Source organism: Bradyrhizobium sp. CCBAU 21365, from assembly GCF_015291305.1.
Lineage (GTDB): Bacteria > Pseudomonadota > Alphaproteobacteria > Rhizobiales > Xanthobacteraceae > Bradyrhizobium > Bradyrhizobium elkanii.
The window spans coordinates 227,349-340,109 of sequence record NZ_CP030036.1 but is presented as its reverse complement, the minus strand read 5'-3'; the positions used below and the strand labels follow the sequence as shown (position 1 = coordinate 340,109).

The following is a 112,761-nucleotide window of genomic DNA, read 5'->3' as shown; positions in this document are numbered from 1 at the left end:
CGGCTGCGCCACCGCGTTCATGGTGCTGTTCGGGCTGGTCCTGCTGCTGCCCGGGCTCTGCGCCCTTCTGTTCGGGTTCGGCGTCCTGAGCGAGTCGAAAACCGATCCCTCCATTCTCTTCCTGATCCTGCTCGGGCTCGCGGTCTGCTTCGCCGGCGTGATGCTGATCCGCGCCGCGATCAAGGGACGCTAGTCCGGGGCATCGTGAGCAGTTTTTCAGCAAACCCGGAACAGAGACAGCGCAGCGGTTGTGCCACTGCCATCATGCTGGTCGTCGGGGTGATCCTGCTGATCCCGGGGGGTCCTGTGCGCCATTCTCAACGCCAAGATGGGCGCCGGGGCCGGCGGCGACCCCATCACCATGTTCGTGATGATGGTGGCGCTGGGCGGGCTTGGCCTGATCGTGTTCGCGATTACCCGGAAGTAAGACCTGAAAGCCCCTCAAAACCCGCCTTTGGAACAAAAATCAGCCCTCCAAACAGCCAATAAATCATTGTTTTTTGGCGTTTTCTGACTATATTGCGCCGCAACGCGCAAGGTGCCCGGTCCTCTGACCGGGCTTCCTTTTTGGGGTGATGCGTCCCCGTCAAATTTCTTGGGTATGAGCGTGATCCGGGCCCGAATGGGCCACGCGAGCGAGCGGCCGGCCAAACTGGTCCGGCGAGATCGCGCATCTGACCATTGCACGACCAGAAGAAGAGCCATGAACCTTCGCAACGTCGCCATCATCGCCCACGTCGACCACGGCAAGACCACCCTCGTCGACCGCCTGCTGCAGCAATCCGGCACCTTCCGCGAGAACCAGAAGGTCACCGAGCGCGCCATGGACTCCAACGACCTGGAGCGCGAGCGCGGCATCACCATCCTGGCCAAGGCCGCCTCGGTGCAGTGGAAGGACATCCGCGTCAACATCGTCGACACTCCCGGCCACGCCGACTTCGGCGGTGAGGTCGAGCGTATCCTCAACATGGTGGACGGCGCGCTGGTGCTGGTCGACGCCGCCGAGGGCCCGTTGCCGCAGACCAAGTTCGTGGTGTCGAAGGCGCTCAAGATCGGGCTGAAGCCGATCGTCGTGATCAACAAGGTCGACCGTCCCGACGCACGCCCGACCGAAGTCATCAACGAGGTGTTCGACCTGTTCGCGGCGCTCGACGCCAGCGAAGAACAGCTCGACTTCCCGATTCTGTACGGGTCGGCCAAGCAGGGCTGGATGGCGGAGAGCCCGGAGGGTCCGAAGGATCTCGGCATGCAGCCGCTGTTCGACCTGATCGTGCGCCACGTCGAGCCGCCGAAGGTCGAGGAAGGTCCGTTCCGCATGATCGGCACCATCCTCGAGGCCAATCCCTATCTCGGCCGCATCATCACCGGCCGCATCTCCTCGGGCTCGATCAAGCCGAACCAGCAGGTCAAGGTGCTGTCCGCCGACGGCAAGCTGATCGAGAGCGGCCGCCTGACCAAGATCCTCGCCTTCCGCGGCCTTGAGCGCACCCCGCTCGAGGAGGCCGAGGCCGGCGACATCGTCGCGATCGCGGGCCTCACCAAGGGCACCGTTGCCGACACCTTCTGCGATCCCACCGTCGAGACGCCGCTGCCGGCGCAGCCGATCGATCCGCCGACGGTGTCGATGTCGTTCATCGTCAACAACTCGCCGCTCGCCGGCACCGAAGGCGACAAGGTGACCTCGCGCATGATCCGCGACCGCCTGATGCGCGAGGCCGAGGGCAACGTCGCGCTGCGCGTCGTCGAGGCCGCCGACAAGGATTCCATGGAAGTCTCCGGACGCGGCGAATTGCAGCTCGCGATCCTGATCGAGACCATGCGCCGCGAGGGCTTTGAGCTCTCGGTGTCGCGCCCGCGCGTCGTGCTGCAGAAGGACGAGGCGACCGGCGCCTGGCAGGAGCCGATCGAGGAAGTCGTGATCGACGTCGATGAGGAGCATTCCGGCGTCGTCGTGCAGAAGATGAGCGAGCGCAAGGCCGAGATGATCGAGATGCGCCCCTCCGGCGGCAACCGCCTGCGGCTGGTGTTCTACGCGCCGACTCGCGGGCTGATCGGCTACCAGGGCGAATTGCTCACCGACACCCGCGGCACCGCGATCATGAACCGCATCTTCCATGGCTATGCCGCCTATAAGGGCGAGATCCAGGGCCGCCGCAACGGCGTGCTGATCTCCAACGACCAGGGCGAAGCGGTGGCCTATGCGATGTTCAAGCTGGAGGACCGCGGCCCGATGATGATCGAGCCGGGCTGGAAGGTCTACAAGGGCATGATCGTCGGCGAGCACACCCGCGACAACGACCTCGAGATCAACGTGCTGAAGGGCAAGCAGCTCACCAACATCCGCACCACCTCGAAGGACGAGGCGGTACGCCTGACGCCGCCGATCCGGATGACCCTGGAAAAGGCGCTCGCCTATATCGAAGACGACGAGCTCGTCGAGGTGACGCCGAAGTCGATCCGGCTGCGCAAGAAGCACCTCGACCCGAACGACCGCAAGCGCGCCGAAAAGGCCAAGGAAGCTGTAGCTTAAGCGGTGGCGTAAGCCCCACTGTCGTGCCCCGGCCGACCGGGGCACCCGGTACGCCGCGGCTCATCGGCTCAATCACTGCTGTCTCTGGAATACTGGATCACCCGCATGCGCATGCGCGGGTGATGACAGTTATGCGCGGGGTGACTTTAGGCGTCTTTCCAGACGTGCTAGAGCCGGGACATGACTTCCCTTCCCTCCACGATCGATGTTGCCATCATCGGCGCCGGCGCCGCCGGCCTCGGTGCCGTGAATGCGCTGAAGGACTCCGGCCTCTCCACGATCGTCCTGGAAGCCCGCGACCGCCTCGGCGGCCGCGCGCATACGATTCAGGCTGCGCCCGACGTGGTGTTTGACGTCGGCTGCGGCTGGCTGCACTCGGCCGACCGGAACAGCTTTGTCGGCATCGCCCGGCAACTCAACTTCGAGCTCAACAAGGACCTGCCGCCGTGGCGCGAGCGCGCCTACGGCGAGGCGTTCCCGCAGGCCGCTCGCGACGACTTCACGCACGCACTCGACCAATTCTACGACCGCATCGAGCAGGCGGCACGGCAGGGCAAGGACCGCCCGGCCAGCCTGTACCTCGAGCCCGGCAACCGCTGGAACCCGATGATCGATGCGATCTCGACCTATGTGAACGGCTGCGAGCTCGACCAGGTCTCGATCCTCGATGTCGATGCCTATGAGGACACCGACATCAATTGGCGGGTGCGGCGCGGCTATGGCGCGCTGGTCGCGGCCTATGGCGCGCAGGTGCCGGTCGCGCTGAACTGCGAGGTCAGGCTGATCGATCACTCCGGCAAGCGCATCCGCATCGAGACCTCGCGCGGCGTGCTTGAGGCGGACAAGGTGATCGTCACCGTGCCGACCAACCTGATCGCCGATCAGGCGATCCGCTTTTCGCCGGCGCTGCCGGACAAGCTCGACGCCGCGCGCGGCCTGCCCCTCGGCCTCGCCGACAAGGTGACGCTGGCGCTGGCCGAGCCCGAGGCCTTGCCGAAGGAAGGCAATCTGCGCGGCGCCACCATGCGCACCGAGATGGGCACCTATCATATCCGCCCGTTCGGCCAGCCCTGCATCGAAGGTTTCTTCGGCGGCCGTTTTGCGCGACAGCTCGAAAATGCCGGCGACGGTGCCATCGCCGCGCACAGCATCGACGAGATCGTCTCCTTCCTCGGCAATGATTTCCGCCGCAAGCTGAAGCCGCTCAGCGAATCCCGCTGGGCCCACGACCCGTTCGCCCGCGGCTCCTACTCGCACGCACTGCCCGGCCACGCAGACAAGCGCGCCGTGCTGGCCGCGCCGGTCGACGGCCGGCTGTTCTTCGCCGGCGAAGCGACGTCGCCGGAGTTTTTCTCGACCGCGCATGGCGCGCGGGACTCGGGGGAGCGGGCGGCGAAGGAAGTGGTGGCGGCGACCAACCGACCAGAATAGTTGCCCGGAAGTGAGGCCGCCTCACTTTTTGAAAACAACGTCTCTATGAAATTTCAGATAGTGCGAGTTTGGATAAAGGGTCTGATCCTTCGGAAGATTGATCAATCCACTTTGATTGAGAAGCCTAACGGCATCTTCGGGAACGTGATTCTTGGAAACTAGTATTTTGTAATCGTCGCCAATCGAGATCAGCCCTCGATCAAACATCCAGTGCACTGTTCCGGACAACGCCAGCCCGTTTCGAACTGAGTCGGGTCCGCTTGACGCCACTGGCTGAATGTGTGCGGCCTGCACTTCGGGGCGGCCCCCGCCATTGATCAACCGCAAACCTGTAATGGCACATCTATTGGAATAGGCCGCTCGTACGCTGTGCATAAATGATTTTTCTCGAAACGGCCGGGAAACAACCATTTCGACAACTGGTCGCTCGAACGGTGTTGGCGGTTCGGAATATCCGGGTGGCGACGGCGCCTCCGGCGAATGCACCTCGCCAAGAATTGGCGCAAAGCCAGCTCGCAAGATCCGGTCGAATTCATTATCAGGGATGAGCCGTACAGCTCGACCAAACGCACCCTTATTGGTGCTGCCGTCATCCTTCTCGAGTGCACTCTCGTAGTATTCGCCCTGCTCCTGAAACGGGACGACCGTGTCGAAATCCAGATACGTCGCGCTATCGATAATTGCAAAGTAATGATCTGGTAATTCGACGTCCTCAATCACCGAACTAACGCGAGCGACACCGAAATAGGATTGACGACCTCCCCTACTTGAAAGGTCAGAGCTCGATCTTCGTGGTTCATAGTAGACGATGTAGTCGCCGATCGTTTGCTGGACATAATTAAGATATGTGCGCGGAAAGTGATACCTTTCTTCGGGCAGGTCCTTGTAGCTCGGTGTAATCTTTGAAGTAAAAACTGCCTTGGTCATAAACGAAACCTTCGCGCACAACTATCTCAGCGCCATTCAATCTAAAGTAGCTCTGACTATTTGGATAGCCTCCGACCTCGGCCTCTACTCCAGCACCCGCGCCCGCATATCCGCATCCGGAACGAAACACGTCTCGTACTTGCCGAAGATGCGATAGCGATTGCGGGCGATCAGGCTGTAAACGGCGTCACGCAGCGGCTTGGGCACCGCGAACAGCGCGCGGGTCCAAGTCCAGCCGGGCAGATGGCTCAGCACCGTCAGCGCCGCATCGGATTTCATGTAGGCAACGCCGCCATGGACGACGGCGTTGGTGTCGGGGTCGTCAGGATTGATGCCGAAGCTCTTCGCCAGCCGCGTGCCGTAGCCGGACTGGATCGGCGTGAAGCGGAAGCGGCGCACCGTGTCGCGGGCGATGACGAAGCGGACCCCAGCGCGAACAGAAGATGCAGACGCCGTCATAGAGGATCACGTCGTCGTCGGGCCAAGTGCTCATCTCGATTTCTTTCGACGCGTTTTCTTCACGCGAACCGGTTCCCACTTCGCTCGAAAACGCTACCGGTTATCCAGCATCAGCAACGCGACCAGCATCAGCATGATCGCAGGTCCCGTCTTCACCAGCGCGCCGAGCGGCTCGATCCAGAGATCCGGCGTCAGAATCGCCGATCCCACCATGTAGCCGAGCGAGGCGATGATGCCTGCGATCAGGCCGAGCGCCGCGGTGCGGCGGATCGCGATCAGCACCCCGATGCTCATGTCCATCAGGCTGGTCAGCACCGTGACCGGCCCGACCAAGGCGGGCGGGAAATCGTGCGCACGCAAGATGCCCGCCGCGGCGTCATAGGAAATCACCAGCGCGATGAAGCCGGATGCGACCCAGAACAGCACGAGGCTCACGAAGATCAGCGCCTTGATCAGGAACAGCCGCGCGAACCATTTGTCCTGAATGGTCGCGGGGCGCCCGCCGACTGCCTGCGCGATTGTCTTCGGCACGATGCCGGTCGCTTGCATCCAGCCTGCGGGATCGCCGGTGACGCCGCGGCGCAGCTCGGCGATCGCGGTGGAGCGCAGCGGCGGCATCCAGCCGAGGCGGCTTGCGAGATCGCCGAGGCGGGCGCCGAGATCGATCAGGAACGGCGGCGTCGCGATGCGGACGTGCTTTGCCGTGCCGAACGACCGGCGGAACTGGGCGACGACGCCGCCGAGCGAAATCGGCTGCTTCTGCATCAGGTCCCATGTCACCGATCGCACCGCTTCGTCGGCGACATCGCGCGCCGCAAGCCAGGCGATGGTGGCGGCGATATCCTCGACTGCGACCGGCTCGAACGGCGTCGCGGCCTCCTCGGACGGCAGATCGACCGGCAGCGCCGCCAGCGCGCGCAGCATGGCGCTGCCGCCATAGGCCGAAGGCGCGATGACGAAGCCCGGGCGCAGGATCGCATGGGGAATCCCGGACGCCGCGATCAGCCGTTCGGCCTCGCGCTTGGTGGTGCTGAAGGCGGTGCGGTCCGCATCGGCCGTGCCGGGAATCGAGATATGGACGAGACGGATGGCACGGTGGCTGTCACCGATCGCCCGCAACAGCCGCGCGACGAGGTCGCGATGCACCGCGCTTGTGTCGCTGCCCGGACCATCCTGCAGCACGCCGAGGCAGTTCACGACGATGTCGACCTCATGGGTGCGAAGCAGCTGCGTCAGCGCCGCGGCATCCATCGACATCACCGGCAGCTCGATGTCGGCCGCGCTCATTTTCTGCGCCGGCGTAAAGTGCCGCGCGATGCCGATCACGTGAAAGCCGCGCGCCCTCAGATCGTCGGTGATGGTGCGCCCGATCAGGCCCGACGCGCCGAGCACGAGAATGTTGTGTGATGCGTCGTCACTCATGGAAGTCTCGAGCATGATCCTGTTCGGAGAACCGCTGCACACTTTTCCGGGATCATGCGCTAAAACAGTTTCGCGATCATCAGCCAGAGGATGATCATCACGGAGCCGAAGCCGGGAATACCGAACAGGAACCAGCGGCGAAACAGCGCAAAATAACGCGGCGGCAGCGCAAGGCCTTTTTCGACGGCCGCCTGCGCGAGGTTGCGCATCTCGATCTGCATGAAGACGACGGGAACCCAGAACACGCCGGCGAGCGCGTAGAGCGCAAGCGAAACTACGAGCCAGCGCTCGGTGATGCTCGTTGCCGACAGCAGCATCAGCAGTCCGCCGCTCACCGGCTGCAGCAGCACGGCGGTCAGCGTGAAGATCATGTCCGCGATCACGACGGTCGCCGCCGTGCGCGCGATGAACGCCGCATCCTGCGTGCGATGCGCCGCCAGCATGAAGAAGGCGATGCCGGTCCCGGTGCCGAGGATCACGATGGCGCCGAGCACGTGCAGATATTTGATCAGGAAGTAGAGCGTCATCGCAGTCCGCTCGTGATCAGGCCAACTTCGGCGCGCACAAACACCGCCGCTGCCATAGGCCGGTCGGGCACGAAAATCCACTGCGGCGGAGCAGGCGTGGCGCGTTCGGAGTACCCACATCGCGTCTGGATTCGCTCGCAGAATCCTGGCCGCGAATCAGCCCCCGAATGAGCTTTTTCCAACTATGGCAGTGTCATACTGCGCTCGCGATACACGCTTTGCACAGCTCCGGATCGGCGGTTGGCCGCTTGAACTCCGGCAAGTGTCCTCTTTCGGAACAAATTCTCACGACACTGATGCAAAAAATCCACAGATTAACCGATAATTAACGATGGACCTTGAAGGCGGCCCGCCGACTTGCTTTGATTGCACCCATGAGCACAACGCTAATCGAGGTCCGGCCGGCCAAAGCTGCAGACGCGGCGGCGGTGGCGTCTACCCATGACGAAGCCTGGCGCTCGGCGTATCAGGGAATCATCCCCGGCGCCGAACTCGAAAAGCTGATCAATCGCCGCGGCCCGCAGTGGTGGGACAGCGCCATCCGCAAGGGCAGCCGCGTCAGCGTGCTGGTGTTCGGCGACCGCATCGCAGGCTACGCCAATTACGGCCGCAACCGCGCCCGCAGCCTGCATTTCGAAGGCGAGATCTACGAGCTCTATCTGCGGCCGGAATTCCAGGGGCTCGGCTTCGGCCGGCGCCTGTTCGCCTCCGCCCGCCGCGACCTGATGCAGAGCGGCCTCAAGAGCATGGTGATCTGGGCGCTGTCCGACAACGAGCCGGCGACCGAGTTTTACCGTGCGCTGGGCGGCCGGATGGTGGCGCGCTCCTCGGAGCGGTTCGGGCCGAAGTCGCTCGACAAGGTCGCTTTCGCCTGGGCGAACTGAAAATCCTGCTTCTCTCGCAGCTGCAGCAAGGCTAAACCAGCCTCAAGCGCTGCGCGCGTCGGCCAGCCCGGCCTCAAGGCCGGGCCTGGTGTCGTTTTGCGGCCCGGCGGCGCCAACCAAAAAATCACATCGTTCTCAACTTCCAGAGGCCACGCGGAGCAATCCATGCGTATCGACGCCATATCGATCGGAAAAAATCCGCCCCACGACGTCAACGTCATCATCGAGGTTGCCGTCGGCGGCGAGCCAATCAAGTACGAGATGGACAAGGAGGCCGGCACGCTCGTGGTGGACCGCTTCCTCTACACGCCGATGCGCTATCCCGGCAATTACGGCTTCATCCCGCACACGCTGTCCGGCGACGGCGATCCCTGCGACGTGCTGATCGTCAACACCCGCGCCATCGTGCCGGGCGCGGTGATGAGCGTCCGCGTGGTCGGCGTGCTCTTGATGGAGGACGAGGCCGGCGGCGACGAGAAGATCATCGCGGTGCCGTCATCGAAGCTGACCCAACGCTACGACAAGGTGCAGAACTACAGCGACCTGCCCGACATCACGCTGCAGCAGATCCAGCACTTCTTCGAACACTACAAGGACCTCGAGAAGGGCAAGTGGGTGAAGGTGCTGCGCTGGGGCGACGCCGACGAAGCCCGCAAGCTGATCCTCGAAGGCATCGAGCGCGCGAAGAAGAAGTGACTAATCTCGCCCTGCTTGCGATCCGGGTGAGGGGGTACAGGTCTCTCGACAATCCCACCTCGGAGAGGGGCCCCTCACCCCAACCCTCTCAGAGCGAGCTATGCTCGTCTCGGCCCCGCAAGAGCGGGGCGAGGGAGCATTTCACACCGCCGGCGCCGGCAGGCCGGCAATCGCGCAGGCGGCGCGCAGCGTGTTGACCAGGAGGCACGCCACCGTCATCTGCCCGACGCCGCCGGGCACCGGCGTGATTGCGCCGGCGACATTGAGCGCTTCCTGGAATGCCACATCGCCGACCAGTTTCGGCTTGCCGCCGGGCACCGGGATGCGGTTGATGCCGACATCGATCACGGTCGCGCCCGGCTTCAGCCAGTCGCCCCGCACCATCTCGGGCCGGCCGACCGCGGCATAGACCAGATCGGCCTGGGCGCAGAGCTTTGGCAGATCGCGCGAGCGCGAATGCGCGATCGTCACCGTCGCGTTCTCGTTCAGCAGCAATTGCACCAGCGGACGGCCGACCAGATTGGAGCGGCCGATCACGATCGCGTTCATGCCCTCGAGCGAGGCGTGCACGCTCTTGGTCAGGATGATGCAGCCGAGCGGCGTGCAGGGCGACAGCGCGGCCAAACCGCCGGCGAGCCGGCCGGCATTGTTAGGGTGCAGGCCATCGACGTCCTTGGCCGGATCGATCGCGTTGATGATGGTCTCGGTGTGCAGCGATTTCGGCAGCGGCAGCTGCACCAGAATGCCATGCACCATGGGATCGCGATTGAGCCGCGCGATCAGCGCCAGCAGATCGGCCTGCGACACATCCTCCGGCAGCTTGTGCTCGAACGAGGCCATGCCGGCGGCCTGGGTCTGGGTGTGCTTGCTGCGGACATAGACCTCGCTGGCGGGATCATGGCCGACCAGCACGACGGCGAGCCCCGGCGTGAGCTGGTGGTCGCGCTTGACGCGGGCGACCTCGTCGGCGACGCGGGCTCTGAGCTCGGCGGCGATGGCTTTTCCGTCGATGATGCGGGCAGTCATGTCAGTCCCTTGTCTGCTGGTTCGGCTTGGCCGCTGTCAGCTTCCTCAATGTATCGCCAAGCCCTTTCGGATCGCCGTCCACCGCGACCTGCTTGAGCCGCGAGGTGGCGCCGGACAACAGCTTCACTCTGGCCTTCGGCACCCCGAGCGCCTTGGCCAGCAGCTCGGTCACCGCACGGTTGGCCTCGCCGCCCTCGGCGATGGCGCGCACCCGTACCTTCACCACCGAACGGCCGTTGGCCAACGTCTCGATCCCGTCGATGTCGTCGCGGCCGCCGCGCGGCGTCACGCGCAACGCGATGCTGATGCCCTCGGTGGAGTAGCGCCAAGGATCCATCAAGGCTCCCTCGCCAAGGCCCGTCGAAAGGGTCAGATCACATTGGGATAGATGTAATAGGCGATTACCCGCTGGATGAACATGATGATCAAAATCACGATGATCGGCGAGATATCGAGCCCGCCCAGATTCGGCATCACGTTGCGGATCGGCCTCAGCACGGGCTCGGTGATCCGGTAGAGGAACTCGGCCACCGCGGAAACGAACTGGTTGCGCGTGTTGACCACATTGAAGGCGACCAGCCAGGACAGGATGGCGGAGGCGATCAGCAGCCAGACATAGAGGTCGAGGATGATGATGACGATGTCGAGAACAGCGCGCATATGAGGGGGGCTCGCGGGTAAGACAACCGATTGAGGCGCAACGAGACCGGACTGAGCCGCCATCGCGCTTCTTGATTGAGCGGGATCGTTTCGGAAAACCGCTATGCGCTGGGCGCTCGCGCGGTCCGCCGGGTCGGGATCACGCCCTAGATATCGGTTCATCCCCCCGCAAACAAGGGAAGTTCCCGGCGGGACGGGCCGAAAACCGCGCTTTCACCGTTCTTGACTTGACCTTGGGCGGGACTGTAAATGGCGCCCGACTGACGGCCGGGACACTCAGCAACACCCGGCCGCGATGGGGCCATAGCTCAGCTGGGAGAGCGCGTCGTTCGCAATGACGAGGTCGGCGGTTCGATCCCGCCTGGCTCCACCAGCCTTCGCTCGCTTCGCGAGCTTCGGCTCGGCAAGCCCGGATAGTCCATCGTAGCGATGCGAGCGAAGGCTGCCGCGGCGTAGCCCGCAGGGCGAAGCCGGGCTGGTGTTATGAACTCCGACCCAATCCCTCCCCCCCTCACGTCCCCGTAAACCGCGGCGGCCGCTTCTCCACAAAACTCGCGACGCCTTCCCTGAAATCATTGCCCTTCAGCGCGATCTGCATCTCGCGGTTGGCATCGATGGTGGCTTCGGCGAGCGTCTGGAACGGCACGTCGTAGACCTGGCGCTTGATCACCGCGATCGCGCTCGGCGAGACGAAATCGGCGAGGTCGCGGGCATAGGCATAGGTTTCCTCGCGCAGCTTCTCCGGCGAGGAGAGCCGGTTGACGAGGCCGATGCGCAACGCCTCCCCGGCCGACACGCGCCGCGCCGACATCAACAGATCGAGCGCGTTGGCGTGGCCGACGATACGCGGCAGCATCCAGCTGATGCCGTGTTCGGCGATCAGGCCGCGCCGCGCGAAGGCGGTGGTGAACACCGCGGTGTCGGCGGCGAAGCGCAAATCGCAATACAGCGCGTGGACCAGGCCGATGCCGGCGGTGGCGCCGTTGAGCATCGCGATCACAGGCTTCCTGATCGCGGGGTAGTAGGCGTAGCGCGTCTGCCAGTCGGCGCGCCGGTTCATGTCGAACGGGATGTTCTCGCCGCGCCTGACCTCGTTGGGATCGATCCCCTTCAGCGCGTCCATGTCGGCGCCGGCGCAGAAGCCGCGGCCCGCGCCGGTCAGCACGATGACGCGAACGTTGTCATCGTTGGCCGCCGCCTCCATCGCGTGGCGCACGTCACGCTCCATGATCGCGGTCCACGCATTCATGCGATCGGGGCGGTTGAGCGTGATGGTCGCGATCCTGTCGCTGACCTCATAGAGGATGTGCTCGTAGCTCACGGCGATCTCCCTGTGCCTTGTTGTTATTGATACGCGCGGCGATGCGGCCTGCGCCCGGCGGCCGACAGTAGCACATTCACCAGAATGAAAAGCCGGCGCGAAATTCCGCGTGGCGGCTATTCCGCGGCCTGCAGCAGCTGCCGCTGCGGCACGCGCGCGATCCAGCCGTCGATGAAATGCTTCAGCCACGCGCGCTCGGCGGCATCGTGGACGGCACGCTCGGCGAAGTGCAGATGACCCGGTTGTGCGCCCGGGGAATCCATCCGTGCGCAGCCGCGCGCGGTCCAGCGATGCATCATCGCGTAGGTCACGTCGGGATGGAATTGCAGGCCGAAGGCGTTGCCGAACTGGAACGCCTGCACCGGGAAATCATCGCCCGACGCGAGCAGGTCGGCACCGGCGGGCAATTGAAATCCCTCGCCGTGCCAGTGATAGACCCGCGCCGGCCAGTCCGGGCAGAGCGCACGGCCAGCCTCGGTCGGCCTGACCGGATAATAGCCGACCTCGACGCGGCCTTGCGGATGCGGCGCGACCGCGGCGCCGAGCTGCCGAGCCAGCATCTGCGCGCCGAGGCAGATGCCCAGGAACGGGCGCTGCTCGCGCAGCGGAACGGCGATCCAGTCGATCTCGCGCCGCACGTAGTCGTCGCCATCGTTGGCGCTCATCGGACCGCCGAAGATCACCGCGCCGGCATGCCCATCGAGCGTTGCGGGCAGCGCGTCGCCGAAGCGCGGGCGGCGGATGTCGAGGCGGTAGCCCAGCGCGCGCAGGGCGTTGCCGACCCGGCCGGGAGTCGATGTCTCCCGATGCAGCACGATCAGCACCGGCCGCAACGAGACCTGAGCCGACATCTGATCCAAGTTCTGATCCCTGGGCGTGATCGCGGCCGGCCTTCGGCTGGCGAAGGGCACCACGACACGGCTCTGGTCAGTCCGGAACGACATTGCCTCTGCTTAAAGTTTCGGCACGTAAGGCGCGATCATAGCTAAGTGGTCGTTAACATCGTGTGAGTTTGCGCACACCCAGGCGAAGCAAATCGCGGGCCAGAAAACAGCCTTAACGGCAACGAGTGGGAGGTTTTTCAGGGACAGCTAGAGCGTTTTCGAGCGAAGTGGATACCGGTTCGCGTGAAGAAAACGCGTCAAAACAAGAATCTAGAGCCCCGTTCCGATTCCATCGGAACGGGAAAAGCTCTAGCGCTTGCGAAGCTGAAATCCGCCGACCGCCGTCAGGATGAAGGAGCGCGGAAACAGCCGGAGCAGGAACGGCACCAGCTTGATGAAGGCGCCAGGCAGCACCGCGCGCTTGTTGGCCATCAACCCGCTATAGGCTTGGCGGGCCACCTCTTCCGGCGAAACGTTGAGGATGGCGGAATCGAATCCGGGGGCAAACCCGGCGCGATCCTGAAACTCCGATGGTACCGGGCCCGGGCAACACACGGTGACACGCACGCCCTGCGGCGCCAGCTCACAGCGCAACGCCTCGGAAAACGACAGCACATAGGCCTTGCTGGCGTAGTACACGGCCATGCCGGGACCCGGCAGGAATCCGGCGATCGAGCCGAGATTGAGGATGCCGCCGCGGTTGCGGATCAGCTGGTCGGCAAAGCGCAGCGTCAGATCGGTCAGCGCGCGGATATTGACATTGATGATGTTGAGCTGCTCGGCACGGTCGCGCTCGATGGCACGGCCGAACAGGCCGAAGCCGGCATTATTGACGAGAAATTCGACCTCGACCCCGGCGTCGGTCAGGGCCTGCGCTATCCGGTCGCCGGCATCGCTGTGCTGGAGATCACAGGGGATCACAATCGGCGCTGCGCCACCCTTGGCCCCGATTTCGTCGGCGAGCGCCTTCAGGCGGTCGGCGCGCCGCGCCACCAGCGCAACACGGTGACCATTCGATGCAAACACGCGCGCCAGTTCGGTGCCTATGCCCGCCGATGCCCCGGTTATCAGCGTCACACGCTCGGTCACGTTTCAAACTCTTACTGCAAATTCTAGTGAGGTCCCCAACAAGGCGACGAGAGCATAGGCATGCGGTGGGACGCAAGCCGTGTGTAAGCTTGTGGACAGTGGCGAGGCACTGGTTTTGTGATGAAACGCCAGATTTTCCGTCGGATCGCCAACAATCGCGGCGGACATTAAAATTTCGTCATCCGTGGTGCCGAATCGCGTCAGATTGCGGCGTCCGCCGTGCCCCAGGGGCCCTTTGGCAGCGCCGCCTGCTTCTCGGCGACCCGATGTTTGAGATCGATGCGGTCGCGCGAGGAAATGCCGAGCAGATCGGCGGCGCGCCAGACCACATTGTCCTCGAACTCGCTGACCTGGCCGTCGGCATAGACCAGCTCCCACATCATCTCGACGATGCGCAGCCGTCCCTCCTCGTTCACCGAGCGCATGATCACGCTGGTAAAGTGATAGAGATCGACGGCCTCGCCCTCGACGCGCATGGCAGAGGCGATCAGCTTGTCGGCCGCGCCGCGGTCGAGCTGGAAACGGCTCTCGATCAGGCCGTGCAGCTTGCGCGTCTCGGCAGGCGTCGGCTCGCCGTCCAGCGAGACGACATGCACCAGCAGCGCCGTCGCCGCCAGGCGATAGTCGCCGTCATCGAAGGTGCGGTCGGCCTGGGCGTCGGGGGAAACGATATCGGCAATGAATTGGCGAAGTCCGTCGAGCATCGGTCTCTCTGTGGGATGAAGCCTGCCTGATTTGAGCGTGATCTATCCGGCTATACGTATTTCCGGATCATGCTCCGTTGAAATCTATATGGCGTGGAAACAGAACCGGTGCAATCCGCGCAGGTTCCCGCTGCGACATTACGTTTCGGCAAGCATTACGTTTCAGCAATATGACTACGGTATCTCGTACACCACGAGCTTGTCGGCAATGCCGCGCAGTGCCGCTTCCTTCTGGATCGGCTTGATCGCGGCGCGATCGAGGATGCCCGCGACCTCCGCCGATTCCATCACCGGCTGGGTCAGATGGATTTCCTGCGAGGTCGACAGGCTCTGCACCCTGGCTGCGATATTCACGGTCTGGCCGAAATAATCCTGCCGCTCGTTCAGCGTCACCGCGAGGCACGGCCCTTCATGGATGCCGATCTTGACGATCAGATCCTCCTTGCCGCGCTCGGTGTTGAGCTGCTTCATCGCCGCCCGCATGCGCAGGCCCGCCGACAATGCATGCTCTGGCCGGATGAAGGTCGCCATCACGGCATCGCCGATCGTCTTCACGACGGCGCCGTGCTCGGAAGCGATGATCTCGAGCAGCGCGTGGAAATGCGCGCGCACCAGATCGAATGCGGCGAGATCGCCGACCCGCTCATAGAGCGCGGTCGAGCCCTTCAGGTCGGTGAACAGGAAGGTCAGCGCGGTGATCTTCAGCCGCTGGTCGACGGTGAGGTTGTCGGCCTTGAACACGTCGCGGAAAGTCTGGTTCGACAGCATCCGCTTCGCGGTGAGGATCGGCTTGCGCTTGCCGAGCAGCTCATGCAGCGCATCGGCGGCGACCCACACCGCGGGCAGCACGCGGGTGTCGGTCTGGTTGTCCAGCGACAGCCGGAGCGGCCCCGGCCGCAGCACCGTGGTGCCGGTCGGCGCCTGCAGCTTGTTGAACACGATCGAGAACTGCTGGCGCTCGGTGGTCGGCTCACCCTGCACGTCGAAGAAATGCGCCGAGTGCGTCACCGGCTCGAACACGATCAGGAACTGCTTCGGCAACTGCAGCGATAGCAACGCCTTTTCGCCGGCCGGCAATTCCAGCGATTCCAGCGTCACCTCCTTGAGCAGGCGCTCCAGCGAGTCCTCGTTGAGCTCGATGCCCGAGCTCCAGAACATCTGGCGGACATATTCCCAGATCGGCAGCGTATTCGGATCATGCGCGCCGATGCGGCGCACGCGCGGACTGACGGTGAAGGCGACCTCGACCAGATCGTCGACGGACGCTTCGTATCCGGCCGCGCACAGCGCGCAGTTGTAGTCGTCATGGCGCAACGACTTCAGCGTCGAATGCGCATCGAGCACGCCGCCGCAACCCGGGCACAGCACATTCCAGCTCATGTCGAACAGGCCGAGCCGCGACGCATGCAGGAAGCCGGAGATCACCTTCTCCTGGTCGAGCCCGGTCCGGTTCGAGAAATCCAGCAGATTGATGCGGTTGAGATCCCGGTCATGACCGTCCGCGATCAGCTGCTGCATGGCATCGACGACGGCCGGATCGGTCGTCTGCCTGAGGACTGCGAAATGGGCCTGCGTATCGCTCATGGTGAGCCCTTAAGTGAGCATTGGGACACCGCCGCGCAAGATCAGCGCGGCTTGATCGTAAACACCGGCGAGCGGTTCGGCTGTGTCGTCACCACGCCGATCGGCAGCACCGGATCCTTGTCCGCCAGCGCGACGCGGAATGCGCCGACAATCTTCGCAAGCGCGAGCGTCGCCTCGACCAGCGCAAAATGCGCACCGATGCAGACCCGCGCGCCGACCCCGAACGGCAGATAGGCGAATCGATCGGGCGGCGTTCCTGTCATGAACCGCGCCGGCACGAACGCGTTCGGATCGCGCCACAGCTTCTCATGCCGGTGCAACAGCCACGGCGCGATCAGGATTACGTCATGCTTCCTGACCGGACGGCCCGCGATGGTGTCGGGACCGCCTGCCGCACGCGCGATCAGGAACGCCGGCGGATAAAGCCGCATCGTTTCGTCGATCACCGCGCGGGTGAATTTCAGCCGCTCGATGTCGAGCGCGCCAGACGTCGCCGCGCTCCTGACTTCTGCTGCCAGTTGTTCCTGGGTCAGGGGATCGAGCGCCAGCAGATAGAGCGCCCAGAACAATGCGGTCGCAGTCGTCTCGTGGCCGGCCAGGATCATGGTGGCGACCTGGTCGCCGAGTTGGGCGTCGGTGAAGGCATCGCCGGTTTTAGGATCGCGCGCGGCGCCCATCAGGTCGAACAGATCGCGGGCCGGCGCGTTATCATCCTTGCCGGCCGCACGTCGCTCGGCCATCAGCATGCCGACGAACGCGGTCCAGCGCTTGCGGAAGCGGGCGCGCCGGAAATCCTGCGGCGTCGGCCAGTTCAACGGCAGCACCAGATCGAGCATGTGCGGCCGCGCCAGCGTGTCGCCATACTCCATCACGAATTCGCGCAGCGCGGCGCCGTGGCGATCCATGCCGAACGAGAACATGGTGCGGCCGGCGATCTCCAGCGTCATGCGTTGCATCGCCTCGCGCAGATCGACCCGGCCGCCGCTCGCGGACTTCAGCTTGGCGATGGTCTCGTCGACCGCCGCAATCATGTAAGGCACCAGCGTCGTCACCGCGCGCGGCGTGAACGCCGGCGCCAGCGTACGGCGCTGATGTTTCCACGCACGCCCTTCGGCGATCAACAGCCCCTCGCCCAGCATCGGACGGAGCACGCGAAGGCCGGCCGGCGTGCGGGTGTAGTTCTCGTAATTGTCGACCAGCACATGGCGGATCGCATCCGGCGTGTTGAGGATGAAGCTCGAATGGCCGAGAAAACGGCCCTGGACGATGTCGTCCTCATAGGCGCGCTGGCCCCAGGTCTCGATCGGCGAGTTGCGCATCACCCGCATGCGCGCGAACGCGCCCATGTCGTCCGGCGCGCGCGGCGGGGCCGGCGGGACCAGGGGACGCCGCGTGACCGTGATATCGCAGACTTCGGCTATGCTCATGGTCCTCGCTTCCTGCCTCACGCGACGGCCGATCCGGCCTTGCGATCCCGGCGCCAAGAAGGCGCGCGGACCCTTCACCAGACCTAATAAGTCAGCTCGGCGACCGCAATCCGATTTTCCGATGCCGGCCAGGCCCGCATCATAATGCGTTCCCCGTTGAAGATCGCGGCGACCGGGCGGCCGACATCGTCCGCGGCGAGCCGCAGCGTCGTCACCGAATCCGTCGGCACGCCTGGCTTTACGTCGGCCGGCTCCTTGCCGTCGAACAGCACGATATCGCGCGGCAGACCGAAATAGCCGCGCGGCCGCGACATCAGCACGACCGCACCTGCGCCGGCATCGGCCGGCCCCAGCGGCCGCGCCGCACGCAGATGCACGATCTCGGACGAGCGCGGAAACGGCGAGCGATAGATGTGCGTCGTTGCCGTACCAGGTGACGTCAGCACGAATTCGAGCGGCCACGACGGATCGACCTGCGCCGGACCCCAGCGGCCGTCGGCGCCGGTCTGCGAGCTGTGCAGCGGGCCGCCGATGCGCTCGCCGGTCTCCGCCGCGACGTGATAGATGTCGACCGTGGCGCCCGGCACCGGCCGGTTGGTCGGCACGCCGCCGGGCATGCCTGTGACGAGGCCGCTCAGCCTCACCGCCGTCTCCGGCACGATCCCGATCCGCGACGGCTCGTGCCGTGCGATGAATTTGTAGATCTCGCGAAAGGCGCGCGGATGAAAGGCGGTCTCGCGATGATCGACCGCGCCGAGCACCAGATTGGTCGCGCCCTTCAGGGCCGGGCCTTCCGTCGTGACGTTGGTCGGCGTGCCCGGCTTGCCGACGAAGCGGCCGTCGGCTTGCGCATATTTGTCGAGGCCGTCGCTGCGCAGCGTCAGGAACAGGGTGCCAACAGTCACTTCGTTGTCGCCCTCGTTTAGTCCGCGCAGGAACGGACCACGCCCGTTGAACTCGTTGCCGAGCCCGTCGTCCCACGCATACACACCGTGATTGGGCGTGCCGCACAGCACCGCGTGGCTGACGTCGCCGCCACCGTTCTTGATGTAATTGCGGATCGCATTGCCGCCGCGCGAACTGCCGACCAGGGCGACCCGCGGCGCGCCGGTCGTCTGCTTCAGCTCCCTGATCGCCTCGGCGAGCTCGCGGCGCTGGTCCTCGGTCGAGGAGCGGCTCGCCTGCTCGATCTTGTCGTCACTGCGCGCCAGCGGATCGGTGAAATTGATCGCCGCCATGCGCTCGCGCGGCACCCCGTTGCATTCCATCCGCCACAGCGTCGTCATCCAGAGCGCGGCGTGATCGCCATTGCCGTGCACGAACAGGATCGGCGGGGTGTCACCGGCGGGCGCCGGCTGAGCCGAGGCCGACTGCGCCAAGACCGATTGAGCCGAGGCCGGGGCGCCGAGGCGGCCGGCCAGCAGGGACAGGGCGCCGGCCCCTTGCAAGATTCTCCGCCGCGACAACGCCATTGGCCCCCCTCCCCAAGCCTTCCTCAGGTCTTTCAGTGCTTTAGCTGTGTCCTACCCCCGCCAAGGATACCGTAATCGCTGGACAGGACACGCGTTTCGCGGGCATCAGATGGTGCAGCCGGAATCATCCAACAAGCCATAGCAGGCCAACCGGAACTGGATATGACCGAACCGCGTGATCGCTCCGACAGTATCACTGCACCGTTGCGGCATTCAATCTTCAGGCGAATCTGGCTCGCGAGCCTGCTCTCCAATCTCGGCATCCTGATCCAGGGCGTCGGCGCCGCCTGGGCGATGACGCAGATGACCGCGGAGGCCGACAAGGTCGCGCTGGTGCAGACCGCCTTGATGCTGCCGGTGATGCTGATCTCGATGCCGGCCGGGGCCATCGCCGACATGCACGACCGCCGAATCGTCGCGCTGGTGTCGCTGGCGATTGCGCTGACCGGCGCCACCATCCTGACCGTGCTGGCCTGGCTCAATCTGGTAACGCCGAACATCCTGCTCGCGCTGTGCTTCGTCGTCGGCAGCGGCATGGCGCTGTTCGGCCCGGCCTGGCAATCCTCGGTCAGCGAGCAGGTGCCGCCGGAGACGCTGCCCGCCGCGGTCGCGCTCAACGGCATCAGCTACAACATCGCACGCAGCTTCGGTCCGGCGATCGGCGGCATCGTGGTGGCGTCCGCGGGCGCCGTCGCGGCCTTCGCCGCCAATGCCGTGCTGTATCTGCCGCTGCTCGTCGTGCTGTTCCTGTGGAATCGCGTCAGCGAGCCGTCGCGGCTGCCGCGCGAGCGGCTGAACCGCGCCATCGTCTCCGGCGTGCGCTACATCACCAATTCGCCGTCGATCAAGATCGTGCTGACCCGCACCATGGTGACCGGCATCATCGGCGGCTCGGTCTCGGCGCTGATGCCGCTGGTGGCGCGCGACCTCCTGCATGGCGGCGCGCAGACCTACGGCATCATGCTCGGCGCCTTCGGCATGGGCGCGGTGATCGGCGCGCTCAATATCAGCGAGATCCGCAGCCGGCTCAGCGGCGAAGCCGCGATACGCGTCTGTGCGCTGACGATGGGCGCGGCGATCGCCGCGGTTGCCGTGAGCAAGCAGCCGGTGATCACCGCCGCCGCGCTGGTGGTTGCCGGAGCGGTGTGGATGCTGGCGATCGCGCTGTTCAACATCGGCGTGCAGCTCTCCGCGCCGCGCTGGGTCGCGGGACGTTCGCTTGCCGCCTTCCAGGCCGCGATCGCCGGCGGCATCGCGATCGGCAGCTGGTGCTGGGGCCGCATCACGGACGCGGGCGGCGTCGAGACGGCGCTGCTGATTTCCGCCGGTCTGATGCTGCTGTCGCCGCTGCTCGGCATCTGGCTCAGGATGCCGCCGATCGGCGCGCGCAACGAGGACGCGACGGATGCGCTGGCCGACCCCGAGGTGCGGCTGCAATTGAGCGGGCGCAGCGGGCCGCTGGTGGTCGAGATCGAATACCGGGTGGCGCAGGACAATGCCCGCGCCTTCCACAATGTGATGCAGGACGTGCAGCTCAGCCGCCAGCGCAACGGCGCCTATGGCTGGTCGATCGCGCGCGACATCGCCGATCCCGAGTTATGGACCGAGCGCTATCATTGCCCGACCTGGCTCGATTTCCTGCGCCAGCGCAACCGCGCCACGCAGATCGAGCGCGAACTGCATCAGAAGGCCGCCGACTTCCATATCGGCGCCGAGCCGATCCGCGTGCGGCGGATGCTGGAGCGTCCGTTCGGATCGGTGCGCTGGAAGGACGAGACCCCCGACCGCGCCGCCAAGGAGGTGATTCCGGTGGTCGCGACCGCAGCGGGGAGCAGTACGTAGACGCTGGTATCATTCCCCGATGCGCAGTCGCGCATCTGAGGTTCGATGCTTTCGCATCGCCCCGGAATGCCGATGGCCAGAAATCACTGCCCGTGATCGGCGAGCGTCTGCTGGCAGGCCTTGCTGAGGCGGCTGCGATGCTCTTTCAGGCACGCGAGCACAACCTGATCGCCCTCGCTGAGATGGGCGCGGCAGAACCGCGAGGCATCGCGTGAACAGGCATCGCGCCCCTGCTGCTGCGCCGAGGCGGCCGACGTCAACAAAACCAGCGGAACGACGGCAAACAGAAATCGGGTCATCTCTCAAAGCCTCTAACCAATACGACGCCGGTTCTATAGCGTTTCCTTGCCGCGAAGAAGCTTGAAACCGACTGTGACGGTCATCACGCATGGGTAAGGTCCGCTTTTTCTTGTCCTTCCGGCGCCTTGTTGGGATCGCGTTAAGACCTTGTTGGCATTAATCGCTCGTTACGGCTGTGGCGTATCCTTAAGTTCCGAGAGAGTGTGTAGCGATGCGTAGTGCGTTGGGCCTGATGCTGGCCAGTGTTGTAACGGCGATCATGATCGCCGGCGTGTGGTTCTGGACCTCCTCGCCGCGTGCCGACGCGGCTCCTCCGCAAACCACGGCTGCGGCCAAGGCCGATCCGATGCCTGCGGCGGCAAAACAGGCCGCCAGGGACGATGTCGAGACGACCGCCGCGCTGTCGAAGCGCGCCGATGCCACCCAGGCCGCGGCACCGGCCGCCACCCCTGCCCCGGCGCCGGTGCCTGCCCCCGTCGCGGCCACGCCCAAATGCGCCAACCCCGATGCGCTCGGCATCAGCCGCACCGTCGTAGTCGACACCAATGGCGGCCCGGGCTTCGGTTTCCTGCAGTACAAGCAGTATGACTTCCTGACCGACAAGGAGGTCGTGCTGACCTTCGACGACGGTCCGTGGCCGACCACGCCGGCCGTGCTCAAGGCGCTGGCCGACGAATGCACCAAGGCGGTGTTCTTCCCGATCGGCCTGCACACCACCTATCACCCGGACATCCTCCGCCAGGTTGCCGCCGCCGGCCACACCATCGGCGCCCATACCTGGTCGCATGCGCATCTCGCCAGCAAGAAGCTGACCGAGCAGCAGGCCAAGGACGAGATCGAGAAGGGTTTTAGCGCGGTAAAGCTGGCGCTGGGCGCCAACCCGGCCCCGTTCTTCCGCTTCCCGGCGCTGGCGCACACCCCGGCGACGACCGCCTATCTCGGCACCCGCAACATCGCGATGTTCTCGGTCGACGTCGACTCCAACGACTTCAAGTCCAAGAGCGCGGACGAGGTGATCAACAACGTGATGACCAAGCTCGACAAGGAGCACAAGGGCATCATCCTGATGCACGACCTGCAGAAGCACACCGCGCAGGCGCTGCCGACGCTGCTCCGCAAGCTCAAGGCCGGCGGCTACAAGGTGGTCTGGATGAAGGCCAAGACCCAGCTCGAGACGCTGCCCGAATACGACGCGATGATGGTGAAGACCGAGAAGCCAATCGCAACGGGCCGGCCGATCGGCAACGTCGTGCAGACGGTCGCCGAGTAACGCAGCGAACGCACGCAACACGCTCGACGCAAAGCGCCCCTGGACCGGTCCAGGGGCGCTTTCGCTTTCCGATCGCAGCCCGGCGGCGGCTCCCGCCAAAAAATATCGAAAACAACCCCATGCAAAGGAGCCGGCAGGTGCCGGGCTACCAGTAAATTCCGTGGCGATGCAGCTCCGATCTGCCGATCGCAAGCGGGCAGCGATCACCGATCGCGCCCATCGAATGTTATGGAATTTTGTTGAGCTTTAGGTCCGAGCATCTTAGGAGGACTCAGCGACAGAGCTGCCCGGCATCACATCGGGTCGGCCGCATCGAACACTCCTTTGGTCCGGCACGCTTCGAGAAAGGGCATTTTCAAGAAATTGGCTTCAGCCAATGGATTCTTCAACGTTTGCCTGGCGAGGGTCCGCAGAAAATCGTCCGGCGATTTGCCCTCTTCTTTCCACTCATCCAAGACCTGGGTGATCCAGTACTTGCTCTCATTTTCGCCGAGAATCTTGGCCCTGAGCCGATCGCTCAGATCATTGTAGGCCGCTGGAATGTCGGCATAACGAACTAGCTGTGTGGCTGTATCGTTGGCGCAAGCGCTCTCGATGTCGTTGTTAGCCTGGTACCAGCTCTTAAACTGATCGATTTCCTGCGACGACAGCAACGCGAATAGTTGATAAATCGCTTTAACCTCTTCACGCAGAGCGATACGGTCGACCAGGAACAATGTCTTTTCGGCATAGCTCGCGCGCATCAAGGCATCGACCATGGCAATGCAAGTACGCGTCTTGCCTGTGCCGGTGGCCATCACTAGCAGGAAATTGCGCTTCTTCTGCTCGATGCCTTCGAGCACCGAGCGAATGGCCCGGATCTGATAATCGCGCCCTGCAATCGAGGTATTGATGAACTCTTGCGTCAGCGGCTTACGGTTTCGACGGATGTAGGCGAAGCGTTCCAAATCGTCGCGCGAAGGAAAGCCAACGACTTTCCGCGGCGGGGCGTTTTCTAGATCCCAGAAATAGATCTCGAGGCCGTTTGTGTAGAAGCAGAACGGCAGCTCACCGCCCACCTGTTTTTGGATGTTGTAGGAGTACTGCTTGGCTTGCTCACGGCCTATGGCCGCATCCCGGCTTGATTTTTTGGCTTCGACGACAGCCAACGGCCTGCCGTCTTTCCCCAGCAGGACGTAATCGCTGAATTGATGACCATTAAATAGGGCGCGCGGTCCAGCGAGTTCGATGAGAATATCGAACTCTTTGGCGACCTGCGTAGGGTCATTGACGTTCCAGCCGGACAGGGCAAGCTGCTGATCAATTATTTCTGACCGCGTTTGTGCCTCAGATTTCGTCATCCTTTACTTCACCCCCACGCGGATGAGTAGCACCTAGCCGAGCGGTCATCCAGCAGGAGTAAAAGCTCATAGGGCAATCAAACGCACTCGCCCGCGCTGCAGCCGATGTTTCGTAAGGCACCGGCCGAGGTGCCGCGCCGGCCCACCTCAGTTGAGCGAGAGAGATTCAAAACCGGCCCCGTATGAGGGCTTTGTTTTCCGCGAACTGCCGTACCGTGCCAATTTCCGGCGTTCTAGGATTCGGAGAAAAATGCATTCTCCAGGCCCATCCACGGCTCATTTTTAGTACGGCCCACATTCTCCAGCGCGAGAAAATGCACGAAAACGGCCGAGTTTTCGGGCCTGTCTCCGTTTCGAGGTACGAAATGCCGGCGCGCGGTGGCGGAGCGACGCGGATTCGAACTCTCGGTACAGTTTACCATCGAGACCGAGCGGGCCCTCCGGGCGCGGACATTCGAACCTGTAACCCGCGCGTAACCACGGTGCTCGAGAGAGCACAATCGCAAGGCCTGATTGGGTATCAAAAAGGGCAGGAAATGCGTCTTGCTGCCCGGAAAGCACTCGAGCCGATTAGAAGGATGGTGCCGCAAGAGGGACTCGAACCCCCGACCCCGTCATTACGAATGACGCGCTCTACCAACTGAGCTATTGCGGCGAACCGTTCGGCAACGGCCGGATCACGCGGCCACCTGATATCGGGCATGACCCCGATTGGCAAGGACAACGCGGTTATCGAAACATACAGCCGTTACCTAACCGCGAATTAGCTTCCCAAACGCGACAGAAATCCGCGCCAACCGCCCACCTGGGCCTTGGGCGGGCCGATTTGTTCCGCAAATTCATCGACCGGGCCGTCCTCGTCGACCCCGGGGTCGTCAGGGGCCCGGATGATCGGGATCACGGCCGGAATCGGCGCCGGCGCGGCCTTGGGCAGGTCGGGCCGGGATCGGAACAAGGGAGCGGGCGTCGGGGGCGCCGATTCGGCGGCCGGAGGGGGAGCCGGTTCCGGCGCGGCGGGTTCGGCCGGGCCTGGAGCAGGCTCGGCCTCGATGGCCGCCGGCAGCGGGGCGTTGTCCTGCACCGTCGGCGCGGCCGGCTCCAAGGGCTTGACCTCGACTGGCTTCACCTCGGCCGGCTTCACCTCGACCGGCTCGGCCGGCTTGGCGTCCGCCGGCTCACTGGCGAGTTCCCTTGGCGGTTCGACCCGGCGCGGCGCCAGCATCGCCTCCTCGAAGGGCGACGGCTCGATCGCATGGCCCTTGTCGGACGGCAGCGCCGCCACCGGGGTCTGCCACTGGAAGGCATCGAGCCGGCCGGTGACCGGCGACACCGGGCGCCAGCGGTCCGAGACATAGCCGTCGGCGGTCCAGACCGGATCGTGCAGCGCGCGCACCGCGCGCAACGTCCAGGCCCGCGCCCGGCCGCTGTCGCCATGCTCGGTGCGCTCGATCTCGGCCATCAACAGCGCGACGCGCTGCGTCGGCGCCGCGACAAACGGCTCCAGCGCGGCGCGCGCCTTGGCGAACTCGGCGGCGTCGATCGCGGCGCGCGCGATCGCCAGCGCGCCCTCGATATGGCCCGGCGATTTCGCCGCCAGCGTCTCGACCCGCACCAGGCGCTGGCGCGCGGAATCGCCGAGCCGCACGTGCGAATAGGCGTCGGCGAGATCGGGATGCGGCTGCGCCAGCCACGCCGTCTCGACGATGCGCATCGCGCGACGCACCTGATGCGCCTCGCTCTCGAACTTCGCCGCGAGCACGGCGGCCGGGATCAGCGTCGGCGCCAGCTTGACCGCCTCCATCGCGCTCGCGCGCGACAGGTCGCGATCGACGGTCTCGAACTCCAGCGCCCGCGCCGTCAGCAGCACGCCGCGCTGCCGCCGATAGGTCGCCTTGTCGATCAATCCGGCGCTCTGGTTGTTGTCGATGATCGACAGCGCGCCGGCCCAATCGCCCTTGGCGCAGCAGAAGCCGAGCACCGCATGCGAGGCCCATGACGACGACGGCGACATCTTCAGCGCTTCCTCGGCGATCATCACGGCCGCAACCGGATCGTCGGCGCGCTGCGCCTCGATGAACAGACCGCGCAAGCCAAGCAGCCGCGTGTCCGCGCGCTCGGCCATGGCGCGGAAGGCGCGCTGCGCGCCGTCGCGATCGCCGTCGAGCTGCGCCGATTGCGCGTGCAGCAGCAGCGCCAGCGGATCGTTTGCGGCGTGGCGCCGCGCCACTTCGGCATGCGCGCGGGCGCCTGCGGAATCGCCATGCCCGATCGCGAGCAGGCCTTGCGTGATGGCGTGGCGGCCGCGGGCGTGGCGCCGCTCGCGCCGGCCACGGCGGAGGTGGCTCGGGATCTTCCAGAGCCCGCGCAGGATCACGCCGGCGACCATCGCGACGACGACGACGAGTCCGAGCAGGTACATCGGCTGCTTGGACGTCAGCCGCAAACCGCCCCAATTCAGCACGAGATCGCCGGGCTGATCGGCCATCCAGGCCGCACCCGCTGCAGCGAGCGCGATCAGCAGCAGGAACAGAATGATCCGGATCATCAAAGACCTATTGCAAAGACTTACTGGTTGACCGTGGCGAGCGCCGCCATGGCGTTGTCGGCAAATTTACGCGACGCGTCGAGCGCGGCGCGGCGCGCGTCCACCTTGGCGAGCCAGGCCTGCGCCGCCGTGCGATCCGCCGGCGGCAGCGACTTCAATTCACGCTCGGTCAATGCGAGGTCATTATGCAGGGCGGCCGATGTCACGCGCGCGACGATGCTGCCGCGATCGGTCCCCGTGCCGTCGGTCCGCTCGATCTGGATCAGCGTGGAAGCCCCCGCCTTCAGACGATCGACCAGCCCGGCATTCGCCGTCGCAGCTTCAGGCGGAGGCGGCGCAAGTTTCGGCACGATCTCGATCAGCTCGCGGCACAGCGCGTTCGGGTTCGGCACGCCCGACGTCGCAAACGTCGCGAGCGGCTTCAGCACCTCGGCATCATCCGACAGCGCTTTCGCAGCCTCGAGCGCGGAGGCATAGGGATCGCCGTGACGCACCGCGACGTCGAGCAGCGATGCCGCGACGACGCGGCGCAGCGGCACATCGTCGGCCTTCGCCTCGGCCTTGGTGTCGGCGATCTTGCCGTCCTGCCTCGCGATCGCGGCGCCCTGCGCCTTCACTGCGTTCTCGACCTTGTCGATGCGCGCCGTGATGCCGGAGATATCGGCCGCAGCCGCGCCATCGCGCGGCGCGGCTTTCGCGTCATTGACCGCCGCCGCAAGCTTGTCGGATTGCGCCCGCGTCGCGGCGAGCTCGGTGCGCAGCGCGGCGATCGATTTGTCGAGCGCCTCCAGCCGCGCCGTCGCCGCGGGATCTGCGGCCGCCGCGACCGGCCTGCCGGCTTTCGATTCCAGCGCACTCAGGCGCGTGCCGAGCTCGTCGATGGCGGCACTGGGTTGCGGCGCCGAGACCGGCTGCACGACGGGCCAGCCGAGCAGCCAGCCAACCCCGATCACCAGCGCCGCCGCGACGGCGCCGGATATCGGAGCCACCACCCAAGGCGACACCGGCCGCGCCGGTTCGGCGTCCGGCGCCGCGGAGGCGGCCTCGGGCTGCGGCTCCGCTTGCGGTGCGGCGTCGCCTTGGGGCTCGGCCCCAGCCGTCGCCGCGTCCGCAGACGCCTTGCCAGCATTCTCGTCAGCCTCCCTGGCGGCTTCCTCGGCCCCCTCCGTCTTTGGCGGTTCGCTGGAGATTTCGGTCGCCTGAAGATCGATGGTCGGCGGCGCGCGCTTGGGCCGGGAATCCGGCGAAGATCCTGGGTCGTCTGGCCTTTCTTCAGCCATCGCGGGGGTCCTCAAAACTACTGGCCGCATACTCTACCAGAATCGGCCCAAGTTCTTAGAGCACGATCCGAATAACCGAGCATTGCCTAACATCATGGTCAGACGAAAGAATTATTCCGGTCTCGGCCGCAGGGCGCGGCTGAGCGCCTCCAGCAGGGCATTTTCGTCCGGCCGCGCCGCCACCACCACCTTGGTCGCGCCGGCGTCATGGAGCACCGCGGCGACGGCCGCCGAGATGCAGCATTGCGGCAAGGCGAGCGCTGAAATCTCGATCCCGTCGGCGCGGATCGTGTCCAGGAAGGCCTGCGCGCTGCGGCGGGAATAGTGCAGCACCGCGGTGATCCGGTTCGCCATGAAGGCGTCGCTGACCTCCCTCGGGAAGCCGGCCACCGGCGCCATCCGATAGGTGGTGTGGGTGACGACGCTGAGCCCGCGCTCGCCGAGCTCGCCCGCAAGATCGCGCGACAGGTCGGCGCCGGCGAGATAGAGCAGCGTCGCAGACGCCGGCAGTTCGCCGGCCTCGACCCGTGCGAGCACGAGATCGCGCAGCGAGACTGCATCGCCCTTCGCCACGATCACCTTGTCGAAGCCCGCGGCGCGCGCCGCATCGGCGGTGTGTGCCCCGACCGCGAACAGCGGCAGCCGCAACAGCGGGCTAGCAGCAAGGTCGACCGCGCGCAGCGCATTAGCGCTGGTCAGGATGACGGCATCATAATCCGCATCGTCGTCGACGCGGAACGGCACCGGCTCGAAGCGCAGCACCGGCGCCGACAGGGCGTCGAAGCCGCGCTGGCGCAGCGTCGCGAGGGTCGCGTCATTATCCGGATGCGGTCGTGTGACAAGGATTGTCAGGGTTTCAGGCCTCCAGCCGTATAAATTGGACGTTGGCGACCGATTGCACTTTAAGACCTCGCAATGCTACCCCGGAGCGGACATTTTGATGAGCATCATCTTGCCGGAAACCGGTTCCGGCCTGTCCGGATCATGCTCGTAGCACAAGGACCGAAATTGGGACACGAACCGCCGATGCTGGTGCTGGGGATCGAGACCACCTGCGATGAAACCGCGGCCGCCGTGATCGAGCGCCAGGCCGACGGGCAGGCGAAAATCCTCTCCAACGTGGTGCGCTCGCAGACCGACGAGCACGCCCGCTTCGGCGGCGTGGTGCCGGAGATCGCGGCGCGCGCCCATGTCGACCTGCTCGACGGCATCGTCGCCTCCGCGATGAAGGAGGCCGGCGTCGGCTACGGACAATTGTCGGCGGTCGCGGCAGCCGCGGGCCCCGGCCTGATCGGCGGCGTGATCGTCGGTCTCACCACCGCGAAGGCGATCGCGATGGTGCACGATACGCCGCTGATCGCGGTGAACCATCTCGAGGCGCACGCGCTGACGCCGCGGCTGACCTGCGCGCTGGCGTTTCCCTACTGCCTGTTCCTGGCCTCGGGCGGACACACCCAGATCGTCGCCGTGGTCGGCGTCGGTGAATATGTGCGGCTCGGCACCACGGTCGACGACGCGATGGGCGAGGCGTTCGACAAGGTGGCGAAGATGCTGTCGCTGCCCTATCCCGGCGGGCCGGAGGTCGAGCGCGCGGCGGCCGGCGGCGACCCGACGCGGTTTGCCTTTCCCCGCCCGATGCTCGGCCGCCCCGATGCGAATTTCTCGCTCTCGGGACTGAAGACGGCGGTGCGCAATGCAGCCAGCCGGCTGGAGCCGCTCGAGCCGCAGGACGTCAGCGATCTCTGCGCGAGCTTCCAGGCCGCGGTGCTGGAATCGACCGCGGACCGCTTGAGCGTCGGCCTAAAGCTGTTTCAGGAGCGGTTCGGCACGCCGCGCGCGCTGGTCGCGGCCGGGGGCGTCGCCGCCAACCATGCCATCCGCAGCGCGCTGCAGGAGGTTGCGGCGAAGGCGCAGACCACGCTGATCATCCCGCCGCCGGCGCTCTGCACCGACAATGGCGCGATGATCGCCTGGGCCGGCGCCGAGCGGATGGCGCTCGGCCTCACCGACACGATGGAGGCGCCGCCGCGCGCGCGCTGGCTGCTCGACGCCAACGCCAAGGCGCCGGCCGGCTACGCCAACAGCCGCGCCGGATATTGAACTGAGAGTTCCGATGCGCGCGCATATGTCAGTCAGCGTGATCGGTGCCGGCGCCTGGGGCACGGCATTGGCCGATGTCGCGGCGCGCGCCGGGCGCAAGGTGACGCTGTATGCGCGCAATGCCGAGCATGCCGCGCAGATCCAGGCGACGCGGATCAATCCGCGGCTGGCTGGTGTCCAGCTTCATCCCGGCATCGCCGTGACGTCGGATATCGCCGCCGCGGCACAGGCCGACATCATCCTGGCCGTGACACCGGCGCAGCATTTGCGCGCGGCGGTCGGGCATCTTGCGCCGCATCTCAAACCCGACACGCCTGTCGTCGCCTGCGCCAAGGGCATCGAGCACGGCACGCACAAATTCATGACCGAGGTGATCGCGGAAGCCGCGCCGCGCGCCGTGCCCGCGATCCTGTCGGGGCCGAGCTTTGCCGACGACGTCGCGCGCGGATTGCCGACCGCGGTCACGCTGGCCACCAGGGACGAAGCGCTCGCACGCGCGCTGGTCCAGGCGCTCGGCTCGGCGACCTTCCGGCCCTATCACACCACCGACGTGCGCGGCGTCGAGATCGGCGGCGCGGCCAAGAACGTGCTGGCGATCGCCGCCGGCATCGTGGTCGGCAAGAATCTCGGCGCCTCCGCGCTCGCCGCGCTGACCACACGCGGCTTCAGCGAGCTCGCAAGATTGGGCCGCGCCTGCGGCGCCCGCACCGAAACCCTCTCAGGCCTGTCGGGATTGGGCGACCTGCTGCTCAGCTGCTCGACCGCGCAATCGCGCAACTTCGCGCTCGGGCTCGCGCTCGGACGCGGCGAAGCCGCACCGGTCGGCAAGCTTGCCGAAGGCGCGTTCACCGCACCGGTGCTGTGCGAGCTCGCCGCCGCGCAGAAGGTCGACATGCCGGTGTCAAACGCGGTCGCCGCGATCCTGGGCGACCGGCTGACCGTCGACGCCGCGATCGAAGGCCTGCTGACGCGGCCGTTCAAGGCCGAGTAACGCATGTCACGCGGTCACGAAGGCGACGAGATCGTTCAATCCGGATCCCGTTCCGTCGGGCACAACGCCAAGCTCCTCGACGATCGCATGGCTGCGATTGACCCAGAAGGTTGGGTAGCCGAACCACTTCGCTCCAGCCACATCCCAGCCCGCGAACGCCGCAAAGACGATCTCCTCTTTGCGCAGCCCGAACGCGTCGACACCCATCCGGTAGGCGCGGGCGTCGGGCTTTAAGGCCTGGACCCTGTCGGTCGAGAGGTGAGCCTCGAACAGCCCCTCAAGCCCGGAGTTTCTGATGACGGCATCGAGCATCGGTGCGGTGAGATTGGACAGGAACGCCATGCGGACGCCTGCGTCACAAAGCTGCCGCAGCGCGGGCTCCGCGTCAGGCCACGCCTTGAGCTCCAGATACGTCTGCATCAGACGCTCGCGTTGCTCCGATGACAATTCGATCTTCATTGCTCTGGCTGCGAAGATCAGCGCGTCCTCGGTGACGCGCCAGAAATCGGTGTAGCGGCCGCCAAGGGTCCTGAGCCAGCCATACTCGAACTGCCGAATGCGCCAGGAGGCGCTCAACTCGGCACCCTTGCCTGGAAACATCTCTTCCACCCGCGCGAACACCGGACGCGAATCGATGATCGGGAAGCCGTCGAAGGCGATCGCCTTGAATGACGAGCGCGCCGCGGCGCGCGCCTGGTCCGACAGCACCGCTACGGTAACCGAAGCTGCGGTCAGAGCCGTGAAGGACCGGCGATTCAGAAGCATGTGATGATCTCCTGTAGGCGAGCCACCACCGATGTCACGAAGAAGCGCTTCGGCACAATCGCCGGATTGCGGCAGAGACCATTCCGGAATTCACAGCAATCGAAGTCGGAATAACGGCCCCGCATCGGGGTGGCAGGCCGCCCTTCACGTCCTGAAGACGCTGTACTAGCGTGGCGGCGAACCGTCGGATCCCGGTCGAACCATCGAAAGGCGGATCCCAAGGGAAAACCCATGCGTCAACCGCAACGCGCCATCGTTTCGCTCAGCCTCCTCTCGATCAGCCTTGCACTCGCCGTCGCCACCTCTTGCGCCACCGCCCGCGCCCAGACCGCAGCCTCATATGACGAACTCGCCAAGCGCGAGGCTGCGGCGAACGCCGAAGATGGCAAGCGGGTCGCGCCGCTCAAATCGATCGGCAATCCAACCGCCGACGTGTCTGCCGAGATGCAGGCAATGATCGGCGCGCCCTATCCGCCGCATTTCAATGCCGACCCCAAAACCCCGGCGGAATGGAAGGAGTTGATCGATCGCCGCGCCAAGCTTCTGATCGCGGGTATTCCGGCGCTGAAGGCGAAGCTCGGCGTCAAGGTCGAGGAAACCAGGCTTGCCGGCGTGCACTGCTACATCGTGACCCCGAACAAGATCGCGCTCGAGAACCGGCGACGCCTGCTGATCCACGTCCATGGCGGTGGTTACGTGTTCGGTCCCGGCGAAGCCGCGTTGCCGGAAGCCATCATGATGGCGGGCTTTGGCGGCTTCAAGGTCCTCTCGGTCGACTACCGGATGCCGCCGGACTTCCCCTATCCGGCCGCGATGGACGACGCGATGGCGGTCTGGAAGGAAGTTCTGAAATCGCACGAACACCGCCGGCTGGCGATCTTCGGCACCTCGACCGGCGGGGCGATGACGCTCGCGATGGTGTTGCGGGCGAAGGATGAGAAGCTGCCGCTGCCCGCCGCCATCGCGCCGGGCACGCCATGGTCCGATATCGACAAGATCGGCGACAGCTACGCGAGCAATGAATGGGTCGACAATGTGCTGGTGACCTGGGACGGATGGCTCGGCCGCGCCGCGAAGCTTTATGCAAACGGCACCAGCCTGAAGAATCCCTACATTTCGCCGATCTATGGTGACTTCAAGGGCTTCCCGCCGACCATCCTGACATCGGGCACGCGCGATCTGTTCCTCAGCAACACGGTTCGCACACATCGCAAATTGCGCCGCGCCGGCGTGATCGCCGATCTCAATGTCTATGAGGGGCAGTCGCACGCCCAATACCAGTTCAACGTCGACGCGCCCGAGACGAAGGAGGCGTTCACCGACATCGCCAGGTTCTTCGATCGATATTTGAAACAGTAGGTGCTGCGCTTCTTGATTTGACGCGTTTTCTTCACGCGAACCGGCATCCATCCCGCATCAAGTGCGGGACAGGCTTCGCTTGAAAACGCTTTGGATCGGGTGCCCGTGCTTGTCGCGGGCATCCGCGTCGCTGTAGATTGCAGCGCAATCGAACGGGGTGAGTTGCGATGAATTACTGGCTGGTGAAATCCGAACCGTCGGTCTGGTCCTGGGACCATCAGGTCGCCAAGGGCGCGAAGGGCGAAGCCTGGACCGGCGTGCGCAACTTCACGGCACGGCAGAATCTCGTCAACATGAAGAAGGGCGACAAGGCGTTCTTCTATCATTCCAACGAGGGCAAAGAGATCGTCGGCATCGCCGAGATCATCAAGGAAGCCTATCCCGACCCGACCGACAAGACCGGCAAGTTCGTCTGCGTCGACATCAAGGCCGACAAGCCGCTGAAGACGCCGGTGACGATGGCGGCGATCAAGGCGGACAAGAAGCTCGCCGACATGGCGCTGGTGAAATATTCGCGGCTTTCGGTGCAGCCGGTGACATCAGAGGAATGGAAGTACGTCTGCAAGATGGGCGGGCTGTAGCCGCTGTCGTCCCGGCGAAGGCCGGGACCCATAACCACCGCTGCGCACGATTGGCGCGCGCTGTGGCCACAGCTCGTCTCAACAACCAGCATTTGGGGTAATGGGTCCCGGCCTTCGCCGGGACGACGATGGAGGATGCGGAGCTTACGCCCCCGCCGCCATCACCACCTGCGCCAGCAATTGCTCGCGCTTGGACTGGGTGCGGTAGCCTCCCATCGTCGCGGCGAAGCGTTCGAGGATGCCGTCCTCGAAGGCGGTGACGATGGTGTCGTGGACATAGCTCTTGCGGCAGATCGCCGGTGTATTCGATAGTTGGTCGGCGGCGGCGCGGATCGCGTCCAGCACCTGGCGCTTGCGGCCGCGCTGGCTGGTGGCCGGCGTGATCCGCGACAGCGATTCCACGACGACCGCCGACGCCATCAGGGTGCGGAAATCCTTCAGCGAGATCTTGATGCCGGCGATCTCGCGCAGGAACGCGTTCACCGCCGTGGTCGAGGCGGCGCGGACGACACCGGAGCGGTCGTAGTACTGAAACATGCGCTTGCCCGGGACGCCGCGCAGGATGCCGATCGCACGCACCAGCTTGGCCGCGTCGCATTCCTTGCGCACGGCCTTGCCGCCCTTGGCCTTGAAGGTCAGCACCAGGGAGTCGTCTTCCAGCGTGACGTTGGACTTCAACAGCGTGGTGGCGCCGCGGGTGCCGTTGAGGCGCGCATAGGATTCGTTGCCGGGCCGGATCGCGGTGCGCGCGATCAGCTCGATCACCGCCGACAGCGCGAACTCGCGCGTCGGCTCGTCTCCGGACAGAAACGCCGAGACCTTGCGCCGGATCTTCGGCAGCGCGGCCACCAGCTTGGCCAGGCGATGCGCCTTGCGCTGCTCGCGAACCTTCTCCCAGTCGGCATGATAGCGATATTGCAGCCGGCCCGCGGCATCGCGGCCGACCGCCTGCAGATGCGAGCTCGGATCGCTGGAATAGCGCACCTGGCGATAGGCCGGCGGAACCGCCATCGCGTGCAGCCGGCGGATCGTCCGCGCATCGCGGACCCGCGAGCCATTGGCACGGACGAATGAATAGGTCTTGCCGCGCTTGATGCGGCGGATGGTCAGCTCGTTCTGGTCGCCGAGCCGCAGGCCCAGATCGCGCGCCAGCTCTTCAACCGTTGTTCTGATGGCGGCGGGGGCGTCGAGCTTGAGTGTTGACGGCGATCGCAGCTTTGCGCGTGGCGTCTGCTTTGGCCACTGGCCCAGTGCCTTTGCCAAGGCGACAGCGGGATCGGCGGAAACGGGCCGCACAGCCGCGATATTCTGCTGATCCATCATACTCGCAAGACGCCTTGTTCCGCTGTTCTCCCGGTAATGCCGTTGCTTCGGGCTTCGTTCCGGTGGGCCGTCTGGCCTCGGAAACGCGATTTAGGGCGTCGGCGCCGACATTGCGAGTCGCGAATCAGTTATTGACGGTGCCAAATTACCTTTCATGGGTGCCATTCGCCCGCTAACGTTGATTTTGGGCTGCCCGGGATCGGACAAAATGACGCGAGCGCGGTGCCGGAAACCGGCGCTTGAACGCCGCCCTCGGTCCACCGCGGCCCCCAGGTCGGGTCAGCAACCCTGCCCTTTCGCGCGCTGTCGCCGGGGGCGCGGCTCGAGTTCGGCAGCCACGGGCCGGTCCAACCGCTGGCCGCAACCGAGGATTACGCGGTCACGAACGTATTGACGCAGCTCTCGCCGCAGCGTCCGAAATTCATTCATTTGTGCCTGAAGCCCTCCATCAAAATCGGCGTCAGCGTATCGTCATCGCACGCGACACTGCTGCGGTGGCGGCGAACGGCGCAGAGGACCACACCACTACGACCAAGAGACCAGTGACCCCGAGCAAGCGATGGCGCATAGGTTTCTCTCGTCGACGCGTTGCGGTAAGCCGTCTTGTCAAAAGCGGAAGCCGGCGGACAACCGACGGCTTCGACGCGACGAAAGTGACAGTCCTTTTTCCTTGCCGGGCCGGAATGCGGCAACGCATAATCGCGGCAATGATCAAGACGGCTTGCCGCCGCGTTGTTTGCGATCGGCAATGAGCGGAGGAAAATGATGTCCGAGAAGATCTATGACGTGTCGGCCGACTGGGCCAAGCGCGCCTATATCGATGACGCCAAATATCGCGAGATGTACGCGCACTCGGTCAAGGACCCCAACGGCTTCTGGGGCGAGCACGGCAAGCGGATCGACTGGATCAAGCCCTACACCAAGGTCGAGAACGTCTCCTTCGCGCCCGGCAACATCTCGATCAAATGGTTCGAGGATGGCGTGCTGAACGTCGCCTGGAACTGCATCGACCGCCATCTCGACAAGCGCGGCGACCAGACCGCGATCATCTGGGAGGGCGACGATCCTTCCGAATCCAGGCACATCACCTACCGCCAGCTGCACGACGAAGTCTGCAAGATGGCCAACATCCTGCGCACGCGGAACGTCAAGAGGGGCGACCGCGTCACGATCTATCTGCCGATGATTCCGGAAGCGGCCTACGCCATGCTGGCCTGCGCGCGGATCGGCGCGATTCATTCGGTGGTGTTCGGCGGCTTCTCGCCGGACAGCCTCGCGCAACGCATCGAGGATTGCGACTCGAAGGTGGTGATCACCGCCGACGAGGGCCTGCGCGGCGGCAGGAAGGTGCCGCTGAAGGCCAATGTCGATGCCGCCATCGCCAAGATCGACTCTAAGGATTCCGGCGGCGTCGACTGGGTCGTGGTGGTAAAGCGCACCGGCGGCAAGATCGACATGAACCCGACCCGCGACCTCTGGTATCACGAGGCCGCCGAGATGGTGACGACGGAATGCCCGGCCGAGCACATGCATGCCGAGGACCCGCTGTTCATCCTCTACACCTCGGGCTCGACTGGTACGCCGAAGGGCGTGCTGCACACCTCCGCCGGCTATCTCGTGTTCGCGTCGATGACGCATCAATACGTGTTCGACTACCACGACGGCGACGTCTACTGGTGCACCGCCGACGTCGGCTGGGTCACCGGCCACAGCTACATCCTCTATGGGCCGCTCGCCAACGGCGCGACCACGCTGATGTTCGAGGGCGTGCCGAACTACCCGGACAATTCGCGTTTCTGGAACGTGGTCGACAAGCACAAGGTCAACATCTTCTACACCGCGCCGACCGCGATCCGCGCGCTGATGCAGGGCGGCGACGAGCCGGTGAAGAAGACCTCGCGCAAGTCGCTGCGCCTGCTCGGCTCGGTCGGCGAGCCGATCAATCCGGAAGCCTGGGAGTGGTACTACCGCGTGGTCGGCGACGACCGCTGCCCAATCGTCGACACCTGGTGGCAGACCGAGACCGGCGGCATTCTGATCACGCCGCTGCCCGGCGCGACCAAGCTGAAGCCCGGTTCGGCGACACGGCCGTTCTTCGGCGTGGTGCCGGAGATCGTCGATGCCGACGGCAAGACGCTGGACGGCGAGACCTCGGGCAATCTCTGCCTGACCAAATCATGGCCGGGCCAGATGCGCACGGTCTATGGCGACCATGCGCGGTTCGAGCAGACCTATTTCTCGACCTACAAGAACAAGTATTTCACCGGCGACGGCTGCCGCCGCGATGCCGACGGCTACTACTGGATCACCGGCCGCGTCGACGACGTCATCAACGTCTCCGGCCACCGCATGGGCACCGCCGAGGTCGAGAGCTCGCTGGTCGCGCACGAGGCGGTGTCGGAAGCCGCCGTGGTCGGCTACCCGCACGACATCAAGGGCCAGGGCATCTACGCCTATGTCACGCTGATGAAGGGCACCGAGCCGACCGAAGCGCTGCGCAAGGAGCTGGTCGCCTGGGTCCGCAAGGACATCGGCCCGATCGCCTCGCCGGACCTGATCCAGTTCGCGCCCGGCCTGCCCAAGACGCGCTCCGGCAAGATCATGCGCCGCATCCTGCGCAAGATCGCCGAGGACGAGCCGTCGAGCCTCGGCGACACCTCGACCCTGGCCGATCCGGCCGTGGTCGACGACCTCGTGCAGAACCGCCAGAACAAGAAGGGCGCGCCGGCGTAGGGCCAGCAGCAGCAAAATCAGAAAACCGAGGAAGGGCCGCGCGCGATCACCGCCGCGGCCCTTTCCTTTTCCCGCAACGGGCCGCTTCACGGGATTGTCAGAGGCATGGCGCGATTGAGGCGCGTTTGTGGCCAAGTGTTGTTTTCAGGTCATTTACTTTAATCCGAACTTTTCCTTTTCTCCGCGCCATCAGGACGTGTCTCGCGGCCGGTGTGAAACCACCCGGTTAACACACGCAGTTAATGTTGCGTGCGTGAGACCGGCAGGCCCGGTTTTTCAAGGGCTCTGCATCTTCGTTTTTGGCTTCCTCGCGGGAGCTGTTGGGAAGTGGAGAGGTTGATGTCGATGAAGTTTGCGGTGGCGCTGGCTGCCACGGCTGCTGTTACCCTTGGCGCTGTTGTCTTGACGTCGCAGGCGGCCGAAGCCCGGCCGGAAATGGTGGGAATACACGCCGATAACTATGAGCCAGGCACCATCGTGGTGAGGACCAACGAACGGCGGCTCTACCTCATTCTCGATTCCGGCCACGCGATGCGTTACCCGGTCGGCGTCGGCAAGTCCGGCAAACAGTGGGCCGGCACCACGAAGATCGACGGCAAATATCGCAACCCGGCCTGGTCGCCGCCCGCCGAGGTCAAGCGCGACAAGCCGAGCATCCCGAACGTGATCGCCGGCGGCTCGCCGCATAACCCGATGGGCGTCGCTGCGATGACGCTGGCCGGCGGCGAATATGCGATCCACGGCACCAACGTGCCGGGCTCGGTCGGCGGCTTCGTCTCCTACGGCTGCATCCGCATGCTCAACGCCGACATCACCGACCTCTATTCGCGCGTCGAGATCGGCACGACGGTCGTCGTCACCCGCTGATCAGGCAGAACGCTTCGCTGATAGAAAAGCCGCGCAACTGCGCGGCTTTTTGTTTGCGGAAGCTGCCGGATGTGATCGCTGGTGCCCGAAGCATGAGGAGATCAAGTTAAGCTGGATCGGCATCGGCGGTTCACCTCTCCCATGGGAGAGGTCGATTTGCGCAGCAAATCGGGTGAGGGGTTGCGGTCTATCGAGAAAGCAAGAGCCCTCACCCCGACGGGGAGAGGTGAATCGAAACCGCGGCAAGCCGATTCAACCAATCTCATCTCGCCTAGCGGGCAAAATATCCGCACCAGCCGAACCGGTGCCCGCCATTGTAGGCCCGGGCATGGCCGGCGGCGAGCAGCGCGGCCGAGACGTTGTCGGTCTTCCTGGTTGCGACGTCGGCGACGACGCGGCCCTGATATTTGTCTGGACCGACATTGTAGATCGCGACTTCGCCCTGACCGAGCAGGTCGCGCAGCGCCACCGTCGCCGCTTGCGCCATTTGCAGTTCACGCGCGCAGGACGCCTTCAGCTCCGGCGCGTCGATGCCGCGCAGCCGGACACGCGTGTACAGATCCGGGCCCGGCGAGAAATGCACCCGCGCCTCGAACGTGTCGCCGTCGATCGTCCTGATCACATCAACGTTGTGCCTGATGTCGGGCGCGCCGGCCCGCTGCCAGATGACGTCGGCGTCGCGAGACCTGCTCAACGACCAATGCGGCGGCAGATGCACCCATTGCCGGATCGGCAGCGTGCTGCCGATGGCAATGCCGAGAACGAACACCCATGGCAGCGCCGCCGAGACGCGTCGGCCCCAAGGCGACCTTCGTGAAGGAGGCCTGCGGAAGGGCGGACGTTCCGTCCCACGATAAGCATTTATTCTTTCGTATGGGGACATATTCCCAGACTGGCCTGAGTCGAGCCGTCAGGCAAGACTCTCAGAAGTCCGAGGCGATGCCCTTGGTCTCCCAATCGCCGTAACGCGTCGGTTCCGGTCCCTTCGGACCCTGGAACTCCTTCGGCCGCGCGGCCGCGTTCTGCGCGGCGGCCTCCTCGGCAGCCTTGCGCCGCGCCGCGGCCTCGGCGAGCGCGCGCTGCGCGGCCGGCGTCAGCGGCTTGCGCAGAGCGGCCTCCGGCAGCGACGACGATGGCGATTTATCAGACATGGCAAAACCTTCCGCCGCGGATTTCGTATCTCTGTGCTGGCTCAGTGACGACATCACGATCGCAAAATCCCGCAAGCCGATTCTTACATTTGGCATATTCGCATGCCAGAGGTGGTCTCGAGTTGATGGGCATGAGCCGAATGTAACTCAGCACCTTCGAGATATCTCCGCTTCATGCCTCCTTCAAGATTTGCAGTACCTGCCGAAGTCCCCGGCCTCGCGGCCCGCCGTATCGCGGCCGACATCCTCGATGGCGTGCTGCACAAGCACCGCACGCTCGACGACCAGCTCGACGGCGCCGGCGCGCATCCCGGCCTGAAGTCGCTCGCCGATCGCGACCGCGCGCTGATGCGCCGGCTGGTGTCGACCATCCTGCGCAAGCTCGGCACGCTCGGCCATCTGCTGTCGCGCCTGCTCGACCGCGGCGTCCCGACCGATGCGCCGCGCGCGCAGAGCGCGCTTCTGATCGGTGCGGCACAGATTCTCTGGATGGACGTGCCTGACCATGCCGCGGTCGATCTCTCGGTGCGGCTGGTGCAATCCGACCGGCGCGCCGCGAAATATGCCGGGCTCGTCAACGCCGTGCTGCGCCGCTGCGCGCGCGAGGGCCAGGGCCTGATCGACGAGATCAGCACGCAAACGCTGGACCTGCCGCCATGGATGCTGGCGCGCTGGAGCGCGCATTACGGCGAAGCCACCGCGCGCGAGATGGCGCTTGCGCTCGGACACGAGCCGTCGCTCGATCTCACGGTGAAGTCTGACGCGCCGCAATGGGCGAGCCGCCTGCACGGCGAGATACTGCCGACGGGAACCGTGCGCACGCTGCTGCAGGGTTCCGTCACGATGCTGCCCGGCTTTGCCGAAGGCCAGTGGTGGGTGCAGGACGCCGCCGCCGCGCTGCCGGTGCGGCTGTTCGGCGACATCAAGGACAAGGCGGTCGCGGATCTCTGCGCCGCGCCCGGCGGCAAGACCGCCCAGCTCGCGCTGGCCGGCGCACACGTCACCGCGGTCGACCGCTCGCCGGCGCGCGTGGCGCGGCTGCGCGACAATCTCACGCGTCTGGCCTTGCAGGCCGAGACCGTCGTTGCCGACGCCGCCGAATGGCCCGCCGAGGCCGCAAGCTTCGACGGTATCCTGGTCGATGCGCCCTGCAGCTCGACGGGAACCATCCGCCGCCATCCCGACGTCGCCTGGCTGCGGCAGGAAGCCGACATCGCCGCGCTGTCGGCGCTGCAGAAGCGGCTGCTGCAAAAGGCTACCAATCTGCTGAAGCCCGGCGGCACGCTGGTCTACTGCACCTGCTCGCTGGAGCCGGAGGAAGGCGAGCACGCGATCGCCGCGCTGCTGGCGAGCGAATCAGGCCTGCGCCGTGCGCCGGTCGAGAAGAGCGAGGTCGCCGGCCTCGACGACATCATCACCGCCGACGGCGATCTGCGCACTTTGCCGAGCCATTTGCCCAACGCCGACCCGCGGCTGGGTGGGCTGGATGGCTTTTACGCGACCCGGCTGGTTAAATCCTGATTTTAAACTTCAGTCCTCTAAGCTCGAAGTGATTCGTGCGGTATCAAGAGGGTGTCTGGGCAGGTTTCTTGGCAGGTTTCTTGGCAGGTGTCTTGGCCGCGTTTCCGGATTAAATAAGGATTCGTTGAAAATTCCCTCCCCGCAAGGTTAGGCGTGTCGGTCGCTCAAAGCAGACGCATCTCGACGCTGATTGCTGGCCGCTTTGCCCGCAGCATGATCGCGCGCGCCAGCGGGAGCACGGTTGCGCTGTCGCGGCTCTGGCCCGGCCGCACCGACCGGCTGATCATCGCCCCGCACGATCTGCGGACCGCCGACGCCACCCGCGCGGCCGAGATCTATGCTGGACGATTCGTTTTCGCCGGCAAGATCGTCACCTGCCACGGCCGCTCGATCTTCGATCTCGAGCCGCCGTCGGAGGATTGGGAAGCCGCCCTGCTCGGCTTCGGCTGGCTGCGCCATCTGCGCGCCGCCGACACCGCGCTGACCCGCGCCAACGCCCGCTCGCTGGTCGACGACTGGATCTCCAACCAGGCCCGCAAGCGGCCGCTGGAGCGCCGCGCCGATGTGCGCGCGCGGCGGGTGATCTCGCTGTTGTCGCAGGCGCCGCTCGTGCTCGGCGACACCGACGGAAAGTTCTACCGCAAATATCTGCGTGGGCTGGCGCGCGAGATCCGTTATCTGCGCCACGCGACGCTCGACAATGACGGCGTTCCCCGCCTGCAGGTGCTGATCGCGCTGTGCTACGCCTCGCTCTGTCTCGCCAACCAGGCGCGCAACATCAAATCGGCGACGCGCAGGCTGTCCGACGAATTGCAGCGCCAGATCCTGCCCGATGGCGGCCACATCTCGCGCAATCCCGGCGCGCTGGTCGAGCTGCTCAGCGATCTCCTGCCGCTGCGGCAGACCTTTGCCGCGCGGAATATCGCGCCGCCGCCGGCGCTTCTCAACGCCATCGACCGCATGATGCCGATGCTGCGCTTCTTCCGGCACGGCGACGGCAGCTTCGCGCTGTTCAACGGCATGAGCACCGCGCCGTCCGATCTCGTCGCGACGCTGCTCGCCTATGACGACACCCGCGGCGTGCCGATGGCGAGCATGCCGCATACCGGCTTTCAGCGGCTCGATGCCGGCAACACCGCGTTGATCATCGACACCGGCCCGCCGCCGCCGGCAAGCGTCAGCCAGGACGCGCATGCCGGCTGCCTGTCGTTCGAGCTCTCCTCCGGGGTGAGCCGCATCGTCGTCAATTGCGGCATGCCGAGCACCGGCCGCGACAATTGGCGGCCGTTCGCGCGCTCCACCGCGGCGCATTCGACGCTGACCTATCGCGATACGTCGTCATGCCAGTTCGTCGAGCTGTCGGCGATGAAGCGGCTGCTCCGCGGCGCGCCGATCACCAGCGGGCCCAGCAATGTCGAGAGCTACCGCGAAGCCGTTCCCGACGGCGACGTGCTCACCGCCTCGCATGACGGCTACCTCTCGCGCTTCGGCGTGATCCACCGCCGCGTGCTGATGGTCGCGCAGGACGGCACGCGGCTGGAGGGCGAGGATTCGCTGTCGCCGGCGCCGGGCGGCCGCATCAAGGGCAGCGAGGCCGATTTCGCGCTGCGTTTCCATTTGCACCCTTCGGTGAAGGCGAGCCGGCTGTCGGATGCCCGCGGCGTGATGCTGGTGCTGCCCAACCGCGACGTCTGGACCTTCGAGGCGATGGACGACAAGGTCGATCTCGAGGACAGCGTGTTCCTGGCCGGCAATGACGGCCCGCGCCGCACCTCCCAGATCGTGATCCGCCAGGACGCGAGGCAGGCCGGCACCATCCGCTGGAGTTTCGTGCGCTCCTCGACCTCGGCCTCCGCCACCACCGCGCGCCGCAACGCCCGCCGCGAGCCGGAACTGCCGCTGTAGGGCGACTGAAGGACCCCGCCCCGTCATCCTGAGGAGCCGCGAAGCGGCGTCTCGAAGGATGCACGGCCCGGCTGGTGGCCGTCGACCCTTCGAGACGCGCTGCGCGCTCCTCCAGCGACAAAGGCGAAGCCTTTGCGCGGGGGTGACGGGGAACGAATACCGGACCACCCTCAATTTGCGGGGAATCAGGCGCATGTACCGGTTTCGTGCCGCACAAAACCATGCTACCCGGCTGCCTTAACAGCCAGGGATTTTCCGATATGACCGAGCAGCTTCGCCGCGTGACCCGCGCTCTGTTGTCCGTTTCCGACAAGACCGGACTGATCGACTTCGCCAAGGCGCTGGCCGACCAAGGCGTCGAGCTGGTCTCGACCGGCGGCACCGCCAAGGCGATCGCGGCGGCCGGGCTGAAGGTCAGGGACGTCTCCGAGCTCACCGGCTTCCCCGAGATGATGGATGGCCGGGTCAAGACGCTGCACCCGAAGGTCCATGGCGGCCTGCTCGCGATCCGCGACAACAAGGAACACGCCGCGGCGATGGCCTCGCACGGCATCGCGCCGATCGACCTTCTGGTCGTCAACCTCTATCCGTTCGAGGCCACCGTCGACAAAGGCGCCGGCTTCGAGGAGTGCATCGAGAACATCGACATCGGCGGCCCCGCGATGATCCGCGCCGCGGCCAAGAACCATGACGACGTCGCCGTGGTGGTCGAGGCGAACGACTATTCCGCCGTGCTCGACGAGCTCGCCGCACACAAGGGCGCGACCTCGCTTCAGTTGCGCCGGCGGCTCGCCGCCAAGGCCTATGCGCGCACCGCGGCCTATGACGCCGCGATCTCGAACTGGTTCGCCGTGCAGCTCGACACCAAGGCGCCGGATTTCCGCGCCTTCGGCGGCAAGCTGATCCAGTCGTTGCGCTATGGCGAGAACCCGCACCAGACCGCGGCGTTCTATGCCACGCCGGAGAAGCGGCCGGGCGTTGCGACCGCGCGCCAGCTGCAGGGCAAGGAACTGTCCTACAACAACATCAACGACACCGACGCGGCCTATGAATGCGTCGGCGAGTTCGATCCGCAGCGCACCGCGGCCTGCGTGATCGTCAAGCACGCCAATCCTTGCGGCGTCGCCGAGGGCCCCGATCTCGCGACCGCCTATGCCCGCGCGCTGGCCTGCGACTCCACTTCGGCCTATGGCGGCATCATCGCGGTCAACCGCACGCTCGATGCGGACGCGGCGCGCGCCATCATCGGCATCTTCACCGAGGTGATCATCGCGCCCGATGCGACCGAGGAGGCGATCTCGATCATCGCCGGCCGGCGCAATCTGCGCCTGCTGCTCGCCGGCGGCCTGCCGAACGCGCGTGCGACAGGCCTCACCGCCAAGACCGTCGCCGGCGGCCTCTTGGTGCAGAGCCGCGACAATGCGGTGGTCGAGGACATGAACCTGAAGGTCGCGACCAAGCGCACGCCGACCGACGCCGAGCTGCGCGATCTCAAATTCGCGTTCCGCGTCGCCAAGCACGTCAAGTCGAACACCATCATCTACGCCAAGGATCTCGCCACCGTCGGCATCGGCGCCGGCCAGATGAGCCGGGTCGATTCCGCACGCATCGCCGCGCGCAAGGCGCTGGATGCGGCGGCCGAGCTGAAGCTCGCCGAGCCGCTGACCAAGGGTTCGGTGGTCGCCTCCGACGCCTTCTTCCCGTTCGCTGACGGCATGCTGGCCTGCATCGAGGCCGGCGCCACCGCGGTGATTCAGCCCGGCGGCTCGATGCGCGACGACGAGGTGATCAAGGCCGCCGACGAACACGGCATCGCCATGGTGTTCACGGGCGTGCGGCATTTCAGGCATTGATCCATCCGTTGTCGTCCCGGCAAAGGCCGGGACGATGGCGGTGGTTACTCCCGCACCTTCGCCAATAGCGCCAGTCCCGCCACGAAGAACGCCACCAGCACCGCCATGCCGGCCTTCTGGCTTGCCGTCGCCGCGGTGATCGCGCCGATCAGGAGCGGGCCGATGAACGACGTCACCTTGCCGGTGAGCGCGAACAAGCCAAAATACTGCGCGATGCGATCCTTCGGCGCGAGGCGGATCAGGAGCGAGCGCGAAGCGGCCTGCAGCGGTGCGCCGGTGGCGCCGATCAGGCAGCCCAGCACGATGTAAGCGCGCTCGGCAGCGCCCGCGAACAGAGGGCCGCCCGGCACCGGCGGCGCGACCGGGATGAACAGGATGGAATCCTTGTTCACGGTGAGGATCACGACGATCGCAAACAGCAGGATCACGAGGCTGCCGGTGATCACGCGCTTCGGTCCGAATGCATCATCGAGCTTGCCGCCGGTCCAGCCGCCGAACGTGCCGGCCACCGCGAGGATGATGCCGAAGGTGCCGATCCGGATCGTGTCCCAGCCGAACGTACCTGCGGCATAGATGCCGCCGAACGCGAACAGCGAGACCAGCCCGTCGGTGTAGATCATGTTCGCCAGCAGAAACCGCGCGAGTGACTTCTGCCTCGGCAGGCTCGACAACGATTCCCTGAGCTCGCGCAAACCTTCGCCGAGCGCCGCGCGCAGCGGGCGCTTCGTCGGATAGTCCGGCGTGAACAGGAACATCGGCGTCACGAAGATGATGAACCAGAGCCCGGTCAGCGGCCCGGTGATGCGGTCGCCTTCATGCATGGCAGGATCGAGACCGAACAGCGGCGTGAAGCCGAACAGCGTGCGGCCGGTCTCGGCATTGGCGGCGAGGAATCCAAGCACCAGCACGAGACTCAGGATGCCCCCGACATAACCGGTGGCCCAGCCGGTGCCCGAGAGCCGCCCGATCCGGTCGGGCGGCACCAGAGTCGGCATCATCGCATTGTTGAAAACGGTCGCGAACTCGACGCCGACGCTTGCGATCGCATAGGCGAGCAGCAGCATAGGGATGATGTCGGGATTGCCGGGCTTGCCGATCCACATCGCGCTCGAGCCGATCACGAGCAGCGCGCCGAAGCCCGCGATCCACGGCTTGCGACGACCGCTGGCATCGGCGATTGCCCCGAGCACCGGCGACAGCAGCGCGATCGCAAGTCCGGCAGCCGCGGTGGCAAACCCCCACAGCGCCTGGCCGCTGGCGGCATCCGGCGCGACAAAGCTCGCGAAATAAGGCGCGAACACGAAGGTCGTGATCAGCGTGAAATAAGGCTGCGCGGCCCAGTCGAAGAAGATCCAGCTGATGACGGCGGCGCGGCCCGGATAAACCTTGGTGGTGGCCTTCGCGTCACCGGCGCCCGTCTGCATTGTTGCCGTCATCGCGAAAGATATTCCCCAACTCGAACCACAGGCAGGCTTTTGCCGTTCCAATCCGCTCCCATATAGCATGAGCCGGTTTGACCGATACGGCGATGAACAGGGCAGGACATTTCGATGGCGCTGACGGCAACGATGTCGCGACGGCTGTTTGCCGCTCTCCTGGTGATTGGTATCGCGACGCCTGCCCTCGGCCAGGTCCAGCGCCGCTTCTATGAACCGTCAGCAGCGGACACGATTCGCAGCATTCGCGCCGAAAACGGCATGGTGGTGGCGCAGGAGAAGCTGGCTGCGCAAGTTGGCGCCGACATCCTGCGACAGGGCGGCAATGCGGTCGACGCCGCGGTCGCCACCGGCTTTGCGATGGCCGTGACCTATCCGCGCGCCGGCAATATCGGCGGCGGCGGCTTCATGGTGATCCATCTTGCCGGACGCAATGAGGATGTCGCGATCGACTATCGCGAGACCGCGCCGCAGGCTGCGACCCGCGACATGTTCCTGAACGCCGACGGCAAGCCCGATCCCGACAAGTCGCGCAACTCCGCGCTTGCGATCGGCGTGCCCGGCACGGTCGCGGGCCTTTCGCTGGCGCTGGAGAAATACGGCTCCGGCAAGTTCACGCTGGCGCAGATCCTCAAGCCCGCGATCGATCTCGCGCGCGACGGCTTCATCGTCACCGACGACACATCGGACACGCTGAACGACATGTATCGCCGCATGTCGCGCTGGCCGAATTCGGCCAGGACGTTCTCGCACGCCGATGGTACGCCGCTGCGCGAGGGTGACCGCCTGATCCAGGGCGATCTCGCCGGCGTATTGACTGATATTGCCGAACGAGGCCCGCGCGGCTTCTACCAAGGCGCCGTCGCCGAGAAGCTCGTCAGCGGCATCAGGAATGCCGGCGGCATCTTCACCCTCGAGGATCTGAAATCCTACCAGCCGGTGACCCGCACGCCGATCCGCGGCAGCTATCGCGGCTACGACATCGTCTCGATGCCGCAGCCCTCCTCCGGCGGCGTCGTGCTGCTTGAGATTCTCAACATCCTCGAAGGCTTTCCGATGTCCGACATGAGGCAGGGCTCGGCCGCCTCGCTGCATGTGATGATCGAGGCGATGAAGCGGGCCTATGCCGATCGCGCGCGCTATCTCGGCGATCCCGCCTTCGTCGACGCGCCGACGCAATTGCTGATCGACAAGGACTATGCCGCCAAGCAGCGCGCCACCATCGATCTTGCCCGCGCCACGCCATGGACCGATGTGCGCAACGCGAAGCAACCGCGCGAGGGCGACAACACAACGCATTATTCGGTCGTCGACGCCGGCGGCAACGCCGTCAGCAACACCTACACGCTGAACTTCCCCTACGGCGTCGGCCTCGTCGCCGACGGCACAGGCGTGCTGCTGAACAACGAGCTCGACGATTTCACCGCCGCGCCCGGCGCCTCCAATGCCTTCGGCCTGGTCGGCTTCGAGGCCAATCTGCCGGGACCCGGCAAGCGACCGCTGTCGTCGATGTCGCCGACCATCGTGCTGAAGGACGGCAAGCCGGTGCTGGTGACGGGCTCGCCCGGCGGCAGCCGCATCATCTCCGCGGTGACGCAGATCATCGTCGACGTGATCGACTACAAGATGGACGTTGCGGCCGCGGTCGCCGCGCCCCGCATGCACCATCAATGGCTGCCCGACGAGGTCCGGATCGAGCGCGGCTTTCCCGACGCGGTGCTGGGCGATCTGCGCGCCAAGGGCCACAAACTGGTCGAGCCGCTCGGCTACTCCTCCGCGAACTCGATCCTCGTCACGACCAACGGTCTGCTCGGCGCACCGGATCCGCGCACGCGCGGCTCGGAGGCTGCGGGATACTAACGTGATCGGATCGGGTTGAGCTGGAGCGGCATCGGAGGTTCACCTCTCCGTTGGGAGAGGTCGATTTGCGTAGCAAATCGGGTGAGGGGTTACGGTCTATCGAGAAAGCAAAAACCCTCACCCGGATTGCTTCGCAATCCGACCTCTCCCCGTCGGGGAGAGGTGAACCAAAACCGCCGTGAGCCGATTCAGCCAAATCTCATCCCGCTCTAAACGCGGCTTTGCCCAGCCTGCGACATCGCGATAGATTGGCGGTCCGCGCACCTCCGGCCGCGGATCGCAAACAGCCGGTGAACGATTTCTCCGGGGAACGCGCATGAGCACGGCCGAATCCAAATCGATGGAAGTTGCAGAGATCGAGGACACCAGCCTCCTCGCCTTCTATCGCGACATGAACCTGCAGGAGCGGCGCACGTTCTGGGCCTGCGCGTCGGGCTGGACGCTCGACGGCATGGATTTCATGATCTATCCGCTGGTGATCGGCACCATCATCACGCTCTGGAAGGTCGATCCCGGCACCGCCGGGCTCGCGGGCACCGTGACATTGCTGGCCTCCGCCGTGGGCGGCTGGCTCGGCGGCTATTTGTCCGACCGCATCGGGCGGGTTAAGACGCTGCAGCTCACCATCATCTGGTTCTCATTCTTCTCGCTGGTCTGCGCAGTGGTGCAGAATTTCGATCAGCTTCTGGTCGCCCGCGCACTGCTCGGCCTCGGCTTCGGCGGCGAATGGGCGGCCGGCGCCGTGCTGATCGGCGAGGCGATCCGGCCGCAATATCGCGGACGCGCGGTCGGCTCGGTGCAGTCGGGCTGGGCGGTCGGCTGGGGCCTCGCGGTGCTGGCGCAGGCGATCCTGTTCTCGGTGCTGCCGGCGGAGAACGCCTGGCGCTGGATGTTCGTGATCGGCGCGCTGCCGGCGCTGCTGGTGTTCTATCTGCGCCGCTATGTCACCGAGCCGGAAATCTCCGCCGCGACCATGGCGCAGGCGCAGGCCTCCGGCAGCGGACCCGCCGCGTTGTGGGAGATCTTCCACGGACCGATCCTGAAGACCACGCTGCTGGCGTCGCTGGTCGGCACCGGCATGCAGGGCGGCTACTACGCCATCACCTTCTGGGTGCCGCGCTTCCTCACCACCGAGCGCAAGCTGTCGGTGGTCGGCTCGACCGGCTATCTCGCGACGCTGATCATCGGCTCGTTCATCGGCTATCTGGTCGGTGCCTGGCTCGCCGACCGGATCGGCCGGCGCAATCTGTTCCTGATCTTCTCGATCGGCGCGATCGCGGTGGTGCTGCTCTACACCCAATTGCCGCTGTCCAACGAGGTGCTGTGGGTGCTGGGTTTTCCGCTCGGCTTCTTTGCCTCGGGCTATTTCTCCGGCATGGGCGCGTTCCTGACCGAACTGTATCCGACGCGGCTGCGTGGCTCCGGCCAGGGCTTCTGCTACAATTTCGGCCGCGGCATCGGCGCGCTGTTCCCGTTCCTGGTCGGCGCGCTGTCGACCACGACCACGCTCGCCAACGCGATCGCGATCTTCGCGGTGGCGGCTTATGGCGTGTTCTTCCTCGCCGCCTACGCGCTGCCGGAAACACGCGGGCGTGTGCTGCATGCGGATGGATAGGACGTGAGGTAGGGCTGTGGCTGCGCCGCTTGCTCGGTCGTCCCCTCCTCCCTTGCGGGGGAGGGCTAGGGAGAGGGGTAGCCGCGAAGGCGGTGTGTGTGGCTTACCCCTCTCCCCAACCCTCCCCCGCAAGGGGGGAGGGAGCCTGATAGTGTGCGTCCCTAACAGGAGGCTGCCATGACATCGCTCAAGGGCAAGACGCTGTTCATCTCGGGCGCGAGCCGCGGCATCGGGCTGGCGATCGCGCTGCGCGCCGCGCGTGACGGCGCCAATGTCGCGATCGCGGCGAAGACCGCCGAGCCGCATCCGAAGCTGAAGGGCACGATCTACACCGCCGCCGACGCGGTCCGCGCCGCCGGCGGCAAGGCGCTGCCGGTGCTCTGCGACATCAGGGACGAGGCGCAGGTGATGGCGGCGATCGAGCAGACCGTCGCCGCGTTCGGCGGCATCGACGTCTGCGTCAACAATGCCAGCGCCATCAGCCTGACCAATTCGCAGGCAACCGACATGAAGCGGTTCGACCTGATGATGGGAATCAACACCCGCGGCACCTTCATGGTGTCGAAATACTGCATCCCGCATCTGAAGAAGGCGGAGAATCCGCACATCCTGATGCTGTCGCCGCCGCTCGACATGAAGACGAAATGGTTCGAGCACTCGACCGCCTACACGATGGCGAAGTTCGGCATGAGCATGTGCGTGCTCGGGCTGGCGGGCGAATTGAAATCGGCCGGAGTTGCCGTCAACGCGCTGTGGCCGCGCACCACGATCGCAACCGCGGCGGTCGGCAATCTGCTCGGCGGCGACGCCATGATGCGGGCGAGCCGCACGCCCGAGATCATGGGCGATGCGGCCTACGCGATCATCACCCGGCCGTCGCGCGAATTCACCGGGCATTTCTGCATCGACGACAAGGTGCTCTATGCCAATGGCGTACGCGACTTCGAGCGCTACCGCGTCGATCCCTCGGTGCCGCTGATGTCGGACTTCTTCGTGCCCGACGACGACGTGCCGCCGCCCGGCGTCACCGTGCAGCCGCTGCCGTCGGTCGGCGGCGCCCAGACGTCTCGCTAGGCTAGACCACAGACGCGTTCAGCTCTGCGCGCCAATGCTGCACGCGCTCCTTCAGCAGCGTGTCGCGCACATAGCCGAGCTCCTCGTCCTCGATCCGCTCCAATGTTTCGAGCGAGAGATGATCCGCGCCGTGGGCCGTCCAGGCGCGCTGCAGCTCCGCGTTGCGATGGCTGCCCATCCGCAGCGTGAACCAGATGCGGTTCTCGATCTTGTCGAGATCGAGCGCCTGCCCCACCCAGACCTCGCCGGTCGCGCGACAGCGAATCGCGAACACGCCGGCAACGCTCGCGCGTTTCTTGTAGTCGGCGATGGCTTGCTTGCGGTCCTCGGTCTTCATGGCAGCTCCGATGTTCCAGGCACGCTATTTATACCCGGGCATTATTGACAAGGCAATATTACCCGGATAAAAAATAGCGGCATCGAAACCCGAGCCGCTGTTATGACCGCGAACTTACCGGCCGACCTGGTACGGGCCGCCCTTCTCCAGCGCCCGCGCATAGGCCGGGCGGGCGTGGATGCGCTCAAGGAACGCGACACATTTGGGATGGCCGTCCTCGAGCCCACCGCGCGCCGCGGCAGCCTCGAGCGGAAAGCTCATCTGGATGTCGGCGCCGGAAAACGCGCTGCCGGCGAACCATTCGCTCTTGCCGAGCTCGCCTTCCCAATAGGCCATGTGCTGCTTGAGCTGCGGATTGACCAGCGTCGACAGCGCCGTGTTGGACACCTTGCGCACCAGGGGCCGCAGCAGCGCCGGCGCGCGCTTCGGCATCAGCGTGAACAGCAGCTTCAGCAGCAGCGGCGTCATCGCCGAACCCTCGGCGTAGTGCAGCCAATAGGTGTAGCGCAGCCGCTCCGGCGTATCGGCCGGCGGGATCAGGCGCCCGTTGCCGTAGGTCGCGATGATGTATTCGAGGATCGCGCCGGATTCCGCGATCGTGTGGCCGTTGTCGGTGACGACGGGCGACTTGCCGAGCGGATGGATCGCGCGCAGCTCCTTCGGCGCCCGCATGTCGGGCTGCCGCTGATAGCGCACGATCTCGTAAGGCACACCCAATTCCTCGAGCAGCCACAGCACGCGCTGCGAGCGGGAATTGTTGAGGTGATGAACCGTCAGCATGGGGCGTCCTCTGAAAGATCAGCGCAATCGGGCGGCGCTTGGTGCCAGCGGGAAACGAGAAAGTCGAGATCCACGCGCCGCGATTGCTAAGAATTATCCGGGCAGTATGTCGCGCAATCTGAGAGGTCTACCATGAATCCTGCCTATGTCGCGTTCGAAGGCGAGCACCGCATCGGGGCCGGCGACCTCCCGGAGGTTGCGCGCGCCGCCAAGCAACACCTCGACCAGCGCAAGGACGCCGCGATCCTGGTATTCAACGGCCGCACCTCGGCGCTGGTCGATATCGATTTCCGCGGCTCGGTCGACGATGTGCTGGGGCGGCTGCCGACGCTTGCGCCTGCGCGCAACGAGGAGTCGGCGGCGCCGACCGCGCCGCGCGGGCCCGGTCGGCCAAAGCTTGGCGTCGTCGCGCGCGAGATCACGCTGCTGCCACGGCATTGGGACTGGCTCGCGCAGCAGAAGGGCGGTGCATCGGTTGCGATCCGCAAGCTGATCGACGAGGCGCGGCGCTCAAGCGGCGACAAGGACCGCACGCGCAGCGCGCAGGATGCCGCCTATCGCTTCATGACTGTCATGGCCGGCAACCGGCCGAACTATGAGGATGCGATCCGCGCCCTGTTCGCCCACGACCGGCGCCGCTTTGCGACGCTGATCGCGGACTGGCCGGCCGATATCCGCGATCACGCGATCCGGCTCGCCTATAGCGATCAAGCGGACTGACGCCCGATGAACTAATGTCGACGGGCAACCGCGAGCGAGCTGCGCCCCCTCTCCCGCTTGCGGGGGAGGGCTGGGGTGGGGGTTTTGCCACGGGTACAGACCGGATAGATACCCGACAGTTTAGACCGGCATGATTGCCGACAGGTTTCTAGAAGCATCGGCGGGAGGGCCCGACGATGCCGTTCAGAGAGACCAGTCGGATGGAAGAGCGTATCCGGATGTTTATGGAGTACGAGAGCGGGAACTGGAACGTGTCGGAGTTGTGCCGCCGTCACGGTATCTGCCGCGACACGTTTTACGCATGGCGCCAGCGGAAGCAGAGCGGCGATCCGGAGTGGTTCAGGGACCGTTCGCACGCGCCGCAGCAATGCCGACAAACGACCGATGCAGCGATTGCAGAGAAGGTGATCGCGGCTCGGCAGCGCTTTCCCTATCTGGGACCGCGCAAGCTGCTCGCCTTGCTCGACCGCCAGGCGCCGGAGATCGATTGGCCGGCGGCGTCGACGATTGGGAGCATTCTCAAGCGCGCGGGGCTGATCTCGCCGGTGAAGCGCCGTCGCCGTCCGCTCGACCAGCGGCGTCCCTGCACGCCGGTGCAGGAGCCGAACGACGAGTGGAGCGTGGACTTCAAGGGCTGGTTTCGCACCCGCGACCAGTGCCGGGTCGATCCCCTGACGGTGGCCGACAGCCACAGCCGCTTCCTGATCGAACTGCAGATCGTCGCACCGACGACCGAGGGCGTCCGCCCCCGCTTCGAAAGAGCTTTCCGCGAGCATGGCCTGCCGCGGGCAATCCGCTGCGACAATGGTTCGCCGTTCGGCTCGCGCGGCGCCGGCGGTCTCACCACATTGTCGGTCTGGTGGCTGAAGCTCGGCATTACGCCGCGCTTCATCCGTCCGGCCTCGCCGCAGGAGAACGGTCGCCATGAGCGCATGCATCGCACCTTGAAGGCGCAAACATCGAGCCCACCGGCAGATAATGCGTCGGAGCAACAGGCCCGCTTTGACGCCTTCCGAGAGCATTACAATAGGGAACGTCCTCACGAAGCGCTGGGCCAACGGCCGCCGGAAGACGCCTATCGAGCATCTCAACGCACCATGCCGGATCGCGAGCAAGACCCCTGGTATGACGCCAATCACCAGGCCCGCCGTGTTCGCGGCAACGGAGAGATCAAATGGAAAGGCAAGTTCGTCTTTATCGGTCAGGCGCTGGTGAACGAACTTGTCGGCATCGCCGAACTCGATACCGGTGACCACGTCGTCCGCTTCTGCGACCTCGACGTCGGTCTCATCGACCGCCGCGGTCTGTTCACCCGGTTCGCTCCGCCGCGTGAGGGGCTGCGCGAACCGGGTGAACAGACCGCTTAACCCAAACTGTCGGGGATCATGCCGGTCCAAAATGTCGGGAATCATGCCGGTTGAACAACGCAGAGATTCTTTCCGGTGGAGAGAGCCCCCACCCGGATCGCATCTGTCGATGCGATCCGACCTCCCCCGCAAGCGGGAGAGGTGCAGCGAGTGTGCCGCCTGATCTAGGACGTACCAGCCAGGTGCCTGGTCAATTTTTGGAAGTTGAACGTGTCCAACCCACCCTCCCTGCGCAAAGCCTTCCTCGCCTTCCTCGCGCCGATGCTGCTCAGCAATGTGCTGCAGTCGCTGTTCGGCACCATCAACGGCGTCTATCTCGGCCAGATGATCGGCGTCGACGCGCTCGCCGCCGTCTCGGTGTTCTTTCCGGTGATGTTCTTCTTCATTTCCTTCGTGATCGGCCTGAGCGCCGGCGCCTCGGTCATGATCGGCCAGGCCTGGGGCGCGGGCGAGCCCGACCGGGTGAAAGCGGTCGCCGGCACCACCATGACCGTGACGCTGCTGCTCGCGCTGGCGATCGCGGTCCTCGGCGGCGTGTTCGCCCGCCCGCTCTTGATCGCGCTCGCGACACCATCCGACGTCCTCGACGCCGCGGTGGCCTATGCGCGGATCATGATGATCACGATGCCCATAACCTTCGCATTCCTGCTGCTGACGGCGATGATGCGCGGCGTCGGCGACACCGTGACGCCGCTGGTTGCGCTGACGGTCTCGACCACCGTCGGCCTGGTAGTGACGCCGGCGCTGATCCGCGGCTGGCTCGGCCTGCCGATGCTCGGCGTCGCCAGCGCTGCCATCGCCTCCGCGGTCTCGGGCGTGGTCACGCTGCTGTGGCTGCATGTTCATATGCTGCGGCACCGCCATGCACTGGCCTTCGACGCCGCATTCCTGCGCGCGATGCGGCCGAACGGCGCCCTGCTGCGCATCGTGCTGCGGCTCGGCATTCCGACCGCGATCGGCATGGTGGTGGTCTCGCTCGCCGAGCTGGTGCTGCTCGGCCTCGTCAACGGTTTCGGCTCGGACGCCACCGCGGCCTATGGCGCAGTCAACCAGGTGATCGGCTATGTGCAGTTTCCGGCGATCTCGATCGCAATATCGGTGTCGATCTTCGGCGCGCAGGCGATCGGCCGCGGCGATTCCGCCCGGGTCGGCCCCATCGTCAGGACCGGGATCGAGATGAATCTCGCGCTGACCGGCGGGCTGGTCGTGCTCGGCTATCTCTTCGCGCGGCCGCTGATGGGCTTCTTCATCGTCGACAATGCCGTGCTCGCGCTGGCGCAGCAGCTCTTGTACATCGTGCTGTGGAGCATGGTGCTATTCGGCATGGCGACGGTGTTTTCGGGCGCGATGCGCGCCGGCGGCACGGTGTGGATGCCGCTGTTGCTCTCGACCCTGGCGATCGCGGTGGTCGAGGTGCCGGTCGCGATCCTGCTCAGCCGCGCCAGCGGCGTCAGCGGCATCTGGATCGCCTATCCCGTCACCTTCGCAACCATGTTCGTGCTGCAGATGGCCTATTACGCCCTGGTATGGCGCAAGCAGACCATCAAGCGGCTGATTTGACATCGCGCGCCGCGGCTCACATGATGATTATCATATTCTACTGATGGCGCCTGCGACAGCAGGTCCATGCTAGACAAGCCGTGCTAAACAAGTCCAAACGAGACAAGCCGAGGGAGAGACCGTCGTGAGCCAAAATCCGCAATTCCTGTTCGATTTCGGCAGCCCCAACGCCTTCCTCAGCCATGAAGCGATCCCGGCAATCGAAAAGCGCACCGGCGTCAAGTTCGAATATGTCCCGATCCTGCTCGGCGGCATCTTCAAGGCCACCAACAACAAGTCGCCGGCCGAGACGCTGGCGGGCGTCAAGAACAAGCCCGAGTTCATGAAGATCGAGACGGAACGCTTTCTCAAGCGCTTCAACGTCAAGCCCTACACCTGGAACCCGTTTTTCCCGGTCAATACGCTGAACCTGATGCGCGCGGCGGTCGCCGCCCAGTTCGAGGGCGTGTTCGAGAAATATATCGAGGCCGCCTTCCACCACATGTGGGTCGAGCCGAAGAAGATGGACGATCCTGAGGTCGCCGGCAAAGCCATCGCCTCCTCCGGCCTTGACGCCGCAAAACTGTTCGCCCGCGCGCAGGACGCGGATGTGAAGGCCAAGCTGATCGAATATACCTCATCCGCCGTCGAGCGCGGCGCGTTCGGCTCGCCGACCTTTTTCGTCGGCAACGAGATCTTCTTCGGCAAGGAGCAGCTGCGCGAAGTCGAGGAAATGGTATCGGGAAAGTGAGATGAGCGAACGGCCAATAGCGAGTAGCGAATAGTCGAACAGCATCCCTATCTATTCGCCACTCCCATTCGCCATTCGCCCGCGGGCGGCGAACAACAAAGAAGGACAAATTCCCATGCGCGTTCTCGTGGTCGGCGCCGGTGCGATCGGCGGTTATTTCGGTGGCCGGATGCTTCAGGCCGGCCGCGACGTCACCTTCCTGGTGCGCCCGCGCCGCGCCTCCGAGCTCGCCTCCGCCGGGCTCGTGATCAAGAGCCCGAACGGCGATGTCACGCTGAACAACCCGCCGACCGTGCAGGCCGACAAGCTGTCGGACAAGTTCGACGTCGTGCTGTTGAGCTGCAAGGCGTTCGATCTCGAGGATGCGATCAAGTCCTTTGCGCCCGCCGTCGGCGACAAGACCGCGATCATCCCGCTGCTCAACGGCATGCTGCATCTCGATGCGCTCGACAAGACGTTCGGAGCGCAGCATGTGCTCGGCGGTCTGTGCGCGATCGCGGCGACGCTGAACGAGAAGCGCGAGGTAGTGCAGCTGCAGCCGATGCAGTCGCTCGGCTTCGGCGAGCGCGCCGGCGGGTTGTCGGACCGGGTGCGCGCGATCGCCGAGACCTTCTCGGCGATCAACGGCGCCAACGCCAGCGAGCATGTGATGCAGGACATGTGGGAGAAATGGGTGTTCCTGGCGTCGCTCGCCGCCTCCACCAGCCTGATGCGGACCTCGGTCGGCAACATCCTGGCCGCGCCCGGCGGCAAGGATTTCCTGCTCGGCATCCTCGACGAATGCAGCGCGATCGCCGCCGACGCCGGCCATGCCCCGGGCGGCCCGTTCTTCCAGCGGACCCGCGGCCTCCTGACCACCGAGGGCTCGCCGATGACCGCATCGATGTTCCGCGACATCAAGGCGGGGCTGCCGGTCGAGGCCGATCACGTGATCGGCGACCTGGTCGTGCGCGCCGACGCCGCCAAAATCCCGGTGCCGAAGCTGCGCACGGCCTACACGCACCTCAAGGCGTATGAGAAGCAGCGGGGATGAATCTATTCCCGTCGTCCCGGCGGAGGCCGGGACCCACACGCCGCGGCCTCTCGATTCGAGGCGGTGCAGGTTGATATCCGTTCAAGACAATTGAAGCCGGTGGTTATGGGTCCCGGCCTTCGCCGGGACGACCACATGATTTGCGGCTACAGATGCGCCAGATAATGCGCGAGCGCGGTGATCTCCTCGTCGCTCAGCGGATAGGCGACATCGGCCATCGCGGCCTGTGCCCCACCGGAGCGCAGGCCCGACTTGTAATCGTGCAGCGCCTTGACGAGATATTCCTCGCGCTGGCCGGCGATGCGGGCGACCGCCTTGGTACCGGCAAACGTATCGCCATGGCATGAGGCGCAGCGGCGGCCGGCGGCGGCCTGCTTGCCCTTTTCGGACAAGTCCGGATTGTCGTCCTTGCCGCCCTTGAACGGGGTCAGCGACGCGAAATAGGCGCCAAGATTTCGGATGTCGTCGTTGTTGAGCTGCTCGACGATCGGCTGCATCTGCTCGTTCTTGCGCGCGCCGGCGCGGAAGAACACCAGCTGCCATTGAACGTACTGGTCGAGCTGGCCGGCGAGCGAAGGAATGTTCTCGGTCTGCGAGATGCCGTTCTCGCCGTGACAAGCGGCACAGATTTCGGCCTTCGCCTTGCCGGCGGCGACATCGGCGGCATTGGCAAAAGAAACCATCGCGATGGCCGAGGCGAGCAGAATTCCGAGGGTCACAAAGCGCATTGCCAGTTTTCTCCGTGTGTCATTGCCGGGCTCGACCCGGCAATCCATCTGGCTTGAAGACGGTTTCTTGGTTTGGATGGATGCCCGGATCCCGTCTTCGCCAAGGCTTCGACGAGGCTCCGGTCTCAGGCACGCCGTAGCCTTGGCGAAGGCGGCAAGTCCGGGCATGACGAGTGCGTTCCTTTGCGGGCGTGCCCGAACCACGCGAATGAGGCTGCGGTCACCTCACGGCCACCGCAGCCTCACATTGTTTCAACCGTTACTTCTTGCTGTAGCTGATGCGATAGATCGCACCGGCCCAGTCGTCGGCGACGAGGATCGAGCCATCCTTGTCGAGCAGGATGTCGGCGGGACGGCCGAGATAACCCTGGTCACCCTGGATCCAGCCGTCGGCGAAGATTTCCTGCTTCGCATTCTTGCCGTCGGGGCTCGCGGTGATCTTCACGATGCGGCCGCCCTGGTACTTGTGCCGGTTCCAGGAGCCGTGCTCGGCGATCAGGATGCTGTTCTTGTACTCGGCCGGGAATTGGCTGCCGGTATAGAACTTCATGCCGAGCGGAGCCACGTGCGCGCCGAGCTTGTACGCCGGCGGGGTGAACTCCGAGCATTTGTGTCCCATCGCGAACTTGGCATCGGGCAGATCGCCCTGGTGGCAATAGGGATAGCCGAAATGCTCACCGATCTTGTTGATCACGTTGAGCTTGTCGCTCGGCAGATCGTCGCTGATCCAGTCGCGGGCGTTTTCGGTGAACCAGTATTTGCCGGTGCGCGGGTCGACGTCGCCGCCGACCGAGTTGCGCACGCCGAGCGCATAGATCTCCGCGTTGCCGGTCTTGGGATCGACACGGCGGATCTGCGACACCGAGGTCGGCGGGATGCCGATGTTGAAGGGAGGTCCGAACGGAATGTAGAACCAGCCGTCCTTGTCGACGGCGATGTATTTCCAGCCATGCGCCGCGTAGGACGGCATGTCGTCATACACCACCTTGCCGCTGCCGAGATTGTCGAGATTGGCTTCGGCATTGTCGTACCGGATCAACTTGTCGACCGCGATGACATAGAGCGCGCCGTCGCGGAACGCGAGGCCGGTCGGCATGTTGAGGCCCTTGAGGATGGTCTTGACCTCCTTCTTGCCGTTGTTGTCCTTGATCGCATAGACGTTGCCGAGGCCGAACGAGCCGACGAACAGCGTGCCCTTGTCGCCCCAGGCCATCTGCCGCGCCGCGAGCACGTTCGAGGCATAGACCTCGATCTTGAAGCCCGGCGGCAGCTTGATCTTCTTCATCATCGCCGCGAGCTCGGAATCGGACGCGCCGGTCGGCGGACCGGACGGCGGGGCAAGGCCCTTCTGCGCTTCGGTCTCGTCGCCGAGGAACCAGTCATCCGGCGGATGGGTCCAGAATTCCTTGGTGCCGGACTCGTACTTCTTCAGCGCACGATTCTTGTCTGTTTGTTGCTGTGCATTGGCGAAGGTCGTCCCCGCCAGCAGCGCAATCGCCGCGAACGCAAGTATTGATCGATTGAAAGCCGATTTCATCGCGTCACTCCCCTATGCAAGCCGTTGCAGCTTGCCTGTTATTGATTTTGAACGCCCTGAGAGATGATGGTGGCGGTCTGTGAGGTAGGTCAGACGGCAAAATGGTAGCACATCCAACGACGCTGAAAAGCGCAGCGCCGGTGTGCGCTGCGTCAAAACTAGTTGAGACGATATTTGAGACGAAATTTTCCTGAGCAGCCTGCCCGATAACAAGGCATTCTGCACCGCAGCGTGATATTCGAATGAAGCTAACGCTCGTGGTTGCCGCTATCGCGACGACAGGCGCGCCAGACCGAGCGCCTGCGCCTTGGCCTTCGACAGCGGCCTGAACAACACGCTGCGCCGCTGCCCGCTCGTGATCGCCGCGATCTTGAAGCCGTCATCGGCGGCGATGATGTCGCCGGTCCGAAGCGTCATGTCGTCCTCGATCGCAATCGGCGACAGGCCGGTGGACGCGCCGGCGCTGCACGAGCATTGCGGCACCATCTCGCGCTGAAAGCGGAATGCATTTGCAAGCGTCTTGTAGGTCTCGCCCGCTTCGGTTCTGGCGCTGTCGATATCGGAGCCGGAGTACAGCTTCACCTCGGCGGCGGGACAGGCCGCCTCGCATGCCTTGACGTCCGCCGTCTCGCCCACACGCGGCAGCGGAAAGAAGCGGCCGTCGCAGGTCCTGACGCAGAAGTTTTGCTGGCCGCCCCGGTGCGACCGCGTCGTGATGTAGACCCGCGCTCGCGGCCGTTCGGCCGCCTCGTAGTCAGGCGCCGGCCCAAAGCCAGGCATGGGAGAGAAGCTGGGCGTCGGGGCATACGCCGAGTCGCTCGGCAATTGCTGCGCCGATGCGCCCGAACATGTCCAGGCGCCGACGAGCACGACCAGCGCGGCGACGTTTGCGCGCACCGAGCGGCGATTTAACCCAGGAGCTGGCTTCCAACTGATCGACATCGTTCACGCGCTAGCCGCGCCGGCAAATCCGGCCGCAACCATTCCAGCGCCAACACAACCACAGATTTCTATCAGTTTTGAGAATGCATCGTTTGCAGGTTAACAAAAGCCGGAAACCGCCGTGGCGGGCCGCGACATCTTGACCTCGCAATCGCGGCTTGGAGATGCGGCCTCGGACCGGACAGCAAAAAGCCCGCGCCGATGGGCGGGCCTTCATCAGACTGTCAGCTCGGTCAGCGAGAAGTTTTGGAGCGGGCGAAGGGGCTCGAACCCTCGACCCCGACCTTGGCAAGGTCGTGCTCTACCACTGAGCTACACCCGCATCCGAAATGGCGGCGATCGCTCGCCGGCAACGGCAGACCTATGCCAAAAGCTGTCTGTGAATGCAACACAAGAGCGCGGTCCGAACCTCACGAAATCGCCCGGTTTCCCTAAAAATTGACCTCGAATCGGCCGAAACCGGTCGCGCCGCCGATTTCTTTTTAGATTTCCGCCGGAACCTGCCTCAAGGCCATCTCGTCCCGGAGCGATTCGAGCCAGGTCTCGAACCAGCCGGTCAGCGTCTGCGTCAGCTCGAGGCGGCGGGTCGGGTCGCAATCGAACACGGCCCACCATTCGATAAAGGCCCGGTCGCCGTCGATCACCGGGGTTACCTGCAGGGTCGCGCTGAAATCCGTCACCGGCAGGGTCGGGGTGTCGACAAATTCGTAGGTCTGGAAGCGCTCGACGTCGGACTGCGCGAGCAGCCGCTGCCGGATCCGCCGCTTGCGGTACAACACATTGCGCACGGCCCCGACGGTATCGCCGGATTTGCCGTCCTCGATCTCGCTCGTCCCCGCGCCATGGACCCAGACCGGGTAATTGTTGAAATCGCGGATGATTTTCCAGACCTCGCCGGCCGGCTGCTCGAACACCGTGCTGTAATAGGCCTTTGCCACGGGCGCTCCCCTGCTGCCATGAAGGATCGCCATCATCGGCCGTTCCGCGGCCCCAACCCACCCGATCTCCGATGGAACGGGACAGGCGGCCAGGCGATTGAATTTTTCTGGCTGACTGCCATTTACCGAGCATGATCCCGGAAACCGGTTCCCACTTTTCCGGGATCATGCTCTAGCTGACAGAACGGCTGAACGTGCCGTTCCGGGCGTGCTAGAACGCCCCCGGATTTCCGACCTCAGAAGCAGGCGAGGACAACGTGACGATAATGGAGCAGGGCGGCCCCACGCCCGAGGCAGCGCCCGATCTGATCAAGGAGACGACGACCCAGACCTTCGTCAAGGACGTCATCGAGGAATCGCGCCGTCAGCCGGTCATGATCGACTTCTGGGCGCCGTGGTGCGGTCCCTGCCGCCAGCTCACGCCGATCCTGGAAAAGGCGGTTCGCAACGCCAAGGGCCGGGTCAAGCTGGTCAAGATGAATATCGACGAGCATCCGCAGATCCCCGGCCAGATGGGCATCCAGTCGATCCCGGCCGTCATCGCCTTTGTCAACGGCCAGCCCGCCGACGGCTTCATGGGCGCGGTGCCGGAGAGCCAGGTCAACGCCTTCATCGAGAAGATCACCAAGGGCGTGCCGGCCGCCGGCGAGCCCAATCTCACCGAGATCCTGGCCGAGGCCGACGCCGTGCTTGCCGAGGGCGACGCCGCCCAGGCCGCGCAGATCTATGCCGAGGTGCTGGCGCACGACGCCACCAACATCGCGGCGCTCGCCGGCCTCGCCAAATGCTACGTCACGTCGGGTGCGATGGAGCAGGCCAAGCAGACGCTGGCGATGGTTCCGGAATCCAAGCGCAACGACGCCGCGGTGAAGGCGGTGCAGGCGGCGATCGATCTCGCCGAACAGGCGGAAGCGGTCGGCCCGGTCGCGGAGCTGGAACAGAAAGTCGCCGCAAACCCGCTCGATCATCAGGCCCGATTCGATCTCGCCACCGCGCTCAATGCGATGGGCAAGCGCACGGAGGCGACCGAGCAATTGCTCGCCATCGTCAGGCGTGACCGCAAGTGGAACGACGACGGCGCGCGCAAGCAGCTGGTGCAGTTCTTCGAGGCGTGGGGCGGCACCGATGAGGCAACCGTCGAGGGGCGCAAGCGGTTGTCGACCATCCTGTTCTCGTAAAGCACGCCCGTCACAGCAGCGGGACCGCAGATGCCGATCAATGCCGAATATCGCGGACCCGGCGAGCTCCCGGAGGTGATCCCGGTGTTCCCGCTGCCCGGCGCGTTGCTGCTGCCGCGCGGCCAGATGCCGCTCAACATCTTCGAGCCGCGATATCTCGCGATGATCGACGACGCGCTGCGCGACGGCCATCGCCTGATCGGCATGATCCAGCCCGACGTGGCGCACTCGCAGAAAGAGGCGAAGCCGGCCCTGTTCCGGATCGGCTGCGTCGGCCGCATCACCCAGCTCGCAGAATCCGGCGACGGCCGCTACATCCTCGAGCTGACCGGCGTCGCGCGCTTCAAGGTGGTCGAGGAGCTCACCGTGCAGACGCCGTACCGGCAGTGCAAGGTCGACTTCTTCTCCTTCGCCGGCGACTTCACCGCGCGCAAGGGTGAGGAGGCCGTCGACCGCAAGGCGCTGCTTGAAGTGCTGGCCGATTTCCTGGAAGCCAACAATCTGAAGGTCGACTGGGAAGGGATCGAGTCCGCGCCCAACGAGGCGCTGGTCAATGCGCTGGCGATGATGTCGCCCTATGGCCCGGCCGAAAAGCAGGCGATGCTCGAGGCGCCGGACCTGAAGACCCGCGCCGAGATCCTGATCGCGGTCACCGAGATGGACCTCGCCAAGAAGCGCACCTCGGGCGACCCGCCGGTGCAGTAAGCATGATCCGCAAAAGTGCGAAGCGGTTTTCCGAAAAGATCATGCTCAAACAACGATCCCGCTTTAGGCTCGGCACCCTCCCCCATCAGCGATTGCGCAGTTGCTTGCGGCCGGTGAACATCGCGCGTACCAGGTTCTGACGCTGCAGCAAGCCGACCACGATGACCCCGAGCACGTGCAGGGCGACCAGGATGATGACCGCATCCGAGGCATAGGCGTGGGTGTCCTCGACCCACCAGACACCGAAGAAGGTCACGGTGACCTCCATCGCGCCCGTGATTGTCGAGATCGCAAGCAGGAACAGCAGCGCCACCAGCATCACGGTGCCCGCGGGATTGAGCCCGATATAGCGCCCGGTGATGCCGCGGCGGAGATTCCAGATGTAGCGCGGCGCGGCGCGCAGGCGAACGCCGAGCCTGCCGAAACGCGCGTAGCGCGTGCCGGCAAAGCCCCAGATCAGCCGGAACGCCAGCAGCCCGATCACCGAATAACCCGCCAGCCGGTGCAGCCGGTCATAGGTGCCGGGCGTCACCCAGGCGACCAGGACGAAGATGGCGAGCGCCCAGTGCCACAGCCGCAGCGGTAGGTCCCAGACCTGCACGCTGGTCGCGCCGCGGGCGCCCGGCGCCGCCTTCGTCATCGCGCCTGCTTCACTTCGCGATGGTGTGCTTCAGGCTGAGGTCTTCCGGGCTGTAGAACAGCTCGTAGAGCTTGCCTTCCTTGACGCCGTACACCTCGTAGCAGGAGCCCTCGACCTTCGACCGGCGCACCTCGTAGCCGAGGGCCTTGGCCTTAGCTTCGGCTTCGCTTGCCGGCTTCCACGACGCCTTGTCGAGCTTGGTGCAATTCTTGTAGCCGTCGGCGAACGCCGCCGATCCGGTCAGCCCAAGAACGCTCCCAAGGACGCATGCTGCAAGCGCAGCGCTCAAAATCACTCTCACGCGCATTTCCCCTCCGTTGACAATCATGCCCACAACGCCTTCGCGCAGGGCACATGCGTGAAGAATGCTGAGGCGATTGCCAAGTCAAGGAAGCGCCGCGGAGGCTGGCTTTAGAGGAATTCTAACGGTCGCGAAAACCGCTTTGCGCTCCACGCGCAGTTTGGCTTTGACGGCGTGCTGCGGCCTTACGCCTCATGCGTATCGGGGCCGCCCGGCGCAGCCCGTCGATCAGGATGCGGCACCCGCCATGGCGAGACGAACCGCAGGCCGTTCGACCGCAGCCGGGGTTCGCCCGCCGATCATCTGTGCGACCTTCTCGCTCTGCACCGGCGGGCTGAAATGGAAGCCCTGCACTTCCACGCAGGCGTCGGCGCGGAGGATGTCGAGCTGCTCCCTGGTTTCGACGCCTTCGGCCGTCGTGGTCTTGCCGAGGCTGACGGCAAAGCGAACGATCGCGCGCGCAATCCGGCGCGACTCGTCGGATGCGCCGGAGAGCTCGGAGACGAAGCTGCGGTCGATCTTGACCTTGTCGAACGGAAACTTCTGCAGAAAGCTCAGCGACGAGTAGCCGGTGCCGAAATCGTCGAGCGCGATCCGCACCCCGAGATCGTGCAGCTGGCTGAGCGCGGTAAACACCGCTTCGCTGTCCTGAATGATGGCCGTTTCGGTGACCTCGAGCTCGAGGCGCTCCGGCGAAATTCCGGCACTCGCCAGCGCGTGCACGATCACCGGGACCAGCTCGGGACTCCTGAACTGCACAGGCGACAGGTTGATCGCGATCTTGAGGTCGTCGGGCCATTTGGCGGCCTCCGCACACGCGGTGCGCAGCACCCATTCCCCGAGCGGCACGATCAGGCCGGTCTCTTCCGCCAGCGGAATGAACTGCGCCGGAGATACCATGCCGCGCTCTGGATGATGCCAGCGGAGCAGCGCCTCGAAGCCGCAGGTCTTCCCGCTCGCGACATGGATGAACGGCTGATAGTGCAGCTCGAACTCGCCATTGGCGAGCGCACTGCGCATGTCGCGCTCGAGGCCGCGCCGGGCCTGCAACAGCCGATCGAGCTCCGGCTCGAAGAAGCGGAACGAGCCGCGGCCACAGCTCTTGGCCGAGTAAAGCGCGAGATCGGCGCTGCGCAGCACCTCGTCCGAATCGGTGCCGTCGCGCGGTGCGATCGCAATGCCGATGCTGGTCGTGGTGGTCACCCGATGATCGCCGAGATCGATCGGCTCGCTGAGCGCCTTCCTGATCTTCTCGGCGAGCAGGCCCGCTTCCGTGACCGGATCGCCGACATGGTCGATCACCGCGAACTCGTCGCCGCCGAGCCGCGCGACCAGCGTCGTATCGCTGACGCACCTGCGCAAGCGGGCGGCCACCGACTTCAGCAACGCATCGCCCGCCGGATGCCCGAGCGTGTCGTTGACGTCCTTGAAGCGGTCGAGATCGAGCATCAGCACCGCAAGGCTCGGTCCGCCACACCGAGCACCGGAGAGCGCGCGCTCCATCCATTCCTTGAGCAGCACGCGATTCGGCAGATCGGTCAGCGCGTCGTGCTGCGCCATATAGGTGATCTTGGCCTCCGAGCGCCGCTGCTCGGTGACGTCGCGATGCGTCGCCACCCAGCCGCCGCCGGGCATCGGCTGCCGCGTCACGCAGATCAAGCGGCCGTCGTCGAGCTCGTCGACCCGGCTGCTGATCTCGCCGGCCGGGAGCGCGTTCAATGTCGCGAGCACCTGCATCGCGGCGCTGTCGCTGGTCTCGCCCTTGAGAATGCCGTTGGCGATGCGATGCCTGATGATCTCGCGATGGGCCGTGCCGGGCAGCAGCAATTCCGGCGGCAGCCGGTACATCTTGGCGTAGCGATCATTGCAAACGACGAGGCGCTTCTCCGCATTGAACATGCAGAGGCCCTCGCCCATGTGGTTGATCGCGGTATCCAGCCGGAACCTCTGCTCCTCCAGCGCCTTCTGCGACGCCTCGACCTGCTGTCGCGCCGACGAAAGCTGGCTGATGATCTCCTCGAAGCGACGGGTGCGAAGCGCCAGCCGGCGATCCGCGAGCACGCCGACCAGACTCATCCCGAGCACCGACAGCGCCACCCCGGCGATCACGATGGCGAGGAAGGCAGGCGAGAGCGACAGGGTCGCCGGAGCCTGCAACGGATCCGGAACGATCTCGACCGCGCCCATCGCGGTGAAATGATGCGACACGATCGCAAGCGTCAGCAGCAGCGCCGCGACGAGCGACATCCAGCGGTCCTGACGGCGGACCGCGATCGCCAGCGCGGCGTAGCCGAACAGCATACCGAGCACGATGGAGGCCGCCACGAGATCGAGCGACCAGACCACGCGGCCCGGCACCTCCAGCGCCCACATCCCGAGATAGTGCATGCTGGCGATACCGGCTCCGATCACGGCGCCGCCGACCGGCGCGCGCCAGCGGCTGGAGTCGCCGGCGGCAAGGCCGAGGCCGCCGGATGTCAGCATCATCGCCGCGGCGAGCGACAGCACGGTGAGGACAATGCCGTAGCCGGTCGGGATTCCCGGCTCATAGGCCAGCATGGCGATGAAATGCGTCGCCCAGATGCCGTAGCCGATTGCGGCTCCCGCGATCGCAATCCAGATCAGCCGCGTCCTCGCCTGCGATGCAATTGCGCGATGAAAAATATTGACGGCCACAATACTGGCAACGAAGCAGACCAGTCCGGCGAGCAGAACGAGCCGCCAGTCATGCTCACCTGAAAGGCACGTAAGAACACGAAACATGCGTCGGTCCATGGTTGTCCGTACGCACAGGCTAGGCTGATTGAATTGTCTTCTCGATAATATTCTGCAACTTTCAGTGGCATGGTTATCCGCGCGTAAGCCGATTCCGCACCGAAATTGATGGCTCCATAAATTTCACGGTCATACGCGATCCGCGTGACTCAGCCTGCCAGCGGAACGAGCACGGTTTCACCGGTTGCAACCAGCGAGGTCTCACCCTGCTCGTTCTCCGCAAAAAGTTCCGCGCGCGCGAAGACCTGCCTGCGTCCGGCACGCAATGTGGTGCCTTTGGCGATGAAGCAGCGGCCCAGCGCGGGCTTCAGGCAATTCATCGAGAAATGCGATGCGGTGACGGAACCCGCGATCGACGCCGCAGCAAAGCCGCAGGCGGTGTCGAGCAGCGCCGCGATCATTCCGGCGTGCAGGTGTCCCGCATATTGGGTGAGATCGTCGCGCCAGGGCATGCGCAGTTCCACCGTGCCGGTGCCGGCGGCGACGACCTCGAAGCCGGCAAGCCGATTGAAGGCCGCCGACGCATTGGTCGCAACCAGACGTTCGAGATCGAAACCCGGGCCAGTCGTCATGCAAAACTCCATTGCGGGGGCCGCCGCTCGAGATTCGCCCTGACGGCCTCGATGTGATTGGGCGAGCCGAGCAGAAGCGCCTGTTCGGCTGTTTCGGCTGCAAGTCCGGTCGCCGCATCGCGATCGGCTGCAAGATTGAGCAGCCGCTTGGCGGCGCGGATCGCATCCGGGCTGCGGTCCGCGATCGCGCGCGCCGTCTCCAGCGCCGCCTCGCGCGGCTGTTCGACGATCCGGGTGGCGTAGCCATACCCGAGCGCGTCGTCCGCGGAGAAGACGCGCGCGGTGTAGGTGAGTTCACGGACCACATCCTCGCGCGCGAGATGGCGCATCAGCTGCGTGCCGGCCATGTCGGGCACCAACCCCCATTTGGCCTCGATGATCGCAAGGCGCGTCCCGGGTGCGAGATATCTGATGTCGGCACCGAGCATCAGCTGAAAGCCGCCGCCGAAGGCGATGCCGTGGACGGCGGCGATGACCGGCACCGGCAGCTCGCGCCAGAGCCACACCAGATGCTGCGCAAAGTTGGCAATGCCGTGGGTCCGCTGGCCGAGATCGGCAAAGGGCAGAATGGATTCGCCCTCCGTCGTTGCGACCAGACGCTCCATGTCGAGGCCTGCGCAGAAGGCCTGCCCTTCGCCCGAGAGCACCACGGCGCGGAGCGTGCGGTTGTCCGCGAGCTGCGCGCCGATTTCGGCGATCGCGGCGAACATCGCCGGATCGAGCGCATTGAGCTTGTCCGGGCGGTTGAGCCTGACGTCCGCGACGCCATCGGCGATACTGAGGCTGATGCGATCGGTCGTCATGATCGGCCTCGCTAGTAGCCGGCGGCGGCGAGCGCCACCACGGCGCCCATCGCCATCCAGCCGAAGTGACGGAAGCGGGTCGCCACCGCGTTGGCGAGCGCCGCGACGCCGAACACGACACCGAGCGTCGCCACGATCCAGTGCCGCGCGGCATCGGAGGCCATCGCGGGTGCAGCGAGCAGCAGCACGCCGCCGCCGATCCAGGCGACGGTGCCGGCCTGATAGACCAGGCGAAGCAAGAGCCGCAGCCGCGGCGGCTCGACGGTGGCGCGGGCGAATATCCTGGTCTCGCCGAGCACGCCATGGATCAGGCTGACCAGAATGGCGACGACGCCGGCGCCCTGCAGCAGAAGATCACGCATCGCGATACCTCCATACACTACTGTATGGATATGATACCGACCGCTGGCGCCTGTCAATACACTTGTGTATGGTGAGCGGCGCGGACGGGGAACCATGACGGAACAGCTCTCGGTCAAGGACTGGCTCGATCAGGGCCTGAAGACGCTGGCGCGACGCGGCTTCACGGCGCTCAAGGCCGAGCCGCTGGCCAAGGCCATGGGCGTCTCGCGCGGCAGCTTCTACTGGCATTTCGCCGACATCGGCGCCTACCGCGCGGCGATCCTCACCCATTGGCGCGAGGTCGCGGCCGAGCAGGTGATCGCCGAGCTCGAGACCATTCCGGAAGGCGGCGACGCGCTGGCGCTGTTGCTGCGCCGCGCCTTCTCGGCGCGGCTGGCGCTGGAACGCGCCGTGCGCAGCTGGGCCATCGCCGATGCCGCGGCGCGCGCCGCCGTGCTCGAGGTCGACCAGCGCCGGATCGGCTATATCGAAACCCTGCTCCGGCAGGCCGGTTTCCCACACGACGTGGCGCGCGGCCGCGCGCAGATCTTCTACTGGGCGTTCATCGGCTACGCGCTGTCCGAGCAGGCGCTGCCGAAGCCGCGTCAGCAGGCCGCGATCGACGAGCTGCTGCGGATGGCCAGGCGCTGACAGCGCTTATTTGGATGTGCTACATCACCGGCCAGTTTGTTCTGACGCGTTTTCTTCACGCGAACCGGTGCCCACTTCGCTCGAAAACGCTCCAGTCGGAGACTCCCATGAATTCAACGACCGACCATCTCGAAAGCACCGCCGACCCAAAACTGCTCGAAATCCTGGTGTGTCCGATCACCAAGGGGCCGCTGGAATTCGACGCTGCGCGGCAGGAACTGATCTCGCGCTCCGCCAAGCTCGCCTATCCGATCCGCGACGGAATCCCGATCATGCTGCCGGAAGAGGCGAGGAAGATCGATTGATGTAGGCGTAGCCCGGATGAAGCGCAGCGCAATCCGGGAAAGTCTCACCGCGGATAGTCTGCCCCGATTTCTCTGCGCTTCATCCGGGCTACGGCACCAGGCAAGCGCTACAGCGCCTCGCCCTTCAGCAGCCGCGGTACCTCGCCTGACAGTCCCGCCGCCTGGCGGATGAACATCTCCTTCAGCGGGGGCGCGCGATCGACGAGACCGAGGCCAATGTCGCGCACGGTGCGCAGCAGCGTCGATTCGTTGGAGAACAGGAAGTTCAGCGAGTTGGTGGCGACCCCCATCGCCATCGTGTCGAAGCGCCGCCAGCGCTGGTAGCGCTCGAGCACGTCGGCTTGGCCGAGGTCCATGCCGAGCCGCGCCGCATCGACCACGACCTCGGCGAGCGCAGCGACGTCCTTCAGGCCCATATTGAGCCCCTGCCCCGCGATCGGATGGATCACATGCGCGGCGTCGCCGATCAACGCCAGCCGTTCGGCGATGAACGAGCGCGCGACGAAATAGCCGAGCGGAAAGGCGCGCGGCTTGTCGAGCGGCCTGATTTCGCCGAGATGCAGGCCGAAGCGCTGCTCGAGCTCGGCGTGGAATTGCTCTTCGTTCAAGGCGACAATGCGCGCGGCATCCTTGCGCGTCTCGGTCCACACCAGCGACGAGCGATTGCCGGTCAGCGGCAGGATCGCGAACGGCCCTGCGGGCAGGAAATGCTCCTCGGCGCGGCCGTGATGTTCGCGCTCGTGCCCGACCGTGACCACGATGCCGGACTGGTCGTAGTCCCAGCCATGGGTCGCAATCCCGGCGCGCTCGCGCAGCTTCGAGCGCGCGCCGTCGGCGGCAACCAGCAGGCTCGCATCGATCACGGTGCCGTCGGCCAGCGTGATGCTGACGCCGTCGGGACGCGACGCGAAGCTCGACACCGCGGTGGCGCGCAGCTCGACGCCCTCGGCTTCGGCGCGGCTCGCGAGCGCATCGATCAAATAGCGGTTCTCGACCATATGGGCGAACGGCTCGCCGGGCTCGACATTGCCGGCGAAGGTCAGGAACACCGGGCGCGTCGCGTCCTCCAGCCTGGAGTCGGTCACGACCATATCGGTGATCGGCTGCGCGGTCGGCGCCACCTGGCCCCAGACGCCGAGGGTCTCGAACAGCCGCCGGCAGGCCGCCACGATCGCGGTCGCGCGCGGATCGCGGCTCGGGCGCTGGCTCAGTGCCGGATCGGCCACGATGACCGGGATGTCCGGCCCAAGCCCCTGGCGCAGCGCCACGGCGAGCGCCAACCCTGCAAATGCGCCCCCGCAGATGACAATACTTCGCTGTGCCGGCATGCGATCCTTACTCGATTACGCCATCAAAGGAGACTTGCTACCTGATATTAGCTGGGCGAAACAGAGTTTAGAAACAAGGGCGGCTAACAGCCCCAATCGTCATTCCGGGGCCATCCATGTCCAAGAGCCTGATCGACCTGCTGTCCATCCTCGATCTCGAGCAGCTCGAAGTGAATTTGTTCCGCGGCAACAGCCCGAAGACGAGCTGGCAGCGGGTGTTCGGCGGCCAGGTGATCGGCCAGGCGATGGTGGCCGCCTGCCGCACCGTCGAGGGCCGCCTGCCGCACTCGATCCATTGCTACTTCATCCTACCCGGCGATCCGCAGATCCCGATCATCTATCAGGTCGAGCGGCTGCGCGACGGCAAGAGCTACACCACGCGCCGCGTCACCGCGATCCAGCACGGCAACGCGATCTTCTCCATCATGGTGTCGTTCCATGCCGAGGAAGAGAGCAACTTCAATCATCAGGAGAAGATGCCCGACGTGCCGCCGCCGGAGAAGCTGACCGCGGAGGAGGTGTCGAAGCAGCCGATGTTCAAGGAGATGCCGGAGTTCATCCGCCGCTATTACGAGAGCGACCGGCCGATCGAGCTGCGCCCGGTCGAGCTCGGCCGCTATTTCGGCCAGAAGATCGACGACGGCCGCATCCATGTCTGGATCCGCACCGCCGCCAAGCTGCCCGACGATCCGGCGCTGCATCTGTGCGCGCTCGCCTATGCGTCGGATTTCTCACTGCTCGATGCCGTGATGGCGCGCTACGGCCGCACGCTGTTCGACAAGCGCATGATGCCGGCGAGCCTCGATCACGCGATGTGGTTTCACCGCCCGTTCCGCGCCGACGAATGGCTGCTCTACGCGCAGGATTCGCCGAGCGCGCAGTCGGGCCGCGGCCTGACGCGCGGCCTGATCTTCAAGCCCGACGGCACGCTGGTGGCGTCCGTCGCGCAAGAAGGTTCGGTGCGCGAGCGAAAGGCGTAGCGCTCGCGCTCGAACAAAGCCGGTCGGCACGATGCGATCGCGCTTACTGGCCGGCGTAGGCACCGCGCTCGGTCAGCGCGAATTGCGAGACGAACCAGTTGCCGTACCAGCGCAGCACCCACGGAATCGGGATCAGGAAGCCGCAGGCGATCGTGAACACGATGGTTCGCCACAGCACCTCGATGCCGGACGCATTGAAGCTGACCTCGCGGCGTGTGCCGTCGATGTTGCGGCAGATCCAGCGCATCCAGGCGGTCAGCACCCAGGCCCAGCCGATGATGGTGATGGCCGAGACCACCATCGCCACGTACCAACCGACATAGGCGACCGGGCTGCCCTTGAACGAGATCGGCAGGTCCTGGCCGCTCGAGCTGAGATGGCCGATGATCCAGCGCACGATCATCCAGCTCAGGAAGCCCTGCAGCAGCAGCGAGAGCAGCGTTACGATGTTGCTGTTGGCCGCGCCGGCATAGGTCAGAAGGCCGAGCACGATGAAAACCCACCAGATGTCGAGCGGCTGCCCGGTGAAGGCGAAATGCGGCCGGCCCGGCACGCGGATATAGGGGATCGCAAAGCGGTACAGGCCGGTCGCGGTCCACGGCGCCGGGATGACGAGGATCTGGCCGATAAACATCAAGAGGCTGCGGCCGAACAGGCCCCAGATCGGGAAGTCGGCGGACAGTGCGCCGCCGCTATAGCTTCCGGACGCCACCACGGGCGGCGGTCCGCCGGCCTGCGGAAATGCCGGCGGCGCGCCGGCACTCGGGACGAGGCCCGGAATTTCCCCGGCCTTCTGCCAGCCGGCCATGCCCTCGGTCCACACCAAGGTGTCGGCCCCCACCATGCCCCGGGTGATCAGGTCGCGGAGCTGGGTTTCAGGCAGGGGGCCCTTTTGCTGGCCTTCGGATGCATAAAACCAGTTTCGGTTCGACATTTCTTGTTTCCTCGGGGCGCGCACAGGGACACGCGATAGGCGAAACGAACCAGCAAGACCGCTGGCCGGGGCGGGAAAGCCACATTGTGGCGGAGCGTTTCCAATCCGTACAGTGAGGGACCTCACGCGCTGCGCATGTTTTCCGCTTCAATCTGCAAGTTTTTTATGCCATTTGCCCAGAAAGCTGCCAGATTTGGCGGACGCGAAACGCCGCCCCGGGGATGGCAAATTGCCGCTCCGGGAGGCAGCAGGTGCCGGCTCGCGGGACGGCAAGTTCCGCTCCGGGGATGGGCGCACACGGAAAACCTCAAGGGAATAAAGGCCTGAACCATGAAACTCGTCGTCGCGATCATCAAACCGTTCAAGCTCGATGAGGTGCGCCAGGCGCTGACCGCGATCGGCGTCCACGGCATGACGGTGACCGAGGTGAAGGGCTATGGCCGCCAGAAGGGTCACACCGAGATCTATCGCGGCGCCGAATATGTCGTGAACTTCCTGCCCAAGCTTCGGATCGAGATCGCCGTCGATACCGAGCTCGCCGACAAGGCGGTCAGCGTCATCACCCAGCACGCCCGCACCGGCCAGATCGGCGACGGCAAGATCTTCGTGACGCCGATCGACCACGCGCTGCGCATCCGCACCGGCGAAACCGACAACGACGCGCTCTGAGCTTTATCGAGATCATCGCCGGCAACGACGCCGGCGCTCGCCACAACCACACGCCAAGAAACGACGACCGCCGGGGAATGATGATGGGGGCACGAGCTCTTCGTGCAGCGATATCAGCTGCGCCGATCACTGCTGCAATCCTGCTCGCGCAGGCCACGCCGGCCTTCGCGCAAGACTCGGCATCCAGTTCCGGCATCAACGCCGCCGACACCGCCTGGATGATCGTCGCCACCGCGCTGGTGCTGATGATGACGATCCCGGGACTGGCGCTGTTCTACTCCGGCATGGTGCGCAAGAAGAACGTGCTGGCGACGATGGCGCAAAGCCTCACCGCCGTTGCGCTCGTCTCGATCCTCTGGGTCACCTTTGGCTATTCGCTGAGCTTCGTCGGCGACGGTCCCTGGCTCGGCTCGCTCGATCGCTGGTTCCTGGCCGGCATCACCATGGACAGCATCAATCCGGCGGCGAAGACCATCCCCGAAGCGCTGTTCATGCTGTACCAGATGACGTTCGCGATCATCACGGTGGCGCTGGTCGCAGGCTCGGTCGCCGACCGCATGCGGTTCTCCGCCTATGTGCTGTTCTCGATCGGCTGGTTCATCTTCGCCTATGTGCCGCTGGCGCATTGGGTGTGGGGCGGCGGCTTCCTCGCATCGGCGGGCGTGCTGGATTTCGCCGGCGGTCTCGTGGTGCATCTCTCCGCCGGCATCAGCGGCCTGGTCGCGGCCAAGGTGATGGGCAACCGCCACGGCTATGGCCATGATAATCTTTCGCCGTTCGATCTGTCGCTCGCGGTGGTCGGCACCGGCCTGCTTTGGGTCGGCTGGTTCGGCTTCAACGGCGGTTCCGCGCTCGCGGCCAATTCGCGCGCGGTGATGGCGATCACCGCCACCCATCTTGCGGCCTGCGCCGGCGCGCTGACCTGGGGCGCGATCGAATGGGCGACGCGCCGCAAGCCGTCGGTGCTCGGCATGATCTCGGGTGCGGTTGCGGGGCTCGGCACCATCACCCCGGCATCCGGCTTCGTCGCGCCGTGGCACGGCGTCATCATCGGCATCATTGCCGGCCTGGTCTGCTTCTGGGCCTGCACCTGGCTGAAGCATCGCTTCAAATATGACGACTCGCTCGACGTGTTCGGCGTGCACGGCATCGGCGGCCTGACCGGCACGCTGCTTGCCGGCGTGTTCGCGGCATCGGCGATCGGCGGCACGTCCGGCCTGCTCGAGGGCAATCCGAAGCAGCTGCTGATCCAGCTCTACGGCGTCGCGGCCACCTTTGTCTGGTGCGGCGGCGTCACCTTCGTGCTGCTCAAGCTGGTCAGCGCCTTCGTCCCACTGCGCGTCTCGATGCAGCAGGAGCTCGAAGGTCTCGACATCTCGCAGCATGGCGAGGCGCTGCAGTAGCAGCCGAGCTCGTTTCGCCTGGACACGATGGGCGCCGCGAGCGCGAATTCGCAAAACAACCCCATGCAAAGTATCCGAGCGCCGCGACGTCCCGGCGCACGGCACGTGGATAATTCAGGCTTGCGCAACACATAAGTGCGTGCTTATGTGTAGCCATGGTCGACACCGACATCTTCAAGGCGCTGGCCGATCCGACCCGCCGCAAGGTCTTTGAGAAGCTGGCCGGCGGCAGCCTGAACGCCAGCGCCTTGCGCGACGGACTTGAGATCAGCCAGCCGGCGATGTCGCAGCATCTGGCGGTGCTGCGCGCGGCAGGGCTGGTGCGCGAGCAGCGCCAGGGCCGTTTCGTGAATTATGAGGTCGACCCGGACGGCATCGCCAGCATCGGGACCTGGCTCGCCCGCTACCGCGCCTATTGGCCGAAGCGCATCGAAGCGCTCTCCGATCTGCTGAAGGACATGGATCAATGAGCGACACAGTTGAGCCTGATCATGCCGACGCCGACCTGGTGCTCGAATACGAGCTCGATGCACCGCCTGAAAAAGTGTGGCGCGCGGTGACCATTCCGGCCCTGCGCGAACGCTGGCTGCCGGATTGCGATCTCGCGGACGCTGAACCCCTCTCATCGATCGCTGGCGAAGAGGTGCGCTTCCGGCTGCGCGAGTCCGAGCCGCCGTTTCGGGAAAGCCATGTCACCTTCCGGATCGAGCCGAACGAGGCCGGCGGCACCCGCTTTCGCATCATCCAGCAAGCCTGCGACATCAGGGGAAAGCAGCCGCAACCGGCCAACAGCAACAACCGCGCAATGATGCGCGCGGCCTGATCCCCAACCTCACCTACCGAGACTTCATCACCTGCAGCAATGGAGGTCGCCGATGCGCGACATGATGCAACTCGTCCCTATGGTCATCGAACAGTCGAGCCGCGGCGAACGTTCCTTCGACATCTATTCCAGGCTCCTGCGCGAGCGCATCATCTTCCTGAACGGCGAGGTCAATGATGCGATGTCCGGACTGGTCTGCGCCCAGCTGCTGTTCCTCGAAGCCGACAACCCCAACAAGCCGATCAACCTCTACATCAACTCCTATGGCGGCGTAATCACCAGCGGGCTTGCGATGTACGACACCATGCAGTTCATCAAGGCGCCGGTGCACACGCTGTGCATGGGCACGGCGCGCTCGATGGGGTCGTTCCTTTTGATGGCCGGCGAGCCCGGTCACCGCGCCGCGCTGCCGAATGCGAGCCTCCACGTGCATCAGCCGCTCGGCGGCTTCCAGGGCCAGGCGTCCGACATCCTGATCCATGCCACCGAGATGCAGGAGACCAAGCGGCGCATCATCCGGCTCTATGCGCAGCACTGCGGGCGCACCGAAGCCGACGTGGAACGCACCCTGGATCGCGATCACTTCATGTCCGCGCAGCAGGCGCTCGAATGGGGACTGATCGACAAGGTCTTCGCCGAACGCGACGCCGCCTAAGGTATGATCCGGTGCCGCGCTGATATCGGTCGCTAGTGTGCTGAATACGAAGTTCGTGCGATTTCGCGGCAACCACCTTCACGAACTTCGCATTCATAAAGCACACTAGAATCATAAGTTCGCTAGTGTCCTTATCGAATCCGAAGTTCGTCCCGAAGGTGCGGCGAATGATGCGAACTTCGGATTCGGGACACTAGAGCGGCCGCACCGCTTCATGACAGCGCCATCGATTTACGCTTCAGCTCGGTGTGCGGCGCGATGGCCGGCGCGGCATCGGGACCGATCGATCCTCCACGCTTGCCGCCGCGGCGATCGATCAGGCGCGCGACGACAGTGCGCCGCGCGGAACGAGGCGTCAGCGAATGGTCGGCGTTGGGCAGCGTCAGCCGCGTCACGCCAGGGATGCTTGTGAGCCGTTTGCCGTCCTGGCCGAAATGGCGTGCGATCTCCTGCAGGCTGAGATCGCCGTCCGAGGTGACCATGAGGACGCGTACGTCGCGACTGCAAAGCTCGCGCATCCAGCGCTCGACGCGGTTACGACCAAGCAGGGCTGACGGATGCGTCGCCGACAACGTCGACTTGACGGCTTCCAATCCGCGCCGCACCAGCCGCCTGGCGCTATCTGACACTGACAGCTTCCAGGCGGACCTGGTCGTCATCGCAGGCCCCTCCGCCGGACCGATCTGCTGCTGGCTTCCGCGATTCGCCTTGGAGGCTTCGTATGCTTTCCAGGCCGTCAGCTCCAGCGCGTAGGAACTGTTCCAGGCAAAGCAGAGCGGGTTGATCATGGTCAGGGCGCGGACGCGGCGGTCCGCGCGCGCAGTGTGCAGGGCCTGGAAGGCGCCCGAGCATGTGCCCACAAGCTCGACCTTGGCAAAGCCCGCCCGCTGCATCCAGTCGATCGCCGCACTGACGTCGAGGCGGGTGCTGGAATCATAGAGGAACAGACGATCGCTCGCAGCATCGTCGCTCAGGCCGATGCCCGGCAGGTCGATGCGCAGCGACGCCACGCCGGCGGCCGCCAGCTCGCGCGCCGCCTCGACCGTGCCGCGTGCCCAGCCGACATGCGGCACGCCGCCGGAGTTGAGGAAGATGACCGGATCGGCCGCAGCATGGCTGACACGCGGCCGGGTCAGCACGCCACAGATCGATGACGCCTGCCCGATCACAACCGGCTCTTCCGTGTAGTGCGACCCCTCCAGTATCTCGCGGCCGGGCAAGGGTTCGACGCGCTGAACCGCGCCGGCGACGGCCCGATCGGACAGCCAGTCCGTCCAGCAACCGACAACGTCGGCCGGAATCCGGTTCGCGGTCGGGTCGCACATGAGCAGATGATAGTCCTTGAACTGCACGATCGTCGTGCTTTCGACCGAAGTCCGGCCATCGCGGATTTCAGAGACTGCCAACGGCTGTCCATTCGCGATCAAAAGCGTCGGCATGGGCGGAAGGGCCGCGACGGCCCGCCGCCAATCCAGCATCGACAGATCGGCGAGCGTCTCATGCGAAAGCCGGAAGCCGACGGCCTCGCGTCCCTCGGCGAACGTCGCGTCGCTTGCGGCGCTGTTGGCGAGTGCCCCATCGATCACGCGCGACATCGCGGTGATTTCGCGCACATAGGTTTTGCCGGAACCCGGTGGCGCCAGCAAAGCAAGGCCCGCCACGTCATCGCGTCCCACCGCGGCGAGCGGGGCCAGCAGCGCACCGAGCCGGAAGCCGGCGAGGATGACATCCTCCACGCCGCAATCTCGCTTCAACCGGTCGATCGCCGCGCCGATGCTTGCAGTCCAGGCCATCACCTGGCCCGGCGCCGCGTGGTCGCCGGCCGCGTTGCCGCAGCCGGGATAATCAAACAACAGGGTAGGCAGGCCCGCCGCGGCCGCCTTGTCGGACAACAGCTTCAGGAACCGGCGACTGCACAGATCCTCATGACCATGCGCGCCGGCGATGACGACACCCCGCCTTCCCTTCGCTTCGTTCAGCCAGCCGATGGTATCGGCAAAGACAACTGGTTTCATGTCATGCTCCCGGCGGACTCATTTGTCCGCCCGACTTCCAATTCTTCCGCTCTGGGCGCCTCGTAGCTCATGTCGCGATCGGCATTGAGCGCCGTCACTGTGCCGCCAGGCGTCGCCACATGCGGACCGTCAAGGCCGACCTCCCGCTCGGTGCCCGGCATCAGGTGAAAATTGTTCTCCCCTGGAACGAACAGATCGTCCTGGATGGAGACGTGATAGGCCGCGCGTTTGCAGGCGAGCCGCAGCCGCCACGCGTCCTTGTGGCGCACCAAACTCACAGTCAGGCCCACGTCGCGCCGCGCGGTCATGACATCCGGCAGCACATGGAAGGCCTCGGCAAGGACCTTCCCGTCATCGTCCTCCAGCCTTGCCACGGTGACTTCATGTCCGGGCGGCCCGAAGCGATAGGCGTAGGAGATATCGAAGAAGGCGCCGAGCACCGAGAAGGCCGAAAGCGACAGGCCACCGTGCGCCGGCACGCTGATCGGCCGGCGCGCCGACACCACCGGCGTGACGCCGTCCCGCAGACAGGTCAGCGACAACGTCGCCTGGACGGTCTTCGCGGTATCGTTGACGGCATGGACGGTCAGCCCGTTGACGCCCTCATCGCTCAGGATCAGCCGCAGCGGGGCAAACGCCCGCCTGAGCCCGTGCCAGACGGGTTTCGGCCGGCCGGTCGAATCGACCACGCCCCAGCCCGCGCCCGGCCGCAAATCCTTCCAGAAGAACAGCAGCGCTCCGGCCGTCAGCGAACAGGGCCTGCGCCATTCGTCGATGGTGCGCTCCACCACCTCGGTCGTCACCGCACGGGAAAGCTCGAGATAGCGACTGGTATTCTCGGTGCGCAGCCGGCGCGCGTCGACGGAAAAATGCGCCTCCAGATAATGCTCGCGCACATCCTCGAAGTCCCAGGAGGCGCCGACGTCGCGCGGCACACCCGCCTTCCAGCGCGGATCGTGCACCGGCGGCACAGGCAGTTGCGCATCCAGCGTTGCCTTGTCAGGCACATTGGCAAAGGCAAGGCATTCGCTCGCAAAGCGCACCTCGGCCCGGCGCGCGTCATCCAGCGGACGGCAATAGGCACCGACCCCGTAATAATGCGTCGGCCCGCCATCGGTCGTGAACGGCAGGTTGCCGCCGGATGGCGATGACGTCACAAGCACCACGTCGGGACGCTGCGCTTCGGCGATGGGGCGCACCACCTTGTCGAACCAGGGCGTCGGATCCATCGACATCGGCAAGCCCATCATCGCCGCCTGCTGCGCCACCTCGCTGCCGCCGCACAGAACGGCGAGTGACGGCGAATGCCTGAGCCGCCCGAGCAGATTCCCGACCTCGCGCGAGAGCGACGCCTGCCAGGCTTCATCCTTCGCCGGATAGTCGAAATTGGCGAGCATCAGGTCCTGCCAGACCAGGATGCCCATCTCGTCGCAAAGCTCGTGAAATGCGTCGCTCTCATAGACGAACGTGCCGCCGACCCTGAACATGTTGACCCCGGCCCGCCGTGCAAGATCGAGGTCACGCGCGACTTCCGCGCGCGAGGACGGCAGCCGCACCGGATCGGACGGCGTCCACACCGCGCCGCGGCAAAAGACGGATACGCCATTGACAACCAGCCGAAAGCCGCGGCCGTCGGCGCCACGATCGATCTCGATGTGCCGGAAGCCGATGCGGCCGAGTGCAATTCGCATCGGGCCGAGCGTCAGGACGACCTCGTGCAACGCCGGTTCGCCATGGCTGTTCGGCCACCATGGCGCAACGTTCGCGATATCGAGCCTTGCCGTCAGCTGCGTGTCTGTCTCGGCCGTCAACGCGGCGACAGCGCCCGCACAGGCGATCATGGCCGGAGTGCCGTCCAACGGCTCGACCAGCGTGACCGTGACCGAAAGATGCCCTGTCGTGCCGGCGAGGTCGGCCCGCATCTGCACATCGCGCACGGCTTGACGATCGGTCTCGCGGATCAGCTTGATCGGCCGCCACGGTCCGACGATGTCGAAGCCCGGGGACCAACCCGGCATATGGCCGATCAGCGTGGTCCGCACGAGCCTCAGCCGCTGATCGTCGATCATGCGCGGCCTCCAGCGCGCACGCGGACCGGTCAGGGTTTCCAGATGGCGCTTGAGGCTGCGGAATGCGATGACCACTTGCTCGCCGCCGGCAAGCGTCAGGGCCACATCATGGCGCTCGAACATCGAGGTCGAGGACAGCACGAGGCGATCGTCGAGCCAGACCTCCGCGACCGTCGCCAAGCCGTCAAATACAAGACGGACGGGTCCTGCGGCATCGAGCCGGCGACGATACCAGACGTCCTGGTCGTGCAGCGGAGCGGGATGGTTGCGGTCCCAGCGGCCAAGCGCTTCCAGCGCAGCTGCGGCCGTGCCGGGGCACGCCGCCTCCAGCCATTCGGCACCGCCGTCGACCGCCGCTGGAGACGCCCACGCGCCGGCCGGCGAGACGGCCATGCGCCAGCCGCTGTCCAGGAGCTCGGCCGTCTCGGTCGTCGACACAAAAGTGTCCGTGCACACACGCATTCCCATAACCGGCAAGCCAGTCCTATGCTGCCTTACTGGCGAGATCCGTCATACGACCGTCCAGCGCGTCCATCACCGTTTGCCAGGCCTTGGCCATCGGCCCGATGCCGTCCGCGAGTCCATCGAACCGATGCCGGGCCATGGCGCGGGCGAGCTTGAATTGCATGACCTTGGCGCCCTCGGCGATCGCCGCGGCGGCTTCGATCGCCTCAGCGAGACTGGTCTCGCCGTGCCGGCCCAGCCATTCCAGATGACTGGAGAGAAGTTCGAAATTGGCGCCCACCTGCCGCAACGTGTTGAAGGCGTAGACGTGAAAATACTCCGGTGACCGGCCGGCCAGCACCTCGGCATGGCGGCCGAACACGGCCGCGTAAGCGTCGAGCGGATTGTGCTTCGGCCTCCGCCGCAGATGCTGCGCGAGGATCTCGGTAGCCGCACCGACCGGATCGCGCGAAGGGCGCGTGGCGTCGAATTTAACGAACTCGGCATAAGGAAACAGCGGCAGGCCGCCGGCCGGCGCGCCGTCGCGCTGTCCGAAAATGCCGTCGTAGTCCTCGCCGTCCAGCGCAAAGTAGCCGTCGTTGTGGAAGTAGGCCATGTGGCGGCGCCCGGGAACGAGCACGTTGATGCCGACCGTCGTCTTGGAATGGCCGGTGCGATAGGTGATGCCCTTGGTGTCGGGCAGATGGAAGGCATCGACCTCGACCAGCGGCAGCCGCCCGCGCTCGATCTGATTAAGAACATGCGTCTCCAGGCGATCGAACACGGACAGTTCCTGGATATCCAGGCCGGCCAATCGCTGCAGGTCGGCCGTCGGGAATTTGAAGAACGTGAACTGGTCGCCTTCGAAATCCTGCGCGACGGTGAAGCCGAGCGCCGCGACCGGGTCATTCCCGGTCGCATGCATCACCTCGATCAGCAGATCGACATAGCAGTTGGTCTGTGGCCATCGCCGCTCCGGATCGTGCAACCAGTGCGGCTTGTGGGCGGCCGGATCGAGCCCGGCGATGGCGCTCTTCATTTCAGTTGCCCCAAATCAGTCGCTCCAAAGCGTCTCGCGCACGGAAGCCGGCCAGGCCTCGACGTCAGGGCCGTGATGGCGGAACAGCGCGAGCGCCACGCGCTCCAGCCCGAAGCCGACGCAGGCCGAGTGGCACAGGCTGCCATCCGCGAACTTCAAGCCCCAGGTCTGGCCGAAATGGTCGCGATGGTAGTTGAAGGACAAGCAGGCCGTCGGTTTCTCGATACTGGTCACCGGGATCAGCAGCTCGAACTTGAGTCCTTCGTCGCGCTGGTTGTTGGCCATCATCTTGCCGCCGCGGCCGAAGAACGGATCGTTGGCGAGGTCAACTTCGCATGGCAGGTCGAGGGATTCGATCATCGCCTTGCCGCGCTCCAGCCAGCTTTCGCGGAAGGCGCACACCTGCTCGGCCGTCCCGATGCGGACGAATTCGCGCATGCGGAAGAGCTGCATGCGCGCCGGATCCTTGGAAGGCTCGTGGCGGAAGCAATAGGAGGAGAGCTCGAACAGGACACCGTCGTCGGGCACCGGACCGCGCGCGGCGACGGTCGGATAGAGCGGGTAGCAGGCGGCCGGCGTCAGCACCACGTTCGTCGCCCGCTGCAGTTCGGTCCAGTCCTCTCCCGCGGCCATCATGCCGAGAAGCTGCGCATGCTCGCGCTCGCCGCCCATGAAGGAATGCACGCAGCCCGCAAGCTGCGGGAAACTCTTCATGTAACCGCTGCCTTCAAGCGTGGCGCGACTCATGCCCGGCGGGAAGTGGATGCGGGTTGCCTTGTCCGGCGCTCCGATGCTGGTCACGAGCCGCTCAAAGTGCTCGATCACGTCTTCGAAAACGCCGGAGCGGCCATAAAGCCCGTCTACTCCGGTCCTGAACAGGATGCTCTTGTCGAACAGAGTGTCGAGCAGGCTCGTGGCATCGAACGTCTTGGCGTCCATCTCAACCTCTCAGGCTGGTATCAAAGCGGCTCATCAGCAGGAGCGTCGCGGTGTTGGAAAGAATGCGGTCGTTCGAAATCATCACCGGCGCTGAGCTCACATCGCGCAGATGCCTGCCGACGCTGAACGGCGTGCCGTTCTTGTAGCCGACGATGCCGTTGATCTGCATGGCGAGCCGCACGATCGCCCCCGCCTTCTCGCTCGCGGCGACCTTCAGCGCGTTGATCTCAGCGGTGAAGCCGATCGAGGAGAGCGCGTCGTCATTGCCCTTGGCCGCATCGAAGCGGTGAATGGCCGCCGTGAGATGACCCTTCATCTCCTGAAGCAGGGCGGCCGCTTCGGCGAGCCGTAGCGCGCCCGGCGGGAGACTTCCATCCGCCTGCTTGCGCGCCGCAGCCTTGACGAACGCTTGCGCACGATTGAAGGCATCGGTGGCGATACCGAACCAGGTCGCGCCCCAGAAGATATGCGAGCTCGCCAGCATCGACTGCGCCGCGATCTCCGAGAACGGCTTGGGGAAGATCTGCGCCGCGTCACCGTGCGCGACAAGATGGAAACCGTCCGAACAGGTGCCGCGCATCCCGAGCGTGTCCCATACGGAGGTGCGCTCCAGCGTGCGGTTCAGGTCTGCGGGAATGACAACCATCACCTGATCGGAGCTTGCGGCGTCCGGAGCGCGCCGCGCCGTGGCGAGAATTGCGTCGGCATGGCGGCCGTAGGAAATGACGGTCGCTTCCTTGGTCAGCGAGAAACGGCCGTCCGCCACTTCGACCGCACAGATCGAATTGCGCAAATTGCCGCCGATGCCGGCTTCCGTGGTCGCGGAGGCCATCAGCAACTGCTCGGCTGCAATGCGACGCATATAGGCCAGATGCCAGTCGCTGGCGCCGCCGTGGCTGACGAAGCTCGACGTCTTGATCTGATGCATGGCGTAGATCATGGCGCTCGAGCCGCACGCCTGAGCGAGCTGGACGATGAGATCCGCGATCTCCATCGTGCCCAATCCTTCCCCGCCATGCTCGACGGGGATCGCGACGCCGAGCAGGCGCTCGCGCTTCAATACTTCGATGGTGTCGGCCGGAAAACGGCCCTCGCGGTCAACCGCGTCGACCTGCTGCGCGGCGATCTTGGCGACCCGACGCATGCGCTCGGCCGGCGTGTCGGCAGAGGCCGGCACCGGCTCTATCATTCTCACCACGCTCATGGTGTTACGCCGCCTGCTGTGTAAGCCGTGAAACGGCGTCCGCGACGTTGGAGAGCGACGAGAAGGTCCGTCGCGTTAGCATCGCTTCGGGAAATTCGATGTTGAACTCTTCCTCAAGCGCCAGCATCACCTGCACCGTGGCGAAGGATGTCAGCCCTGCGTCATAGAGATTCGTGTCGTCGGTGATCGTGCTGAAATCCAGCGAAATCATCGGCTGCTGCTCGAGCAGCGCGCGGATACGATCAATCATGATGGCCCACCTGTCACTGAAGTACGTATAAAGACGGCCAATAGCGCACCGCCAGCATCGGCAGCGTTAACGCTGGAAATGCAACGTGGCGGACGGCTAACGTTCGGTAACGAACACTGCCGAAAGTGCGGGACTTGTACCGTCTTGGCGCGCTTGCCGCATACGGCCCTGGTCGGCCCCGCGCAGAACGGCGCGGCGATGATGCCCGCCACTGGCTTCGCTTGTCTTCGCGGATCTCGGCGCAGGTCACGTCCCGGGGGCGGGAATTCAGGCAAGCCGATGAAGCCCAACGGCAAATTCCCTCGGCGCAATCCGTCCGGCAGGCTCGCGAATCGACGTCCCGATCGAGGATGGTCGCAGGCTGCGGAACAGCCTGGCAGCCGTGTCTGGATACCGTACCCTGCACTGTGGCTGAGCAGAATTGTGTTCGGAGTTGGCCGTGCCTGCGTTCTAGACAGGCCTGACCATATTTTAGGCGCGGCGGAATAGCGCAGGGGCACCTCCCTCCCGCAAAGCGGGAAAAGGTCCGGATTCATAATCCATTAGCGAACTCCGGCCGTTTGGCACGGCATTTGATTCTAAGGGTCCAGGCTGTGCCCGCGTAGTGGATGTCCTCCGCGTGGTGAACCTCAGTCGAAACTCCCGGTGTTCATTCGCACCGGGCCCAAGCGGGGATAGGACTCATGAAAATTGTTATGGCGATCATTAAGCCATTCAAACTCGAAGAGGTCCGTGACGCCCTGACCGCCATTGGCGTTCACGGTCTCACGGTGACGGAAGTCAAAGGCTACGGCCGCCAGAAAGGCCACACGGAAATCTATCGCGGCGCCGAATATGCCGTGAGCTTCCTGCCCAAGATCAAGATCGAGGTCGCGGTCAATTCCGATCAGGTCGACAAGACCATCGACGCCATCACCTCCGCCGCCAAGACCGGTCAGATCGGCGACGGCAAGATCTTCGTCATCAGCCTCGATCACGCCGTGCGCATCCGCACCGGCGAGGCCGATGCCGCGGCCCTCTGATTTCGCGCTCAAACCTTAAGACCTCAGGAGTGAAATAACATGACGTTCAAGCGTCCCTACGGCGCGGGACTTGCGGCCCTTGCAGTCGGCCTGTTCGCCGCGACCGCCGCCTACGCCGAGCCGACCGTCAACAAGGGCGACAACGCCTGGATGTTGACCTCGACGGTGCTGGTGCTGCTGATGACCATCCCCGGCCTCGCGCTGTTCTATGGCGGCCTGGTCCGCTCCAAGAACATGCTCTCGGTGCTGGCGCAGGTGTTCTACACGGTCTGCCTCGTCACCGTGCTCTGGGCCCTCTACGGCTACAGCCTCGCCTTCACCGGCGGCTCCGACTTCATCGGCGGCTTCTCCAAGGCCTTCCTGATGGGCGTCACGCCGGACTCGAAGGCGGCGACCTTCTCGGTCGACGCCAACATCTCGGAGCTCGTCTATATGTGCTTCCAGATGACCTTCGCGGCGATCACGCCGGCCCTCATCGTCGGCGCCTTCGCCGAACGCATGAAGTTCGCGGCGATCGCGCTGTTCATCCCGCTCTGGGTCACCCTGATCTACTTCCCGATCGCGCACATGGTCTGGTACTGGCCGGGCCCGGACGCGATCCAGGATGCCGCCAAGGCGCTCGCCGCCGCGGCTGACGGTGCGGCCAAGACCGCGGCGCAGGCCAAGCTCGACGAGATCAACGCCGATGCCGGCTGGATCTTCAAGAAGGGTGCGATCGACTTCGCGGGCGGCACCGTCGTGCACATCAACGCGGGTATCGCCGGCCTGGTCGGCGCGCTGCTGATCGGCAAGCGGACCGGTTACGGCAAGGAGCTGATGGCTCCGCACTCGCTGACCATGACCATGATCGGCGCCTCGCTGCTCTGGGTCGGCTGGTTCGGCTTCAACGCCGGCTCCAACCTCGAAGCCAATGGCGGCGCTGCGCTCGCCATGACCAACTCCTTCGTGGCGACCGCCGCGGCGGCGCTGTCCTGGATGTTCGCGGAATGGATCATCAAGGGCCATCCCTCGCTGCTCGGCGCGCTGTCGGGCGCGGTCGCGGGCCTCGTCGCGGTGACCCCGGCGGCCGGCTTCGCCGGTCCGATGGGTGCCATCGTGCTCGGCCTCGTGGTCGGCGTGGTCTGCCTGTTCTTCTGCACGGTGGTGAAGAACGCGCTCGGCTATGACGACTCGCTCGACGTGTTCGGCGTCCACTGCGTCGGCGGCATCGTCGGCGCGCTCGGCACCGGCATCCTGGTCAACCCGGCGCTCGGCGGTGCAGGGATCATCGACTACACCGCGATCCCGCCGAAGGTCGCCGACTACGACTTCGCGGCGCAGATGATCTCGCAGGTTTGGGGTGTCGGCACCACGCTGGTGTGGTCGGGCATCGGTTCGGCGATCCTCTACAAGATCGTCGACGTGATCGTCGGCCTGCGCGCCAACGTCGAGACCGAGCGTGAAGGCCTCGACATCACCGAGCACACGGAGCGCGCCTACAACATGTAAAATTAACGGCCCTTGAGGGCCGTTAATTTGGGTTCTCCCGGGGCGCGACCTCCCCAAGCGGTCGTTCCCAGAACTACGGTCCGGACACATACCCGGCAATGTCCGGGCCGTTGAGGGGCTCCAGCGCAAGCTGGGGCCCCTTTCTTTTTTCCGCGGCTTGAGAAAATATTGTCGGAATTGCCTGCCATTGTGGAATGACAGGCTACAAACAACGAAAACGGGAGGACGTCATGAAGGTGCAAGGCAGGTGCTATTGCGGCAACGTGCGCTACGAGGCCGAGGGCGAGCCGATGATGGCGGCGCAGTGCCTGTGCCGCGAATGCCAGTACATCACGGGCGGCGGACCGAACATGTTCATGGCGATGCCGACCACCGGCTTCAAATACACCGCCAGCGAGCCCAAGCAGTTCACCCGCAAGGATCTCGACCGCGCCGTGACGCGCGAGTTCTGCCCGGAATGCGGCACGCATCTCGTGACCAAGGTGCCGGGCCTGCCCGCCACCATCCTGAAGGTCGGCACCTTCGACGACCCCTCGGTATTCACCCCGCAGATGACGATCTACACCTGCGACAAGCAGACCTTCCACCACCTGCCCGAGGGCAAGCCGTCGTTCGAGAAGCTGCCGGCGCGGTAGCCGCCCCGCATCGGTGCGTAGCCCGGATGGAGCGCAGCGCAATCCGGGTCTGGCCTATCCGCGGACGAAGCGGCCCCCGGATTTCGCTTCGCTTCATCCGGGCTACGATGCTCGAGCCCTGTCAGTCGATCAGGACCTCCTCGGCGGGCAATTCGGCCGGCGCGCCGTTGCGGAAATAGCGTTCGAGGATATCGGCAAGCGAGCGTCGCTTCCGCCGTCTCGTCGCCCTCGGCGCCGCCGCCCGGCGCGATCCAGAAGCAGTCGCCGCCGTGCGGCGGGCGAATCCGCATCAGCAGCACTTCGCGCTCGCCGGTGATGATGAGCGCCCTGACGGCGCGGCGGTGGATCATGTCTCGGAGCAATTTCGATACGGTTTTCTAGGGTCAGCGCTGATAGCACGCGCCGGCCGATCGTGCCGCGCCACCGATGGTTAATCGCGTCTTAACCTCGCCCTATCTATGGTGACTTGATCGGTTTACGGTCGGCGCCCCTACCCTCCGACCGCAGTGAAAGTGCTGGCATTTCAATCATGGCAATGACCGCCTCATCCGGCTTGGCGCAGGGCGCCGGCGATGTCGCATCCGCCGGCCAGGCCGAGCGTTCCCCTTTCCTGCGCACGACCGAGCTACTGGCGCCGTATCAACCTGCCAAGCCCTTGATTACGCTGTCATTGGGCGAGCCGCAGCACCCGGTGCCCGATTTCGTCGGACCGGTGCTGGCAAAGCATACCGCCGAATTCGGCCGCTACCCGATCGCCAAGGGCATCGAACCATTCCGCCGCGCCGTCGCGACCTGGCTGGGAAGCCGGTTCCAATTGCCGCGGCCGGTCGATCCCGAGAGCGAGGTGATGGTGCTGAACGGCAGCCGCGAGGGGCTGTTCTTTGCCGCGATATCAGCCTCGCGCTACGTCGCGCCCCGCAAGGGACGGCCGGCGATCCTGATGCCGAACCCGTTCTACCCGGCCTATGGCGCCGGCGCCCGCGCGGCCGGTTGCGAGCAGATCTACCTGCCGACCACGCTCGGCAACGGTTTCCTGCCCGATCTTGATTCGATCGACGAGGCGACGCTGGCGCGCACCGTGGCGTTCTTCATCGCCTCGCCCGCCAACCCGCAGGGCTCGGTCGCCTCGCGCGCTTATTTCATGCGGCTGAAAGAGCTCGCCGATCGCTTCGGCTTCGTCATCCTGAGCGATGAGTGCTACTCGGAGATCTACACCCGCGAGGCGCCGGGCAGCATTCTCGAATGCGCCGGTCCCGACTTCAGCAATGTCGTGGCGTTCCAGTCGCTGTCGAAGCGCTCGAACCTGCCGGGCATGCGCGTCGGCTTCGCCGCGGGCGACAGAAAGTTTCTGGCCGCATTCCACGAGCTGCGCAATGTCGCCGCGCCGCAGGTGCCGGTGCCGCTGCAACATGTCGCGGTCGCCGCTTATAGCGACGAGGCGCATGTCGAGGAGAATCGCAGGCTCTATCGCATCAAGTTCGATTTCGCCGACCAGATCCTCGGCAACCGCTACGGCTACAAGCGCCCCGCCGGCGGCTTCTGCGTCTGGCTCGACGTCTCCGAGCGCGGCGGCGACGAGGCGGCGGCGGTCAGGCTCTATCGCGACGCCGGCGTGCGCGTGATTCCCGGCAGCTACCTGGCGCGCCAGCAGAACGACGGTTCCAATCCGGGTGCGGGCTATATCCGCCTTGCGCTCGTCTCCGACAGTGAATCGACGGCCGAGGCGATGCATCGCCTGGTCGAAACCCTGGGTTAATCGCGAAGCGCGAAGATTGAGTATGCCAGCGATCGAACGTGTCATCCCCCTGGTCGGCCATCTGCCGCTCTCGCTCCGCGAGGCGCTGGCGCGGCGGCTGCGCGAACTCACCGGGCTCGGCCTGATCGCGCTGTCGGGCGCCATCACGGCGGCGCTGATGACCTGGTCGGTGCAGGATCCGTCGCTGAGCCACGCCACCTCGCGCGCGATCCGCAACGTGCTCGGCTATCCCGGCGCCATCGGCGCCGACCTTCTGATGCAGATCCTCGGCCTCGGCGCCATCATGCTGGTGCTGCCGGTCGCGGTGTGGGGCTGGCGGATGCTGACGCATCGCCCGTTCGACCGCGAGGCGCTGCGGCTCGGCTGCTGGATCCTGTGCACGGTGATCGCGGCGGGCTTCGCCAGCTGCTGGCCGCACAACACCGCATGGCCGCTGCCGACCGGGCTCGGCGGCGTGGTCGGCGACGCGCTGCTGCGTGCGCCGGCGGTCGTGTTCGGCCCGCCCGGCTTCATCTATCGCGTCGTGCTCGGCTCCATCCTGGTCGTCGCGATGGCGGCAAGCTTCCTGTTCGCCTGCGGCTGGGGCGCCAAGGAGCAGGACGACGAGCTGACGCCGATCTCTGACGATGACGAGCCGTTCGTCGAGGAAGAAGACAACGACCGCAGCTCGGTCTCGCTGGGCTGGCTGTTCCATGCGCTGATGAGCGCGAAGGCGCGGCTCGGCTGGCTGCTGGCCACCGCCTACAAATCGCTGGTCTCGAGCGGAGCGCAGGGCCGCAGCGCCGCATTCGAGCGCCAGGAGCCCAATATCGGCGGCGGCCGCTCGGCGCCCTCGATCGCGCCCGCGCATGACGACCATGATGAGGACGAAGCTGAAGCATTCGACGACGACGAGGAAGAGGAGGACGAGGAGGAAGAAGCTCCCGCCGCCCGCGCCCCGCGCAAGAAGGCCGAGCCGAAGCCGAAGAAGAAGAATTCCGACAAGTTCGAGCTGCCCTCGGTCTCCGTGCTCAGTGCGCCGAAAGCCAGCGATCGCCAGCCGCTGAGCAAGGCCGAGCTCGAAACCAATTCGCGCTCGCTCGAAGGCGTGCTGCAGGACTTCGGCGTGCGCGGCGAGATCGTCAAGGCCAATCCCGGCCCGGTGGTCACGCTGTATGAGCTCGAGCCGGCGCCCGGCATCAAGTCGTCGCGCGTGATCGGGTTGTCCGACGACATCGCGCGTTCGATGAGCGCGCTGTCGGCCCGCGTCGCCGTGGTCGCCGGCCGCAACGCGATCGGCATCGAGCTGCCGAACGCGCATCGCGAGAAGGTCTATCTGCGCGAGCTTCTGGTCGCCAAGGAAAGCGTCGATTCGGTTGCGAAGCTGCCGCTGTGCCTCGGCAAGACGATCGGCGGCGACCCCGTCATCATCGATCTGGCGCGCACGCCGCACATGCTGATCGCCGGCACCACCGGCTCCGGCAAATCGGTCGCGATCAACACCATGATCCTGAGCCTGGTCTACCGGCTGCGGCCGGATCAGTGCCGCCTGATCATGGTGGATCCGAAGATGCTCGAACTCTCCGTCTATGACGGCATCCCGCACCTGCTGACGCCGGTCGTCACCGATCCGAAGAAGGCGGTGGTGGCGCTGAAATGGGCCGTGCGCGAGATGGAAGAGCGCTACAAGCGGATGGCCAAGCTCGGCGTGCGCAACATCGACGGCTATAATGCGCGCCTCGTCGAAGCCAAGGCCAAGGGCGAGGAGCTGACGCGCACCGTGCACACCGGCTTCGACAAGGAGACCGGCAAGGCGATCTACGAGGAAGAGAAGCTCGACCTCGAGCCGCTGCCCTACATCGTCATCATCGTCGACGAGATGGCCGACCTGATGATGGTCGCCGGCAAGGATATCGAAGGCGCGGTGCAGCGCCTCGCGCAAATGGCGCGCGCCGCCGGCCTGCATGTCATCCTCGCGACGCAGCGTCCGTCGGTCGACGTCATCACCGGCACGATCAAAGCGAACTTCCCGACCCGGATCGCCTTCCAGGTGACGTCGAAGATCGACAGCCGGACCATTCTTGGCGAGATGGGCGCCGAGCAGCTGCTCGGCCAGGGCGACATGCTCTACATGGCGGGCGGCGGCCGCATCAGCCGCGTGCACGGACCGTTCGCCTCCGACGAGGAAGTCGAGAAGGTGGTGCGTCACCTCAAGACGCAAGGCGCCCCGGAATATCTCGAAGCCGTCACCGCGGAAGAGCCGATCGACGAGGACGGCGCCGTGTTCGATGCCACCGGCATGGGCGGCGACGGCGGCGGCGATCTGTTCACGCAGGCGGTTGCGATCGTCAAGCGCGACCGCAAGGCGTCGACCTCCTACATCCAGCGCCGGCTGCAGATCGGCTATAACCGCGCCGCCTCGCTAATGGAGCGGATGGAACTTGAGGGCATCGTCGGCCCGGCGAATCACGCCGGAAAGCGCGAAATCCTGGTCGGGGAGGAAGAAGGCCAGTTCTGATCGGGGGCGATCATCACGGAAAAACCATATCTCCCTCGGAAGAGGCGGGATAAAATCCGGCGCAGCGGGACGAGCGTCGAACAGAGACCTGACATATCTGATGGCAAAACACCTCATTGACCGCGGCACGCGCACCGCGCTGGCTCTTCTCGTCACCGCCGCGATCGCCGGCGCTGCGACTGCGCAGAATGCGCCGCCCCCGAAGCCCGCACCCAAGGCCGCGCCAAAGAAGGACGCCGGCGCGCAAACCAATGCGGACAAGGGCCCGACGACGACAGGCGCCACCCAGGCACCGCCGAACCCGGTGATTCCCGATCCGCGCCGCAACGTGCCCGCCAACATCTTCCAGACCTTCGACGCCAACCAGAAGGCGCAGGCGGCCAAGGTCTCGGCCTATCTCTCGTCGCTGCAAACCCTGGTCGGAAATTTCGTCCAGGTCGGCCCCGACGGCACCAAGACCAAGGGCGATTTCTACATCCAGAAGCCCGGCAAGCTGCGCTTCGAATATGACGATCCGAGCCCGATCGAGGTGATCGCGGACGGCTCCTCGGTCGCGGTGCGCGACCGCAGGCTCGCCACCCAGGACGTCTATCCGCTGTCGCAGACCCCGCTGCGCTATCTGCTGTCGGATCGCATCGACCTGATGAAGGACACCAACGTCATCAGCGTCACCGCCGACGACGTGTTCGTCAGCATCACGATCGAGGAGAAGCAGGCGCTGGTCGGCACCAGCCGCTTCCTGCTGATGATCGGCGCCAAGGACGGCAAGCTCAAGCAGTGGACCGTCACCGACCCGCAGGGCTACGACACGACCGTTGCGGTCTACAATCTCGACGCGACGCAGAAGCCCGATCCGGCGCTGTTCAAGATCGACTTCACGACCTATCCCGGCACCTCGCCGGGCTAGCCATTCTGCTCCCTCGCCCCGCTCTTGCGGGGAGCGGCAGGAGTCCCCCTGTGGACAATTGAAATCCGCTGCGAGAACCGTGCTAAGACGCACCTCTCATGCGGTTCTCCGTCACCACCTGGAACATCAATTCGGTGCGCCTGCGCATCGACACCGTCGCCAAGTTCCTCAAGGGCGCGCGGCCGGATGTGCTGTGCCTGCAGGAGACCAAATGCATCGACGATGCGTTTCCGCTGAAACGTTTCAAGCGGCTTGGCTATGAGCACGTCGCGCTGAACGGACAGAAGGGCTATCACGGCGTCGCCATCGTCTCGCGCCTGCCGTTCGAGACGACCGACATCAGGACGTTCTGCGACAAGATCGATTCACGGCACATCTCGGTGTCCTTCGGCGAGAAGGCGCAGCTGTCAAAGCCGCTGGTGCTGCATAATTTCTACGTACCGGCCGGCGGCGATATTCCCGATCCCGCGCTCAACCCGAAATTCGAGCACAAGCTGCAATTCCTCGACGAGATGAAGGCCTGCGAGCCGCTGCATCCGCGCGGCGACGACCGCCACATTCTGGTCGGTGACCTCAACGTCGCCCCGCACGAGAACGACGTCTGGTCGCACAAGCAGCTGCTCAAGGTGGTCTCGCACACCCCGGTCGAGACCGAGAAGCTGCTGGCCGCGCAGGCGCATGGCGAATGGTTCGACATCGCGCGCGAGCGAATCCCGATGTCGGAAAAGGTCTACACCTGGTGGAGCTACCGCGCGGCGGACTGGACTGTCGGCGATCGCGGCCGACGGCTCGATCACATCTGGGTCTCGCGCGCGCTGAAGGATCAGGTCAGCGATTTCAAGATCACCCGCGACGCCCGCGGCTGGGAGCGCCCGTCGGACCACGTGCCGGTGACGGCGGTGATGGAGGTTTAAGGGCGCCGCCGACCCTCGACCCGTCATCCTGAGGAGCGCGGAACGCGCGTCATGTGCTCAGCTTCCCGCCCGCCATCAAGATATCGCTTGCGAGCTGGCTGGTGCGCAGCGCCAGTTCGTCGCGCAGCCGGCGGGCCGCGGCCGGATCGCTTTCCAGCACGCGCTGGAACAGGCTGCGCGCGACGCGGATCACCGAGCCGCGCTCCAGCGCGGTGGCAGTCGACGGCCGCTTCATCGCGACGATCAATGCGAGCTCGCCGATCAGCGCACCGGGACCGGCGATGATCTCGGCGCCGCCTTCCTCGACGCGGAAGGTGCCGCGCTGCACGACATAGCCGGCATCTGCGGCGTCGCCGGCCTTGAACAGCACGTCGCCTGCGTTGAAATCACGTTGCTCGGAGCCGATCGCCAGCATGCGCAAGGAGCTCTCGCCCAACAGACGCATTGTCGGGACCCGCTCGAGCAGGGCTACATCATCATCGATCGACATTCAGGTCCGGTAACCGCGGCGCGCCTCGATTTCACGAATCGTTGAGCGCAAAGCGTATCACGGCACCAGCTTGTAGCCACCGGCTTCCGTCACCAGGATTTCCGGGTTGGCGGCGTCCTTCTCGATCTTCTGGCGGAGGCGGTAGATGTGGGTTTCCAGCGTGTGGGTGGTGACACCGGAATTGTAGCCCCAGACTTCCTGGAGCAGGGTCTCGCGCGACACCGGCATCTGGCCGGCGCGGTAGAGGAAGCGGAGGATCGCGGTTTCCTTCTCGGTCAGCCGAACCTTCCTGGCATTGGCGCCGGTCAGCATCTTCGAGCCGGGCCGGAACGAATAGGGGCCGACCGAGAACACCGCGTCCTCGCTGGCCTCGTGCTGGCGGAGCTGCGCCCGGATCCGGGCCAGCAGCACCGCGAACCGAAATGGCTTCGCCACATAGTCGTTGGCGCCGGATTCGAGCCCCAGGATCGTATCGGAATCGGTGTCGTGGCCGGTCAGCATGATGATCGGAGCCTTGAAGCCGCCCTTGCGGAGCGAGCGGACCACTTCGCGGCCGTCGGTGTCGGGCAGGCCGACGTCCATCAGGACCAGATCGGGGGAATTGGCTTTGGCGGCAGTGGCGCCCTTGGCGCCGGTGTCGACTGCGGAGGCTTCGAATTCCTCGTGCAGCGACAGCTGCTCGACCAGCGTATCGCGCAGATCGGTATCGTCATCCACGATCAAGATCTTGCGGGCATTGGCCATAGGTACAATCCTTCGGGGCGGGGCGGTCAGAAGCGGAGGGCGCTTATGGCCGTAACATCGGCTAGATATGTGCTCAGGTAGGCGATTGTTACCGATTCACAAGGCAACGCAGTCTACCTCAAATCCGGCGGGGCAGGACGTGAATGTCCTGTAATGCCGGGAGATAGGATGTTCTGAACCTCCAAGGCAAGCTCAGTTTGGAACGATTCTTAAGGGAAGGTCAGCTATTTCAATCACTTATATGACAGTCAAACGTGATCGCCCGCTCTCCATCATCGAGGTCCGAGCAGCCGCCGGCGACCCGCGCCGGGGCTGGCTGTCGGCCGACGGCTGGACCGTGCCGGTGGCGCTCGGGCGCGGCGGAATCCTCGCCAACAAGCGCGAGGGCGACGGCGGCACGCCGCGCGGCGTCTTCCATCCGCGCAAGCTCTGGTGGCGTGCCGACCGGCACCAGCGTCCGACGACTTTCCTGCCGACCCGGCCGATCCGCCGCGAGGATGCCTGGTGCGAGGACCCCGCCGACCGTCACTACAACCAGCCGATCCGCCTCGACCGCGAGCAGGGCGGCGACCGCCTGACTCGCGAGGACCATCTCTACGATTTCATCATCGAGATCGACCACAACGCCGCGCCGCGCGTCGCCGGTCGCGGCAGCGCCGTCTTCCTGCATCTGGCGCGGCCGAATTTCTCGCCGACCGCCGGCTGTGTTTCGATGACGAAGACTTCGATGCTGCGGCTGTTGCGGCGGATGTCGCCGCAGACCCGGATCGTTATTGGGTAGGGTGGTGGAATAGCTCAGCATCGGTTTTCCCACGCGACAGGCGCGACGCGTTTGTGCTGAGATCGAACACAACAGAAAATAATTCCCGCGGGAGCGAAACAGCATGCTCGACAACAACCAGATCGCCGCCGCCTCGAAGGTCCTTCACGATCACTGGCTCGCCGGCACCAAGCTCACAGCACTCGATAGCGCAATTCGGCCGCGCGATCGCGCCGCGGGCTATGCGGTGCAGGCTGCGCTGGAGAAAACGTCGCGGGAAAAACTATTCGGCTGGAAGATCGCGGCGACCAGCGCGGCCGGCCAGAAGCACATCAACGTCGCGGGACCGCTCGCCGGGCGTATCCTCGCCGAGACGGTGATACCGGATGGCGGCACCGCGTCGATGCAGGGCAACGAGATGCGCGTCGGCGAGCCGGAATACGCCTTCCGCATGGCGCGCGATCTCGCGCCTCGCACGACACCTTACAGCGTGCAGGAGGTGCTGGATGCCGTCGGCACGCTGCATCCGGCGATCGAAATTCCGGATTCGCGTTTCGCCGATTTCGTCGCCGCCGGCGAAGCCCAGCTGATCGCCGACAATGCCTGCGCGCATCTGTTCGTGCTCGGACCCGCAACGACAGCGGACTGGCGCGCGATCGATCTGGTCGAGGACCGCCCGACCATCACGCTGCGCGGCGAGCGCTACATCGGCCACGGCAAGAACGTGCTCGGCGATCCGCGGATAGCGCTGGCCTGGTGCGCCAACGAGCTGCGCACGCTCGGGCTGACGCTGCGGGCAGGGGAAGTCGTCACCACAGGCACCTGCCATCCCCCGCTGCCGATCTCAGCCGGCGATGAATTCGCGGCCGATTTCGGCGCGATCGGAAAAGTGTCGGTGAAGTTCGCGTAGGCTGCGCGCTCACCACACACACCGCTGTCGTCCTGGCGAAGGCCAGGACCCATACGCCGCGGCCTTAGAAAAGGGCGCGCGGCGAGACACGCATCCAAACACCGTGATCCCCGCGCAAAGGCTTTGCCTTTGCGCGGGGATCACGGTTCTGATGACGGCAAGCCTCCGTGTGATTCTGGCGGACACCAGGCGACACTAGTTATGCGGCACCGTCCGCGTCCCAAAGATCGCCGAGCCCACCCGCACATGGGTCGCGCCCATCTGGATCGCCACCGCGTAATCCGCGCTCATGCCCATCGAGAGATTCGTCAGGCCGTTGCGCGCGGCGATCTTGGCGCAGAGCGCGAAGTGCGGCGCCGGCGCCTGGTCGACCGGCGGGATGCACATCAGTCCCGAGATCGACAGGCCGTGGGTGTCGCGGCAGGCCGCGATGAAGGTGTCCGCGTCCTGCGGCGCGACGCCGGCCTTCTGCGGCTCCTCGCCGGTATTGATCTGGACGAACAGTTGCGGGTGCTTCCCTTGATTTTTGATTTCCTTGGCTAACGCTTCGCAAATGCTGGTGCGATCGACCGAATGGATCGCATCGAACAGCGCGACCGCCTCCTTGGCCTTGTTCGACTGCAACGGCCCGATCAGATGCAGCTGCAATCCCGGATGGGCCTGGATTAGCGCGGGCCATTTGCCTTTGGCCTCCTGCACGCGATTTTCGCCAAATACGCGCTGTCCGGCACCGATAATCGGCAAAATTGCGTCGGCCGCGAACGTCTTCGACACCGCGATCAAGGTCACCGACGCGCGGTCGCGCCGCGCTTCCTTGCAGGCATGGGCGATCTCGCGTTCGACGGCGGCGAGGCCAAAGGCAGGGTCATGTGGTGAACCGGGCGGTAACGGCGTGGTCGGGCTTTGCGTCATGCTTGTGCCGTTCTCTGACAGGTGCGGGGGTTGGCTCGAATTTTACCAAATTCGGGAAAGGCTTTTTGAAGCCCTGCATTCTACCTTGCGCACGGGCAAGGGAATAGAATGTCGGGCGTCACTTTCAACCGCAACCGGGTCAGGCTCAAGAAGGTTCTGGGTATTCGTGCCCGGCTGGCCTTGCTTGCGCTGATGCTGGTCGCGCCCCTGATGCTCGACCGCGTCCGCACGCTGGAAGACTCCCGCAGCAAGCAGATCGCGCAGGCCGCCGCCGGCTATGCCAGCCTCACCGCGCATGCCGCCGAAACCCAGCGCGAGGTGGTCTCCTCGGTCGAGACCATGCTGAAGTCTGCGGCCTATATCCGCGCTTCCGGCGGCATCGCGCAGAGCTGCGAGGTGCTGCGCGCCAGCCTGCCAACGGTCCTGCCCTGGATCCGCAGCATCATGTTCGTCTCGCGGGACGGGCTGGTGCAGTGCTCGACCCTCAACGCCCAGGTCGGCCTCAATGTCGGCGACCGTGACTATTTCAAGAAGGCCCAGGACAACCGCGGCTTCGTGTTCAGCGACTATCTGCGCGGCAGAACCAATGGCCGCCCGATGATGATGGCCGCCTATCCGGTGGCCGCGATCAATCCGGAGCAGGATGCCGTCGTCGTCGCCGGCATCAACATCGACTGGCTGTCGCAGATCATGGCCAATCTCGGCGGCCAGCCCGGCATGTCGGCCGTTCTCGTCGACTCTACCGGCGTCGTGATCGCCGCGCCCGCGGATCACGCGAGCCTGATCGGCCGCTCGCTCGACACCATCCCGTTGATGGCCGCGATCGCCGAAAAGGCGCTGAGCTATGACGAACCATCCGGCTCGGTGTCGTTCACGGCGTCCGACGGCGCGCAGCGCACGCTGAGCTTCGCGCGCATCGCCGGCACGCAATCCCGGCTGATCGTGAGCATGGACGAAGCCAAGGTGACGGCGGCGATCAACCGCGAGATCCGCACCGCCTATCTGCAGCTCGGCTTCGTCTGCCTGTTCGTCTTGCTGGGTGCCCTGGTCGGCGCCGAGCGGCTCGTCATCCATCCGATCGAGCTGATGACCGGCATGGCGCGGCGGTTCGGCGAGGGCGACTGGTCGGCACGCGTCGCCAAGCACAAGCTGCCGGCGGAATTCGTGCCGCTGGCGCGCGCCTTCAACGCGATGGCGGCGCAGCTCAGCCAGCGCGAGCGCGAGCTCGTCGCCTCCAACGATCGTCTCACCGTGATGGCCTCGATCGACGCGCTGTCTGGCCTTGCCAACCGCCGCGGCTTCCAGAGCCGGCTCGACTTCGAGTGGATGCGGGCGCAGCAATATGAATGCGAGCTGTCGCTGATGATGATCGATGTCGATCACTTCAAGCTCTACAACGACACCTACGGCCATCCCGAAGGCGATGCCTGCCTGACCCGGATCGGCGAAGTGCTGTCCGGGATCGCCGCCGACACCATGGGCTTCGCCGGCCGCTATGGCGGCGAGGAATTCTGCCTGTTGCTGCCGAACACCGACGCCGCGCATGCGCTCGCGATCGGCGAAACCGTGCGCACCGCCGTACTCGGCCTCGCCGTGCCGCATGCATCCTCGAGCCATTGCGTCGTCACCGTCAGCGTCGGCGTCGCGACGACCAAGCCGAACGAGACCCAGCGCCCCGGCGATCTGATCGAAGCCGCCGACGCCGCGCTCTACGCAGCCAAGCGCCGCGGCAGGAATGCCGTGATCGAGCACGGCTTCCTGCAGACGCTGGACGAAGCCGGCATGGCGCTGGCGAGCTGAGATCGTACGTGGTCGAGCGGCGCGATGAGCGCGGAACCATGACCATCGGCGACGCCGCCTATTCAGCGTCGTCCTGGCGAAGGCCAGGACCCATTACCCCCACCGTTTATCATTGCGCGAAGCGGGGGCCACGATCCCTTCCTCGACAAAGCCCTGTGGTTATGGGTCCTGGCCTTCGCCAGGACGACGAGGAGGCTGCAGACGGCGCCCCTGCGACAGCGGCAGGGCGGCTACGCGACGGGATGGGGCGTTTGCAGACCCCAAGCCGTTGACCGCGCAGGCGCTTTTGTGGCCTAGTCCGCCGTCCCCGGATGGGACCCGAAAATCACCAAAGCCACCCAAAATCCTTGCGATTTCATGACCGCCGAACGCTATAACGCCCGTGAATCCGAACCCCGCTGGCAGCGCCTGTGGGACGAAAAGGCGATCTTCGCCTCCAAGAACGACGATCCGCGGCCGAAATACTACGTGCTCGAGATGTTCCCCTACCCGTCGGGGCGCATCCATATCGGCCATGTCCGCAACTACACGCTCGGCGACGTGCTGGCGCGCTTCATGCGCGCCAGGGGCTACAACGTGCTGCACCCGATGGGCTGGGACGCGTTCGGCCTGCCGGCGGAGAATGCCGCGATCGAGCGCAAGGTGGCGCCGAAAGCCTGGACCTACGACAACATCGCCGCGATGAAGAAGCAGCTGCGGTCGATCGGGCTGTCGCTCGACTGGTCGCGCGAGTTCGCGACCTGCGACCCCAGCTACTACAAGCATCAGCAGAAGATGTTTTTGGACATGCTGCGCGCCGGCCTCGCCGAGCGCGAGAAGCGCAAGCTGAACTGGGATCCGGTCGACATGACCGTGCTCGCCAACGAGCAGGTGATCGACGGCCGCGGCTGGCGCTCGGGCGCCGTCGTCGAGCAGCGCGAAATGAGCCAGTGGGTCTTCAAGATCACGAAGTACTCGCAGGAGCTCCTGGAAGCGCTGGATGGTCTCGACCGCTGGCCCGACAAGGTGCGGCTGATGCAGCGCAACTGGATCGGCCGCTCCGAGGGCCTGCTGATCCGCTTCGCGCTGGATGCGGCGACAACGCCGGCCGGCGAAAGCGAGCTGAAGATCTTCACCACCCGGCCGGACACGCTGTTCGGCGCCAAGTTCATGGCGATCTCGGCGGATCATCCGCTGGCGGTCGCCGCCGCCGCGAAGAACCCGAAGCTCGCCGAGTTCATCGCCGACATCAAGAAGATCGGCACCGCGCAGTCGATCATCGACACCGCCGAGAAGCAGGGTTTCGACACCGGCATCAAGGCGGTGCATCCGTTCGATCCGAACTGGAAGCTGCCGGTCTATGTCGCGAACTTCGTGCTGATGGAATACGGCACCGGCGCCATCTTCGGCTGCCCGGCGCACGACCAGCGCGACCTCGACTTCGTCAACAAGTACAATCTCGGCAACACGCCGGTGGTCTGCCCCGAGGGCCAGGACCCGAAGACGTTCGTCATCACCGACGTCGCCTATGACGGCGACGGCCGCATGATCAATTCGCGCTTTCTCGACGGCATGACGATCGAAGCGGCGAAGGAAGAGATCGCCAAGCGGCTGGAAAGCGAAGTCCGCGCCTTGCCAGGGGAAGGAAGGTTGGCGCCGGTCGGCGAGCGGCAGGTGAATTTCCGCCTGCGCGACTGGGGCATTTCGCGCCAGCGCTATTGGGGCTGCCCGATCCCAGTGATCCACTGCCCGACGTGCGACGTGGTGCCGGTGCCTGACAACCAGCTGCCGGTGACGCTGCCGGAGGATGTCAGCTTCGACAAGCCGGGCAACGCGCTCGACCATCATCCGACCTGGAAGCATGTGACTTGCCCCAAGTGCGGCGGCAAGGCCGTGCGCGAGACCGACACGATGGACACCTTCGTGGACTCGTCGTGGTACTTCGCGCGCTTCACCGACCCGTGGAACGAGACCGCGCCGACCACGCCCGCGGTCGCCAACCGGATGATGCCGGTCGACCAGTATATCGGCGGCGTCGAGCACGCGATCCTGCATCTGCTCTACAGCCGCTTCTTCACCCGCGCGATGAAGGCGACCGGTCACATCGACATGAGCGAGCCGTTCGCCGGCATGTTCACCCAGGGCATGGTGGTGCACGAGACCTACCAGAAGGCCGATGGCAGCTGGGTCACGCCGGCCGAGGTGAAGATCGAGGTCGGCGGCAACGGCCGCCGCGCGGTGCTGATGGCGACCGGCGAGGACGTCGCGATCGGCCCGATCGAGAAGATGTCGAAGTCGAAGAAGAACACCGTCGACCCCGACGACATCATCGCGAGCTACGGTGCCGACGTCGCGCGCTGGTTCATGCTGTCGGATTCGCCGCCGGACCGCGACGTGATCTGGAGCGACGAGCGCGTGCAGGGCGCCTCGCGCTTCGTGCAGCGGCTGTGGCGGCTGGTGAACGAATCGGCCGAGATCGCCAAGACTGCCGACACCAAGACGGCGCCGGCGGCCCGGCCCGCAACGTTCGGGCCCGAGGCATTGGCGCTGCGCAAGGCGGCCCATGGCGCGCTCGACAAGGTGTCGTCCGGCATCGAGCGGCTGCATTTCAACGTGTGTCTCGCCCATATCCGCGAATTCGCCAATGCACTGTCCGAGGTGCTGGCGAAAGGCGACAAGCCGGCGCCGGACCTGGCTCCAGATGTTTCTTGGGCGGTCAAGGAGGCCGCGACCATCCTGGTGCAGCTGTTCTCGCCGATGATGCCGCATCTGGCCGAGGAGTGCTGGGTGGTTCTGGGCCAGACCGGGCTGGTTTCCGAGGCCGATTGGCCACAAATCGAGCGCGATTTGCTGGTCGAGGACAGCGTGACCCTGGTCGTCCAGGTCAACGGTAAAAAACGAGGTGATGTTACCGTGCCACGGGCGGCGCAAAATGCGGATATAGAGGCTGCCGTTTTGGCGCTCGATGCGGTAAAAGCCGCCTTGGGCGGCAAACCCGTCCGCAAGGTGATCGTGGTGCCCATGAGGATCGTCAATGTTGTCGGCTAGGATCAGGATCGCCGCCCGGCTCGTGGCCGTGGCTGCCTTGGCCGCGCTGACGGCCGGATGCTTCCAGCCGATGTATGCCGAGCGCACCCTCGACGGCCAGTCGTCCGCGCTGCGCGAGAAGCTGATGGGCGTCGAGGTTCCGCCGGTCGACAAGCCGAACGCCTCGCGCGAGGCCCGGGTCGGCGTCGAGGTCCGCAACGCCCTCGCCTTCAAGCTCTACGGCACCGCCACCGGCGCACCGCCGACGCATCGGCTGGTGCTGCGGTTCACCACCAGCCGCTCCTCGCTGATGATCGACCAGGCCACCGCGCTGCCGACCAGCGAGAATTACGGCATCGACGCCCAGTTCAACCTGATCGAAATCGCGTCGAACAAGTCGGTGATGACCGGCACCACGTTCTCGCGCGTGTCCTATGACATGCCCGGCTCCTACCAGCGTTTCGCCCGTGCCCGCGCCTTCCGCGACGCCGAGGACCGCGCCGCGCAGGAGATCGCCGACAACATCCAGACCCGGCTCGCCTCCTTCTTCTCCACCGGAACCTGATCGACGCATTGGTCGCGCTTCGCGGAAAAGAGATCGACAGCTTCCTCGCCCGGCCTGACGCCGGTCGTCCGATCATCCTGCTGTACGGCCCGGACTTAGGCCTGGTGCGCGAGCGCGCCGATGCGCTGATGGCCTCCGCGGTCGACGATCCCAACGACCCATTCTCGCTGGTGCGGCTCGATGGCGACGAGCTCGCCGCCGAACCGTCGCGGCTGGTCGACGAGGCCATGACGGTGCCGCTGTTCGGCGGCCGCCGCGCCATCCGCGTCCGCGCGGGCTCGCGCAACTTCTCAAGCGGCGTCGAGACGCTGACCGAGACCACCGCGCTCAGGGATTGCCGCATCGTGATCGAGGCCGGCGAGCTCAGGCCGGAATCGCCGCTGCGCAAGATCTGCGAGCGCGCCAAGAATGCGGTGGCGATCGGCTGCTATCCCGACACCGAGCGCGACCTGACCAAGCTGATCGAGGACGAGCTGCGCGTATCGAATCTGCGGCTCGCGCAGGATGCGCGCGCGGTGCTGATGTCGCTGCTCGGCGGCGACCGCATGGCCTCGCGCAACGAGCTGCGCAAGCTTGCGCTGTTCGCGCACGGCAAGGGCGAGATCACGCTCGAGGACGTCATGACCGTGGTGTCCGACGCCTCCGAGCTGAAGCTCGACCCGATCGTCGACGGCGCCTTCGCCGGCAATGCCGCGCTGGTCGAGAGCGAGTTCACGAAAGCAATGGTCGCCGGCACCTATCCCGGCGTGATCATCTCGGCCGCGCAGCGCCAGGCGGCATGGCTGCACAAATCGGCGCTGGCGATCGCGGACGGCACGCCGGCATCAGCCGTGCTCGAGGGCGGATTTCCGCGGCTGCACTTCTCGCGCAAACCCGCGGTCGAAATCGCGCTGCGCAATTTCACACCGCCTAGGCTGGTGAACGTGATCGATCAGCTCGCCACCGCGGCGCTGGACATGCGCAAGCAGGCCTCGCTCGCCGCCGTGATCGCGCAGCGCGCGCTGCTCTCGATCGCGGCGAATGCGAAGCGGCGGGGGTGACCCCGGCCGAAACCGCTAACCACCCTCCAGCCGCCGCACCACCTCGTCGAGCTGCTCGAGGTTGCGGTAGCTGATCTGGACGGTGCCGCCGGGATCGCGATGGCTGACGGTGACGGCAAGGCCGAGCGCATCGCTGACGCGCTTCTCCAGCGCCAGGGTGTCGGCATCCTTGTCCACCTTGGCCGCGCTGCCACTGCGCGCCTTCTGCGGCTTGCGCTCCGGCACGCCCTCCTCATGCGCCAGCGCCTCGGCCTGGCGGACGTTGAGGCCTTCGGCGACGATCCGCTTCGCAGCAGTGAGCGGATCCGGCACGCCGATCAGCGCGCGAGCGTGGCCGGCGGAGAGATCGCCCTTCGAGATCAGCGCCTGCACCTCGGCGGGCAGCTTGGTCAGCCGCATCATGTTGGCAACATGGCTGCGGCTCTTGCCGACGATCTTGGCGATGTCTTCCTGGCTGCGTTTGAACTCGTCGGCGAGCGCGTGATAGCCCTGCGCCTCTTCCATCGCATTGAGGTCTTCGCGCTGGACGTTCTCGATGATCATGATCTCGAGCGCGTCGGAATCGGAGACCTCGACCGGCACGATCGGCACTTCGTGCAGGCCGGCGAGTTGCGAGGCACGCCAGCGGCGCTCGCCGGCGATGATCTCGTAGCGGTCCTGCGCGCCCTTGATCGCGCGCACCACGATCGGCTGGATCACGCCGCGCTGGCGAATCGAATCGGCGAGCTCGCCGAGCTCGGTATCGGCGAAGGTGCGCCGCGGGTTGCGCGGGTTGGCCTTGAGGAATTCGATCGGCACCTTGCGCTGGTTGCGCGGCCGCTCCACATGCGCGGCCGCCTCGCCGCCGACATCTCCGATCAGGCTTGCCAGCCCGCGCCCCAGTCGCGAACGCGCTTCATCGGCCATTGTTGCGAGCTCCCTTGGATTCACACGCAGTACTCCAGACTTGAATTTCAGAATCACAGGATGGGCCGCGCGCGGCAAAACCCATCGCTCTCGTTGCGTGCCAGGACGGAGTTCGCTTCGCGGCGCCCATCCTGCGCATCGTCAAAGCGTGCGCAGCTCGCGCTCGCGCTGGATCACTTCGGTGGCGAGCTTGAGATACGCATCGCTGCCGGCGCATTTGAGGTCGTAGACCAGGACCGGCTTGCCGTAGGACGGCGCCTCGGAGATACGCACGTTGCGCGGGATCATGGTGTCGTAGACCTTGTCGCCCATGAACTGGCGCACGTCGGCAACCACCTGGTTGGAGAGGTTGTTGCGCGAGTCGAACATGGTCAGCACGATGCCGTGGATCGACAGGTTCGGATTGAGCGTCGAGCGCACCTGCTCCACGGTCTGCAGCAATTGCGACAGACCTTCGAGCGCGAAGAACTCGCATTGCAGCGGCACCAGGATCGCGTCCGACGCCGCCATCGCATTCACCGTGAGCAAATTGAGCGAGGGCGGGCAGTCGATCAATACATAGGTGTAGTCGGCTTCCGGCGAGACGTTGTTGTTCAATCCTGCGATCGCATCGCGCAGCCGGAACGCGCGGCCCGGCGTGGTGCCGAGCTCGAGCTCGAGACCGGAGAGATCCATGGTGGAAGCGGCGATATGCAGCCGCGGCACTGCGGTCGCGACCACGGCATCGCGCAGCGGCGCCTCGCCGATCAGCACGTCATAGGTCGAGCAGCTGCGGTTGCGGCGATCGATGCCGAGGCCGGTCGAGGCGTTGCCCTGCGGATCGAGATCGACGATCAGGACGCGCTCGCCAATCGCAGCGAGTGCGGTGCCAAGATTGATCGCTGTGGTGGTCTTGCCGACGCCGCCCTTCTGGTTGGCGAGCGACAGGATGCGCGGATGGCCAGGCGGCTGGGACGCCTTATCCTCTTGATAAACCTCGTCCATCACAGTCATACCAAAATACCATTTGCTCTCGCGGAGTCCCCTAGCGCCGCTCGATTGACCCGAGTTCGACGATCCAACCCTGTCCGCCGGTCAGGCTGGCGTGTAGCTTTGGCTCAATAATCCAATATTTAGTGGCTTCGGTCAATTCGGCCTCTACATCTTGACCCTTCAAAAACAGCGCCTTGGCGCCGTTTTTGACCCACGGCTCCGCAAAGCCGATGAGTTGATGTAACGGAGCCAGCGCCCGCGCGGTGACGCAATCGATGGGCCCCGGGATTCTATCCACAGTATCCCCGATATCAGCCAGATGCACCGTCCCCGGCGACGCCGTCACCCGTATCGCCTCGCGCAAGAATGCCGCCTTCTTGGCGATTCGCTCAACCAAATGAATCGACGCGCCCGGGGTCTCGGCCAGCGCGCAGGCCAGCACGACGCCGGGAAAGCCGCCGCCGCTGCCGAGGTCGACCCAGGACTTCGCCGTCGGCGCCAGGCTCAGAAGCTGCAGCGAATCGGAGACGTGGCGGGTCCAGAGGGCGGGCAGCGTCGATGGCGCGACGAGATTGGTCTTGGCCTGCCACGCCAGGAGGAGGGCGATGTAGCGATCGAGCCGCGCCTCTGTTTCACGTGAAACAGGTGTCAGCGCGAGCGCCGCGGCCTTGTCCTTGGCAGAGACGCTGAGTTCGGCGGATTGCGAATTGGAAGCCATTCTCTGGAATGCCGATCGAGCTCGCCGTTGCGAGCGAAGCGAAGCAATCCATGGTGCCACCTGAGGAAGCGATGGATTGCTTCGTCGCTTCCGCTGCTCGCTACGACCGAGCCGCCTCTCGTTTCACGTGAAACGTTACGCCGATGCCTTTGCAGCCTTCCGCCTCGCCTCGCGCCGCAGATAGGCCGCCAGAATGCCCAGCGCCGCCGGCGTCATACCGTCGATCCGGCCCGCCTGCCCGACCGTCCGCGGCTGCGCCTTCTGCAACTTGGCGCGTGCCTCGTTCGAAAGACCGGGGACATCGGCATAGTCGACGTCGGCCAGAACCAGACCTTCGTCACGCCGGAAGGCATCGACATCGGCGGTCTGGCGCTTCAGATAGACATCGTATTTGGCATCGATCTCGAGATGCACCGCGATCGCAGGGTCAATGGCCGACAGCTCCGGCCAGATCGCCTGGACCGCGGGCCACTCTATCTCAGGGTAAGCCAGCAGCTCGAAGGCCGACCGGCGATGGCCGTCGCGGTTGAGCGCGAGCCCGTGCTTGGCGGCCTCATTCGGCGTGATCGCGAGCGACTTCGCCAACCGCTTGGCCGCCTCCAACGCCGCCATCTTGGTCCGATGGCGCTCGGCGCGCGCCGTTCCAACGCATCCGAGTGCAACGCCCTTGTCGGTCAGGCGCTGGTCGGCATTGTCGGCCCGCAGCGTCAGCCGGTACTCGGCGCGCGAGGTGAACATGCGATACGGCTCGGCGATCCCGCGGGTCACGAGATCGTCGATCATCACCCCGAGATAACCGTCGGCGCGGTCGAACACGATCGGATCGGCGCGGCCGGCAGCGAGAGCGGCATTGAGCCCGGCAACAACGCCCTGCCCCGCCGCCTCCTCATAACCCGTGGTGCCATTGATCTGGCCGGCCAGGAAGAGCCCGCGCAGACGCTTGGTCTGCAGGGTCGGATCAAGCTCGCGCGGGTCGACATGGTCGTATTCAATCGCGTAGCCCGGCCGAACCATCTTCACCCGCTCGAGACCGGGAATGCTGGCGAGGATCGCGAGCTGGACCTCTTCCGGCAGCGAGGTCGAGATGCCGTTCGGATAGACCGTGGTGTCGTCGAGCCCTTCCGGCTCCAGGAAGATCTGATGGCCGTCGCGGTCGCCGAAGCGGACGATCTTGTCCTCGATCGAGGGGCAATAGCGCGGTCCGGAACTCTTGATCTGACCGGAATACATCGGCGAGCGATGCACATTGGCCCGGATCGCCTCATGGGTCGCGGGCGTGGTCCGGGTGATGCCGCACTGGATCTGCGGGGTCGTGATCCGGTCAGTCATGACCGAAAACGGCTCCGGCGGCTCATCTCCGGGCTGCATTTCGACCGCGGCCCAGTCGATCGTGGTGCCGTCGAGGCGCGGCGGCGTCCCGGTCTTGAGCCGACCGAGCACAAACCCTGCCCGTTCGAAGGAAGCAGACAGACCCATGGCCGGCGCCTCGCCGACCCGGCCTGCCGGCCAATTCTTCTCCCCGAGATGGATCAGACCGCGCAGAAAGGTGCCGGTCGTGATGACAACCGCACCCGCCGACAACCGGCGACCATCGCCCAGGCAAATGCCGGTCACGCGACCATCGGCGACGACCAGTTCATCCGCCTCGCCTTCGATGACGCTGAGGTTCGCGGTCTCGGTGATCGCCGCCTGCATCGCCGCGGCGTAGAGCTTGCGGTCAGCCTGGGCCCGGGGGCCACGGACCGCCGGACCCTTCCGGCGATTGAGCATGCGAAACTGGATGCCGCCGGCATCGGCCACCCGGCCCATCAGACCATCCAGCGCGTCGACTTCGCGGACCAGATGGCCCTTGCCGAGCCCCCCGATGGCGGGATTGCACGACATCGCGCCAATGGTCGCGAAACGATGGGTCACCAAGGCGGTCTTTGCACCCATCCGGGCAGAAGCGCTCGCGGCTTCGCAGCCGGCATGGCCGCCGCCGATGACGATGACGTCAAATGAGTCTGCCCTGGAAATCATGGCGGGACTTCTATCGTGGAGTCATGAAAGCCGGAAGAACGAAGTTGGGATCGCCTCTCTGAGACTGAAGCCCGAGGCAAATATGGATTGCTTCGCTTCTCTCGCAACGACGGATGGAGCTGTTTCACGTGAAACAGTGCGGCTGTCTGACCGGCAATTGTTTCACGTGAAACAGGACGAGGGTTCCTTAACCCGATCGAAACCATGTTTCACGTGAAACAGATGGGCGGCCGCTACTTCCCGACGCAGAATTCGCGGAAGATGACATCCAGAATGTCTTCAACATCCACCCGGCCGAGCAGACGACCGAGCGAGTAGGCGGCGCGGCGGAGTTCCTCCGCCGCCAGCTCTTCGCCCTGCCCGACCACGTCGATGCTGCGCTGGAGAGATTCGACGGTCTCCTGCAGCAAACCACGCTGCCGCGTCCGACTGATCAAGCCGCCTTCGCTGGTTCCAAAATAGTCCTGAGCGAACCCGACCAACGCTGCGATGAGTTCTGACAACCCGTCGCCACGAGCAGCCGAGATCCTGAATTCCGGATAACTGCCGCCCTCACCCATCGTGGTCCTGACGATGTCGATCTTGTTCCGCACCAGCCAGGTCGGCGTCGCGCCGCCATGTCCCGCCTTCGCATCGCCGCTGTCGGCAAGCCACAGCACCAGGTCCGCCTCCGCGGCGCGGGCGCGGGCGCGGCGGACACCCTCCTGCTCGACCGGGTCATCGGTCTCGCGGATGCCGGCGGTGTCGATGACCGTCACCGGATAGCCGTCGAGATCGAGCTGCACCTCGATCACATCGCGGGTCGTGCCGGCATGCGGCGAGACGATCGCGACCTCGCGCTTGGCGAGCTGATTGATCAGGGTCGATTTGCCGACATTCGGCGGACCGGCGATCGCGACCACGAGGCCGTCGCGCAGCCGCTCGCTTTGCCCCTGCCCTGCAAGGACTTGCTTGATCTCCTCATGCAGCGCGCGGATCGTCTCGAGCGCCGGTGCGATCAGCTCGGCCGGCACATCGCCTTCATCGGAGAAATCGATGCCGGCCTCGATCAGCGCCGACGCCGCGATGATCCGCTCGCGCCAGTCCCGCGCGCGGTCGCCGAGCAGCCCCTTCAGCTGGCGCAACGCCTGGCGCCGCTGCCGGTCAGTATCGGCGTGGATCAGGTCGTCCAGGCCCTCAGCCTCAGTCAGGTCGAGCTTGCCGTTCTCGAAGGCCCGCCGGGTAAATTCGCCCGGCTCGGCCGGCCGCACGTTGTCGAATGCCGCGATCGCATCGAACATCGCCGCCAAAACGGCGCGTCCGCCATGGACATGAAATTCGGCGACGTCTTCGCCGGTGGCACTGGCCGGGCCTGGAAACCACAGCACGACAGCGTCATCGATCGGTTGATGGTTCGAATCGTGGAGCAGCGCGCGGGTCGCCAGCCGCGGCATCGGCGTCTTGCCCGCCAGTCCTACAATGACCGACTGGGCCATTGGACCAGACAGCCTGATGATGGCGATCGCACTCGGCGGCCGCCCTGAAGATAACGCGAAGATGGTCTGGTCGCGTGGATGCATCGCCTATTTCTTCCAGCAAATCGGTAAAGGCAATGCCGCGCCGATTTCGCACCCCATCCCGCAAAATGTTGCAACGCAGCATAGCCTGATTTCACTGCAACAGCCGCGCAGCAATTTTGCTGCAGTGTCGTCCAGCTGGATCACAAATCCAAGATATAAATATAAATAATATCAGACGGTTAAATGAAAAATCAGCTCAGAAGGCGGCTCCATTTATGCTGCACTTCGCTGCAGCAAATCCGCAGCATGAAAAAAGGCGCCCCGTTTGTGCGGAGCGCCCTGTGTCTTTTCGACCGTGGCCTCAGGTGTTCATGGAATCGAAGAATTCCGAGTTGCTCTTCGTGTTGCGGAGCTTGTCGAGCAGGAAGTCGATGGCGTCCATGGTGCCCATCGGATTGAGGATGCGGCGCAGGACGTACATCTTCTTGAGCACCTGCGGATCTGTGATCAGCTCCTCCTTGCGGGTGCCGGAACGGGCAATATCGATCGCCGGGAAGGTCCGCTTGTCCGAAACCTTGCGGTCGAGGATCAGTTCGGAGTTACCGGTGCCCTTGAACTCTTCGAAAATGACTTCGTCCATGCGGCTGCCGGTATCGACCAGCGCGGTCGCGATGATGGTCAGCGAACCGCCCTCCTCGATGTTGCGCGCGGCACCGAAGAAGCGCTTCGGCCGCTGCAACGCGTTGGCATCGACACCGCCGGTCAGCACCTTGCCGGATGACGGCACGACGGTGTTGTAGGCGCGGCCAAGGCGCGTGATCGAATCGAGCAGGATCACGACGTCGCGACCGTGCTCGACAAGCCGCTTGGCCTTCTCGATCACCATCTCGGCAACCTGGACGTGACGCACCGCAGGCTCGTCGAAGGTCGACGACACCACCTCGCCCTTCACCGAGCGCTGCATGTCCGTGACTTCTTCCGGACGCTCGTCGATCAGCAGCACGATCAGATAGCAGTCGGGATGATTGGCGGTGATGGAGTGCGCGATGTTCTGCATCAGCACCGTCTTGCCAGTGCGCGGCGGCGCCACGATCAGCGCGCGCTGGCCCTTGCCGATCGGTGCGACGATATCGATCACGCGGGCGGAAAGGTCCTTCTTGGTGGAATCCTCGAGCTCCATGCGGAAACGCTGATTGGGGAACAGCGGCGTGAGGTTGTCGAAATTGACCTTGTGCTTCGACTTTTCCGGATCCTCGAAATTGAGCGTGTTGACCTTCAGCAGCGCGAAATAGCGTTCGCCTTCCTTCGGGCTGCGGATATGGCCTTCGATCGTGTCGCCGGTGCGCAGGCCGAAACGGCGGATCTGCGACGGCGAAACGTAGATGTCGTCGGGGCCGGGCAGGTAGTTCGCGTCGGGCGAACGAAGGAAGCCGAAACCGTCGGACAGCACCTCCACGACGCCCTCGCCGACAATGTCGGTCTCGGCGGCGGCGAGGTTTTTAAGAATTGCGAACATCAGCTCCTGCTTGCGCATGGTGCTGGCATTCTCGACCCCATTCTCTTCCGCAAACGAGACGAGCTCGGCCGGCGTTTTCGATTTGAGGTCCTGGAGTTTGATTTCCCGCATTGGGGTCGTCCTGTGAGGAAGTAAGTAGGGAAGGGGTGCGAGGTGGCTCTGGAAAAAGCGGACGCCAAAGGAAGGTCCGCAGGTCTCAGCCAGGAAAGTGCCGTTTGGGCTTTCAAACCTGATGCGGCGCCGGTCCGAAAAGAACCGGAACGCGACCACATCCGCCTGCGTGGGGTGGGATAAATCCTATATAGAAAATCGATTCGTCCTTCGCAAGAAGGACTGAAGCCTGCGTCTTGAGCATCGTGATATCTAGAGCGGCTTCACCACCACCATGATCACGATCAGGATCATCAGGACCGTCGGCACCTCGTTGATAATACGATAGAATTTCTGGCTACGCTGATTGCGGTCGGCGGCGAAATCCTTCACGCAGCGGGACAAAAAGCCGTGGATACCCGACATGGCGAGCACCAGCGCAAATTTGACGTGAAACCAGCCGGACAGGTACCAGTGTCCGGCCCAGACCAGGAAAAGCCCGGCCAGCCAGGTCACGATCATCGCGGGGTTGATGATCCCCTTCAAAAGCCGCCGCTCCATGACCTTGAAGGTCTCGGACTGCCTGGAGCCGACCTCGGCCTCGCAATGATACACGAACAGCCGCGGCAGATAGAGCATGCCGGCCATCCATGAGATCACGGCGACGATGTGCAGGGCCTTGACCCAGGCATAGATCGGCAGGGCGTTGATCCAGTCGAACATCGCAGTGACGCCTTTCGGGGGAACAGTTCGGGAGGACTCAGCGTTGCGCGCAAGGCTTCGCCAGCGAGGGACGGATACATATCCGCACACACGGCTCTCCTAAACCTAATTAATTTTAGAATCTAAGGTTTGAGTCTTAATGGCAGTGAATTTGACTCATGCAATCCGGTCCAGCGGTTCTTGCGGGCTTGTTCACATCCCTCAACATTCCGCTCGACGGCAGCGGATATCCGGAATCTCTCGCAGGACTCAATTGGTTGCGCGCGTCTGTGGCCAGCTTATGAAGAGACAAATCCACACGGGTTCACTATCATCCTGCCTGTGACGTCGACTTATCCTATTGCGGGGTGCTGTGAAGAAAGGCACGGGATATACAGAGCCCGGGCGGCGAACCCGGATTCTTCTCCTCGACCTCCACAGGG

The 112,761-nt window shown here is 65.1% G+C and carries 103 protein-coding genes, 3 tRNA genes and 1 pseudogene (1 of these 107 cut by a window edge); 50 read left to right on the top strand and 57 right to left on the bottom strand.

Going from position 1 to position 112,761, the window contains the following annotated elements; translation table 11 throughout:
• The 3 genes from XI02_RS01600 to XI02_RS01585 form a co-directional block, all read left to right on the top strand.
• Positions 1-193: the 3' portion of a hypothetical protein gene (locus XI02_RS01600; RefSeq protein WP_172646150.1), read on the top strand. It extends 86 nt beyond the left edge of the window; only the last 193 of its 279 coding nucleotides appear in the window; its start codon lies beyond the left edge, outside the window; it ends in the stop codon at positions 191-193.
• Positions 194-703: 510 nt separating this feature from the next.
• Positions 704-2,530 carry a translational GTPase TypA gene (typA, locus tag XI02_RS01590; protein WP_016847242.1) on the top strand — a complete coding sequence of 609 codons (1,827 nt, stop codon included), beginning with the start codon at positions 704-706 and terminating at the stop codon, positions 2,528-2,530.
• A gap of 180 nt (positions 2,531-2,710) precedes the next feature.
• Positions 2,711-3,961 carry an NAD(P)/FAD-dependent oxidoreductase gene (locus tag XI02_RS01585; protein WP_172646151.1) on the top strand — a complete coding sequence of 417 codons (1,251 nt, stop codon included), beginning with the start codon at positions 2,711-2,713 and terminating at the stop codon, positions 3,959-3,961.
• Between the two features lie 21 nt (positions 3,962-3,982).
• On the opposite strand, the gene XI02_RS01580 is transcribed toward XI02_RS01585, so the two are convergent.
• The 4 genes and pseudogenes from XI02_RS01580 to XI02_RS01565 form a co-directional block, all read right to left on the bottom strand.
• Entirely contained in the window at positions 3,983-4,888 is a 906-nt protein-coding gene (locus XI02_RS01580) for an HNH endonuclease (protein ID WP_194483357.1), read from the bottom strand.
• Positions 4,889-4,972: 84 nt separating this feature from the next.
• A pseudogene (locus tag XI02_RS01575) lies at positions 4,973-5,381 on the bottom strand (thiol-disulfide oxidoreductase DCC family protein).
• Positions 5,382-5,440: 59 nt separating this feature from the next.
• A complete protein-coding gene (locus XI02_RS01570) occupies positions 5,441-6,769 on the bottom strand; it encodes an SDR family oxidoreductase (protein WP_172646153.1) in 1,329 nt (442 codons plus the stop codon).
• A gap of 59 nt (positions 6,770-6,828) precedes the next feature.
• Positions 6,829-7,296, bottom strand: coding sequence for a DUF2269 domain-containing protein (locus tag XI02_RS01565; RefSeq protein WP_172646154.1), 468 nt, complete (start codon positions 7,294-7,296; stop codon positions 6,829-6,831).
• Between the two features lie 374 nt (positions 7,297-7,670).
• On the opposite strand from XI02_RS01565, the gene XI02_RS01560 reads away from it, so the two are divergent.
• Both XI02_RS01560 and ppa read left to right on the top strand, forming a co-directional pair.
• The gene (locus XI02_RS01560) at positions 7,671-8,180 is read left to right on the top strand and encodes a GNAT family N-acetyltransferase (protein ID WP_016847248.1); all 510 of its coding nucleotides are present in this window, start codon (positions 7,671-7,673) and stop codon (positions 8,178-8,180) included.
• Positions 8,181-8,345: 165 nt separating this feature from the next.
• Complete coding sequence (gene ppa, locus XI02_RS01555; RefSeq protein ID WP_016847249.1) at positions 8,346-8,876, top strand: inorganic diphosphatase; 531 nt, start codon at positions 8,346-8,348, stop codon at positions 8,874-8,876.
• Between the two features lie 141 nt (positions 8,877-9,017).
• Here ppa and folD read toward each other — a convergent pair whose 3' ends face one another.
• The 3 genes from folD to XI02_RS01540 are packed head-to-tail and all read right to left on the bottom strand — an operon-like array spanning position 9,018 to position 10,562.
• The gene (gene folD, locus XI02_RS01550; RefSeq protein WP_028337383.1) at positions 9,018-9,902 is read right to left on the bottom strand and encodes a bifunctional methylenetetrahydrofolate dehydrogenase/methenyltetrahydrofolate cyclohydrolase FolD; all 885 of its coding nucleotides are present in this window, start codon (positions 9,900-9,902) and stop codon (positions 9,018-9,020) included.
• 1 nt (position 9,903) lies between these two features.
• Entirely contained in the window at positions 9,904-10,239 is a 336-nt protein-coding gene (locus tag XI02_RS01545; RefSeq protein WP_016847251.1) for a DUF167 domain-containing protein, read from the bottom strand.
• A 32-nt stretch (positions 10,240-10,271) separates the two neighbouring features.
• Positions 10,272-10,562 (bottom strand): YggT family protein, encoded by a 291-nt coding sequence (locus XI02_RS01540; RefSeq protein WP_016847252.1) that lies wholly within the window; start codon positions 10,560-10,562, stop codon positions 10,272-10,274.
• 297 nt (positions 10,563-10,859) lie between these two features.
• Here XI02_RS01540 and XI02_RS01535 point away from each other — a divergent pair.
• Positions 10,860-10,935, top strand: a tRNA-Ala gene (locus tag XI02_RS01535).
• A 138-nt stretch (positions 10,936-11,073) separates the two neighbouring features.
• Here XI02_RS01535 and XI02_RS01530 read toward each other — a convergent pair.
• The 7 genes from XI02_RS01530 to XI02_RS01500 form a co-directional block, all read right to left on the bottom strand.
• Positions 11,074-11,883: an enoyl-CoA hydratase gene (locus XI02_RS01530; RefSeq protein WP_016847253.1), complete on the bottom strand. Its 810-nt coding sequence runs from the start codon at positions 11,881-11,883 to the stop codon at positions 11,074-11,076.
• A 116-nt stretch (positions 11,884-11,999) separates the two neighbouring features.
• Entirely contained in the window at positions 12,000-12,827 is an 828-nt protein-coding gene (locus tag XI02_RS01525) for a glutamine amidotransferase (RefSeq protein ID WP_370143869.1), read from the bottom strand.
• 249 nt (positions 12,828-13,076) lie between these two features.
• Positions 13,077-13,856, bottom strand: a complete 780-nt coding sequence (locus XI02_RS01520; RefSeq protein ID WP_172646155.1) for an SDR family oxidoreductase — start codon at positions 13,854-13,856, stop codon at positions 13,077-13,079.
• 200 nt (positions 13,857-14,056) lie between these two features.
• The gene (locus tag XI02_RS01515; RefSeq protein ID WP_016847256.1) at positions 14,057-14,560 is read right to left on the bottom strand and encodes a TerB family tellurite resistance protein; all 504 of its coding nucleotides are present in this window, start codon (positions 14,558-14,560) and stop codon (positions 14,057-14,059) included.
• A gap of 174 nt (positions 14,561-14,734) precedes the next feature.
• Entirely contained in the window at positions 14,735-16,144 is a 1,410-nt protein-coding gene (locus tag XI02_RS01510) for an adenylate/guanylate cyclase domain-containing protein (RefSeq protein ID WP_016847257.1), read from the bottom strand.
• A gap of 41 nt (positions 16,145-16,185) precedes the next feature.
• The gene (locus XI02_RS01505) at positions 16,186-17,571 is read right to left on the bottom strand and encodes a cytochrome P450 (RefSeq protein ID WP_172646156.1); all 1,386 of its coding nucleotides are present in this window, start codon (positions 17,569-17,571) and stop codon (positions 16,186-16,188) included.
• An 83-nt stretch (positions 17,572-17,654) separates the two neighbouring features.
• Positions 17,655-19,043, bottom strand: coding sequence for a hydrolase (locus XI02_RS01500; RefSeq protein ID WP_172646157.1), 1,389 nt, complete (start codon positions 19,041-19,043; stop codon positions 17,655-17,657).
• 162 nt (positions 19,044-19,205) lie between these two features.
• Between XI02_RS01500 and XI02_RS01495 the strand changes: the two genes are divergently transcribed.
• Positions 19,206-20,885 (top strand): MFS transporter, encoded by a 1,680-nt coding sequence (locus XI02_RS01495; RefSeq protein WP_172646158.1) that lies wholly within the window; start codon positions 19,206-19,208, stop codon positions 20,883-20,885.
• 83 nt (positions 20,886-20,968) lie between these two features.
• Here the strand turns inward: XI02_RS01495 and XI02_RS01490 are convergent, their stop codons facing one another.
• Positions 20,969-21,184, bottom strand: a complete 216-nt coding sequence (locus XI02_RS01490) for a cysteine rich repeat-containing protein (RefSeq protein ID WP_016842076.1) — start codon at positions 21,182-21,184, stop codon at positions 20,969-20,971.
• Between the two features lie 212 nt (positions 21,185-21,396).
• Here XI02_RS01490 and XI02_RS01485 point away from each other — a divergent pair, with 212 nt between their 5' ends.
• Complete coding sequence (locus XI02_RS01485; RefSeq protein WP_172646159.1) at positions 21,397-22,455, top strand: polysaccharide deacetylase family protein; 1,059 nt, start codon at positions 21,397-21,399, stop codon at positions 22,453-22,455.
• Positions 22,456-22,748: 293 nt separating this feature from the next.
• Here XI02_RS01485 and XI02_RS44795 read toward each other — a convergent pair whose 3' ends face one another.
• From XI02_RS44795 to XI02_RS01460, 5 genes are all read right to left on the bottom strand, one after another.
• On the bottom strand, positions 22,749-23,795 hold the full coding sequence (locus tag XI02_RS44795) for a DEAD/DEAH box helicase family protein (RefSeq protein ID WP_197971344.1): 1,047 nt from the start codon (positions 23,793-23,795) through the stop codon (positions 22,749-22,751).
• 579 nt (positions 23,796-24,374) lie between these two features.
• Positions 24,375-24,450: transfer RNA gene (locus XI02_RS01475), tRNA-Thr, on the bottom strand.
• 108 nt (positions 24,451-24,558) lie between these two features.
• Positions 24,559-26,340 carry a heme biosynthesis protein HemY gene (locus XI02_RS01470; protein WP_172646160.1) on the bottom strand — a complete coding sequence of 594 codons (1,782 nt, stop codon included), beginning with the start codon at positions 26,338-26,340 and terminating at the stop codon, positions 24,559-24,561.
• A 20-nt stretch (positions 26,341-26,360) separates the two neighbouring features.
• On the bottom strand, positions 26,361-27,620 hold the full coding sequence (locus XI02_RS01465; protein ID WP_194483356.1) for a COG4223 family protein: 1,260 nt from the start codon (positions 27,618-27,620) through the stop codon (positions 26,361-26,363).
• Positions 27,621-27,731: 111 nt separating this feature from the next.
• Positions 27,732-28,472 (bottom strand): uroporphyrinogen-III synthase, encoded by a 741-nt coding sequence (locus tag XI02_RS01460; protein ID WP_172648975.1) that lies wholly within the window; start codon positions 28,470-28,472, stop codon positions 27,732-27,734.
• Positions 28,473-28,646: 174 nt separating this feature from the next.
• On the opposite strand from XI02_RS01460, the gene tsaD reads away from it, so the two are divergent.
• Together tsaD and XI02_RS01450 are read left to right on the top strand one after the other, a co-directional pair.
• Positions 28,647-29,720 (top strand): tRNA (adenosine(37)-N6)-threonylcarbamoyltransferase complex transferase subunit TsaD, encoded by a 1,074-nt coding sequence (gene tsaD / locus XI02_RS01455; RefSeq protein WP_069277211.1) that lies wholly within the window; start codon positions 28,647-28,649, stop codon positions 29,718-29,720.
• A 13-nt stretch (positions 29,721-29,733) separates the two neighbouring features.
• Positions 29,734-30,711 (top strand): NAD(P)H-dependent glycerol-3-phosphate dehydrogenase, encoded by a 978-nt coding sequence (locus XI02_RS01450; RefSeq protein WP_194483355.1) that lies wholly within the window; start codon positions 29,734-29,736, stop codon positions 30,709-30,711.
• Between the two features lie 6 nt (positions 30,712-30,717).
• Here the strand turns inward: XI02_RS01450 and XI02_RS01445 are convergent, their stop codons facing one another.
• Entirely contained in the window at positions 30,718-31,476 is a 759-nt protein-coding gene (locus XI02_RS01445) for a haloacid dehalogenase type II (protein ID WP_172646163.1), read from the bottom strand.
• Positions 31,477-31,707: 231 nt separating this feature from the next.
• Between XI02_RS01445 and XI02_RS01440 the strand changes: the two genes are divergently transcribed.
• Entirely contained in the window at positions 31,708-32,835 is a 1,128-nt protein-coding gene (locus XI02_RS01440) for an alpha/beta hydrolase (protein ID WP_172646164.1), read from the top strand.
• Between the two features lie 167 nt (positions 32,836-33,002).
• Positions 33,003-33,416, top strand: coding sequence for an EVE domain-containing protein (locus XI02_RS01435; protein ID WP_137484147.1), 414 nt, complete (start codon positions 33,003-33,005; stop codon positions 33,414-33,416).
• Between the two features lie 144 nt (positions 33,417-33,560).
• On the opposite strand, the gene XI02_RS01430 is transcribed toward XI02_RS01435, so the two are convergent.
• Positions 33,561-34,739 carry a DNA topoisomerase IB gene (locus XI02_RS01430; protein ID WP_016844862.1) on the bottom strand — a complete coding sequence of 393 codons (1,179 nt, stop codon included), beginning with the start codon at positions 34,737-34,739 and terminating at the stop codon, positions 33,561-33,563.
• 765 nt (positions 34,740-35,504) lie between these two features.
• On the opposite strand from XI02_RS01430, the gene acs reads away from it, so the two are divergent.
• Both acs and XI02_RS01420 read left to right on the top strand, forming a co-directional pair.
• Positions 35,505-37,472, top strand: coding sequence for an acetate--CoA ligase (acs, locus tag XI02_RS01425; protein WP_172648976.1), 1,968 nt, complete (start codon positions 35,505-35,507; stop codon positions 37,470-37,472).
• A gap of 339 nt (positions 37,473-37,811) precedes the next feature.
• On the top strand, positions 37,812-38,339 hold the full coding sequence (locus XI02_RS01420) for a L,D-transpeptidase (protein WP_172646165.1): 528 nt from the start codon (positions 37,812-37,814) through the stop codon (positions 38,337-38,339).
• A gap of 271 nt (positions 38,340-38,610) precedes the next feature.
• Here XI02_RS01420 and XI02_RS01415 read toward each other — a convergent pair whose 3' ends face one another.
• Positions 38,611-39,108, bottom strand: coding sequence for a thermonuclease family protein (locus tag XI02_RS01415; RefSeq protein ID WP_172646166.1), 498 nt, complete (start codon positions 39,106-39,108; stop codon positions 38,611-38,613).
• 154 nt (positions 39,109-39,262) lie between these two features.
• A complete protein-coding gene (locus tag XI02_RS01410; RefSeq protein WP_026192074.1) occupies positions 39,263-39,490 on the bottom strand; it encodes a DUF1674 domain-containing protein in 228 nt (75 codons plus the stop codon).
• Between the two features lie 174 nt (positions 39,491-39,664).
• On the opposite strand from XI02_RS01410, the gene XI02_RS01405 reads away from it, so the two are divergent.
• The 3 genes from XI02_RS01405 to purH all read left to right on the top strand — a co-directional run bounded on the left by XI02_RS01405 (position 39,665) and on the right by purH (position 44,769).
• Positions 39,665-41,011, top strand: a complete 1,347-nt coding sequence (locus XI02_RS01405) for an RsmB/NOP family class I SAM-dependent RNA methyltransferase (RefSeq protein ID WP_194483354.1) — start codon at positions 39,665-39,667, stop codon at positions 41,009-41,011.
• A gap of 153 nt (positions 41,012-41,164) precedes the next feature.
• Complete coding sequence (locus XI02_RS01400; protein ID WP_069279118.1) at positions 41,165-42,916, top strand: heparinase II/III family protein; 1,752 nt, start codon at positions 41,165-41,167, stop codon at positions 42,914-42,916.
• Positions 42,917-43,176: 260 nt separating this feature from the next.
• Positions 43,177-44,769, top strand: coding sequence for a bifunctional phosphoribosylaminoimidazolecarboxamide formyltransferase/IMP cyclohydrolase (gene purH / locus XI02_RS01395; RefSeq protein WP_172646168.1), 1,593 nt, complete (start codon positions 43,177-43,179; stop codon positions 44,767-44,769).
• A gap of 44 nt (positions 44,770-44,813) precedes the next feature.
• On the opposite strand, the gene XI02_RS01390 is transcribed toward purH, so the two are convergent.
• Positions 44,814-46,193, bottom strand: a complete 1,380-nt coding sequence (locus XI02_RS01390; protein ID WP_172648977.1) for an MFS transporter — start codon at positions 46,191-46,193, stop codon at positions 44,814-44,816.
• A 126-nt stretch (positions 46,194-46,319) separates the two neighbouring features.
• Here XI02_RS01390 and ggt point away from each other — a divergent pair, with 126 nt between their 5' ends.
• The 3 genes from ggt (at position 46,320) to XI02_RS01375 (ending at position 50,754) form a co-directional block, all read left to right on the top strand.
• Positions 46,320-48,065 carry a gamma-glutamyltransferase gene (gene ggt / locus XI02_RS01385; protein WP_172646169.1) on the top strand — a complete coding sequence of 582 codons (1,746 nt, stop codon included), beginning with the start codon at positions 46,320-46,322 and terminating at the stop codon, positions 48,063-48,065.
• Positions 48,066-48,381: 316 nt separating this feature from the next.
• Positions 48,382-49,680, top strand: a complete 1,299-nt coding sequence (locus XI02_RS01380) for an MFS transporter (protein WP_069279114.1) — start codon at positions 48,382-48,384, stop codon at positions 49,678-49,680.
• Between the two features lie 177 nt (positions 49,681-49,857).
• Complete coding sequence (locus tag XI02_RS01375) at positions 49,858-50,754, top strand: NAD(P)-dependent oxidoreductase (RefSeq protein ID WP_069279113.1); 897 nt, start codon at positions 49,858-49,860, stop codon at positions 50,752-50,754.
• 1 nt (position 50,755) lies between these two features.
• Here XI02_RS01375 and XI02_RS01370 read toward each other — a convergent pair whose 3' ends face one another.
• Together XI02_RS01370 and XI02_RS01365 are read right to left on the bottom strand one after the other, a co-directional pair.
• Positions 50,756-51,091: a GIY-YIG nuclease family protein gene (locus tag XI02_RS01370; protein ID WP_172646170.1), complete on the bottom strand. Its 336-nt coding sequence runs from the start codon at positions 51,089-51,091 to the stop codon at positions 50,756-50,758.
• Positions 51,092-51,205: 114 nt separating this feature from the next.
• Positions 51,206-51,871, bottom strand: a complete 666-nt coding sequence (locus XI02_RS01365; protein WP_018269343.1) for a glutathione S-transferase family protein — start codon at positions 51,869-51,871, stop codon at positions 51,206-51,208.
• A 132-nt stretch (positions 51,872-52,003) separates the two neighbouring features.
• On the opposite strand from XI02_RS01365, the gene XI02_RS01360 reads away from it, so the two are divergent.
• From XI02_RS01360 to panE, 5 genes are all read left to right on the top strand, one after another.
• A complete protein-coding gene (locus tag XI02_RS01360; protein ID WP_172646171.1) occupies positions 52,004-52,591 on the top strand; it encodes a DUF2239 family protein in 588 nt (195 codons plus the stop codon).
• 200 nt (positions 52,592-52,791) lie between these two features.
• A complete protein-coding gene (locus XI02_RS01355) occupies positions 52,792-53,958 on the top strand; it encodes an integrase core domain-containing protein (protein WP_244620959.1) in 1,167 nt (388 codons plus the stop codon).
• A 210-nt stretch (positions 53,959-54,168) separates the two neighbouring features.
• Positions 54,169-55,518, top strand: a complete 1,350-nt coding sequence (locus XI02_RS01350) for an MATE family efflux transporter (protein WP_370143870.1) — start codon at positions 54,169-54,171, stop codon at positions 55,516-55,518.
• A 124-nt stretch (positions 55,519-55,642) separates the two neighbouring features.
• A complete protein-coding gene (locus XI02_RS01345) occupies positions 55,643-56,248 on the top strand; it encodes a 2-hydroxychromene-2-carboxylate isomerase (protein ID WP_016841406.1) in 606 nt (201 codons plus the stop codon).
• Between the two features lie 115 nt (positions 56,249-56,363).
• Positions 56,364-57,281 carry a 2-dehydropantoate 2-reductase gene (panE, locus tag XI02_RS01340; protein WP_016841407.1) on the top strand — a complete coding sequence of 306 codons (918 nt, stop codon included), beginning with the start codon at positions 56,364-56,366 and terminating at the stop codon, positions 57,279-57,281.
• Between the two features lie 146 nt (positions 57,282-57,427).
• Here panE and XI02_RS01335 read toward each other — a convergent pair whose 3' ends face one another.
• From XI02_RS01335 to XI02_RS01325, 3 genes are all read right to left on the bottom strand, one after another.
• Positions 57,428-58,009, bottom strand: a complete 582-nt coding sequence (locus XI02_RS01335) for a cytochrome c (protein WP_172646172.1) — start codon at positions 58,007-58,009, stop codon at positions 57,428-57,430.
• 259 nt (positions 58,010-58,268) lie between these two features.
• Complete coding sequence (locus tag XI02_RS01330) at positions 58,269-59,546, bottom strand: sorbosone dehydrogenase family protein (RefSeq protein ID WP_069279108.1); 1,278 nt, start codon at positions 59,544-59,546, stop codon at positions 58,269-58,271.
• Between the two features lie 267 nt (positions 59,547-59,813).
• Positions 59,814-60,326 (bottom strand): DUF2865 domain-containing protein, encoded by a 513-nt coding sequence (locus tag XI02_RS01325; protein ID WP_244980870.1) that lies wholly within the window; start codon positions 60,324-60,326, stop codon positions 59,814-59,816.
• Between XI02_RS01325 and XI02_RS01320 the strand changes: the two genes are divergently transcribed.
• Positions 60,325-60,591, top strand: coding sequence for a hypothetical protein (locus tag XI02_RS01320; RefSeq protein ID WP_194483498.1), 267 nt, complete (start codon positions 60,325-60,327; stop codon positions 60,589-60,591). The two genes, XI02_RS01325 and XI02_RS01320, sit on opposite strands and share 2 nt — an antisense overlap.
• A 144-nt stretch (positions 60,592-60,735) precedes the next feature.
• On the opposite strand, the gene XI02_RS01315 is transcribed toward XI02_RS01320, so the two are convergent.
• Positions 60,736-60,810 (bottom strand) — tRNA-Gly (locus XI02_RS01315).
• Positions 60,811-60,970: 160 nt separating this feature from the next.
• A complete protein-coding gene (locus XI02_RS01310) occupies positions 60,971-61,462 on the bottom strand; it encodes an SRPBCC family protein (RefSeq protein ID WP_172646174.1) in 492 nt (163 codons plus the stop codon).
• 221 nt (positions 61,463-61,683) lie between these two features.
• Between XI02_RS01310 and trxA the strand changes: the two genes are divergently transcribed.
• Positions 61,684-62,604 carry a thioredoxin gene (gene trxA, locus XI02_RS01305; RefSeq protein WP_069279107.1) on the top strand — a complete coding sequence of 307 codons (921 nt, stop codon included), beginning with the start codon at positions 61,684-61,686 and terminating at the stop codon, positions 62,602-62,604.
• A gap of 30 nt (positions 62,605-62,634) precedes the next feature.
• On the top strand, positions 62,635-63,309 hold the full coding sequence (locus tag XI02_RS01300; RefSeq protein WP_016841413.1) for an LON peptidase substrate-binding domain-containing protein: 675 nt from the start codon (positions 62,635-62,637) through the stop codon (positions 63,307-63,309).
• An 85-nt stretch (positions 63,310-63,394) separates the two neighbouring features.
• On the opposite strand, the gene XI02_RS01295 is transcribed toward XI02_RS01300, so the two are convergent.
• The 6 genes from XI02_RS01295 to XI02_RS01270 form a co-directional block, all read right to left on the bottom strand.
• The gene (locus tag XI02_RS01295) at positions 63,395-63,949 is read right to left on the bottom strand and encodes a cytochrome b/b6 domain-containing protein (protein ID WP_172646175.1); all 555 of its coding nucleotides are present in this window, start codon (positions 63,947-63,949) and stop codon (positions 63,395-63,397) included.
• A gap of 10 nt (positions 63,950-63,959) precedes the next feature.
• Positions 63,960-64,256: a PepSY domain-containing protein gene (locus XI02_RS01290; protein WP_018269339.1), complete on the bottom strand. Its 297-nt coding sequence runs from the start codon at positions 64,254-64,256 to the stop codon at positions 63,960-63,962.
• A 222-nt stretch (positions 64,257-64,478) separates the two neighbouring features.
• On the bottom strand, positions 64,479-67,013 hold the full coding sequence (locus XI02_RS01285; protein WP_172646176.1) for an EAL domain-containing protein: 2,535 nt from the start codon (positions 67,011-67,013) through the stop codon (positions 64,479-64,481).
• Positions 67,014-67,174: 161 nt separating this feature from the next.
• Positions 67,175-67,597 (bottom strand): PaaI family thioesterase, encoded by a 423-nt coding sequence (locus tag XI02_RS01280; RefSeq protein ID WP_016841417.1) that lies wholly within the window; start codon positions 67,595-67,597, stop codon positions 67,175-67,177.
• The gene (locus XI02_RS01275) at positions 67,594-68,400 is read right to left on the bottom strand and encodes a crotonase/enoyl-CoA hydratase family protein (protein WP_172646177.1); all 807 of its coding nucleotides are present in this window, start codon (positions 68,398-68,400) and stop codon (positions 67,594-67,596) included. The genes XI02_RS01280 and XI02_RS01275 overlap by 4 nt, the downstream gene beginning before the upstream one ends.
• A gap of 11 nt (positions 68,401-68,411) precedes the next feature.
• Positions 68,412-68,762 (bottom strand): hypothetical protein, encoded by a 351-nt coding sequence (locus XI02_RS01270; RefSeq protein ID WP_172646178.1) that lies wholly within the window; start codon positions 68,760-68,762, stop codon positions 68,412-68,414.
• Between the two features lie 94 nt (positions 68,763-68,856).
• Between XI02_RS01270 and XI02_RS01265 the strand changes: the two genes are divergently transcribed.
• Positions 68,857-69,393 (top strand): TetR/AcrR family transcriptional regulator, encoded by a 537-nt coding sequence (locus XI02_RS01265; RefSeq protein ID WP_172646179.1) that lies wholly within the window; start codon positions 68,857-68,859, stop codon positions 69,391-69,393.
• Between the two features lie 107 nt (positions 69,394-69,500).
• On the top strand, positions 69,501-69,698 hold the full coding sequence (locus XI02_RS01260) for a Trm112 family protein (protein ID WP_018269337.1): 198 nt from the start codon (positions 69,501-69,503) through the stop codon (positions 69,696-69,698).
• 107 nt (positions 69,699-69,805) lie between these two features.
• Here XI02_RS01260 and XI02_RS01255 read toward each other — a convergent pair whose 3' ends face one another.
• Positions 69,806-71,026, bottom strand: coding sequence for a ubiquinone biosynthesis hydroxylase (locus XI02_RS01255; protein WP_194483353.1), 1,221 nt, complete (start codon positions 71,024-71,026; stop codon positions 69,806-69,808).
• A 116-nt stretch (positions 71,027-71,142) separates the two neighbouring features.
• On the opposite strand from XI02_RS01255, the gene tesB reads away from it, so the two are divergent.
• Entirely contained in the window at positions 71,143-72,006 is an 864-nt protein-coding gene (gene tesB, locus XI02_RS01250; protein WP_016841424.1) for an acyl-CoA thioesterase II, read from the top strand.
• A gap of 43 nt (positions 72,007-72,049) precedes the next feature.
• On the opposite strand, the gene XI02_RS01245 is transcribed toward tesB, so the two are convergent.
• Positions 72,050-72,940, bottom strand: a complete 891-nt coding sequence (locus XI02_RS01245; protein ID WP_016841425.1) for a DUF4339 domain-containing protein — start codon at positions 72,938-72,940, stop codon at positions 72,050-72,052.
• Between the two features lie 330 nt (positions 72,941-73,270).
• Between XI02_RS01245 and XI02_RS01240 the strand changes: the two genes are divergently transcribed.
• From XI02_RS01240 to XI02_RS01220, 5 genes are all read left to right on the top strand, one after another.
• Positions 73,271-73,609 (top strand): P-II family nitrogen regulator, encoded by a 339-nt coding sequence (locus XI02_RS01240; protein WP_016841426.1) that lies wholly within the window; start codon positions 73,271-73,273, stop codon positions 73,607-73,609.
• 83 nt (positions 73,610-73,692) lie between these two features.
• Positions 73,693-75,012, top strand: a complete 1,320-nt coding sequence (locus XI02_RS01235) for an ammonium transporter (protein ID WP_172648979.1) — start codon at positions 73,693-73,695, stop codon at positions 75,010-75,012.
• A 155-nt stretch (positions 75,013-75,167) separates the two neighbouring features.
• Positions 75,168-75,482 (top strand): helix-turn-helix transcriptional regulator, encoded by a 315-nt coding sequence (locus XI02_RS01230; protein WP_016841428.1) that lies wholly within the window; start codon positions 75,168-75,170, stop codon positions 75,480-75,482.
• Positions 75,479-75,835, top strand: coding sequence for an SRPBCC domain-containing protein (locus XI02_RS01225; protein ID WP_069279103.1), 357 nt, complete (start codon positions 75,479-75,481; stop codon positions 75,833-75,835). The genes XI02_RS01230 and XI02_RS01225 overlap by 4 nt, the downstream gene beginning before the upstream one ends.
• 52 nt (positions 75,836-75,887) lie before the next feature.
• Positions 75,888-76,490 carry an ATP-dependent Clp protease proteolytic subunit gene (locus tag XI02_RS01220; protein ID WP_172646181.1) on the top strand — a complete coding sequence of 201 codons (603 nt, stop codon included), beginning with the start codon at positions 75,888-75,890 and terminating at the stop codon, positions 76,488-76,490.
• A 212-nt stretch (positions 76,491-76,702) separates the two neighbouring features.
• Here XI02_RS01220 and XI02_RS01215 read toward each other — a convergent pair whose 3' ends face one another.
• The 6 genes from XI02_RS01215 to XI02_RS01190 are packed head-to-tail and all read right to left on the bottom strand — an operon-like array spanning position 76,703 to position 84,450.
• Positions 76,703-78,505, bottom strand: coding sequence for an alpha/beta fold hydrolase (locus XI02_RS01215; RefSeq protein ID WP_172646182.1), 1,803 nt, complete (start codon positions 78,503-78,505; stop codon positions 76,703-76,705).
• Positions 78,502-81,012, bottom strand: coding sequence for a glycoside hydrolase family 2 protein (locus XI02_RS01210; RefSeq protein ID WP_172646183.1), 2,511 nt, complete (start codon positions 81,010-81,012; stop codon positions 78,502-78,504). The genes XI02_RS01215 and XI02_RS01210 overlap by 4 nt, the downstream gene beginning before the upstream one ends.
• Positions 81,013-81,058: 46 nt before the next feature.
• Positions 81,059-82,057, bottom strand: a complete 999-nt coding sequence (locus XI02_RS01205; RefSeq protein WP_172646184.1) for a DUF1839 family protein — start codon at positions 82,055-82,057, stop codon at positions 81,059-81,061.
• A gap of 15 nt (positions 82,058-82,072) precedes the next feature.
• Positions 82,073-82,996: an amino acid--[acyl-carrier-protein] ligase gene (locus tag XI02_RS01200; RefSeq protein ID WP_172646185.1), complete on the bottom strand. Its 924-nt coding sequence runs from the start codon at positions 82,994-82,996 to the stop codon at positions 82,073-82,075.
• Position 82,997: 1 nt separating this feature from the next.
• On the bottom strand, positions 82,998-84,200 hold the full coding sequence (locus tag XI02_RS01195; protein WP_244980871.1) for an acyl-CoA dehydrogenase family protein: 1,203 nt from the start codon (positions 84,198-84,200) through the stop codon (positions 82,998-83,000).
• A 4-nt stretch (positions 84,201-84,204) separates the two neighbouring features.
• Positions 84,205-84,450 carry an acyl carrier protein gene (locus XI02_RS01190; RefSeq protein ID WP_016841436.1) on the bottom strand — a complete coding sequence of 82 codons (246 nt, stop codon included), beginning with the start codon at positions 84,448-84,450 and terminating at the stop codon, positions 84,205-84,207.
• A gap of 683 nt (positions 84,451-85,133) precedes the next feature.
• Between XI02_RS01190 and XI02_RS01185 the strand changes: the two genes are divergently transcribed.
• The 3 genes from XI02_RS01185 (at position 85,134) to XI02_RS01175 (ending at position 87,595) form a co-directional block, all read left to right on the top strand.
• Positions 85,134-85,472 (top strand): P-II family nitrogen regulator, encoded by a 339-nt coding sequence (locus tag XI02_RS01185; RefSeq protein WP_026192063.1) that lies wholly within the window; start codon positions 85,134-85,136, stop codon positions 85,470-85,472.
• A gap of 39 nt (positions 85,473-85,511) precedes the next feature.
• Positions 85,512-86,960 carry an ammonium transporter gene (locus tag XI02_RS01180; RefSeq protein WP_016841438.1) on the top strand — a complete coding sequence of 483 codons (1,449 nt, stop codon included), beginning with the start codon at positions 85,512-85,514 and terminating at the stop codon, positions 86,958-86,960.
• A 230-nt stretch (positions 86,961-87,190) separates the two neighbouring features.
• Positions 87,191-87,595: a GFA family protein gene (locus tag XI02_RS01175; RefSeq protein ID WP_016841439.1), complete on the top strand. Its 405-nt coding sequence runs from the start codon at positions 87,191-87,193 to the stop codon at positions 87,593-87,595.
• On the opposite strand, the gene XI02_RS44965 is transcribed toward XI02_RS01175, so the two are convergent.
• Positions 87,520-87,885, bottom strand: coding sequence for a hypothetical protein (locus XI02_RS44965; RefSeq protein WP_244981102.1), 366 nt, complete (start codon positions 87,883-87,885; stop codon positions 87,520-87,522). The genes XI02_RS01175 and XI02_RS44965 overlap by 76 nt on opposite strands.
• A gap of 239 nt (positions 87,886-88,124) precedes the next feature.
• Here XI02_RS44965 and XI02_RS01165 point away from each other — a divergent pair, with 239 nt between their 5' ends.
• The 4 genes from XI02_RS01165 to XI02_RS01150 all read left to right on the top strand — a co-directional run bounded on the left by XI02_RS01165 (position 88,125) and on the right by XI02_RS01150 (position 93,669).
• A complete protein-coding gene (locus XI02_RS01165; protein WP_172646186.1) occupies positions 88,125-89,351 on the top strand; it encodes an aminotransferase class I/II-fold pyridoxal phosphate-dependent enzyme in 1,227 nt (408 codons plus the stop codon).
• 16 nt (positions 89,352-89,367) lie between these two features.
• Positions 89,368-91,848, top strand: coding sequence for a DNA translocase FtsK (locus tag XI02_RS01160; protein ID WP_194483352.1), 2,481 nt, complete (start codon positions 89,368-89,370; stop codon positions 91,846-91,848).
• Between the two features lie 100 nt (positions 91,849-91,948).
• Positions 91,949-92,755, top strand: coding sequence for an outer membrane lipoprotein carrier protein LolA (locus tag XI02_RS01155; protein WP_016841443.1), 807 nt, complete (start codon positions 91,949-91,951; stop codon positions 92,753-92,755).
• 98 nt (positions 92,756-92,853) lie between these two features.
• Entirely contained in the window at positions 92,854-93,669 is an 816-nt protein-coding gene (locus XI02_RS01150; protein ID WP_069279095.1) for an exodeoxyribonuclease III, read from the top strand.
• 49 nt (positions 93,670-93,718) lie between these two features.
• Here the strand turns inward: XI02_RS01150 and XI02_RS01145 are convergent, their stop codons facing one another.
• Together XI02_RS01145 and XI02_RS01140 are read right to left on the bottom strand one after the other, a co-directional pair.
• Positions 93,719-94,159 carry a cyclic nucleotide-binding domain-containing protein gene (locus XI02_RS01145; protein WP_016841445.1) on the bottom strand — a complete coding sequence of 147 codons (441 nt, stop codon included), beginning with the start codon at positions 94,157-94,159 and terminating at the stop codon, positions 93,719-93,721.
• 57 nt (positions 94,160-94,216) lie between these two features.
• On the bottom strand, positions 94,217-94,903 hold the full coding sequence (locus XI02_RS01140; protein ID WP_016841446.1) for a response regulator transcription factor: 687 nt from the start codon (positions 94,901-94,903) through the stop codon (positions 94,217-94,219).
• Positions 94,904-95,144: 241 nt separating this feature from the next.
• On the opposite strand from XI02_RS01140, the gene XI02_RS01135 reads away from it, so the two are divergent.
• The gene (locus XI02_RS01135; protein WP_016841447.1) at positions 95,145-95,684 is read left to right on the top strand and encodes a L,D-transpeptidase; all 540 of its coding nucleotides are present in this window, start codon (positions 95,145-95,147) and stop codon (positions 95,682-95,684) included.
• A gap of 103 nt (positions 95,685-95,787) precedes the next feature.
• A complete protein-coding gene (locus XI02_RS01130) occupies positions 95,788-96,573 on the top strand; it encodes a 2-keto-4-pentenoate hydratase (protein ID WP_172646188.1) in 786 nt (261 codons plus the stop codon).
• Between the two features lie 195 nt (positions 96,574-96,768).
• Here XI02_RS01130 and XI02_RS01125 read toward each other — a convergent pair whose 3' ends face one another.
• Positions 96,769-97,485, bottom strand: a complete 717-nt coding sequence (locus tag XI02_RS01125; protein WP_172646189.1) for a YggS family pyridoxal phosphate-dependent enzyme — start codon at positions 97,483-97,485, stop codon at positions 96,769-96,771.
• A gap of 108 nt (positions 97,486-97,593) precedes the next feature.
• Between XI02_RS01125 and XI02_RS01120 the strand changes: the two genes are divergently transcribed.
• The 4 genes from XI02_RS01120 to holA all read left to right on the top strand — a co-directional run bounded on the left by XI02_RS01120 (position 97,594) and on the right by holA (position 103,896).
• Entirely contained in the window at positions 97,594-99,285 is a 1,692-nt protein-coding gene (locus tag XI02_RS01120) for a diguanylate cyclase domain-containing protein (protein WP_016841450.1), read from the top strand.
• Between the two features lie 357 nt (positions 99,286-99,642).
• Positions 99,643-102,312, top strand: coding sequence for a leucine--tRNA ligase (gene leuS, locus XI02_RS01115; RefSeq protein WP_172646190.1), 2,670 nt, complete (start codon positions 99,643-99,645; stop codon positions 102,310-102,312).
• On the top strand, positions 102,299-102,856 hold the full coding sequence (gene lptE, locus XI02_RS01110; RefSeq protein ID WP_069279092.1) for an LPS assembly lipoprotein LptE: 558 nt from the start codon (positions 102,299-102,301) through the stop codon (positions 102,854-102,856). The genes leuS and lptE overlap by 14 nt, the downstream gene beginning before the upstream one ends.
• A gap of 8 nt (positions 102,857-102,864) precedes the next feature.
• A complete protein-coding gene (holA, locus tag XI02_RS01105) occupies positions 102,865-103,896 on the top strand; it encodes a DNA polymerase III subunit delta (RefSeq protein ID WP_172646191.1) in 1,032 nt (343 codons plus the stop codon).
• A gap of 15 nt (positions 103,897-103,911) precedes the next feature.
• Here holA and XI02_RS01100 read toward each other — a convergent pair whose 3' ends face one another.
• The 5 genes from XI02_RS01100 to mnmE all read right to left on the bottom strand — a co-directional run bounded on the left by XI02_RS01100 (position 103,912) and on the right by mnmE (position 110,070).
• Positions 103,912-104,802 (bottom strand): ParB/RepB/Spo0J family partition protein, encoded by an 891-nt coding sequence (locus tag XI02_RS01100; RefSeq protein WP_016841454.1) that lies wholly within the window; start codon positions 104,800-104,802, stop codon positions 103,912-103,914.
• A gap of 141 nt (positions 104,803-104,943) precedes the next feature.
• Positions 104,944-105,795, bottom strand: coding sequence for a ParA family protein (locus XI02_RS01095; protein WP_026192060.1), 852 nt, complete (start codon positions 105,793-105,795; stop codon positions 104,944-104,946).
• A gap of 31 nt (positions 105,796-105,826) precedes the next feature.
• Positions 105,827-106,492 carry a 16S rRNA (guanine(527)-N(7))-methyltransferase RsmG gene (gene rsmG, locus XI02_RS01090; protein ID WP_172646192.1) on the bottom strand — a complete coding sequence of 222 codons (666 nt, stop codon included), beginning with the start codon at positions 106,490-106,492 and terminating at the stop codon, positions 105,827-105,829.
• 135 nt (positions 106,493-106,627) lie between these two features.
• Positions 106,628-108,511 (bottom strand): tRNA uridine-5-carboxymethylaminomethyl(34) synthesis enzyme MnmG, encoded by a 1,884-nt coding sequence (mnmG, locus tag XI02_RS01085; protein WP_172646193.1) that lies wholly within the window; start codon positions 108,509-108,511, stop codon positions 106,628-106,630.
• Positions 108,512-108,744: 233 nt separating this feature from the next.
• A complete protein-coding gene (mnmE, locus tag XI02_RS01080; protein ID WP_172646194.1) occupies positions 108,745-110,070 on the bottom strand; it encodes a tRNA uridine-5-carboxymethylaminomethyl(34) synthesis GTPase MnmE in 1,326 nt (441 codons plus the stop codon).
• Between mnmE and XI02_RS01075 the strand changes: the two genes are divergently transcribed.
• Positions 109,970-110,239 carry a hypothetical protein gene (locus XI02_RS01075; protein WP_245163895.1) on the top strand — a complete coding sequence of 90 codons (270 nt, stop codon included), beginning with the start codon at positions 109,970-109,972 and terminating at the stop codon, positions 110,237-110,239. The genes mnmE and XI02_RS01075 overlap by 101 nt on opposite strands.
• Positions 110,240-110,371: 132 nt before the next feature.
• On the opposite strand, the gene rho is transcribed toward XI02_RS01075, so the two are convergent.
• A complete protein-coding gene (gene rho / locus XI02_RS01070) occupies positions 110,372-111,637 on the bottom strand; it encodes a transcription termination factor Rho (protein WP_016841461.1) in 1,266 nt (421 codons plus the stop codon).
• 252 nt (positions 111,638-111,889) lie between these two features.
• Entirely contained in the window at positions 111,890-112,339 is a 450-nt protein-coding gene (gene hemJ / locus XI02_RS01065) for a protoporphyrinogen oxidase HemJ (protein ID WP_244980873.1), read from the bottom strand.
• Positions 112,340-112,761: the final 422 nt, after the last annotated feature.

What these genes read in the sequence shown, in the direction of transcription:
- typA (WP_016847242.1), top strand. Translation starts at nt 704, where the DNA reads ATGAACCTTCGCAACGTCGCCATCATCGCCCACGTCGACCACGGCAAG.
- XI02_RS01585 (WP_172646151.1), top strand. Translation starts at nt 2,711, where the DNA reads ATGACTTCCCTTCCCTCCACGATCGATGTTGCCATCATCGGCGCCGGC.
- XI02_RS01580 (WP_194483357.1), bottom strand. Translation starts at nt 4,888, where the DNA reads ATGACCAAGGCAGTTTTTACTTCAAAGATTACACCGAGCTACAAGGAC.
- XI02_RS01570 (WP_172646153.1), bottom strand. Translation starts at nt 6,769, where the DNA reads ATGAGTGACGACGCATCACACAACATTCTCGTGCTCGGCGCGTCGGGC.
- XI02_RS01565 (WP_172646154.1), bottom strand. Translation starts at nt 7,296, where the DNA reads ATGACGCTCTACTTCCTGATCAAATATCTGCACGTGCTCGGCGCCATC.
- XI02_RS01560 (WP_016847248.1), top strand. Translation starts at nt 7,671, where the DNA reads ATGAGCACAACGCTAATCGAGGTCCGGCCGGCCAAAGCTGCAGACGCG.
- ppa (WP_016847249.1), top strand. Translation starts at nt 8,346, where the DNA reads ATGCGTATCGACGCCATATCGATCGGAAAAAATCCGCCCCACGACGTC.
- folD (WP_028337383.1), bottom strand. Translation starts at nt 9,902, where the DNA reads ATGACTGCCCGCATCATCGACGGAAAAGCCATCGCCGCCGAGCTCAGA.
- XI02_RS01545 (WP_016847251.1), bottom strand. Translation starts at nt 10,239, where the DNA reads ATGGATCCTTGGCGCTACTCCACCGAGGGCATCAGCATCGCGTTGCGC.
- XI02_RS01540 (WP_016847252.1), bottom strand. Translation starts at nt 10,562, where the DNA reads ATGCGCGCTGTTCTCGACATCGTCATCATCATCCTCGACCTCTATGTC.
- XI02_RS01525 (WP_370143869.1), bottom strand. Translation starts at nt 12,827, where the DNA reads ATGTCGTTCCGGACTGACCAGAGCCGTGTCGTGGTGCCCTTCGCCAGC.
- XI02_RS01515 (WP_016847256.1), bottom strand. Translation starts at nt 14,560, where the DNA reads ATGCTCGACGGACTTCGCCAATTCATTGCCGATATCGTTTCCCCCGAC.
- XI02_RS01510 (WP_016847257.1), bottom strand. Translation starts at nt 16,144, where the DNA reads ATGAGCGATACGCAGGCCCATTTCGCAGTCCTCAGGCAGACGACCGAT.
- XI02_RS01505 (WP_172646156.1), bottom strand. Translation starts at nt 17,571, where the DNA reads ATGAGCATAGCCGAAGTCTGCGATATCACGGTCACGCGGCGTCCCCTG.
- XI02_RS01500 (WP_172646157.1), bottom strand. Translation starts at nt 19,043, where the DNA reads ATGGCGTTGTCGCGGCGGAGAATCTTGCAAGGGGCCGGCGCCCTGTCC.
- XI02_RS01495 (WP_172646158.1), top strand. Translation starts at nt 19,206, where the DNA reads ATGACCGAACCGCGTGATCGCTCCGACAGTATCACTGCACCGTTGCGG.
- XI02_RS01490 (WP_016842076.1), bottom strand. Translation starts at nt 21,184, where the DNA reads ATGACCCGATTTCTGTTTGCCGTCGTTCCGCTGGTTTTGTTGACGTCG.
- XI02_RS01485 (WP_172646159.1), top strand. Translation starts at nt 21,397, where the DNA reads ATGCGTAGTGCGTTGGGCCTGATGCTGGCCAGTGTTGTAACGGCGATC.
- XI02_RS44795 (WP_197971344.1), bottom strand. Translation starts at nt 23,795, where the DNA reads ATGACGAAATCTGAGGCACAAACGCGGTCAGAAATAATTGATCAGCAG.
- XI02_RS01470 (WP_172646160.1), bottom strand. Translation starts at nt 26,340, where the DNA reads ATGATCCGGATCATTCTGTTCCTGCTGCTGATCGCGCTCGCTGCAGCG.
- XI02_RS01465 (WP_194483356.1), bottom strand. Translation starts at nt 27,620, where the DNA reads ATGGCTGAAGAAAGGCCAGACGACCCAGGATCTTCGCCGGATTCCCGG.
- tsaD (WP_069277211.1), top strand. Translation starts at nt 28,647, where the DNA reads ATGCTGGTGCTGGGGATCGAGACCACCTGCGATGAAACCGCGGCCGCC.
- XI02_RS01450 (WP_194483355.1), top strand. Translation starts at nt 29,734, where the DNA reads ATGCGCGCGCATATGTCAGTCAGCGTGATCGGTGCCGGCGCCTGGGGC.
- XI02_RS01445 (WP_172646163.1), bottom strand. Translation starts at nt 31,476, where the DNA reads ATGCTTCTGAATCGCCGGTCCTTCACGGCTCTGACCGCAGCTTCGGTT.
- XI02_RS01440 (WP_172646164.1), top strand. Translation starts at nt 31,708, where the DNA reads ATGCGTCAACCGCAACGCGCCATCGTTTCGCTCAGCCTCCTCTCGATC.
- XI02_RS01435 (WP_137484147.1), top strand. Translation starts at nt 33,003, where the DNA reads ATGAATTACTGGCTGGTGAAATCCGAACCGTCGGTCTGGTCCTGGGAC.
- XI02_RS01430 (WP_016844862.1), bottom strand. Translation starts at nt 34,739, where the DNA reads ATGATGGATCAGCAGAATATCGCGGCTGTGCGGCCCGTTTCCGCCGAT.
- acs (WP_172648976.1), top strand. Translation starts at nt 35,505, where the DNA reads ATGTCCGAGAAGATCTATGACGTGTCGGCCGACTGGGCCAAGCGCGCC.
- XI02_RS01420 (WP_172646165.1), top strand. Translation starts at nt 37,812, where the DNA reads ATGTCGATGAAGTTTGCGGTGGCGCTGGCTGCCACGGCTGCTGTTACC.
- XI02_RS01410 (WP_026192074.1), bottom strand. Translation starts at nt 39,490, where the DNA reads ATGTCTGATAAATCGCCATCGTCGTCGCTGCCGGAGGCCGCTCTGCGC.
- XI02_RS01405 (WP_194483354.1), top strand. Translation starts at nt 39,665, where the DNA reads ATGCCTCCTTCAAGATTTGCAGTACCTGCCGAAGTCCCCGGCCTCGCG.
- purH (WP_172646168.1), top strand. Translation starts at nt 43,177, where the DNA reads ATGACCGAGCAGCTTCGCCGCGTGACCCGCGCTCTGTTGTCCGTTTCC.
- XI02_RS01390 (WP_172648977.1), bottom strand. Translation starts at nt 46,193, where the DNA reads ATGCAGACGGGCGCCGGTGACGCGAAGGCCACCACCAAGGTTTATCCG.
- ggt (WP_172646169.1), top strand. Translation starts at nt 46,320, where the DNA reads ATGGCGCTGACGGCAACGATGTCGCGACGGCTGTTTGCCGCTCTCCTG.
- XI02_RS01380 (WP_069279114.1), top strand. Translation starts at nt 48,382, where the DNA reads ATGAGCACGGCCGAATCCAAATCGATGGAAGTTGCAGAGATCGAGGAC.
- XI02_RS01375 (WP_069279113.1), top strand. Translation starts at nt 49,858, where the DNA reads ATGACATCGCTCAAGGGCAAGACGCTGTTCATCTCGGGCGCGAGCCGC.
- XI02_RS01370 (WP_172646170.1), bottom strand. Translation starts at nt 51,091, where the DNA reads ATGAAGACCGAGGACCGCAAGCAAGCCATCGCCGACTACAAGAAACGC.
- XI02_RS01365 (WP_018269343.1), bottom strand. Translation starts at nt 51,871, where the DNA reads ATGCTGACGGTTCATCACCTCAACAATTCCCGCTCGCAGCGCGTGCTG.
- XI02_RS01360 (WP_172646171.1), top strand. Translation starts at nt 52,004, where the DNA reads ATGAATCCTGCCTATGTCGCGTTCGAAGGCGAGCACCGCATCGGGGCC.
- XI02_RS01355 (WP_244620959.1), top strand. Translation starts at nt 52,792, where the DNA reads ATGGAAGAGCGTATCCGGATGTTTATGGAGTACGAGAGCGGGAACTGG.
- panE (WP_016841407.1), top strand. Translation starts at nt 56,364, where the DNA reads ATGCGCGTTCTCGTGGTCGGCGCCGGTGCGATCGGCGGTTATTTCGGT.
- XI02_RS01335 (WP_172646172.1), bottom strand. Translation starts at nt 58,009, where the DNA reads ATGCGCTTTGTGACCCTCGGAATTCTGCTCGCCTCGGCCATCGCGATG.
- XI02_RS01330 (WP_069279108.1), bottom strand. Translation starts at nt 59,546, where the DNA reads ATGAAATCGGCTTTCAATCGATCAATACTTGCGTTCGCGGCGATTGCG.
- XI02_RS01320 (WP_194483498.1), top strand. Translation starts at nt 60,325, where the DNA reads ATGGGAGAGAAGCTGGGCGTCGGGGCATACGCCGAGTCGCTCGGCAAT.
- XI02_RS01325 (WP_244980870.1), bottom strand. Translation starts at nt 60,326, where the DNA reads ATGCCTGGCTTTGGGCCGGCGCCTGACTACGAGGCGGCCGAACGGCCG.
- XI02_RS01310 (WP_172646174.1), bottom strand. Translation starts at nt 61,462, where the DNA reads ATGATGGCGATCCTTCATGGCAGCAGGGGAGCGCCCGTGGCAAAGGCC.
- XI02_RS01300 (WP_016841413.1), top strand. Translation starts at nt 62,635, where the DNA reads ATGCCGATCAATGCCGAATATCGCGGACCCGGCGAGCTCCCGGAGGTG.
- XI02_RS01295 (WP_172646175.1), bottom strand. Translation starts at nt 63,949, where the DNA reads ATGACGAAGGCGGCGCCGGGCGCCCGCGGCGCGACCAGCGTGCAGGTC.
- XI02_RS01290 (WP_018269339.1), bottom strand. Translation starts at nt 64,256, where the DNA reads ATGCGCGTGAGAGTGATTTTGAGCGCTGCGCTTGCAGCATGCGTCCTT.
- XI02_RS01285 (WP_172646176.1), bottom strand. Translation starts at nt 67,013, where the DNA reads ATGTTTCGTGTTCTTACGTGCCTTTCAGGTGAGCATGACTGGCGGCTC.
- XI02_RS01280 (WP_016841417.1), bottom strand. Translation starts at nt 67,597, where the DNA reads ATGACGACTGGCCCGGGTTTCGATCTCGAACGTCTGGTTGCGACCAAT.
- XI02_RS01275 (WP_172646177.1), bottom strand. Translation starts at nt 68,400, where the DNA reads ATGACGACCGATCGCATCAGCCTCAGTATCGCCGATGGCGTCGCGGAC.
- XI02_RS01270 (WP_172646178.1), bottom strand. Translation starts at nt 68,762, where the DNA reads ATGCGTGATCTTCTGCTGCAGGGCGCCGGCGTCGTCGCCATTCTGGTC.
- XI02_RS01265 (WP_172646179.1), top strand. Translation starts at nt 68,857, where the DNA reads ATGACGGAACAGCTCTCGGTCAAGGACTGGCTCGATCAGGGCCTGAAG.
- XI02_RS01260 (WP_018269337.1), top strand. Translation starts at nt 69,501, where the DNA reads ATGAATTCAACGACCGACCATCTCGAAAGCACCGCCGACCCAAAACTG.
- XI02_RS01255 (WP_194483353.1), bottom strand. Translation starts at nt 71,026, where the DNA reads ATGCCGGCACAGCGAAGTATTGTCATCTGCGGGGGCGCATTTGCAGGG.
- tesB (WP_016841424.1), top strand. Translation starts at nt 71,143, where the DNA reads ATGTCCAAGAGCCTGATCGACCTGCTGTCCATCCTCGATCTCGAGCAG.
- XI02_RS01245 (WP_016841425.1), bottom strand. Translation starts at nt 72,940, where the DNA reads ATGTCGAACCGAAACTGGTTTTATGCATCCGAAGGCCAGCAAAAGGGC.
- XI02_RS01240 (WP_016841426.1), top strand. Translation starts at nt 73,271, where the DNA reads ATGAAACTCGTCGTCGCGATCATCAAACCGTTCAAGCTCGATGAGGTG.
- XI02_RS01235 (WP_172648979.1), top strand. Translation starts at nt 73,693, where the DNA reads ATGGGGGCACGAGCTCTTCGTGCAGCGATATCAGCTGCGCCGATCACT.
- XI02_RS01230 (WP_016841428.1), top strand. Translation starts at nt 75,168, where the DNA reads ATGGTCGACACCGACATCTTCAAGGCGCTGGCCGATCCGACCCGCCGC.
- XI02_RS01225 (WP_069279103.1), top strand. Translation starts at nt 75,479, where the DNA reads ATGAGCGACACAGTTGAGCCTGATCATGCCGACGCCGACCTGGTGCTC.
- XI02_RS01220 (WP_172646181.1), top strand. Translation starts at nt 75,888, where the DNA reads ATGCGCGACATGATGCAACTCGTCCCTATGGTCATCGAACAGTCGAGC.
- XI02_RS01215 (WP_172646182.1), bottom strand. Translation starts at nt 78,505, where the DNA reads ATGAAACCAGTTGTCTTTGCCGATACCATCGGCTGGCTGAACGAAGCG.
- XI02_RS01205 (WP_172646184.1), bottom strand. Translation starts at nt 82,057, where the DNA reads ATGAAGAGCGCCATCGCCGGGCTCGATCCGGCCGCCCACAAGCCGCAC.
- XI02_RS01200 (WP_172646185.1), bottom strand. Translation starts at nt 82,996, where the DNA reads ATGGACGCCAAGACGTTCGATGCCACGAGCCTGCTCGACACTCTGTTC.
- XI02_RS01195 (WP_244980871.1), bottom strand. Translation starts at nt 84,200, where the DNA reads ATGAGCGTGGTGAGAATGATAGAGCCGGTGCCGGCCTCTGCCGACACG.
- XI02_RS01190 (WP_016841436.1), bottom strand. Translation starts at nt 84,450, where the DNA reads ATGATTGATCGTATCCGCGCGCTGCTCGAGCAGCAGCCGATGATTTCG.
- XI02_RS01185 (WP_026192063.1), top strand. Translation starts at nt 85,134, where the DNA reads ATGAAAATTGTTATGGCGATCATTAAGCCATTCAAACTCGAAGAGGTC.
- XI02_RS01180 (WP_016841438.1), top strand. Translation starts at nt 85,512, where the DNA reads ATGACGTTCAAGCGTCCCTACGGCGCGGGACTTGCGGCCCTTGCAGTC.
- XI02_RS01175 (WP_016841439.1), top strand. Translation starts at nt 87,191, where the DNA reads ATGAAGGTGCAAGGCAGGTGCTATTGCGGCAACGTGCGCTACGAGGCC.
- XI02_RS44965 (WP_244981102.1), bottom strand. Translation starts at nt 87,885, where the DNA reads ATGCGGATTCGCCCGCCGCACGGCGGCGACTGCTTCTGGATCGCGCCG.
- XI02_RS01165 (WP_172646186.1), top strand. Translation starts at nt 88,125, where the DNA reads ATGGCAATGACCGCCTCATCCGGCTTGGCGCAGGGCGCCGGCGATGTC.
- XI02_RS01155 (WP_016841443.1), top strand. Translation starts at nt 91,949, where the DNA reads ATGGCAAAACACCTCATTGACCGCGGCACGCGCACCGCGCTGGCTCTT.
- XI02_RS01150 (WP_069279095.1), top strand. Translation starts at nt 92,854, where the DNA reads ATGCGGTTCTCCGTCACCACCTGGAACATCAATTCGGTGCGCCTGCGC.
- XI02_RS01145 (WP_016841445.1), bottom strand. Translation starts at nt 94,159, where the DNA reads ATGTCGATCGATGATGATGTAGCCCTGCTCGAGCGGGTCCCGACAATG.
- XI02_RS01140 (WP_016841446.1), bottom strand. Translation starts at nt 94,903, where the DNA reads ATGGCCAATGCCCGCAAGATCTTGATCGTGGATGACGATACCGATCTG.
- XI02_RS01135 (WP_016841447.1), top strand. Translation starts at nt 95,145, where the DNA reads ATGACAGTCAAACGTGATCGCCCGCTCTCCATCATCGAGGTCCGAGCA.
- XI02_RS01130 (WP_172646188.1), top strand. Translation starts at nt 95,788, where the DNA reads ATGCTCGACAACAACCAGATCGCCGCCGCCTCGAAGGTCCTTCACGAT.
- XI02_RS01125 (WP_172646189.1), bottom strand. Translation starts at nt 97,485, where the DNA reads ATGACGCAAAGCCCGACCACGCCGTTACCGCCCGGTTCACCACATGAC.
- XI02_RS01120 (WP_016841450.1), top strand. Translation starts at nt 97,594, where the DNA reads ATGTCGGGCGTCACTTTCAACCGCAACCGGGTCAGGCTCAAGAAGGTT.
- leuS (WP_172646190.1), top strand. Translation starts at nt 99,643, where the DNA reads ATGACCGCCGAACGCTATAACGCCCGTGAATCCGAACCCCGCTGGCAG.
- lptE (WP_069279092.1), top strand. Translation starts at nt 102,299, where the DNA reads ATGTTGTCGGCTAGGATCAGGATCGCCGCCCGGCTCGTGGCCGTGGCT.
- XI02_RS01100 (WP_016841454.1), bottom strand. Translation starts at nt 104,802, where the DNA reads ATGGCCGATGAAGCGCGTTCGCGACTGGGGCGCGGGCTGGCAAGCCTG.
- XI02_RS01095 (WP_026192060.1), bottom strand. Translation starts at nt 105,795, where the DNA reads ATGACTGTGATGGACGAGGTTTATCAAGAGGATAAGGCGTCCCAGCCG.
- rsmG (WP_172646192.1), bottom strand. Translation starts at nt 106,492, where the DNA reads ATGGCTTCCAATTCGCAATCCGCCGAACTCAGCGTCTCTGCCAAGGAC.
- mnmG (WP_172646193.1), bottom strand. Translation starts at nt 108,511, where the DNA reads ATGATTTCCAGGGCAGACTCATTTGACGTCATCGTCATCGGCGGCGGC.
- XI02_RS01075 (WP_245163895.1), top strand. Translation starts at nt 109,970, where the DNA reads ATGACCGACTGGGCCATTGGACCAGACAGCCTGATGATGGCGATCGCA.
- mnmE (WP_172646194.1), bottom strand. Translation starts at nt 110,070, where the DNA reads ATGCATCCACGCGACCAGACCATCTTCGCGTTATCTTCAGGGCGGCCG.
- rho (WP_016841461.1), bottom strand. Translation starts at nt 111,637, where the DNA reads ATGCGGGAAATCAAACTCCAGGACCTCAAATCGAAAACGCCGGCCGAG.
- hemJ (WP_244980873.1), bottom strand. Translation starts at nt 112,339, where the DNA reads ATGTTCGACTGGATCAACGCCCTGCCGATCTATGCCTGGGTCAAGGCC.